Origin of the sequence: Limosilactobacillus oris DSM 4864, from assembly GCF_001434465.1 — a bacterium.
In the GTDB taxonomy this organism is placed as follows: Bacteria; Bacillota; Bacilli; order Lactobacillales; family Lactobacillaceae; genus Limosilactobacillus; species Limosilactobacillus oris.
In genome coordinates, this window is the sequence record NZ_AZGE01000005.1 from 1 (window position 1) to 90,440 (window position 90,440).

Annotated in this window: 107 protein-coding genes, 1 tRNA gene, 1 pseudogene and 1 other annotated feature; of the genes and pseudogenes, 95 read left to right on the forward strand and 14 right to left on the reverse strand. The window is 47.4% G+C overall.

Annotated features, from left to right (window positions below):
* Positions 1-92 precede the first annotated feature (92 nt).
* The 7 genes from FC49_RS03370 to FC49_RS03405 all read right to left on the reverse strand — a co-directional run bounded on the left by FC49_RS03370 (position 93) and on the right by FC49_RS03405 (position 7,039).
* Complete coding sequence (locus FC49_RS03370; RefSeq protein ID WP_056984188.1) at positions 93-1,184, reverse strand: site-specific integrase; 1,092 nt, start codon at positions 1,182-1,184, stop codon at positions 93-95.
* Positions 1,185-1,287: 103 nt separating this feature from the next.
* Positions 1,288-2,778: an ATP-binding protein gene (locus FC49_RS03375; protein ID WP_056984190.1), complete on the reverse strand. Its 1,491-nt coding sequence runs from the start codon at positions 2,776-2,778 to the stop codon at positions 1,288-1,290.
* A gap of 623 nt (positions 2,779-3,401) precedes the next feature.
* Entirely contained in the window at positions 3,402-4,478 is a 1,077-nt protein-coding gene (locus FC49_RS03385; RefSeq protein ID WP_056984194.1) for a hypothetical protein, read from the reverse strand.
* Between the two features lie 13 nt (positions 4,479-4,491).
* Positions 4,492-4,911 carry an ImmA/IrrE family metallo-endopeptidase gene (locus tag FC49_RS03390; protein WP_056984196.1) on the reverse strand — a complete coding sequence of 140 codons (420 nt, stop codon included), beginning with the start codon at positions 4,909-4,911 and terminating at the stop codon, positions 4,492-4,494.
* A 223-nt stretch (positions 4,912-5,134) separates the two neighbouring features.
* Positions 5,135-6,043, reverse strand: coding sequence for a hypothetical protein (locus tag FC49_RS03395; RefSeq protein ID WP_156402456.1), 909 nt, complete (start codon positions 6,041-6,043; stop codon positions 5,135-5,137).
* Positions 6,044-6,143: 100 nt separating this feature from the next.
* Complete coding sequence (locus tag FC49_RS03400; RefSeq protein WP_056984200.1) at positions 6,144-6,590, reverse strand: ImmA/IrrE family metallo-endopeptidase; 447 nt, start codon at positions 6,588-6,590, stop codon at positions 6,144-6,146.
* Positions 6,591-6,601: 11 nt separating this feature from the next.
* Complete coding sequence (locus FC49_RS03405) at positions 6,602-7,039, reverse strand: helix-turn-helix domain-containing protein (RefSeq protein ID WP_056984202.1); 438 nt, start codon at positions 7,037-7,039, stop codon at positions 6,602-6,604.
* A gap of 153 nt (positions 7,040-7,192) precedes the next feature.
* On the opposite strand from FC49_RS03405, the gene FC49_RS03410 reads away from it, so the two are divergent.
* Both FC49_RS03410 and FC49_RS03415 read left to right on the forward strand, forming a co-directional pair.
* Complete coding sequence (locus tag FC49_RS03410) at positions 7,193-7,402, forward strand: helix-turn-helix domain-containing protein (protein ID WP_056984204.1); 210 nt, start codon at positions 7,193-7,195, stop codon at positions 7,400-7,402.
* A gap of 36 nt (positions 7,403-7,438) precedes the next feature.
* Entirely contained in the window at positions 7,439-7,672 is a 234-nt protein-coding gene (locus FC49_RS03415; RefSeq protein WP_056984205.1) for a hypothetical protein, read from the forward strand.
* Here the strand turns inward: FC49_RS03415 and FC49_RS03420 are convergent.
* The gene (locus FC49_RS03420) at positions 7,669-7,902 is read right to left on the reverse strand and encodes a hypothetical protein (RefSeq protein WP_056984207.1); all 234 of its coding nucleotides are present in this window, start codon (positions 7,900-7,902) and stop codon (positions 7,669-7,671) included. The genes FC49_RS03415 and FC49_RS03420 overlap by 4 nt on opposite strands.
* A 69-nt stretch (positions 7,903-7,971) precedes the next feature.
* On the opposite strand from FC49_RS03420, the gene FC49_RS09890 reads away from it, so the two are divergent.
* The gene (locus FC49_RS09890; RefSeq protein WP_156402457.1) at positions 7,972-8,109 is read left to right on the forward strand and encodes a hypothetical protein; all 138 of its coding nucleotides are present in this window, start codon (positions 7,972-7,974) and stop codon (positions 8,107-8,109) included.
* On the opposite strand, the gene FC49_RS03425 is transcribed toward FC49_RS09890, so the two are convergent.
* On the reverse strand, positions 8,106-8,315 hold the full coding sequence (locus FC49_RS03425) for a hypothetical protein (protein ID WP_056984209.1): 210 nt from the start codon (positions 8,313-8,315) through the stop codon (positions 8,106-8,108). The two genes, FC49_RS09890 and FC49_RS03425, sit on opposite strands and share 4 nt — an antisense overlap.
* A 258-nt stretch (positions 8,316-8,573) precedes the next feature.
* On the opposite strand from FC49_RS03425, the gene FC49_RS03430 reads away from it, so the two are divergent.
* The gene (locus FC49_RS03430) at positions 8,574-8,786 is read left to right on the forward strand and encodes a hypothetical protein (RefSeq protein ID WP_056984211.1); all 213 of its coding nucleotides are present in this window, start codon (positions 8,574-8,576) and stop codon (positions 8,784-8,786) included.
* Here the strand turns inward: FC49_RS03430 and FC49_RS03435 are convergent.
* Complete coding sequence (locus FC49_RS03435; protein WP_056984213.1) at positions 8,776-9,051, reverse strand: hypothetical protein; 276 nt, start codon at positions 9,049-9,051, stop codon at positions 8,776-8,778. The two genes, FC49_RS03430 and FC49_RS03435, sit on opposite strands and share 11 nt — an antisense overlap.
* A 59-nt stretch (positions 9,052-9,110) precedes the next feature.
* On the opposite strand from FC49_RS03435, the gene FC49_RS03440 reads away from it, so the two are divergent.
* The 9 genes from FC49_RS03440 to FC49_RS03475 all read left to right on the forward strand — a co-directional run bounded on the left by FC49_RS03440 (position 9,111) and on the right by FC49_RS03475 (position 15,798).
* The gene (locus tag FC49_RS03440; RefSeq protein ID WP_056984215.1) at positions 9,111-9,419 is read left to right on the forward strand and encodes a hypothetical protein; all 309 of its coding nucleotides are present in this window, start codon (positions 9,111-9,113) and stop codon (positions 9,417-9,419) included.
* A 116-nt stretch (positions 9,420-9,535) separates the two neighbouring features.
* Positions 9,536-9,688: a hypothetical protein gene (locus FC49_RS09895; RefSeq protein WP_156402458.1), complete on the forward strand. Its 153-nt coding sequence runs from the start codon at positions 9,536-9,538 to the stop codon at positions 9,686-9,688.
* The gene (locus FC49_RS03445; protein ID WP_056984216.1) at positions 9,675-10,277 is read left to right on the forward strand and encodes an NUMOD4 domain-containing protein; all 603 of its coding nucleotides are present in this window, start codon (positions 9,675-9,677) and stop codon (positions 10,275-10,277) included. Before FC49_RS09895 ends, FC49_RS03445 begins: the two co-directional genes overlap by 14 nt.
* Before the next feature lie 254 nt (positions 10,278-10,531).
* On the forward strand, positions 10,532-11,017 hold the full coding sequence (locus FC49_RS03450) for a siphovirus Gp157 family protein (RefSeq protein ID WP_056984218.1): 486 nt from the start codon (positions 10,532-10,534) through the stop codon (positions 11,015-11,017).
* The gene (locus FC49_RS03455) at positions 11,017-12,414 is read left to right on the forward strand and encodes a DEAD/DEAH box helicase (RefSeq protein ID WP_056984220.1); all 1,398 of its coding nucleotides are present in this window, start codon (positions 11,017-11,019) and stop codon (positions 12,412-12,414) included. The genes FC49_RS03450 and FC49_RS03455 overlap by 1 nt, the downstream gene beginning before the upstream one ends.
* The gene (locus tag FC49_RS03460) at positions 12,408-13,103 is read left to right on the forward strand and encodes an AAA family ATPase (protein ID WP_056984222.1); all 696 of its coding nucleotides are present in this window, start codon (positions 12,408-12,410) and stop codon (positions 13,101-13,103) included. Before FC49_RS03455 ends, FC49_RS03460 begins: the two co-directional genes overlap by 7 nt.
* An 18-nt stretch (positions 13,104-13,121) precedes the next feature.
* Complete coding sequence (locus FC49_RS03465; RefSeq protein ID WP_056984224.1) at positions 13,122-13,688, forward strand: hypothetical protein; 567 nt, start codon at positions 13,122-13,124, stop codon at positions 13,686-13,688.
* An 18-nt stretch (positions 13,689-13,706) separates the two neighbouring features.
* Positions 13,707-14,498, forward strand: a complete 792-nt coding sequence (locus tag FC49_RS03470) for a bifunctional DNA primase/polymerase (protein WP_056984226.1) — start codon at positions 13,707-13,709, stop codon at positions 14,496-14,498.
* 85 nt (positions 14,499-14,583) lie between these two features.
* Positions 14,584-15,798: a virulence-associated E family protein gene (locus tag FC49_RS03475; RefSeq protein ID WP_338107323.1), complete on the forward strand. Its 1,215-nt coding sequence runs from the start codon at positions 14,584-14,586 to the stop codon at positions 15,796-15,798.
* A 291-nt stretch (positions 15,799-16,089) separates the two neighbouring features.
* Here FC49_RS03475 and FC49_RS03480 read toward each other — a convergent pair whose 3' ends face one another.
* Entirely contained in the window at positions 16,090-16,881 is a 792-nt protein-coding gene (locus FC49_RS03480; RefSeq protein ID WP_056984228.1) for a hypothetical protein, read from the reverse strand.
* A 69-nt stretch (positions 16,882-16,950) separates the two neighbouring features.
* Here FC49_RS03480 and FC49_RS03485 point away from each other — a divergent pair, with 69 nt between their 5' ends.
* Genes FC49_RS03485 through FC49_RS09900 form a run of 4 tightly spaced genes read left to right on the forward strand, consistent with a single transcriptional unit; the run spans position 16,951 to position 17,851 of the window.
* Positions 16,951-17,145, forward strand: coding sequence for a helix-turn-helix domain-containing protein (locus FC49_RS03485; protein WP_056984230.1), 195 nt, complete (start codon positions 16,951-16,953; stop codon positions 17,143-17,145).
* The gene (locus tag FC49_RS03490; protein WP_056984232.1) at positions 17,135-17,485 is read left to right on the forward strand and encodes a VRR-NUC domain-containing protein; all 351 of its coding nucleotides are present in this window, start codon (positions 17,135-17,137) and stop codon (positions 17,483-17,485) included. Before FC49_RS03485 ends, FC49_RS03490 begins: the two co-directional genes overlap by 11 nt.
* Complete coding sequence (locus FC49_RS03495; protein ID WP_056984233.1) at positions 17,482-17,673, forward strand: hypothetical protein; 192 nt, start codon at positions 17,482-17,484, stop codon at positions 17,671-17,673. Before FC49_RS03490 ends, FC49_RS03495 begins: the two co-directional genes overlap by 4 nt.
* 10 nt (positions 17,674-17,683) lie before the next feature.
* Positions 17,684-17,851, forward strand: a complete 168-nt coding sequence (locus tag FC49_RS09900) for a hypothetical protein (RefSeq protein WP_156402459.1) — start codon at positions 17,684-17,686, stop codon at positions 17,849-17,851.
* Here FC49_RS09900 and FC49_RS09750 read toward each other — a convergent pair.
* The gene (locus FC49_RS09750) at positions 17,832-18,110 is read right to left on the reverse strand and encodes a DUF3892 domain-containing protein (RefSeq protein ID WP_082603554.1); all 279 of its coding nucleotides are present in this window, start codon (positions 18,108-18,110) and stop codon (positions 17,832-17,834) included. The genes FC49_RS09900 and FC49_RS09750 overlap by 20 nt on opposite strands.
* Between FC49_RS09750 and FC49_RS10135 the strand changes: the two genes are divergently transcribed.
* The 34 genes from FC49_RS10135 to FC49_RS10045 all read left to right on the forward strand — a co-directional run bounded on the left by FC49_RS10135 (position 18,080) and on the right by FC49_RS10045 (position 45,265).
* Positions 18,080-18,460, forward strand: a complete 381-nt coding sequence (locus tag FC49_RS10135) for a helix-turn-helix domain-containing protein (protein ID WP_235804863.1) — start codon at positions 18,080-18,082, stop codon at positions 18,458-18,460. The genes FC49_RS09750 and FC49_RS10135 overlap by 31 nt on opposite strands.
* Positions 18,461-18,474: 14 nt before the next feature.
* Positions 18,475-18,687 (forward strand): hypothetical protein, encoded by a 213-nt coding sequence (locus FC49_RS03505; RefSeq protein WP_056984235.1) that lies wholly within the window; start codon positions 18,475-18,477, stop codon positions 18,685-18,687.
* Positions 18,688-18,895: 208 nt separating this feature from the next.
* A complete protein-coding gene (locus tag FC49_RS03510; RefSeq protein WP_056984237.1) occupies positions 18,896-19,360 on the forward strand; it encodes an ArpU family phage packaging/lysis transcriptional regulator in 465 nt (154 codons plus the stop codon).
* A 154-nt stretch (positions 19,361-19,514) separates the two neighbouring features.
* A complete protein-coding gene (locus FC49_RS03515) occupies positions 19,515-20,195 on the forward strand; it encodes a hypothetical protein (RefSeq protein ID WP_156402461.1) in 681 nt (226 codons plus the stop codon).
* Positions 20,196-20,404: 209 nt separating this feature from the next.
* Positions 20,405-20,914 carry an HNH endonuclease gene (locus FC49_RS03520; RefSeq protein ID WP_056984332.1) on the forward strand — a complete coding sequence of 170 codons (510 nt, stop codon included), beginning with the start codon at positions 20,405-20,407 and terminating at the stop codon, positions 20,912-20,914.
* 234 nt (positions 20,915-21,148) lie between these two features.
* Positions 21,149-21,604 carry a phage terminase small subunit P27 family gene (locus FC49_RS03525; RefSeq protein ID WP_056984241.1) on the forward strand — a complete coding sequence of 152 codons (456 nt, stop codon included), beginning with the start codon at positions 21,149-21,151 and terminating at the stop codon, positions 21,602-21,604.
* A 44-nt stretch (positions 21,605-21,648) separates the two neighbouring features.
* A complete protein-coding gene (locus FC49_RS03530; RefSeq protein WP_056984244.1) occupies positions 21,649-21,918 on the forward strand; it encodes a type II toxin-antitoxin system RelB/DinJ family antitoxin in 270 nt (89 codons plus the stop codon).
* Positions 21,908-22,225 (forward strand): type II toxin-antitoxin system PemK/MazF family toxin, encoded by a 318-nt coding sequence (locus FC49_RS03535; RefSeq protein WP_056984247.1) that lies wholly within the window; start codon positions 21,908-21,910, stop codon positions 22,223-22,225. The genes FC49_RS03530 and FC49_RS03535 overlap by 11 nt, the downstream gene beginning before the upstream one ends.
* A gap of 46 nt (positions 22,226-22,271) precedes the next feature.
* The gene (locus FC49_RS03540) at positions 22,272-24,164 is read left to right on the forward strand and encodes a terminase large subunit (RefSeq protein WP_056984250.1); all 1,893 of its coding nucleotides are present in this window, start codon (positions 22,272-22,274) and stop codon (positions 24,162-24,164) included.
* Positions 24,154-24,336, forward strand: a complete 183-nt coding sequence (locus FC49_RS03545) for a DUF1056 family protein (RefSeq protein ID WP_003715213.1) — start codon at positions 24,154-24,156, stop codon at positions 24,334-24,336. The genes FC49_RS03540 and FC49_RS03545 overlap by 11 nt, the downstream gene beginning before the upstream one ends.
* Positions 24,337-24,354: 18 nt before the next feature.
* A complete protein-coding gene (locus FC49_RS03550; RefSeq protein WP_056984253.1) occupies positions 24,355-25,551 on the forward strand; it encodes a phage portal protein in 1,197 nt (398 codons plus the stop codon).
* On the forward strand, positions 25,532-26,248 hold the full coding sequence (locus FC49_RS03555; RefSeq protein WP_056984254.1) for a head maturation protease, ClpP-related: 717 nt from the start codon (positions 25,532-25,534) through the stop codon (positions 26,246-26,248). Before FC49_RS03550 ends, FC49_RS03555 begins: the two co-directional genes overlap by 20 nt.
* Position 26,249: 1 nt before the next feature.
* Positions 26,250-27,422 (forward strand): phage major capsid protein, encoded by a 1,173-nt coding sequence (locus tag FC49_RS03560; protein WP_056984256.1) that lies wholly within the window; start codon positions 26,250-26,252, stop codon positions 27,420-27,422.
* Positions 27,423-27,441: 19 nt separating this feature from the next.
* Positions 27,442-27,798 carry a head-tail connector protein gene (locus tag FC49_RS03565; RefSeq protein WP_056984259.1) on the forward strand — a complete coding sequence of 119 codons (357 nt, stop codon included), beginning with the start codon at positions 27,442-27,444 and terminating at the stop codon, positions 27,796-27,798.
* Between the two features lie 7 nt (positions 27,799-27,805).
* Positions 27,806-28,114, forward strand: a complete 309-nt coding sequence (locus FC49_RS03570; protein WP_235804864.1) for a phage head closure protein — start codon at positions 27,806-27,808, stop codon at positions 28,112-28,114.
* Position 28,115: 1 nt separating this feature from the next.
* Positions 28,116-28,508 (forward strand): HK97-gp10 family putative phage morphogenesis protein, encoded by a 393-nt coding sequence (locus tag FC49_RS03575; protein ID WP_056984261.1) that lies wholly within the window; start codon positions 28,116-28,118, stop codon positions 28,506-28,508.
* The gene (locus FC49_RS03580; protein WP_056984264.1) at positions 28,508-28,894 is read left to right on the forward strand and encodes a DUF806 family protein; all 387 of its coding nucleotides are present in this window, start codon (positions 28,508-28,510) and stop codon (positions 28,892-28,894) included. Before FC49_RS03575 ends, FC49_RS03580 begins: the two co-directional genes overlap by 1 nt.
* Positions 28,894-29,607 carry a phage tail protein gene (locus tag FC49_RS03585; protein WP_056984266.1) on the forward strand — a complete coding sequence of 238 codons (714 nt, stop codon included), beginning with the start codon at positions 28,894-28,896 and terminating at the stop codon, positions 29,605-29,607. The genes FC49_RS03580 and FC49_RS03585 overlap by 1 nt, the downstream gene beginning before the upstream one ends.
* 59 nt (positions 29,608-29,666) lie before the next feature.
* Positions 29,667-30,080: a phage tail tube assembly chaperone gene (locus FC49_RS03590; RefSeq protein WP_056984269.1), complete on the forward strand. Its 414-nt coding sequence runs from the start codon at positions 29,667-29,669 to the stop codon at positions 30,078-30,080.
* Positions 30,081-30,342: 262 nt separating this feature from the next.
* Positions 30,343-30,846 (forward strand): hypothetical protein, encoded by a 504-nt coding sequence (locus FC49_RS03595; RefSeq protein ID WP_056984271.1) that lies wholly within the window; start codon positions 30,343-30,345, stop codon positions 30,844-30,846.
* Positions 30,847-30,848: 2 nt separating this feature from the next.
* The gene (locus FC49_RS10040) at positions 30,849-31,025 is read left to right on the forward strand and encodes a hypothetical protein (RefSeq protein WP_003715135.1); all 177 of its coding nucleotides are present in this window, start codon (positions 30,849-30,851) and stop codon (positions 31,023-31,025) included.
* A gap of 40 nt (positions 31,026-31,065) precedes the next feature.
* A complete protein-coding gene (locus tag FC49_RS03600; RefSeq protein WP_056984273.1) occupies positions 31,066-35,019 on the forward strand; it encodes a tape measure protein in 3,954 nt (1,317 codons plus the stop codon).
* A gap of 11 nt (positions 35,020-35,030) precedes the next feature.
* Positions 35,031-35,882 carry a phage tail domain-containing protein gene (locus tag FC49_RS03605; protein WP_056984275.1) on the forward strand — a complete coding sequence of 284 codons (852 nt, stop codon included), beginning with the start codon at positions 35,031-35,033 and terminating at the stop codon, positions 35,880-35,882.
* Positions 35,883-35,962: 80 nt separating this feature from the next.
* On the forward strand, positions 35,963-37,624 hold the full coding sequence (locus FC49_RS03610) for a phage tail protein (RefSeq protein WP_235804865.1): 1,662 nt from the start codon (positions 35,963-35,965) through the stop codon (positions 37,622-37,624).
* Entirely contained in the window at positions 37,602-39,323 is a 1,722-nt protein-coding gene (locus FC49_RS03615; RefSeq protein WP_056984279.1) for a GH25 family lysozyme, read from the forward strand. The genes FC49_RS03610 and FC49_RS03615 overlap by 23 nt, the downstream gene beginning before the upstream one ends.
* Complete coding sequence (locus tag FC49_RS03620; RefSeq protein WP_156402464.1) at positions 39,316-39,627, forward strand: hypothetical protein; 312 nt, start codon at positions 39,316-39,318, stop codon at positions 39,625-39,627. Before FC49_RS03615 ends, FC49_RS03620 begins: the two co-directional genes overlap by 8 nt.
* A 16-nt stretch (positions 39,628-39,643) precedes the next feature.
* A complete protein-coding gene (locus tag FC49_RS03625; RefSeq protein ID WP_056984283.1) occupies positions 39,644-41,062 on the forward strand; it encodes a hypothetical protein in 1,419 nt (472 codons plus the stop codon).
* 12 nt (positions 41,063-41,074) lie between these two features.
* Positions 41,075-41,500, forward strand: coding sequence for a hypothetical protein (locus tag FC49_RS03630; RefSeq protein ID WP_056984287.1), 426 nt, complete (start codon positions 41,075-41,077; stop codon positions 41,498-41,500).
* Positions 41,501-41,516: 16 nt separating this feature from the next.
* A complete protein-coding gene (locus FC49_RS03635) occupies positions 41,517-41,912 on the forward strand; it encodes a hypothetical protein (protein ID WP_056984289.1) in 396 nt (131 codons plus the stop codon).
* Positions 41,913-41,914: 2 nt separating this feature from the next.
* On the forward strand, positions 41,915-42,070 hold the full coding sequence (locus FC49_RS09905; protein ID WP_235804866.1) for an XkdX family protein: 156 nt from the start codon (positions 41,915-41,917) through the stop codon (positions 42,068-42,070).
* A gap of 454 nt (positions 42,071-42,524) precedes the next feature.
* Positions 42,525-42,821, forward strand: a complete 297-nt coding sequence (locus FC49_RS03640; RefSeq protein WP_056984292.1) for a hypothetical protein — start codon at positions 42,525-42,527, stop codon at positions 42,819-42,821.
* A gap of 3 nt (positions 42,822-42,824) precedes the next feature.
* Positions 42,825-43,214 carry a phage holin family protein gene (locus FC49_RS03645; protein ID WP_056984294.1) on the forward strand — a complete coding sequence of 130 codons (390 nt, stop codon included), beginning with the start codon at positions 42,825-42,827 and terminating at the stop codon, positions 43,212-43,214.
* Positions 43,207-44,646: a GH25 family lysozyme gene (locus FC49_RS03650; protein WP_056984296.1), complete on the forward strand. Its 1,440-nt coding sequence runs from the start codon at positions 43,207-43,209 to the stop codon at positions 44,644-44,646. The genes FC49_RS03645 and FC49_RS03650 overlap by 8 nt, the downstream gene beginning before the upstream one ends.
* 448 nt (positions 44,647-45,094) lie before the next feature.
* Positions 45,095-45,265, forward strand: coding sequence for a hypothetical protein (locus FC49_RS10045; RefSeq protein WP_164477254.1), 171 nt, complete (start codon positions 45,095-45,097; stop codon positions 45,263-45,265).
* Between the two features lie 135 nt (positions 45,266-45,400).
* Here FC49_RS10045 and FC49_RS03655 read toward each other — a convergent pair.
* Positions 45,401-45,474: transfer RNA gene (locus FC49_RS03655), tRNA-Arg, on the reverse strand.
* Positions 45,475-45,662: 188 nt separating this feature from the next.
* Between FC49_RS03655 and FC49_RS03660 the strand changes: the two genes are divergently transcribed.
* The 15 genes from FC49_RS03660 (at position 45,663) to recN (ending at position 57,041) form a co-directional block, all read left to right on the forward strand.
* Positions 45,663-46,307 carry a TetR/AcrR family transcriptional regulator gene (locus FC49_RS03660; RefSeq protein WP_003713422.1) on the forward strand — a complete coding sequence of 215 codons (645 nt, stop codon included), beginning with the start codon at positions 45,663-45,665 and terminating at the stop codon, positions 46,305-46,307.
* A 299-nt stretch (positions 46,308-46,606) separates the two neighbouring features.
* Positions 46,607-46,675: a sequence feature (ribosomal protein L21 leader region), on the forward strand.
* Positions 46,676-46,688: 13 nt separating this feature from the next.
* Complete coding sequence (rplU, locus tag FC49_RS03665; RefSeq protein ID WP_056984298.1) at positions 46,689-46,997, forward strand: 50S ribosomal protein L21; 309 nt, start codon at positions 46,689-46,691, stop codon at positions 46,995-46,997.
* A gap of 15 nt (positions 46,998-47,012) precedes the next feature.
* Positions 47,013-47,336, forward strand: a complete 324-nt coding sequence (locus FC49_RS03670) for a ribosomal-processing cysteine protease Prp (protein ID WP_003713496.1) — start codon at positions 47,013-47,015, stop codon at positions 47,334-47,336.
* A gap of 24 nt (positions 47,337-47,360) precedes the next feature.
* Entirely contained in the window at positions 47,361-47,642 is a 282-nt protein-coding gene (rpmA, locus tag FC49_RS03675) for a 50S ribosomal protein L27 (protein WP_003713367.1), read from the forward strand.
* A gap of 178 nt (positions 47,643-47,820) precedes the next feature.
* A complete protein-coding gene (locus FC49_RS03680) occupies positions 47,821-48,903 on the forward strand; it encodes a M24 family metallopeptidase (protein ID WP_003713346.1) in 1,083 nt (360 codons plus the stop codon).
* A gap of 1 nt (position 48,904) precedes the next feature.
* Positions 48,905-49,594 (forward strand): 2'-5' RNA ligase family protein, encoded by a 690-nt coding sequence (locus FC49_RS03685; protein WP_056984300.1) that lies wholly within the window; start codon positions 48,905-48,907, stop codon positions 49,592-49,594.
* 123 nt (positions 49,595-49,717) lie between these two features.
* The gene (locus FC49_RS03690) at positions 49,718-50,161 is read left to right on the forward strand and encodes an Asp23/Gls24 family envelope stress response protein (protein WP_003713397.1); all 444 of its coding nucleotides are present in this window, start codon (positions 49,718-49,720) and stop codon (positions 50,159-50,161) included.
* A complete protein-coding gene (gene nusB, locus FC49_RS03695) occupies positions 50,158-50,568 on the forward strand; it encodes a transcription antitermination factor NusB (RefSeq protein WP_003713492.1) in 411 nt (136 codons plus the stop codon). The genes FC49_RS03690 and nusB overlap by 4 nt, the downstream gene beginning before the upstream one ends.
* Positions 50,569-50,673: 105 nt before the next feature.
* The gene (locus tag FC49_RS03700; RefSeq protein ID WP_003713438.1) at positions 50,674-51,537 is read left to right on the forward strand and encodes a bifunctional 5,10-methylenetetrahydrofolate dehydrogenase/5,10-methenyltetrahydrofolate cyclohydrolase; all 864 of its coding nucleotides are present in this window, start codon (positions 50,674-50,676) and stop codon (positions 51,535-51,537) included.
* Positions 51,524-52,873: an exodeoxyribonuclease VII large subunit gene (gene xseA, locus FC49_RS03705; protein WP_003715729.1), complete on the forward strand. Its 1,350-nt coding sequence runs from the start codon at positions 51,524-51,526 to the stop codon at positions 52,871-52,873. Before FC49_RS03700 ends, xseA begins: the two co-directional genes overlap by 14 nt.
* Positions 52,863-53,138 carry an exodeoxyribonuclease VII small subunit gene (locus FC49_RS03710; protein WP_003713405.1) on the forward strand — a complete coding sequence of 92 codons (276 nt, stop codon included), beginning with the start codon at positions 52,863-52,865 and terminating at the stop codon, positions 53,136-53,138. Before xseA ends, FC49_RS03710 begins: the two co-directional genes overlap by 11 nt.
* A gap of 14 nt (positions 53,139-53,152) precedes the next feature.
* On the forward strand, positions 53,153-54,028 hold the full coding sequence (locus FC49_RS03715; protein WP_003715733.1) for a polyprenyl synthetase family protein: 876 nt from the start codon (positions 53,153-53,155) through the stop codon (positions 54,026-54,028).
* A gap of 11 nt (positions 54,029-54,039) precedes the next feature.
* Positions 54,040-54,882, forward strand: coding sequence for a TlyA family RNA methyltransferase (locus FC49_RS03720; RefSeq protein ID WP_003713530.1), 843 nt, complete (start codon positions 54,040-54,042; stop codon positions 54,880-54,882).
* A gap of 2 nt (positions 54,883-54,884) precedes the next feature.
* A complete protein-coding gene (locus tag FC49_RS03725; RefSeq protein WP_003713339.1) occupies positions 54,885-55,337 on the forward strand; it encodes an arginine repressor in 453 nt (150 codons plus the stop codon).
* Between the two features lie 12 nt (positions 55,338-55,349).
* Complete coding sequence (gene recN / locus FC49_RS03730; RefSeq protein ID WP_003713272.1) at positions 55,350-57,041, forward strand: DNA repair protein RecN; 1,692 nt, start codon at positions 55,350-55,352, stop codon at positions 57,039-57,041.
* 66 nt (positions 57,042-57,107) lie between these two features.
* Here the strand turns inward: recN and FC49_RS03735 are convergent, their stop codons facing one another.
* Positions 57,108-57,443, reverse strand: a complete 336-nt coding sequence (locus FC49_RS03735; protein WP_056984302.1) for a hypothetical protein — start codon at positions 57,441-57,443, stop codon at positions 57,108-57,110.
* 163 nt (positions 57,444-57,606) lie between these two features.
* Here FC49_RS03735 and gmk point away from each other — a divergent pair, with 163 nt between their 5' ends.
* The 29 genes and pseudogenes from gmk to rplS all read left to right on the forward strand — a co-directional run bounded on the left by gmk (position 57,607) and on the right by rplS (position 90,366).
* Entirely contained in the window at positions 57,607-58,227 is a 621-nt protein-coding gene (gene gmk, locus FC49_RS03740; RefSeq protein ID WP_056984304.1) for a guanylate kinase, read from the forward strand.
* Positions 58,224-58,442 (forward strand): DNA-directed RNA polymerase subunit omega, encoded by a 219-nt coding sequence (rpoZ, locus tag FC49_RS03745; RefSeq protein WP_003713351.1) that lies wholly within the window; start codon positions 58,224-58,226, stop codon positions 58,440-58,442. The genes gmk and rpoZ overlap by 4 nt, the downstream gene beginning before the upstream one ends.
* Before the next feature lie 149 nt (positions 58,443-58,591).
* Positions 58,592-59,794, forward strand: coding sequence for a bifunctional phosphopantothenoylcysteine decarboxylase/phosphopantothenate--cysteine ligase CoaBC (gene coaBC / locus FC49_RS03750; protein ID WP_225349555.1), 1,203 nt, complete (start codon positions 58,592-58,594; stop codon positions 59,792-59,794).
* Positions 59,795-62,227 carry a primosomal protein N' gene (gene priA / locus FC49_RS03755; protein ID WP_056984306.1) on the forward strand — a complete coding sequence of 811 codons (2,433 nt, stop codon included), beginning with the start codon at positions 59,795-59,797 and terminating at the stop codon, positions 62,225-62,227.
* Positions 62,228-62,245: 18 nt separating this feature from the next.
* Positions 62,246-63,199 carry a methionyl-tRNA formyltransferase gene (gene fmt / locus FC49_RS03760; RefSeq protein ID WP_056984307.1) on the forward strand — a complete coding sequence of 318 codons (954 nt, stop codon included), beginning with the start codon at positions 62,246-62,248 and terminating at the stop codon, positions 63,197-63,199.
* Entirely contained in the window at positions 63,192-64,538 is a 1,347-nt protein-coding gene (rsmB, locus tag FC49_RS03765; RefSeq protein WP_056984310.1) for a 16S rRNA (cytosine(967)-C(5))-methyltransferase RsmB, read from the forward strand. The genes fmt and rsmB overlap by 8 nt, the downstream gene beginning before the upstream one ends.
* Before the next feature lie 18 nt (positions 64,539-64,556).
* The gene (locus FC49_RS03770) at positions 64,557-65,285 is read left to right on the forward strand and encodes a Stp1/IreP family PP2C-type Ser/Thr phosphatase (RefSeq protein ID WP_056984312.1); all 729 of its coding nucleotides are present in this window, start codon (positions 64,557-64,559) and stop codon (positions 65,283-65,285) included.
* A gap of 18 nt (positions 65,286-65,303) precedes the next feature.
* A complete protein-coding gene (gene pknB / locus FC49_RS03775; protein ID WP_056984313.1) occupies positions 65,304-67,223 on the forward strand; it encodes a Stk1 family PASTA domain-containing Ser/Thr kinase in 1,920 nt (639 codons plus the stop codon).
* A gap of 16 nt (positions 67,224-67,239) precedes the next feature.
* Positions 67,240-68,133: a ribosome small subunit-dependent GTPase A gene (gene rsgA, locus FC49_RS03780; RefSeq protein WP_056984315.1), complete on the forward strand. Its 894-nt coding sequence runs from the start codon at positions 67,240-67,242 to the stop codon at positions 68,131-68,133.
* 11 nt (positions 68,134-68,144) lie between these two features.
* Positions 68,145-68,798: a ribulose-phosphate 3-epimerase gene (rpe, locus tag FC49_RS03785; protein WP_003715732.1), complete on the forward strand. Its 654-nt coding sequence runs from the start codon at positions 68,145-68,147 to the stop codon at positions 68,796-68,798.
* A gap of 172 nt (positions 68,799-68,970) precedes the next feature.
* A complete protein-coding gene (locus FC49_RS03790; protein WP_003715710.1) occupies positions 68,971-69,627 on the forward strand; it encodes a thiamine diphosphokinase in 657 nt (218 codons plus the stop codon).
* 126 nt (positions 69,628-69,753) lie between these two features.
* Positions 69,754-69,939 (forward strand): 50S ribosomal protein L28, encoded by a 186-nt coding sequence (gene rpmB, locus FC49_RS03795; RefSeq protein ID WP_003713527.1) that lies wholly within the window; start codon positions 69,754-69,756, stop codon positions 69,937-69,939.
* Between the two features lie 163 nt (positions 69,940-70,102).
* Positions 70,103-70,465: an Asp23/Gls24 family envelope stress response protein gene (locus tag FC49_RS03800; protein WP_003715705.1), complete on the forward strand. Its 363-nt coding sequence runs from the start codon at positions 70,103-70,105 to the stop codon at positions 70,463-70,465.
* 25 nt (positions 70,466-70,490) lie between these two features.
* Positions 70,491-72,200, forward strand: coding sequence for a DAK2 domain-containing protein (locus FC49_RS03805; protein ID WP_056984317.1), 1,710 nt, complete (start codon positions 70,491-70,493; stop codon positions 72,198-72,200).
* A gap of 74 nt (positions 72,201-72,274) precedes the next feature.
* Positions 72,275-74,311 carry an ATP-dependent DNA helicase RecG gene (recG, locus tag FC49_RS03810; RefSeq protein WP_056984319.1) on the forward strand — a complete coding sequence of 679 codons (2,037 nt, stop codon included), beginning with the start codon at positions 72,275-72,277 and terminating at the stop codon, positions 74,309-74,311.
* A gap of 13 nt (positions 74,312-74,324) precedes the next feature.
* A complete protein-coding gene (gene plsX, locus FC49_RS03815; RefSeq protein WP_056984321.1) occupies positions 74,325-75,356 on the forward strand; it encodes a phosphate acyltransferase PlsX in 1,032 nt (343 codons plus the stop codon).
* A gap of 37 nt (positions 75,357-75,393) precedes the next feature.
* Positions 75,394-75,651 carry an acyl carrier protein gene (gene acpP, locus FC49_RS03820; protein ID WP_003713297.1) on the forward strand — a complete coding sequence of 86 codons (258 nt, stop codon included), beginning with the start codon at positions 75,394-75,396 and terminating at the stop codon, positions 75,649-75,651.
* 341 nt (positions 75,652-75,992) lie between these two features.
* Positions 75,993-76,691, forward strand: coding sequence for a ribonuclease III (gene rnc / locus FC49_RS03825; protein WP_003713437.1), 699 nt, complete (start codon positions 75,993-75,995; stop codon positions 76,689-76,691).
* A 17-nt stretch (positions 76,692-76,708) separates the two neighbouring features.
* Complete coding sequence (gene smc / locus FC49_RS03830) at positions 76,709-80,275, forward strand: chromosome segregation protein SMC (protein ID WP_003715716.1); 3,567 nt, start codon at positions 76,709-76,711, stop codon at positions 80,273-80,275.
* Between the two features lie 11 nt (positions 80,276-80,286).
* Complete coding sequence (gene ftsY / locus FC49_RS03835) at positions 80,287-81,675, forward strand: signal recognition particle-docking protein FtsY (RefSeq protein ID WP_056984323.1); 1,389 nt, start codon at positions 80,287-80,289, stop codon at positions 81,673-81,675.
* Positions 81,676-81,685: 10 nt separating this feature from the next.
* Positions 81,686-82,027, forward strand: coding sequence for a putative DNA-binding protein (locus FC49_RS03840; protein ID WP_003715728.1), 342 nt, complete (start codon positions 81,686-81,688; stop codon positions 82,025-82,027).
* A complete protein-coding gene (ffh, locus tag FC49_RS03845) occupies positions 82,028-83,470 on the forward strand; it encodes a signal recognition particle protein (RefSeq protein ID WP_003715744.1) in 1,443 nt (480 codons plus the stop codon).
* 148 nt (positions 83,471-83,618) lie between these two features.
* A complete protein-coding gene (locus FC49_RS03850) occupies positions 83,619-86,495 on the forward strand; it encodes a mucin-binding protein (RefSeq protein ID WP_056984325.1) in 2,877 nt (958 codons plus the stop codon).
* Between the two features lie 82 nt (positions 86,496-86,577).
* On the forward strand, positions 86,578-86,853 hold the full coding sequence (gene rpsP, locus FC49_RS03855; protein ID WP_003713500.1) for a 30S ribosomal protein S16: 276 nt from the start codon (positions 86,578-86,580) through the stop codon (positions 86,851-86,853).
* A 13-nt stretch (positions 86,854-86,866) separates the two neighbouring features.
* Positions 86,867-87,127 carry a KH domain-containing protein gene (locus FC49_RS03860; protein ID WP_056984327.1) on the forward strand — a complete coding sequence of 87 codons (261 nt, stop codon included), beginning with the start codon at positions 86,867-86,869 and terminating at the stop codon, positions 87,125-87,127.
* A gap of 55 nt (positions 87,128-87,182) precedes the next feature.
* Positions 87,183-87,689, forward strand: a complete 507-nt coding sequence (gene rimM, locus FC49_RS03865; protein WP_056984329.1) for a ribosome maturation factor RimM — start codon at positions 87,183-87,185, stop codon at positions 87,687-87,689.
* Positions 87,689-88,447: a tRNA (guanosine(37)-N1)-methyltransferase TrmD gene (gene trmD, locus FC49_RS03870; protein WP_056984330.1), complete on the forward strand. Its 759-nt coding sequence runs from the start codon at positions 87,689-87,691 to the stop codon at positions 88,445-88,447. The genes rimM and trmD overlap by 1 nt, the downstream gene beginning before the upstream one ends.
* A 10-nt stretch (positions 88,448-88,457) precedes the next feature.
* A pseudogene (locus tag FC49_RS03875) lies at positions 88,458-89,890 on the forward strand (APC family permease).
* Between the two features lie 113 nt (positions 89,891-90,003).
* Complete coding sequence (gene rplS, locus FC49_RS03880; protein WP_003713480.1) at positions 90,004-90,366, forward strand: 50S ribosomal protein L19; 363 nt, start codon at positions 90,004-90,006, stop codon at positions 90,364-90,366.
* Positions 90,367-90,440: the final 74 nt, after the last annotated feature.

Genomic DNA, 90,440 nt, shown 5'->3' on the forward strand with positions numbered 1-90,440 from the left:
TACAGAATTCTATTTAAATGGAACGGGTGACCATAATGGGTGTTGATGTATCAGGCGCTTACAGCATTTTGTACCCCAAGTGTACCCCAAAATCAAATGTTATCCAGGATAGTTACAATTTGATTATCCGTTTGGTCTTTGTACTCGTCAATTAAGTAGGCGTAGATCTGGCTTGTAGTTGCCGTGTTACTGTGGCCCAGTCTTTTGCTAATCGCATAAATATCTACGCCCTTAGCCAGCAGGAGCGCCACGTGGCTGTGTCTAAGACTGTGGAAGTGAAAGTTACGCCGATGGATATTGAGGGCCTCCAGGAGGCTCCTGAGCGTCTTATTGACGGCATTACTTGTGGGAACTGTTCCATACTGATTCATAAAGACCAGGTTGCTTTTTCGGCCAACTGCTAATTGCTTCAATAAAGCAATTAGTTTGCGGTTAATCTTGACAGTGCGAACCGATGATTTGTTCTTGGTAGGCTTGAAGCTGCGGTCAGCTGCGTTCCATGATTTGTTAATGTTGATCGTATGGTGAATAAAGTCGATGTCTTTCCAAGTAAGCGCCTGGATTTCAGATAACCGCATTCCAGTATATATGGCAGTCAAAATCATATAGCGGCTAGTGTAACGGTGCTTGGTGATACCAGCTTGTGTGGCTTCAATAAGTTGCTTGATTTCCGCTAAGTTTAGGTAGTCAACTTTAACCTTTTTGCTGTCGTTGGCGGTAAGGGTGACCCCTTGGGTAAAGTCCTTGATTAGATAGTCGTCAAGGATAGCGGATCGAACACAGCCACGCACTGCCATATTTAACTTCTTAACTGATTGCGGTGCATGATCTTTCCCGTACCAGTTAATAAATTCTTGATATTGTGCTCGAGTGACGTCTTTGATTTTAACTCCTGGAAAGAAAGATTTAAGGCGGTTGCCAGTTAGTTGATATAAGTGCATAGTGACTGACGCAACTTTGGGTTCTTTATAGGTTTTAACCCATTGGTCATAGTAATCGACTAAAGTGATTTCTTTACCAATGTTTACGCCCTGATTAAGTTTAGCTTCCTGCTCAGTAGCCCATTGCTTGGCTAATAGTTTGGTAGGGAAGCCAGCTTTGCTTTTATTATGCCGCTGGCCGTCACCGCTATACCACGAGATACGGGCTTGCCAACCATTACCACGCTTTTTGTAGTTAGCCATAGATTGAACCTCCTATCATAATTACGTATAATAAAAGGGTACGAGCTTCGCATATATTCGTACCCTGGCCCCTGGACAGTTGCCGCTGTCTGGGGGCTTTTTGTTAATTAAGAAACCTACTTTGTAAATTTTGAATGTATTCAGACATCATTTTATTAACCTTCGGCGAAGCATTTGATAAGAGGTACCGTCTACCTTTATTTTTTCCTTGGTGTGTTATTAAACCAGCTTCCTCCATGGCTTTTATAATTTTCATTCCTTGATAATGATTCTTATATAAATGTTTCAAATCGGAGTAAGAAACAACCAATTTATTTGAAATGACCTTATAAGTTTCTCTCCACATTTCAGGAATAGATTTCAAAATATCTTCCTCACTAGTTTTCCACAAAACGAGTGTTGTTGTTTGGGGAGTCGTATCTATTTCTGGCCTTTTTAGTTCCAACTCACTTGTAGTTGTTGAGATTGTATAGCCACCACTTCCAGTGTGTTCACCGATTCCAACTTTGATAAAGCTTTGAAATATTAAGTCATTTCTGGTCTTAGAATCCGACGGAAGGAAGAATTGTGTAGGAGATATTAGCATCTCACCTGGGTTTATGAATTCCACTTTATCTTTGAAAAATGATATTTTAATTGGTGATTTTGACTGGTAGTCTGCATGGGCTAGTGAGTTTGCTAGTCCTTCTCTGATTGCTTTAAGTAATTTCTTTCCTGAGTCTTTTCTTTGCATACCGTCAACAGTAAACTTATTGCTAACCAAGGTTTCTAATTTAGATGATACTAGCATCCAAAATCCAAAAATATTATCAGGTGACTCTTTATCATTTGATGTAAATACTCTATCCACATAATTAGCATCTAGCATACTGTCCTTGACAATAAAATCTAACATGAATGATTTATAGATATCAGTTATAGAATTAAATTTGCCAAACAATAGTAAGGCTGCTTTAGTTAACTTTAGTTGTCGGTCCTTCCTATCCTTTCTTATCAGTCCAATGTTGTATAGAAATTCTTTGACTGGCTGGTTTATTAGATTGTTGTCGCCTGAGTTATCAATTAATTTAGCTTTATACTGCTGAATATCAGTAATTTTTAAGTCATCTTCAATTGTAAAATTATCAAGTAAATCATAGTTGTCATCAGGCTCGGAATCTCTAATAATAGCTTTTAAATCTTCTTCAGAGGCTAGGCTATCCCTTGTGTTTTCTCGAATATAAGTGTGCTTAACATTGCCATCCAGATAGATAGGACGTTCAGTATATGACGCTTTAGGAACACATATTTTAACAATGGTTTTTCCATTAATATTCAACGTTGAAATATCATTTTCATGAACTACATGCTTTGATATTTTTCCTTTGTTTTTAATGTTATTTAGGAAATCAGTTATTTGTTTTTTAGGATTATTTATACCGGTTGGAAAAAATTCGGAGTAATTCTCATGTTTAACTTCCTTAACTCCCAAGTAAATGTTTCCACCATCTGTATTTGCAAATGCCGAAACAGTTTCCCATAAATCGTGCGTTAATTGTTTATTTGACTTTTTAAATTCAGTATGTAGATCTTCATATACTGGTAATTTTTCCAATTGTTTCCCTCTTTTCGATAATAAATCAACAATAAAAAATCAAACTGAAAGTGCGACATGTAAGGGATTGCTAACGTTAAGACATTGCTTTTTTATAATATATCAACAATATATCAACAATATATCAACAATATGTGAAAGTAAGGGATTCCCTCATTCTCTTTACTCTTTCAGCGATTATAATGCTAACAGTGTAGTGACTAGATGGTGAATTCACTGATAAGTCGTCTTTGAAGCCTGACCATATTTGTGAGGCTGAACAATGAACTAGCAAACTAGTTCTTTCCTGCTCCCGTTTTTTGAAAATAGATTACGACTTTAAATCCTAAATTCAAAAAACAGCAAGTTTTTGAATTTAGCTTTTAACGTCTTCAGTGTTTGGACAATTTTTTGTCCTCAAAGCTTATAATAATGATATACTTTTGACAGGAGGTGAGTCAGGTGCATAATTTAAAAACATTATTTGCAAAACTAGTGGGATATGTTGCTATTTGTAGTTGGCTCACTTTAATTATATTTATAATCTTATACTTAATATTAAATAGATTCCTAGTTTCGCTGGAAATATTAGGAATTTCGATAACGATTGCTATAACAGCAATTACTATGAAAGTAAGAATAAATTAATCTTTTGATTGTGTGTCCTTTGTGGACGCACTTTTTTTAATTGCCTTTTTTAACTCATCTGAGAAATCAATTCCTAATTCTTCCATTGGCTTTTTACATTTTTTGGCTAATTTTCTGGTTTCATTAATGTTGTTAAGGATTTCTTGATCATGTTTGTCCGCTGCCTTAATTTCTTCCATTCTCAATTTTCTTTTTTCTTTTTCAATATGCCATTCAGTTAATTTGGAATTATCTTTCTTAATGGTAATCCAGTTTTTTATTTTAATCTCTCGTATGTTTGGAGATAACCAGAAGAATAGTAGTGAAGAAACAGTTGCAACGAATGTAATAGCACCAATAATTTCAAGAGGCCCCGGACATTGTACATTTGTTTTTGATATTATTTTATCTTTTGGATAAAGCACATGATACATTGAGCTGAAATAAAATTGGAATTCAGAAAACTTGTACATATCAACATCATTAGCAGAGGTAATCATAAATGTACTATGCATTACATTGTTAGAAATATAACTATCAAAAAGAGCCCTATTAATAAAGCCTTTATAATCATTAGCAGAGCTCATTGTATGCCCAGCATAGACTAATTTATAAAGGGCAGGATCTGCCTCATTACGATTAACTACACCTATCCACTTTATTTTTCTACGTTTTTTATAAGGACAATGCCTTTTTTCGTCTAATAATTCTTCATTCTTTTCATTATAAACTTTGTTGTCTGCTACTTTTCCAATTAAATATCGTTGAGAACCTTCAGATGGGACTAAAACGAGATCGCCCTTCTTTAAAACATATGCAAATTTTAAAATTTGTGAGGCTGAAGAACCTGGTCTTTTATCATCAGGATATTGTTCTGATATTTTAGCTTTCAACAAATCATGAGCTTGTGGGCCCTTAATGCTATTTAAATAATTAATAGAAACTTTATCCCAGCCAATTCCTATATAATCTCCAGAATTAAAATCGTCATAATATTGACCACCATTTGCCCTAAATAACCAGTAATTCACGCTAACGTCAAGAGATGGCAAACTCTTAATCACTTTTGCGACATCAATAATTTGACTATCCATTAACTGTTCTCCTTTATTTTCCTACATAATATTCCTTGACCTGTTCACGGACGACACCAGATAGGTAGCCTGGAATTTGGTAGGCGTGTTCAAAGTTATATAAGTTGATGTTTTCTCGATTGGTTTCCTGACAGTAGAAGGGCACTAACAACTTAACGGCTCCCACGTTAGCCCTGTATTCAACTGACTGTTTGCCAGTAAAAGTGGCATTGTAGAAGCAGACATCGCCTGGGTCGCCGTTGATGATATGTGATAGTTCATGAGCGAGCTGGAAGGGAAGCTCAGCCTGGCGGTGCCAGTTCATATTCATGCAGACGATACGGGTATCAATCCGGCAAGCAGGCGGAGTGTACTCACTGAGGACACCGGCCCACTGAACATCGATATGGTAGTTGTTTGCAATTTTAAGAAGATACCAGATAGCATCATTCATGGTAAAACCATCCTTAGCGCAATATAGCTGTTAAAATAAAACTGGTGATAACTAATGAAACTAACAAAAGAAGAAACAGAATTTTTAATAGAGCTCATCAACGAATATGCTGATAACCACTCGGTCTATGATAATGTCTATCGAAATGAAAAAGGGGAACTATCCGAGTTAGACTTTAATCATCAGGAAATCCATGAAGGATTAGATATTGACAAGTATAAGATTATTTCTTCTTTGCTTGATAAACTTTACTAGGTAAGTAAAATCTTTTGTAGAGTGAGGTTAAACCTAATAGCATCATGTCACATTGTGATTTCAATGCGTAACCTGTATTAAAATGTGAAAATGAATTTCTGGTTTGGAATATGTTATCAAAGTAAGACGAATCACGATCATTAAACTGGATATACTTGCTCTTCTCAAATGCTGATAGATAGTTCTTAGCAGTTGGACGACGGTTACCCAACAATCTTGCATCACCGTAGTTATCTAATATTAAAAACATGAGGTGTTCAATAATGCTTCCCATAGCTGAAGCAGCTAAGAAGAATTGCTTATTGTTGTATCCAAATAAGAATTCACTAAATTCTGCTTTAAATTGCTCGTCATTAATATTAGTAAGCATTTCTCTGAATTGAAACTTTGACTGATGGATTGTAGATGAATCAATGTATACCAAATCTTTTGCTTCCTTTGAAAGCTCCTTATTTACTTTGTAATATTCACCTATAATCCATTGATCAATAAAATTTTGAGCGGTTAAGAACATGGCAGCAATAGATTGTTCTAGTACCTTTTCATTTTCATCAAGCACTAACAATCCTTGATTTTGTAAATATTGAATTTTCTTTTTTCCTGTGGTTCTTGTTTTATAATCTAAAGTGTCTGTTTCCTTAGTAAAATCGAAATATTTGAATGAATCTTTTTCTTGACCATCAACATAAGTAGCAAATGCAAAGCCAGTACTTACGTCTTCTATAAAGTAAATGGTTACTGGAAATTCATTCCAATAAAATATATTTTGATCCGCTTTTTCTGCTGTTTTCTTTGTTTCAGTATTATAGTATTCATGTAATTCTTCCAAATGCTGATAATCAAGGTCTTCGTAAGAATGGATATCCATGCTTTGCATAAAGTAAGAGCTCATATTTTAGCAGTTTTCTCCTTAACTTTTTGGTTTGAAATGCGGAAACCTATTTTCCACTTTCACCGATATTACCGCGTTAGTATATTTACTTAATCAAATTTCTCCAGTCAACGTACTTTTCTGCCCAGGTAGGTATCCCGCAAGCTTGGAGCAGTTGACCTTTAGTTTCGTAGTCATGTGGGTTGACTCCATCTAACATTAAGTCAACCATAAACTCGTTAGCCTCTGCTTCATTACCCATGGTAGAGAAGCGAAGATTATTCCTGTTAAGGCACTCGGTATTACCGGTATGCCGACAGAAATGATGGCCTAGCTCATGACCACAAGAATAAGTATTCTCAAACTCGCTATTTCGTGTTGAAAGCACAATAGCGGGTATTCTTTTTATTACGGTGTGATAAGCCATGATTTGCTTCCCCAGATTGTCATAATACACAGGAATATGTTTTGCCTCACATATTTTAATAGGGTCACAAGTGCCAGTTGCGTACACAACCTCATGAGTTTTTCGTTTGATGCGTTCCCTAAGCATAAACGGTCACCTCACTGCTCTTTGTCCTTCCGATATTTCTTCGGCGTGAACTTAGCCTTAGCAATTAATTTGGATTGCCGAATGACGTTTTCCAGTGAAGCTCGCAGAAGCTCAGCGTCTTCCTTATCTAACTCTTCGCCACCATTCTTCATATAGGCTAGGGAAGAATCATTACTCAGGCCTTCGGTCATATCGGTAAGAATTTTTTGGACATCTCGTTCATCTTTGCGAGTGAACTGTGGAGTATCGGTGCGACCGAGAAGATAATCAGTCGATACGTTAAATAAATTAGCCAGTTTGTCGACAGTGTTAAAGTCAGGTTCACGTCGACCATATTCGTAATTAGCATAGGTTTGCATACTTGAAAGACCAATAGCCTTTGCAACGTACGTCTTACTCCAGCCTTTGCTTTCTCGTAAATTAGTAAGGCGCTTACCAAACTCTGACATAATCAACAACTCCTTTTGAATGTATAATACACCTGTTAAACAAAAAGATTACACTTTTAGCCAAAAAGTTTATACAAAGTGTTGACTTAAACGGTACGGCGAGGTATTATAATAACCGTAAGTTAAACAAAACGGCTAAGGAGGTGTTAGAGATTGACGACAGTCCTTAAAGATGATGCTTACAAGCGTTTGAAGCAAGAGATTGATAGTCGCGGTATCAAAACTAAGTTCATTGCCCAGCAAATTGGCATTAGTTCAAATTATTTTGGTCAGGTACTTAGTGGCAGTCGTAAGCTATCAACCGATGTTGCGGTCAAGGCCAGCCAAGTTCTGAATGTACCATTATCTATTTTTTTAAAATAAAGTTAGTCAATATGGCTAACTAAGGAGGGCATAGAGATGAAGAAAGAAATTACGTCGGATGAATTACCAGAGCTTAGTAATGTTGGCTATTTAAGAATTCGAAATTCGCGAACCAATTGCGACAAGCCTGATTCAGAGAAAGCTTTAACGACTTGCAACAGTATATTGAAGCTTTTTGAGAATAGCGGGTTGTCATATTTAGAAGCAAAAAGAGTCCTTGATTATGTAAACCAAGAACTCTTACGTAAAGCCCTAGAGCGAACTAATTAAAATTCGTCTTCGACTTTGGAAGCGTCTTTCAAATCTGATTGGTATTTATCGTAGTGTGCTTGGTCAGCGCCGACGACGTAGATAGTTTCATATTCAGCTTGACCATTTTCGAGAATTCCAGCCAGATTTGTTCCAACGTGAAGTAACTGCCAGCCGTCCTTTAAATATTGATTAGCATTCTTTTCGGCGGTAGCTCCTTCAAGTTGTTTGACAAAAACAACGTCTTTCATGCTTGTACACCACCTTTCATGGAAGATAACCCAATTATAGCAAAACGACTAGTTAAGGAGATGATGGGAATGGAACAAAGTTCGATTATTGCTTTGAGCGTTAAAAAGTATGAAGAACTAAAAAAGAGCAAATTCTCCGATAAGCAGATCAGAAAAATTGCTCAAATAATTCTAGCTTGTGCAGCCGATGAAAGTCATTGGCCTTAAAGTCCAAACTTGTCCAACGACTTTAGGAAGCCTTTATATGCTTGCTGATAATTTTCCGTAATGAAATCACAACCATCTTCACAACCGTGAATGGCTTTTTCCCACATTTCAAACGAGAAACCTTGTCCGTCAGCACCCATATGATTTACTCCATGACTTAGCAGAAGCATTGCTAAATCATGTGCACGTTTTTCCTTATCAGTCATAAGTAGTTTCACCACCTTTATGTTGAACTACTCATATTTTATCAGAAAGGAAGTGATGGGGATGGATTGGCAAAGTTTCGCTGATGGATTAATTGTTGCATCAATTGTTTGGGCAATTTGGTTTGTTTATGCTTGCAGCAAATGGTAGTTATTTTAGGTTCTTGATGATACTTGTTATCGAAAAACGTATAAAACATTCTATCATTTCATCTTACGCTGGGCGGGTCGGAGGAATAAATACGAAAGGAGAGAAACAAGATGGATTCATTACAAACTGATTTTAAATCTAAATCTGAGGAATACGTTCGATTAACTCATGACTATGCTCAAAGTTTGATTAATGAATTTGGCAGTAACAAAAAAGCCCGTGGATTTCTTAGAGAGCAATTATTCAAAAGTTCCTCTCAAGAAATTCACGAGTTTATAAAGTTGATGATTAAGCAGCTAGAACAAATAGCGCTTAATCAATAAGCTCCAGTTTTACAACTGATGTTGTTTTGTAGAGTGTCTTATCTTTCCCAATGGAAAACCAGTCGGTTGACCCGATTAAGCCGCTAATACCAGCCAAAGGATCACTAGTTGCAATTTCAGTTCCATCATTATAGGAACCATGGAAAGCCATTTCACCATAATAAGGTTCCTTATTAGAAACTGCGTCTAATGATTTCCACGCGGAAACATCAGTTAGTTTGTTGATAGTTTTACTAGAACCATCTGCAAAAGTAATCTTAATCATTTTAATTCACCACCTTTATGTTGAACTATTTTAATTTTACCAGAAAGGAGCTAATAACCATGCAAGCACTGTTAGACGAACAGGACTACCAAGTCATTGCTGACAAGGTGCTTGACCTAATTAAAGAAGACTACGACTTGGTGCCCAAGCGTCAGCCGGTTCGACAGATTAGCTTGCCGCAGTTCAAAGCTGAGCACGGCATTAAGAAGTCGCTGGTCTGGTGCCGAACGTATCTACTGCCGAAGATGCCAGGTGTTCATGGGCTGAATGCTGGTAAAGGTCACCACATCATGATCGATTACTTACCAGCTTCGAAATGGTTTGATGAACACGAAACTGAAATCGATTGGAACCAACCGTTGCCCTAGGAGGTGAGCATTATGGACAGCTTAGAATTTGCCTGGCCGGCATTGGTTATTACGGTAATCCTGCTAGGAGCCGTAATTTACAGCCTAACTTTTGAAAAGAAGGGAGATGATAACTGATGAGCCATGCACTCACGGCGACAGTGTCCGTCGCAATGACAATCAGCTTTTTCTACGGAATGTTTAACACAGGACTGTTCTTAGCAATGGTGCTTCTGGTGCTGCTGCTCCGGTACGCACCAAAGGAGATGTATACAGATGAGAACGAATGAGTTGTGGAAACCCATCCCTAAATATGAAGGAATCTATCAAGTAAGTAACTTTGGAAGGGTAAAAAGTCTTGACCGCTGGGTAACTTGTAAGAATGGTAACAGGCAGCGTCGCAAAGAACGAATACTGAAATTACGGAAAAACAGAGGCGGATACTTAATAGTTGGATTACATCGACATGGTGAGATGAACACATTTAAGGTTCACCGATTAGTTGCACAAGCCTTTGTTCCTAATCCCAATCATTATTCGCAAGTTAATCATAAAGACGAGAATAAAATGAACAACAAAATGGAAAATTTAGAATGGTGCACAGTTAAATATAACAATAATTACGGTACACGCATTCAGCGAAGAGCAGTCACACAGACTAATGGATTACAATCCAAGCCAGTGAATCAGTATGATTTACAAGGAAAACTTTTGAGAAGGTGGCCATCGCTACAAGAATGTAGGAGACATGGCTTGTCTAATACTTCTATTTCAAGATGTTGCCATGGCAAACAAAGCACTGCTTATGGATGTATATGGAAATTTGAAAAAAGAAAAGGCATCGACAATCGTACTGTCGACGCCTCGGAAACGAATTGATTCTCTCAACTAACTATTCGTTTCCTGAATTATACCACGAACGGAGGTTAATCAGGATGAAACAAGCACATTTTTCTGTCACAACCATCGATGGCAATGCAGAGCAGTTCCGCTGTTACCAAGGGGGGACATTGACACCCAAGTCCATATGATTGTGGCGGCGCTGGGGCACACTCCGAAGATGTTGCCGAAAGTTATGTATGAAATTGTTACTAAGTACGATTTAGCCGATGAGCTAAAGGAGGTTGTTAATCATGAATCTATTTGAATTAAACGACTCTTTCCGGGCCCTACAAGACCGGGACGACCTAGACCCAACTGTGCTGGCCGATTCGTTAGATGCCATTCAGGACACTCGTGAAGTCAAGTGGGATAACATTGCCACTTGGATTGACCGGAACAACGCTACCGAAGAATGGATTGCCAAACGGATTAAAGAGCTCCAGGACAAGAAGAAGTACCTGGAGAACCAGTCCAAGAACCTGATGACTTACTTGACGGATTCCATTGATGACGCTGGCTTCAAGGAAGCTCGGACAGATAACCACATCTTGAAGCCACGGAACTATAAGGCGTCAGTGGTAATTAGTACCCCTGACAAACTCCCGATGACGTTTGTCCATACGGAAACTAAGACCATCAGCCGACCAGACAAGAAAGCTCTGTACGCTGCTTTAAAAGCTGGACAGGAAGTGCCAGCGGCTAAGCTGGTGCCGAACAGAAAGACAGTCATTAATTAATGTTTGAACTTCGAGACTACCAGAGAGAAACCATTAATCAGGTTTATCGGTCTATTCGGAGTGGACACCGACGGATAGTGGTTCAGCAACCACCCCGAACCGGGAAGACAGTCATCATGGCCGAAATCGCTCGGCGGGCTACCATCAAGGGCAACCGGGTGATGTTTATCATTCACCGGAAAGAAATACTATCCCAAGCAATCGCTACTTTTAAGCAGCAAGATGTGGATATGGACCTAGCTACTATGGGCATGGTTCAGACCCTAACCCGTAGGACAGCTAAGTTGCCGACACCCCAGTTGATTCTAATTGATGAGGGCCATCATGCCGCTAGTAAGAGCTATCGTCATATTATCGAAGCATTCCCAAACGCTTACGTTCTGTACTTTACAGCGACGCCAATCCGAACTGGCCATGATCAGTTGGACCAGGTTGCTGATGACATCGTGGTTGGTAAGTCAATCAAATGGCTAACTACGCATGATTTTCTGGCCCCATTCAAGTATTACGGGTTAGGGGACATCGACCGGTCCAAACTCCAGAAGAGTCATGGCGATTACACCACACAAAGTATGGACGAAGCTATTAGCCATCAAATCTATGGGCACATCATTGACCAGTACCAGCGATTAGCTCAGGGGAAGCAAGCAGTGGTTTACTGCCATTCGATTGAGAGTGCTAAGCAGGTGACAGCTAAATTCCAGGAAATAGGGATTAGCGCTGCTGAGGTTGACGGTGAAACGGAAGCCACTCACCGGGACAAGCTAGTTCAGCAGTTCCGGGACCAGCAACTAATGGTGTTAGTAAACGTTAACCTGTTTACTGAGGGGATTGACCTGCCAAATGTCGACTGTGTCATTATGGCCCGCCCGACTAGTTCACTTGCTTTGTATCTACAATTCTCGATGCGCTGCTTGAATCCTCGACCAGGGAAGCAAGCAATCATCATTGACCATGTGGATAACTTCTTAACCTTTGGTCTGCCGGATAATGACCGGGATTGGAACCAGGCGATTATCACCAAAGATAAACGCAAGAAAACTAATACCGACACTGGCCCGGCAATCTGCCAATGCAAATACTGCTTCGGTATTTTCTACCGGCAAGACCTTACTGATAATTGTTGCCCCTTGTGTGGCCACAAGCTGGAAAAGGATAAGCATGACTACAAGGTGGTTAATGTTGACCTACAAGAAATCAAGGAGAATCAAGCAGTAGAACATCGTAAAAAGATGATTCAGCAAATTCTTAATGACCAAGTGATGGCAAACGTTGCCGATAAATCACCAGGCCAATTACACACTTTGAAAGAATTACAAGCCTATGCCAAACTTCACGGATATTCAACAGGGTGGGCATGGCACCAATTTAATAACAGGAGGAGAAAGAAATGGTAATTCAACTACCTAAAGACGAAAAACTACAACCAAAAACTCAACCCCATAACTTCTTTATTTGGGGTAAGACGATGAGCGGGAAGTCATACTTTGCTAGTTTCTTTCCACACCCGTTAGTTCTAAATACTGATGGTAATAGTGAGCAAGGAACAGCGCCAAGTATTCAAATCAGAAACATTCGTGATGAAGACGGCAAGTTGAAGCAATCAGCAATTCAACAGCTAGATGATGTGATTACTGCATTATCACAAAAGAACACCTTCCAAACACTAGTGGTTGATGTAATTGATGATATTTGCGTGATGCTGGAACAAGCAATCTGCATTGATAACGGTGTACAGGCACTATCCGATATTCCTTACGGGAAAGGGTATGCAATTTTTAACACAGTTCTTCAGCAATTTGTGATGGACCTAAAAGCATTGCCGATGAACATCATCTACATTAGTCGGGAAATTTCAGTTGGTGGGGATGATGGCTCAACACCAGAGCCAATGCCGTCGCTAAAGCCGAAATACTACAACATCGTTAACGGTAACTGTGACTTAGTAATTCATACACAGAAGTTCGGCAAAGACACTTACACCCGTACAATTACTGACCGGCGAACAAAATATGAGGCCAAGAATATTACTGACCCACGGATTAAGCAATTACTAGAATCATGCGATGGCATGTTTGAAGAATAATTTAGGAGGAATTTAATTATGGGATTACAAGATGCATTTACAAAGGCAACTAAGGACTGGGACGCAAAGAAGGACAGTGCTAACCAAACGGATTTAATTCCGGCTGGTACTTACCAGGTGATGTTAGATAAGACCGACCACCCAGTGTATAAGTCGGGTTGGGACTGCTTACGGTTCTCAATGCAAGTTATCAAGGGTAAATATGCCAGTCGTAAAGAACAATTGCGAATTAGCTTAGCCACTAAGACAACCAAAGGTAAGCCAATGCCAGATTTTGTTGTTAGTCGTAACATTCGGACCATTTCTAAGATTGCAGCAATGGTGGGCTTAACCGTCACTCCCGACTTGTTCCCAGACAATGAGACTGATGCCTACGAAAAACTAGTAAAAGCATTCGAGCCTTATGAAGGTAAAACCCTAGAAATGACCATTACCGTTTCACCAAACAAGAAGGATCCAGATAATCCATACCGTAATTATGATTTTGGCCCTGGCATCAAGGTCGAAGAGCCGGCAGCTAAGGAAGACCCAGTAACAGATAAAGAGCCTGAACCAACTGTTGACGATGACGATTTGCCATTCTAGCTAAAGGATGTGAACGGGATGCAAAGTCTAGTTAACTATGCCAAGCAATATGCTGAACATGGTTTTAGCGTGATTCCAACAATCAATAAACGCCCGTTAATTAAGTTTGCTGACCGTGAGCCATTAACTGTTGATGAAATTACGAAGTTTTGGCGAACTCATCCTTACGCTAACATTGCTCTGAAGACTGACCAATTCTTTGTGATTGATGTTGACCGTCATGAAGACAGGGATGACGGTACTAAGGCGATTAAAGAGTTAAACCATGATGATTGGTTCAATACTCTATGCCAAAAAACAGCTCACAATGGTTACCAATTTTTCTTCAAGAAACCCGCTGAGCGAATCAGTCAGAATATTGGCTTCTTACCAGGGGTCGATATTAAGGCCCATCCTAACAACTACGTAGTCGTAGCGCCCTCGTTTATTGAAGAGAAAGCCTATTGTTGGCTTAACCACAAGCCAATGATTGAACCGGCTGAAGAACTAATTCAGCTGATTGAAGAAAAAGGCAAGCCGGCAATCAGCGATAAGAAGATTGAACGCTACCATCCGAAAGGCAAAACCCAAACTTCTGAGTTGTTTAGTCAGATCGCTAACGGTTTAGGTCCAACGGGTGGCCGTAATAATGCCTTAGCTTCATTCGCTGGCGGGCTGCTATTCCGGAACGTGGAGCCAGAAACGGTACTAGAACTGGCCCGGATTGCGAACAGTCGAACCGAATACAGCCTATCTGATAATGAAGTGGTGGCTACCGTGAACAGCATGGTTAAAAAGGAAATCAGGAGAAGAGGTGAAATGGTTGAGTGATAAGAAGGTCGTGAAGTTTGATAAGAAGAACGCCGAAAAGCTGAAGTAGATTACTGAACAGGAAAGCAATCCGCTTCAATTTAAGTTGAGTGAAAAAGGCCATATCAAAGCCAACAGTTTGGTCAACATTGAAATTATCCTGGAGCATGATAAACAGCTTAAAGACACTTTTCGTTTTAATGAGTTCACTACGGAGATTGACGTAGTAAAGCCGAACCGGGAATTATTGTTCAAAGTCGGTCAGTTAGTTGATGCTTACGTGGATCAGATCGCCTCTTATATTGAGAATAGTCCTGATTACGGTGTGCTGTTTGACAATAAAAAAATTCGTAGTGCCATTACGGTGATAGCCATGCGACATAAGTACAATCCAATCTTGGATTATTTTAACAAGGCATATGCCGAATGGGATAAACAAAACCGGTTGGATAACGTGATGGGTGATTGCCTGGGAGTAACGGAAACGCCAGTAACCCAATTGATTACCAAACTGTTTTTTGTCGGAGCGGTGGCCAAAGCCCATAATCCAAAGGCAAAGTTTGACTTTGTTCTGGACCTGGTTGGTGGCCAGGGAGCAGGGAAGACCACCTTCTTGCAAAAGATTTCCCCGTTAGGTTATTACACGGACCAGTTTTCGACCTTTGATAACAAGGATGACTATGCGGTGATGCGGCGAGCGTTGATTATCAATGATGATGAAATGACCGCAACCAATGCCGCGTCGTTTGAAGTGTTAAAGAAGTTCATTACCCTACAGGAATTTGAGTATCGAAAACCATACGGGCACCAGGCAGAGCGTTTTGACAAAAACTTTGTCATGGCCCGGACGACTAACGAACTATATTACCTGAAGGATAAGACCGGTGAACGACGATTTCTTCCGTTGCACGTTAATAAGGACCGGCAGAAATACCACCCGGTGACTGATCTTAAACCAGACTATGTTCAGCAGTTATGGGGTGAAGCCATGCACCTGTACAAGGATACTGATTTTAGCTTCGCCCTGACTAAGGAACAAGAGGAAGAGTTAAACGAACACCGCCAGTCCTTTATGTACACTGATGAGCTGGAAGACAAGATCGATGAAGCGTTAAGTAATCAGTTTGAAGGTCGGGATTTTATTACTAATGATGAGTTGAGTTTAGCAGTCGCCCCCGGGATTGACCTAGTCAAAAACCGGAAAGTGGCTAACCAGATCTCAAATATCATGGTTAATCGGTTTGGTTTTAGGAAATCGAGGAAGAAGTTTAACGGTGAAGTTAAACGAGGATTTAAAAAGGTGAACAGTGGTGAACGCTAGGTGAACGGTAAAAACGGCTTAGCGTTCACCGCATGAACCCAATGGTATCAAGGGATACAGCCTAAGGGTGAACGCAGTGAACAGTATATTTACTAAAAAAATATATATGTAGTAGGTATATAGAGAAGAGCGCCGAAAAGTTTTTGATGAAAATTTTGCGTTTAGCGTTCACCCTCTGGCTTAATCCCTTGAGCCACAAGGGATTGACCGGTGAACAGTAGCAAAAAATAGCGTCACCTAGCGTTCACCTTGAGTCAGTGTACTTACAACACCGAGTGGGTGGGAAGCCCATTAGTTATCATTATGGTGTTTATGCCCATAACTTAGAGCCCATTCAATGCAACCACATAAGGCTTCTGATATATCTATGGCATTTTTTGTATCTGCATTGATGTTAACAAAAAAAGAAAAGAAGAAGATAAATTGCATAAGACCTACAAAAAAATTGAGCGCTGTTTCAGGATCAGCGGAATTTGCATAATATTCCTTAACGGAATCGGTGTACTTTTTTATGATTTCTTTGGCAGCATAGAAAGAATTGTTGACTTCAGTTACTACGGAACCATGGTTGTCTGCTGTATGAATTGCTTGAGAATTATCCCTCGGAAGCTCATTTACATTGTTAGGGATTGGATTAATTGGAGCATTAAGGGATTCCTGTAATGAGTTATAGGCTTCGATCGGGTTGTTATTAATCTTGTTAAAAATATTGTTAGCTGTTGACGTCATTTTTAAGTCATGGCTATCGAAGAATGGTTTCATAGCTTCCCGAAGCGAGGAGCCAAGTGAAGCAGTTGAAGAAGTAATGTTATAGGTAACTTTAAGCTGCTCGGCAATGCCTGTATTGCTGCTTAAATTCATGGCGTTTGATAAATAGCCTAATTCTTTTGCCGAAGGCACAGCAATCATAGATTTTCTCAAAGTCTCACTGTACTTCTGCGCTTGCTGAGCCCCTTTGAATGCTTCTTTCATTGTTTTTGACACATGCCAAAATATTTTTGTGCTGTCCGTTATTGAACGATAGGTAGCCATTTGGGCTCTCATTAGCATAGAAATATCAGGGACATCGTATGGATTACTCATTTTATCACCTACCAAATATAGTTTTATAATTCATTTTACCACTATATATAGTTGGAAGGAGTTTTGAAATTGTGGGATAAAGTTGAACAGATCTTAGAACAGAAGAAGATGTCTATTTACCGATTGGCAAAGCTATCTGGCATTTCAGAAAATACGCTTCGCAATTACAGAAACGGTTCGGAACCAAGTTTCGTTAATATGGATAAGATTGCACAAGTGTTAGATGTAAGTCTGGAGGTATTTAGTTCTAAGCATGCAGAGTGAACATCAGATTCAAAGCGCCATCATGGTTGCGGTTTCTCGCCACCATTGCAACATCTTCCGTAGCAATGTGGGCAAAGTAAAAACTACCGATGGGCGGTGGTTTGATACCGGGCTGCCAAAAGGCCACCCAGATCTGTACGGATTTAAGTGGTCCAATGGTAAAGTATTTTACTTGGAAATCAAGAATGCCAAAGGTCGGCCACAAACGGACCAGGTGCAGTTCCATAAAATGCTGGTTAGACATGGTATTATCCATGGAATTGCCAGGAGTGTGGATGACGCTCTGAAGATTATTGATGAGGAATTGATCGGATATGGGTTTAAGGGGGGACGATCATGAAGTTGATTAAAGTTCAAACAATTAGTGGGGCAACCCACAAGCTGAAAACGACGTATCAGGAAGCCAGGCGGGCCCTGGATCATGCTGGGACAGTGGTGCTAATTGGTACTAACTTGAACAACCGGCGGGTCATTATCCCAATCGCTTCGATTGATAGTATTACGGAAGTCTTTGATGATGTGGATTGAGGAGGAAATAATGATGAAAAAAGAAATTTTATTAGAACTTATTAGCCGTGTTTTAACTGGCGAGTACGAGCTATGTGAGGTTCGCCGGTCTAATCATTACGAATTACAAGAGTACGACTTTGTAATAAAAAAGCCTCCTCGAAAGGAGACCAGTAAAGCTAGAAGCGCGGCAAACTAAGTAAATTATCTTTAGTTGTGTAATTAGCTTTAGTACGAATGTATGGATCACCATGCGTAGGGTGAACAACCTCAACTTCAGACTTATAACCAAACCGATCAGTGTAATAGTATGTTGAGCCATATTTAATACTTGAAATAACGTCTGGCACTGATTCAACATAGTCAAAGCTCAGCTTAACAGCAATTATATCCTCAGGTGTATCCGAGAATGAATACTTAGTTTTGATTGCAACAATTTGATAAGAATGACTACTCAATTGTTTTCACCTCACTTTTTATTGGATTGCAATTAATTATTCAAAGGGAGTTTATTATTAATTGCGAATTTAATTATACTACTACATTTATGATTAACAATCAGAAAGGACACAATATGTTGTGGGAATTAATAAAAAATCAAATGGATAAGCAAAATATTTCAGCCTATCGGTTAGCAAAAATTACAGGGCTTAGTTTGAATACTATGCAAAATTACAAAAACGGGCATGAACCTAGCTTTACAAACATGGTCAAAATAGCTGACGCCTTGGGAGTTAGCTTAGATGAATTTAGGAGTGATAAGAAAAATGGATTGGAAGATTGTGAAAAAATACAGTTTCACTGTTAAAGGAGATGTAGGTGATGGCAATGACTGATAAGCAGATGATGAACCTGCTCTTGTTCGGTGGCCGGTGTATTTACAACAATCATTATTACAATGTTGTCGGTCACCGTTGGCGTTTCGGTGACCAGTGGAAGGACTCCTTCACACTGCAACTCCAAAATTCATCAGCAAAAGTTGAGGGAGTATTTGCGGATCAGTGTGAATTACCACCGGAGGCGAATCATGTTTGAGCGAATCATGATTGTAGGCATCACTATCATCTGGATTGCGATGCTGCTAGTTCTAATTGGCCTGTTCGGCTGGTGGCTAGTGTCTGAGTTGGTGGCAGGTGTACTAAGTTTTTTGTTTGTTGTGGTATGAAACTAAAAAAGACACACCCCATAACAGAGCATGCCTTATCAACTAACACATCAATTATATCAAAGGAGCGTGCTAATTGTGGGTTTAGTGCCAACGTTAGATAAAAAAGCAACAATCAAAAAGGTTCGTGAGTTTTTCTCTGAAGATGAGTATTATCCCACGATTAAGCGGCGAGCCGGTGAGTATGGCTTAAAGTCGCCACAGATGGACATCACGGGAATCCGTGGTTCAAGGTTCGGTAACTCGACCGAAAAGATGATGGTCATGTTTGCTGAGTACGCCAAGGCTAAGCGGACAGTTGATGATGCAATTGCTGGTTGCCGGCAGATGAGCCAAGTTATTCTTAAGAAGCGTTACATTGACGGCTGGGATATTTATGATGTGCGGCCACTGGTTAACCGGTATGGACACGAAACGTATACCAACGCTGATAAGCATGCCTGTCTTGAATTTGCGGACTGCTTAGAATGCAAGGCGTGGGAGAACAACGTCGACAGTGAAATCATCCCCAATTTGCTGGTGTTTGAGAAAAACGGGTCATGAAAGGGTCGTGAGCAGGTCACCAGCGGGAAACGAACGGGACTATAATGGTGCTAGGATAGTATTGTCGAAAAATAAACGACGACCATTCTAATCACCCAAAGAAGTCTAGTCATTTGGCTAGGCTTTTTGTATTATGTTTAATTGGGTGATTATTATGAAAAATAATACAACATTTAAAATAATTATTTTGGTGATAGGCATTTTAGGTTATTTATTTATTGGGGTGAAAAATATGTCACCAAAAGTTACTGTTACCTTTATTTCTTGCTGGACAATATTTATCCTGGCTGCACTGTTTGTGCTTTCTCCAGAAATTAAAGAGCTGGTTTTTAAGAAGGATAGATTGGAACTAAAACGCTATAAACAGAAAGTTGATAAAGCCCTGGTTGAATATGGCGAGTTTAAGAATACTATTTATCCACTACTAGAAGTAGTAATGACAAGCATAATATTTAACGGGTATTTAAGCGTTTCTTCACGTTCTGCTAATTTAGTTGATTTCTTAAAACGAATAGAGAATCTTCCTCTAGATATAGATGCTGATCCTCAAATGCAAAAATTAATTACTGCTGTTAAAGTCAAGACAATTGATGCTTATGCAGCAGAATTGATTTCGATAAGACAAAGCAACAATCTTGACACTAATATCGATAACTGCATATCTGTGAAATATCCAAGATTTGATGATAAGCATTACCTTAATGTTGATGACGTTATTGTCGATTTTGAAAAACTTAAAGAGAGTGGTGAGGATTTTTCAGATGACTTTGAAAAACGAAGGTATCTAAACGTTATAAAACAAATGAAAGAATTTTATACTCAAAATAATTTCTAATTTATTCAGTCAGCCTAGCGCTGGCTTTTTTGTTTGGAGGAATAATGCGAAATACGAAACAGTACGGCTTAGTCAGCAGTTGGCAAGAACATCAAATGCTGATTCGGGCCCAGTATACATATGAAAAATTACATAGCAAGAACAAGCCGGCATATTCCAAGAGTGTGCCGGCTTTTAGTTTGGACAACTCTAAACGGAGGTGTGGTGAGATGCCAAGGGTTAGACGATGTCGGTATCCGGGTTGCCATGCGATGGTGCAACTACCAGCACATTATTGCAAGCAACACTATGAACATGAAGCAGGGTACCAAGCCAATAGGCAACGTTGGGCACGGTCACACAATCAACAATATCAGCACAAGTACAATGCCCAAACTCGTAACCGCAATGCTACTAAGCATGATCAGTACCAGTTCTACCGTAGTCGTCAATGGCAACGGCTAAGGGAGCAGGCACTAGAACGTGACCATTACATCTGTCAGTATTGTGGTCAGCCTAACAGTAATACAGTGGACCACATTGTACCCATCGAATATGATGGTGCACTCAAGGATAGCTTAGATAACCTAGCTACCATTTGCCGTCAGTGTCGCCGCCTTAAAACTGATTGGGAACATTCATGGTATGGCACAGGCATTGACAATCGGCGCAAGCGAGTCGCCGAGTTACATGATGTACTAAGTATTAAGTATCTAATGAATAAGGATAATGGTAGCTAGTCTTAGTAGAGGATGCTTTAGAAAAAATGACATCCCCACGAGAGCCCCAGAGAAGCCACGGGACGAATACTAAACTATTAAGGATAATAAATCGAACTGGGAAATGAAAAGCACCCCGCCCCCCCTCTGCTGCTCAAAAAAGAGCGCACACATTGCCATCGTCCTGCACACAAACGCTAATTTTAAAAATTTTACCCCCCGGGGGGTCAGATAAGTTGAAAGGAGGTCCAACCAGTGTCAAAAAAGGTCTACTATCGCCAGAATGACGGGCATTTGCCACCCAAACCGCCGTACTATTTGGGCACTTTAGCAAGCTCCTGTTGGCGGAAAATCGTGCCCTTTTTAGAGAGCACTGGACGGGTCCAACGAATCGACGCAGCGGTGGTGGAGCAATACTGCTCTGAATATGAAATTTATCGTCAAGCATACAAGGATATTCAGGAAAACGGCATTCAAAGCAAGTTGTATGTTTCCTTGCAGGATTCGACAGGTAATATTATCGGCAAAGATTTCGCTGGCTACCGGAAGAATCCAGCAGTGGCGACAATGAACGATGCACTGAAACAATTGAAGTCGATCGGGTCACAATTAGGCCTTTCGCCCCAGGCCCGCCAAGAACTAATGCAGATTGCCAGTCATAAGAAAGAGAAATCAATGGCAGAACAGTTTAAGGAAGCAGGTTTAATTTGATTGTAGTATAATATAATCAAAATATAGTTAGGAGTGATTATATTATGCCAACCAAAGTAAAAAAAGTGCAAGTTAATGTTGATCGGACTACTGCGGATAATGCTGAGGAAATCATGAAAGAAATCGGGGTAACACCCTCAGTAGTGGTAAACACACTGTATAAAGAAATTGAAGCAACAGGGAAAATACCTCTGAGCTTCTCTTTAACGCCTCGTCAGCGTGCGGAAATGGAATTGGATCGTGCTACTAAAGGCTTACCAGTAAAACATTTAAGAACGCAAAAAGAACTAGAGGACTTTTTCAATGAAGACTAATGAAATCTATACAGCGTTTGTTGCTTGGACGAATGGAGGCAAGCGCCGTCCTGTATTGGTTCGCCAAATTAATGATGATGAAATTATTGTCTACAAGATAACTACTAAGTACCGGTCCAAGTCCGCTAGTATCCAACGTCATTATTACCAGATAAAGGATTTGGAAGAAGCTGGATTGCGTAAAGCGTCGTATATTGATACGTTGAATTTGGTGGGTTTGCCAAAGTCAGTGAAGTTTCGGCGTATCGGTAGGTTGAGCACAGAGGATATCCGTAATCTTGCCATTTTCATAGAAACTAAGGAATAGGGCATTGCAGTTATTGCAATGTTTTTTATTTTGGAGGTGATTTTCCTTGCAGCAAATTGATCTAACGCAAACTCATGACGTGATTGGTGCCTACCATCAATGTGATTTTGCAGTAGTTCGTCATAAGTATCATGATCCGGCCACTAAGTATGCCTTTGATGTCCTTGATGAAAAAATTATCAGCGGCTATTTGATTAAACTGGCGGCTTTTCGACATTTGCGTGATTTGCAACGGTCAGAACAAGAAACGTTTAGCTATCATTATGACCTGAACGAAGTTGATAAAATTTTGAAGTTTGCCAAGATTGCCCCGAATGTGGATACTGACGAACCGACGACGTTGATGGATTGGCAAAAATTCATTTTTGGCATGATTTTTGGTTGGCGGGATGATAAGAATAAGAAACGCTTCACGCGGGTCATTCTTTCGGTTGCTCGTGGACAGGGGAAAACCTACCTAATGGCTATCTACATGGTTTACTGCTTTTTAATTGAGTCCATGGGATTAGCAAACCAGGATTTCTTAGTTACAGCCTCTAACTATGATCAGACCGGGAAACTTTATGGCTATATCAACCACATGTTGAAAATTATTTTTGGCCGGCAGCCAATTTTTGCTCAGTTAGCAAAGGAACAGGATATTGTAATTCGGGATCATGCTGGAATTACGATGCGCAAGACCAACAATAACTTATGGCCCATGTCAATGAATGCTGATAAATATGATTCTAAGCACTTTACGACCGCCATTTTTGATGAAATTGGAAATGTAGCTACTCGTAAAGGCAGCGAGGATATTATGTCTGGTCAGTCTAAAATTCCCAATCACCAATACATTGAAATTTCAACATCCTATCAGGACCCATCGGTACCATTTCATAGTGACCAAAAGGTAGTCCAACAAATCATGGAGCAGGATTATTCACGTGACGGTGACCGGATGTTGGGGATGATTTGGGCGCAGGATAGCCTTGATGAAACTTTCAAGGAAGAGACCTGGTATAAGTCTAATCCGCTACTATACCTACCTGGTCAAAAGGATGTTCTATTGGACGGATTAAGGGATAAACGGGATTCAGATATGCTGACCGGTTCGATTGATGACTTCCAAAACAAGAGTCTTAATCTTTGGCTTCAAGAGGCTACTAATAGCTATTTGAAGTTATCTGATATTGAGCGGGCCAAGATAAAATTCAATAAGATTGATGGCCGGCAGGTATATATGGGCTTTGACTATTCCATGTTCAGTGACAATACGGCGGTGGCGTTCATCTTCCCGTATACGGACAGCCAAGGCAATCCTCGCTGGCACGTTAAACAGCACAGCTTTATTCCCTGGAATAAGGCCGGGTCCATTGAAGCAAAGGAAAAGCAGGATGGGATTGAGTACCGGGAGTTGGCTAAGCGCGGCTATTGTACGATTACGTCCCATCCGCAAGGCCTAATCAACGATGATCAGGTTTACCATTGGCTGTTGGACTATGTTCATGACCACGATTTCAAGGTGATGTTTTTTGGTTATGATGCCTGGGGAGCCACAACGGCCATCAAACAGATGGAAATCAATACCGAGTGGCCACTGGAGCCGATTCGTCAACGGACCAGTGAGCTAAAGGACCCAACTAAGTTCCTACAAAAGGGCATGATTGAAGGGACCATTACCCGTGATGATGACAAAATCATGGAAAAGGCGCTGATTAACGCGGAAATTATTGAAGATAAGATTGGCATTCAGGTTGATAAAGCCAAGGCAACCTTGAAGATTGACGTGGTCGATGCCATTATTGATGCTCTTTACCAGGCAATGTATCATTTTGAAGATTTTGGCGTGGCTAACAACAAGAGTAAGCAGGTCGACCTAATGACCAGTGAGCAAGTTAAAGAATGGTTTGAGAGTGAAGAATCAGGACTGCTAGGAGGTGATGACGATGATAGCTAATTTCCTGAAAGTAATCTGGAAGTATATTGACATTCTCTGCTTCTTGGCAGCTTTGGGTTTCATTATCTGGGGCTGCTTTTTAATTAACCAAGTTGCCGGATTAATGAGTATTGGCGTCGCCTTTATCCTGGTTGGATTGGCAACAGAGTATCTTTCGTCTCCACCAAAGTAATGAAGGGAGGTGAAAGTAATGCCTGTATTCAAAATGCCTAAAGTTAGCCCTGGACTTTCAATTGCAGAAGATGATGATGTGCTTCATTTTCTGAACCCAGATAATAAAAGTAAGTATGTTAATGCTCGGACAGCCTTGAAGAACTCTGATATTTACTCGCTGATTTATCAGCTATCAGCAGATATGGCAGACGCTAAGTTTATCGCGGAGTCATCACGGACACAGGGAATCCTGGACAACCCCACGTTAACTTCAAATGTTCACGCGTTCTGGCAATCAATGTTTGCCCAATTGCTCTTGGGCGGTGAAGCCTATGCTTATCGCTGGCGTAACAATAACGGGACTGATACTCAGTGGGAGTATTTACGACCGTCACAAGTTACGCCTTTTTTGTTAGAGGACGGCTCTGGACTGATTTACAACGTGACCTTTGATGAACCAGCGGTTGGCTACCAGCAAGCAATTCCCCAGGGCGACATGATTCATCTTCGCCTCCTATCACAAAACGGTGGGAAGACAGGGATTAGTCCGCTGGCTTCACTAGCTGATGAGCTGGCAATTCGGGATAGTTCCAACCGCTTAACATTAGCGGCGCTAGGGCGGTCGATCATGGCCCCTGGGGTGCTGTCGATTACTAAGGGTGGCTTATTGAACGGAAAGATGAAGGCTAAACGGTCAAAGGAATTCATGAAGCAAATGAACGATTCCGATAATGGGCCAATTGTCTTAGACGACTTGGAAAAATATGAGCCCTTAGAAATTCAGGGTAATGTTGCCCAGCTGCTCAATCAGGCTAGCTGGACCGGAGCACAAATTGCGAAGGTGTATGGAGTCAGTGATAGTGTAATCAACGGCCAGGGGGACCAGCAATCTTCTATCGACATGATGAATGCCAACTACCTGCAATCACTATCACGCTTTACGAAGTCGGTTACAGCCGAACTGAATAACAAACTAGCTGGCAGTATCAAAATGGACTTGCGGCCTGTGATTGATCCAACTGGGGATGCTTATGTTACTAGCATTTCTAACTTGCAAAAGAACGGCACAATTGGTGCAAATCAGGCTACCTGGCTACTTCAACAAGCAGGGTATCTACCTGAAAATATGCCAGAAAAGGAAAAACCGCAAGCACAAGTGCAAGCCGTTCAAGTGGTATCTGGCAATGATAATTCAACGAAGGGAGGTGATAGCGATGACGAAGATTCCGATTAAAGGTGTGGTATCAAGTAATGACGATGCCGTGATTTACAACTGGCTGGGGATGGATTGTGTCAGTCCTAAGCAGGTTGAAGACGCACTAGCCACTAATGATGGCAGTGTTGAGGTTGATATTGCTTCTGGTGGGGGTAGTGTCGCGGCTGCTTCCGAAATCTATACGATGCTAAAGGCCTATTCAGGGAAGGTAATTGTTAATATCCAAGGACTAGCCGCTTCTGCCGCTTCGGTAATTGCGATGGCGGGGGATGAAATCAATATGTCACCAACTGCACAGATGATGATCCACAAGGCTTCAATGTACACGGCGGGAAACGCGGACGACCTAAATCATGATGCGAAGTCGTTAGACGTGGCAGACCAATCGATTATCAATGCCTATGAGGCGAAGACTGGCCTGGGGCGTGATGACTTGTTGCAAATGATGGCCAATGAAACCTGGATGTCGGCACAGGATGCCCTGGATAAAGGGTTCGTTGATAATATTTCAACTGGCGCTCAGCAGCCACAAGTGGTTAATGCTATTGCCACGCCAATGTTAAATGCTACTGCGATGGATAAGATCCGCACGGTACTAGCTCAATCCAAAAAGCCTGCGCCAGCGCAGACAATTGATAATTCACAGGAGAAGGAGCTAACCCCTAGTCTACGTGACCAGAAGTTGGCGATTTTACTAGGAAAGGATGATGAATAAAATGGGAATTAATGAATTAAACGATGCTTGGATTTCAGCCGGCCAAAAGGTCGATGGCATGAACGCCAAGTTAAACGCGGCGGTTCTTGATGATGCCTTTGATAAAGATGCTTTCAAGAGCATGAAGGCGCAACGGGATAACCTAGCAGCACAACGGGACGCTATTAAGGACCAGCTTGATGAAGCGCGGGCTTTAGAAGTTCGCCAGATGGATAATAAGGACAAGCAACCATTAGATGACGGTCAAAAAGGTGTTCGGGATCAATTTGTAAAGGAGTTCAAGAACATGGTTACCTCAACTCAAGAGGGGAAAGGTAATGGCGGATTAACAATCCCAACCGATGTTCAGTACACCATCAATCAATTGGTACGACAATTTGCTACTTTGCAAGGTCTAGTTAATGTTGAATCAGTTTCGACTACTTCGGGTTCACGGAATTACGAAAAGCTGTCAGATATTACTCCATTAGCCGACCTTGATGATGAGTCGGCTAAGATTGGTGACAATGATGATCCTGAATTGACATTAATTAAGTATGCTATTCATCGTTATGCAGGAATTACGACCGTCACGGATTCTTTGCTAAAGGATTCTGTTGAAAATATTATGGCTTGGTTATCAACTTGGATTGCCAAGAAAGTAGCGGTTACTCGTAATCTGAAGATTATTGAAGCAATGGGAAAAGCTGCTAAGAAGCCAACGATTGCAAAATTTGATGATATTAAGGACCTTGAAAACAACACTCTTGACCCTGCCATTATGGCAACATCAACATTTGTAACCAACCAATCAGGTTTCAATGTTCTTTCTAAGGTTAAGGATGCACAAGGTCGTTACATGCTTCAACGTGATGTTACTCAACCTGATATTTACCGGTTAGATGGAAAGACTGTTACTGTAATTGCTGACCGCTGGTTGCCGGATGTTAGCGGTGCTCACCCAATCTATTTTGGTGATTTGAAGCAAGGTATTACCTTATTTGACCGTGAAAATATGTCCTTACTGTCCACTAACATTGGTGGTGGTTCATTTGAAACTGATACAACTAAGATTCGGGTTATTGACCGATTTGATGTTGAGGTTGTAGATGATGGTGCATGGGCAACTGGCTCATTTAAGGAAGTAGCCAACCAAGCAGCTACTACCCCAGCAGATAGCGGTAAGACGGCCTAGATGAAAGTAGGTGAGCTGATTGGCTGATTCAAATGATAAGTTATTAGAACAAGTTAAAGGATTACTGTACCTGGACGGGTCAGCGGACGATGACCTATTACGGGGGTATATTACGGCTGCTGATCAGTTCATTAAGAACGCCGTTGGCGATAATGAAGCCTTCTATGCTAAGGATAACGTTAAGCCGCTGTTTGAAAGTGCCGTCAAGGCATTGGCAGCGACTTACTATCAATATAGGTTGGCTTTATCTGATACTCAGACATTTCCCATTAATTTGACTGTTAATAGCATTATTGGTCAGCTGCGGGGACGCTACGAATTGGAAGTAGGTGACGATGATGAAACTAGCGATCAGTCGGCTCAACCATCTAATTGATTTTGGAGTGACAGAACAGGTCGATACAGGCACCATCGATGGCACTACTGCCCAATTTGTATCAAAACAGCGGTTGCACTGTGCCTTTTATCAGCGTTCTCAAAGTCAACAGTATTCATTGCTGGGGACGAAGCTAGAAGACACAATCGTGGTTGCTGTGCGGTCACAGTACCATGTTGATAAGTCCATGCTGGCACAAATTGATGGGGATGTTGATGTAACCTATCGCATTGTCGCGATTAGCCGAGATGATAGTCACTCACTACAACGCTACGACTTGATTACGTTAAAAGACGTTACGAAAGGTGATGAGTAGCATGGGAGATTTTGGCTTGCAGCTTGACCAGTTTGTTAATCAGGTGGAAAAGCTCGCGGTTCCGAACTTGGAAGTACAAAAGGCGATGACCAGTGCTGGCGCTAAGGTATTAGAAGAGCGGCTGCGGGAAGCTACGCCACGGACTAACCACAAGGATGTGAAGTACGGTCACCTTCAAGATAATGTTATGAGTCAGGGGACTGATATTAACGGTGAAGATAATGGAAATGCTACGGTTGGGTTTGGCAAAAAGGCCTATATTGCCCGTTTTCTAAACGATGGCACTATTAAGATGGCAGCTACTCATTTTGTGGATAATGCCCGCCGTGCCTCTGCGGATGATGTCTTTAAGGCCGAAAAGAAGGTCTGTGATGAAAGGCTGGGTGGTAAGTAATGAAACTGCCATCGCAGCAAGCGTTGGAGCTGATGGGGGATAAATTTCCGTGGATAAATCATTTTTACCGGGAAGCTGTTCCTCAGGGGGTAGAAATCAAAACTTCCGAGACCATTTGCGTCATTAGCGAGTGGCTAAACGAACCAACCTATTATGCTAACCAGACCTTCAAGGGCTGGACAATTGGCGTAGAAGTTCATATCTTTTACAAACTTCATTTGGAGTTATCGACTTTGGATGAAGAAATGAAAATTGCCCAGCTATTTGTTAAGGATGGTTGGACAGTCGAAAATTCAAGAAATCATTTAAAGGACCCTGACACACAGCAAGTGGACAAGGTCTTTTATTTTGCCAAGGATTTAATAATAAAGGAGCGTGAAAAATAATGGCAGGTATGTCTGTTAAAGGAATCGACTTTGTCATGGGTGGGATTACCGATGACAAAGGAGTCCTAATTACTGACCCAGATAAGGGCGGCCTCGGTGCTGCTGGGATTGCCCTTTGGGATGGTGACGGTGACGGTGCTACCACTGCGAACGTCACTGCACTTGAAGAAGCTGGTCAACAGCAATACGCTAACAACAAGGTTAAGCGGATCAATCACGGGGTTCCGACTCCTCAGCTGGCTCTGACGATGTTGGATATCCCATTTGACGATGCTAGTAAGATGGTTGGTTATGGTGCTGTTAATGGCGGTCGCGTATTGGGAAGTAAGAAGCCTCATGTTGCAATTTTGTTAGCCACCCATGACTTTGACGGCAACTGGTTCTTTGAAGGTTTTGCCAATGGTGAAATGATTATTCCAACCCGGAACCACGGGACTTCTAATAAGAACGAAACTGATAGTAATGCGGCCTTCGCTTACCAAGCAATGGCACCAATTCCCAATAACGTCTTTCTAAATGTGGATGGGTCACAGCAGTCTTATAAGATGTATAACACTGGGGACTCCAAGTCCTGGAAGGGCTATGATGTTATGCTGGCAGAAGTGTTTGGCGGGTATAAGGGTGATAATCCGATGGCTTCCTACATCCAAGCCACTGGAACCGATAGCTTTACCAATACCAACCAGGCGGACGTTAATAAGCCAACTGCTTAAAGTAATGAGTCGCCACTGAAATACACAATACGCAAGGGCGGCTATGAGGAGGGGAAACAATGGTTGTAAGATTGAAGACGGATAAAATCGGACTTAAAAATTCAGTCAACGTTCACGCTAATTTGACCAACGTGGATAAAGCTGATGAAATGATGATTGCCCTGCTTTCGTTAAATGCTGCTATGGAAGAAGCGGATCAAAGTACCGGCTCGGAAGATAGCATGAATCAGACCTTAGTAATGCTCAAGAAGGAACGGGAATTTGTCCAAAAGTCACTTAAATTTCTACAGGATGTTCTTAAACTATCTGATAAACAATTGGGTGTCGTTAAGGGCCATATTGATTTTAAGGTTCTGGGTGAATATCTAAGCTACGTATGTAATCGAATCAAGGGCGTTCCGGAAGCTGCTTACGAAAAGGAACAAGCAAAAGCGGGCCCAAAAGGACGGTCGGCCAGCTCAGACGGGCAATAGAAGATTATAAGCAGGAAATCGAAGATCGCAATTATTTCCGTCAACAGTTAATGCTTCAGTCCGGTATTTTGCCATCTGAACTAGATCGGGAAGATTATTTTGAGCTTCTAAAAATCCAAAGTGCTAAGGCTCGTGAAGATCGGCCAATCAATGCTGCGGAAGGGTTCAAGAAGATGAATCAAATGTTTGGTGGCTAGTAATCACATAAGGGCTTCCTTAATAGCTTAATAAGTTATATAATTAAGCTGTTAGGGGGATGACTATGGATAAGCGTGAAGCCAAAGCATTCTACAAAGAGTATAAGCAAAGCGATAACATTCCTTTTTTTGATATGTATTTTGATGATGAAAAGAAGCGGCTGTTTATCAAAGAGAGTCCGATTGCTGATTCGCAATTGATAAGTTATTCAGAAATTATGGACCATATGTGGTCTAAAGACGAGAATACGATTAATAAGGGGCACCCAATTTGGGGAGCCATTATTGGTAATATAATTGGTGGCTTCGGTACAGGATTTCTTGGCGCTCTAGCTGGTCAAAAAGCTCAGGGGAAAGAAGTCACTTACACTTTTAATTCCCACTTAACTTTGTTTGTTGATCGAGGTAATACGGTAGATTTAATTGAGCACTATCTATATCCGGGTTCCATAAAACAAGGTGGCCTGCTTGATAAAAGTTACCAAAAAATGATTGATTCCATTGATGAACGACTTTACCATCTTGAAGGACGGAAAACACCGGCTGAAGAATTAGAAGGGGATGCCTAATTGTGAAGACTTCTCTGGCACAGTTGAGAGCTTCTAAGAAGTGGCAACAAGAGCACCCTAATAAGCAGCGTAACTATCAGTATGGTAGTTACGCCCGGAAGTTTATTCGGGACGTTGCCAATCGGGAACAACTTCTACAATTACAAAAAATGATTAACGACCGTTTGAGTCAGCTGTAATAGCTGGCTTTTTATTTTGCTGGAAAGGAGGTGTAACAGTTTGAAAGTTCAAAATGAAATGGCTACCCGGATTTCCGTTGATACGATTTCGGCCATTACCTCCATGCGGGACTTTCGCAATGCTGTTAGTGCAGTAACGAGCGGCTGGCGGGCTCAAGAACAGGTCTTAAAAAGCTCGGGGCAGTATTCAGAAGCAGTTAAGGTTCGAATTAGTGGTCTTAGCCAAGTGATGGATATTCAGCGGGCCAAGATTGCTGAATTGCGTTCGCAACAAGAAGGCTTAAACCAGGAGAATAGTAAGCAGAGAAGCCAGTGGCTAAACTTGGAAAAGCAAATCAGTCAGGCTAATAAACAGTTGGCTGGTTATGAATCACAATTAAATAAGGCCAAGGGTAATTCTAGCTATTACACTTCTGGGCTAGCTGAAATGCAACGGCAGTATCGTCTTACCTCGGAAGCCTCACGAGCATATGTTGATAGGTTACGAGCAGAAGGAAAAAGCAGAGAAGCCAATCAACATGAATTATCGGGATTAACAGATTCACTTAAATCCTTAGAAAAGCAGCAGGTCACACAAAAGAAGCTCCTTAGTGAGATTGAACGTCAATCCGGTAAAACAAGTGAGGCTTACAAAAAGCAAGAAACACAGTTGAATCGGACTGGTGAAGTGATTGCCAATACTAAAAATCGGGCCGAAGAGCTTAAAATTGCCCTCGAACCACCTAAGGGAGCTAAATGGAAGTTTTTCCGAAATCAGATCTTAAATGTTGACAAGGCCGAAGAAAAGGCCCGTCAAACGACCCTTAATTTTGGCAGCGTCCTGAAAGCTAATCTGATGGGCGGCTGGATTCAACAAGGCTTTTCTTTTATTACCAGTCAGTTTCACAGCATTATTACTAATGGGATGGAAGCTGCCAAAGCTGGTGCCGCATTGGAAGCTCGCTGGAAGAATATTGGGGTATCTGATAATGGCATTAAAGAACTCTCTGCTCAAGTAACTGAATTGAAGACGAACACTAATCTGTCTGCGCAGGCTGTTAACGGTTTGCAAACCCGATTCTATGGGATGACTCATTCAGTTAGCCAAACAACAACGTTAACCAAAGGGGTCGCCAGTTTGGCAGATCAATTGAAGCTATCTGATCAACAGGCAAATGCCTTCGCCGGTGGCTTGTCGCGAATCGAGAGTTCAGGTAAAGTTACTAGTGCTTCATTAGGTCGGCTAGAAAAACAGGCACCAGGATTAACTGCTGCCATGTCAAAGGCGTCAGGAATGTCCCAACAGGCCTTTAAGGACTTAATATCGTCTGGCAAAATGACTACTGACCAATTTAATGACATCCTAACCAAGGCTTCTAAGGACTACAGCAAGAACGCTAAAGCATTTGACCAGTCTGCCGGTGGATCTATGCACCGGTTACGCCAGGAATGGACCACTACACAGGCCAAACTTGCTAAGCCATTATTAAAAGTTTCAGCTACTGGATTGAATGAACTTAGCAGTGCTTTGCAGAATAAAGATACTCAGCATGGCCTGCAAATGCTGGCTAAGTTAATGGCAAATGCAGCTGTGCAAGCTGCTAAGTTCATTGGCTTTATTGCTAAGCACCAGTCAGTGGTAAAAGCATTTGGTGCTACAATTCTAGGCGTTGGTGTTGCTTTTAAAACAATGCAAGCTACCGTAATGGCGGTAGATATTGTTAAAAGATTTGCTAAGCTGCCGCTGATTATTAAAAGTTTTAAAGCTCTGGGCTTGGCCGTGAAATTTGTAACTGCAGGCTTCAACCCGTGGGTCATTGCAATTGAGGCAGTTGTGGTAGCAATCACCTTGTTGTATACCCATAGCAAGACCTTCCGGAAGATGTGTAGTGAAATGGGTAAGCTGGCGGTAAAAGCTGGTAAAACCATCGTCAAAGGATTTAAGGCCGTTGTTAACTGGTTCAAGAGTGATTGGAAACAAATTGCCTTATTCCTGGTGAACCCAATTGCGGGCGGAATTGCCTTGCTGTATAAGCACAACAAGAAATTCCGGAGTTTTGTTAATGGTCTTGGCAAAATTGCTAAAACTGGCCTGAAAAAGGTCGGCCACTTCTTTAGCAGCTCATCGAAAAATATCCAAAAAACATCTTCCCGAATGTGGAAAGGAATTACCAAAACGACTAAGACTGCCTGGCGTAACCAAGTCCGTGAGAATCAACGGGGGCTTAAAGACGCCCGGAAAACTTGGAATACCATGAGCCGGAATGTTCAACGGACTTCCAAGAATATGTGGAATCGGGCCAGTCGGGATGCTCGTAATGGCTGGAACTACGTCGCCCTTTGGGGAAACCGCAGTTCTAAAGATGTCGCTAAGACTTGGGACTGGATGAATCGGCAGACAACCAAGGCGGCGCAGAGAATGTTTCAAAAGCATAAGCGGACGTTCAAAGCCGGCTACAAGGTTATTGAAGACCAAACGAAGACGTGGAAAGATTTAACCAGTGGTCATTGGGGCCGTTTGGCAGATGATACTCGGCGAACAGCTAATGATATGAACAAATTTCATCAGCGGTTGTTTAAGGATATGTACAATAAGCTAAACGATATGACCGATGGGCGACTGGGTGACATGGTGAAGTCCTGGCAAGATAAGATGGGTAGCATTGGAGATACTGTGGCAAATGCTAAGCAGGCAATTCATACCCACTTTGTTGACCTGGTCCGGGGTATTATCAAGCCATTTAATGATATGCTTGGTGGAATTCAAAAAGGAATTAACTGGGTGTTGGATAAGCTGGGGGCACCAAAAATCGGCGGCACTTGGCAAGTACCAATGCCTAGTTATGCTACTGGTACACAGGGGGCGCACCCTGGTGGCTTTGCCAAGGTCAATGATGGCAAGACCGGCTATTATCGGGAATTGTACCGCTTACCTAACGGTGTCATCGGAATGTTCCCAGCGGTTCGTGACATGATTGTACCGTTGCCAAAGGGAACCTCCATCCTTGATGGTGAACGTAGTTATTCGTTGATGCGAATGATGGGGAAAATTCCTCACTATGCAGATGGGGTTGGTGTCTTATCTGATATGTTCAGTAATATTGTTAACTCTGCTGGGGACGCCCTTGATGGTATGATGGAAGATGTCGACAAGATCATGAGCCACCCAATTGAGTTCATGGAATCGGTCTTCAAGAAGTTCGTTCGGGTTTCCACACCGGTTAAGTTTGCTAGTGGTTTGATTACTTATGTTCCGAAGTTCATTGCTAAGCAGATGGGGGAATGGATTAAGAAGCAGTTTGCAACCTTAACGAATCCCGGCGGTGCTGGTGTTGAACGTTGGCGTCCCTACATTATTCGTGCTTTCCACCAATTAGGTGTAGAGCCGGTGGCGTGGAAAGTTGAAAAACTGTTGCGGCAAATTGCGACCGAATCTGGCGGTAATCCATTGGCATTTCAGCATGGCTATGTTGATGCCAATACTGGTGGCAATGAAGCTCGGGGGCTTCTTCAATTTGCGGGGTCTACCTGGGCTGCTGATGCTTTACCAGGTCATACTGATTGGCGGAACGGTTACAACGAAATACTAGCCGCTATCCACGTTCTGGAACGTGGTGGTGAAGGTGGCTGGGGGAATGTTGGTAATGGCCATGGTTGGGAAAACGGTGGCTTAATCAACAAACACGGCATGTATGAAGTCGGTGAGTACAATCGCCCAGAAATGATTGTCCCACTGGACATGTCAAAACGTTCTCGGGCTTACCAATTGCTAGGTGAAATTGTTGCTCGGTTCCATGCTGAAGAGCCGGCCCATAGTGCCGCAACAACAAGCGCAGATGATCACCGAGAGTTGCGTGAGTTGAACACGAAGTTCGACCAATTGTTGGGGATGTTTAGTCAGCTACTTAATCTAAATGGTGGCCAACTTCAAGCAATCAAGGACCAGGGGACTTTCGACGTTAAGCAACTTTATAAGAGGCAAGCACGGGATGCCGCCATGAGAGCATATAGCTAGGAGGTAAGCTAGTGGAACCATTTTTTAAGATGAAGGTTGGCAATGGTGATGAGTTTAATATCACGGATAAAATCCCGGATTTAAAGTATCTAGGGGTTGATGACGCTAGTTCATCGCCACAGTTTACCAATAATTACCAAGACCTATCTGGCAAAGATGGGTCTTCTTTTGTAAGTCAAACATTAGCCAAGCGAACCTTTAATGAGCGGTTCGTGTTGTTTACTAGGAATTGGGAAGAATACCAATTGGCTAAGCATGAAATTTACAAGCTGTTTGGTCAACGAAAGCTGATTCGGGTTCGGACTGATATCAATAGCGCCAAAGTTTATTTTGGCTATGTTAATGCGTTTGATATTAGCCCGATCCAGTCAGGTGCTAATTATGCTAACCTGACCATTCCATTTGATCTACCGAAGCCATATCGATATTCATTATACCGTTCGGACTCTCCTTATACTTTCAAGCAAGCAGGATGGCAGTTTGGTATGAATATCCCAAGCAGAGATGTGCTCAACTACCACTTTATGACCAGCAGTTTTAGAGTCTATAATGCCAGTGATATTAAGGTCGACCCGTATTTTCAGAATCATGATTTGAAGATGATTATCAAATTCAACGGTAGTTCCTTAAAAGTTCATAATAAGACCACTGATACAACCTGGACTTATAACGAAAGTAGTGACGGGAGCCATACGATTATTTGGGATGGACAGTTGCTGTCGACTTATTTAGATGGTAACCAGGTAAACGGTAAGACTGACTTTGGCCATCTTAGTTTAGATCCTGAATGGAATGATATTGAGTGTACTGGAGCTAACTCAGTAGATATTACATTCAGTTTTCCCTTTATTTACCTGATATGAGCGAACTTACTACCCCACTGGTTATCCTGGAAACTAAGGGAGGAAATTTTAATCCGCCTAATAATCCGGGCAAAGACAATATGGCAGTTCTCCAGTCTGTCTTGTCTGATTCAATTTACATTCAGTGGGAAGTCAATAACACATATCAGGCACAGCTCACTGCTTATGATGATGGAAGTGAGGCTTTCAACCTGCTTGAAGTCCAGAACATGGTGAAGATTACGGATCAGTGGTTCATGATTAAGCAAATTCAGCCAGATTATTCTGGGGGTATCACTACCGTTGATGTAACGCTGTCTCATATTTCAAACGAAATTTCTCGAATACGAAGTTACAATGCTAAGGACCCGGTTGATTGGGGAGACCTTTCGCCTACTTCAGAAGATAATCACAAGAATGGTCAGCCGGATCTTCAAGTACCCAGTGATAATGATGATGATCAAACGAAAGAGGTAACGCCGCAGGATATTTTGGACTGTATCTTCAAAAATAATAATTTTGGAGTTACGTACCAAGTAATAGGCAAGTTTAATAAAATTAATGTTGATGATCCGTATGCTAGTGGCAGTGGAAAGGATTATTTAGACAGAATCAAAGAGGCTTGGCCTGACTGTGTAATTTATCCTGATAACCTTAACATTCGCGTATATTCACACGATGAATTTTACAAGAATTATGGCAACCGGATTGATTACCTCCATGATACGGCAGAAATTACTCTGTCATATGATTCCACTGATATGAGCAATTCAGCTCGGTTAGTAGGAGCGAGTTACAGTCAGGAAACAACGGTTGATACCGGGTTGCCCAATGGCAATGCTGGTAAGGGCGCTCAAGCAGTAATTAACGACGCTAAAAAATATCTTGGCGTTCCCTATGTTTGGGGAGGAGCCGGTGGTGCTCGTGGGGGTAATCCATTCAGCGGAATGGATTGTTCTAGTTATGTCTCTCAAGTTTACAAAGATTTTGGTATTAATATCCCTGCCTATGTTCCGTCAATGGAACCATATGGCCATAGAGTAGGCACACCTCAAACGGGTGACATGGGCTTTTATGGTTCACCAGGAGCAAGCTATCATATTTGTTTAGCATTGGACAGTACAACGATGATTTATGAACCCGCTCCTGGTCAGGCCTGCAAAACACAATCAATTGCTTCGTACCCCCCGCAATGGTGGGAACGTAATGACCAAATGGCCGCAATTGTTGGTGCGTCGGGCGGGGATGATGGTGATGCTGATAATACCACGACCGACAGCAAGGAAATGTATTACTTTGCACCCTTCATGTACCAAAACGCGGAAAGCGTTAAGCGTTGGGGAGTGTTTTATACCGATGATATTACTTCCGATACTATCCAAAAAAAGGACGAAATGAAGAAGTATGCAGATACCCAGTTCAAGTTAAACCCTGATCTGGAAATTGATGCTACTTTGGAAGACAATAAGCGGCCAATTGCCGGTGAATTAATTCGGGTCGAAGTTAAACCGAAAAACTTTGTAACCACTGTTGCGGTTGTAGGTTATCAATGGTACCCGTATAGCAAAGCCACCCAATCGACGGAGACGTTGAATTCCAATGGTAAGAACATTCTGGATTATGACAATGCTCAGCGTAGTAAAGTGGCCGCAATTCAAGGCAACGTTCATAAGTTGATGACGAACACTGATACGGTTCAAAGTGGTCAGGAAACCTGGACAGAAAGTGAGGCGGAACAGTATGCCCAGTCCGAATGTAGTTGATTTGTCAGAGTATCAAACTAAGACAGCCAACGGGAAAATGGATATTGATTTTGCCGATCTGAAAGCCAATGGTATTCAAGCCGTCATTTTACGCTTGGGTCACGGAAATACTCGTGATAATGGTGTAGAGCATTTTATTGGACAAGCTCAGCGGGCTGGGTTAGTTATCCATGGCTATCATTTTTACGAAGCCGGGATTAATAACCAAGTTGAATGGTCAATCCAGAATGCTAAGGAATTAGGACTTGCAGCCAATGCCTACTACTTTTTGGACATGGAAGGCAAACTTCCGGGAAATTGGCCGGAAATATTCCGGGCGTTCTATCGGAATTGGAAAATGGCTGGTTGGAACGTCGGCTTATATGCCTCGTTGAGTAAATACAGTCAGTTTGACTTAAACGAGTTTAAAACGAATGAGGTCTATAAGTGGGTAGCTGCCTGGGATGCTGAGCATGCACCGGAGATTGCTGACGTCTGGCAATACAATTGTTTAACTGGGTTAGGCAAGTATTCCTTAAAGTTGGATAAAGACGTTGATATTACTGGTAAGCTAATCCAGAAGATTGAAGCACCGGGCAAACTTGAAACTGATCCCGACGGCCAGTACAAAATCAAGGCTGGGGCCTTCGTTGGCTTTGATTACTCAACTACTGACATTATTGGTGGAAAGATGTTGGTTTCATCGCCGAATGGTGTTGATAAGATTCCTAAATTAGGGCCAGACGGGTCGTTCTTCTTTAACCGGGAAGACGCTCACCGGATGTTGCCTTATTTGAAAGACTTTATTACCCAGCAAATTCAAGCCGCACGGTTACTTACCTGGGATGACATCAAGGGTAAACCAGACGTGGTTCTTCGGAGTGACTTACCGGACTTTAATCAGTTCGCCTTGAAGAAGGACCTGCCAGCCCCCGTGGACCTGTCGGGGTATGCTAAGACTGATACTGTCGAAGCTGTTAAGGCAACCGCTGAGAGTGCACTAAGCAATGCTGAAAAGGCACAATCAACAGCGGACGCCAACAGTAAGGCACTGTCTGTCAAGGCTAACAAGTCGGAAATACCGGATATATCTGGCCTTGCCAAAAAATCTGATATTCCTAGCGTAGCAGGTTTAGTAAAGGAAGCTGAGCTAGCTGATTATGCGAAAAAGTCCGACATTCCTGCACCAGTTGACCTGTCAGGGTACGCTAAGACTGATGTGGTTGATGCCGTTAAAACAGTCGCCGATAAGGCACAAGCAATCGCTGACACTAACAGTAAACTTTTGGAAACAAAGGTTGATCGAAAAGATTTGCCAACAGTACCAACCGATCTGGTGCATAGTGCTGAGTTAGATCAGGTCAGAACTGATGTTAGCCAGGCTCAGCAAGACGCTGCTCAGGCAATGGCGAATGCAAAAAGTGCAAAAGCCGCTATTGATACCTCAGATGAATTCACAGTGAAAAAGCCTTCCGAGTATTCGGAGGGCTTTTCTCATGAGCTTAAACAGGTGGCGGCTATGATTCCTGACCGATCTGGCCTTGATAAAAGTGCTCAGGCGGGTTCGATTGCCGTCTTGTCGACTATGTCATATGGCAACTACGCTCGTCAGACGCTCAAAGTGCTGGACAGTCAACGGCCTATGACTTTTATTAGGAACGGCTCTGGTGATACCTGGTATCCATGGGAGACTGTCACGACAACGATTACAGTTGACTGAGTTGTATCACCATTTTAAGGGGGTGAGGAAAACGGCTAACCAGATTAAATTGCATACAACCGATTTACCAACATCGTTAGATCAAGACTTTTATGATGACTTAGTAGAGAACTTTCGGTTAATTGAACAAGCGTTGAATAATTTTAATAGTGAAATCAATTCGCTGAATGGACAATTCAATGAATTGAATAAAGATGAAATCCAAACAGAATTAATCAATGATGCAGGGATTACCGTTACTGATAATGATGGTGAAACCAGTGATATTGATATTAGTGATACGGGTTCATCTGAAATTAGCTAGAGAGGAGGGATTAAATTTGTCTGTTAATGTAACGCATAACAACAATGGTCACCATTACCGGATAGCGATTGATATTGCTAAAGAAGGGGCCGAAGTGTTTGACCTAACACCTTATTTTAAGGGTCGAGTTGGCGATAATAACTTTGGATTACAAATCGTATGGTACTACCAAGGGCAACTATTAGATGTTGAGGGGATGAAACCCTTTATTCAAGGAAACGTTGGTCACTATTCATTTGATGATAAGAAAAATCTGCAAATGGCACCGGACGCTGGTACTGTTTCATCAACTGGTGATCCGAAGGATTGTCAGGCAAATGGACAAGCTCTATATCGTTTTCCTGAACAAATGTTTCCTAAAGAAGGTATTTTCAAAGGCTTTATCGGCCTACTTGATGATTCTGATGACGGTGGCCATACTCACTTAACCGGGGTCAACATCTGGTTCAGAGTGCTTGGTGGTGTTGCTCAGATGGGTCGGGCCTGTGATTTCTATATTAGCGACCTAGATACCGCGATTGCAAATGCTAAGGAAAAGCTACGGCAGGCAGGGATTGAACATGAAAAAGAATTTGAAAAGATTCTATCTGACTTGCAAACCAAGCAAACAACAATTTCAGCTGAGTTGGACAAACTTGGTAGTGACTCCAAACAGCAATTTGGGGAATGGCTTGCTAAGTATAAGCAGGCATTACAAGATGCACTGGCTGCTGTTGATGATCCTAAGGAGGGCCTCCTGGTCCGTTACAATGCACTGAATGCCATTGCTAAGCAGATTCAGGAAACACTAAAAGATGCCCAGTTCCACGATCGCGTTTTCCAATATGAAAATATTGAGAAAATGAAAGCAGCTCTTGTTCCCATGCCCGGCGACCTGGTGGTTACCCAAGGCTGGGAAGCCCGTGACGATGCTCGCGGCGGCTTCTGGCGGATTCGGGTCAAGCGTGATGGTGAAACGGCCAACGGGACGACAATCATTGAGCTGGGCACCGGCTATATCGCAGAGCGGGACTTTGGCATTGTTGAAGATATGGCCCCAATCCACATGGGAACGGTGACCTACGAAGCCAAGGCGGACGCTGACGGCTTCGTGGACTTAATGCCACCGGTTCATATGTATGTGTCGAAGTATGGGGCCGGAATTGCCCAGGCCGACGTGGATATGGCCGGCGGGTCCGAGGTCAGTGAAGTTAAGGTGCAGCCAATCTTTGATGGCAACAAGTGTGAAATCTACATTTCGCCAGCCGACATTCGGTTTAGAATGCCGGGCATTAATTTGGAAACACCTAGCTCTGCTGAGTGTGACGGGCCAAACGTGTACGTGGTTACTGACATCTATACGCTGACCATATCACTCAAGGGGGCTAAGGCAACCGGCTTCACGATTGATAAGGACTTCATTACGGAGTACCGAGACTTGATGACAAACTTATAGGAGGTATAAAGAATGGTTGATGAACTGAAAATGACGCACGGCGAGGACTTGTGGCAAGGCAAGTACAACCGCCTTGTTGATACCGTAGAAAAAATGGGAGGGGTAGTAGACCAACTCCACTGGACTACATCTGATGACGGCATCGTATTTTTGAATGGCTGGCAAGGCAATGTAAGCTATGAATACGTTCAAATTGGCGATAAGAAGCTGGTTAGTCTTCGAGGTGCTATCAAAGGCAATGCCAAGGCGGCCCAATATACTGAATTAATGACAATTCCTGACAACATCAAGCCAAAGAATAGGATGCTTCAGTACCAGTATTGGGATTCAATTGTTCAAATTGTGGACAATAAGATTGGCGTGCGCAGTGGTGGGGACATTAAAGAATCCACCGATAGCACCTGGAATCTAGTTTTTGAATTTAACTATGTATGCTAAAAAGGAGGAATAGCGAATGGCAATGGTATATTATGCGGACCCAGTAACCCTCGTATCTATGGGGGCACGTCCGGAACCCGATGGTTATCAGCTCAAGTCAAATGAAAGTTTCGACAATCCGAGTGGCTTACAGTCGCCGCAGAAGCTGACACCTACCGGATGGGTAGCCGCTACCGATGAGGAGCACAAGGATTACTTGGAAGCACAACAGAAGAAGTTCTTGGCTGAAAACCCACAGTTTACTCAGCCTAGCCAACCGGCAGACGACAAGGGTACCGAAGCCCTGGGCGCCTTGGGTAAGCAAGTCGGGCAACTTGTGATTGATAACCAGAAGAACGCACAAGCGCTTCAAGCGCTAGGTGCTCAAGTAGCTAGTTTTATCGCAAAGGACAACGCAAACGGAGGTAAGTAATTATGGGAGCAATGTTTGATTTTTGCAAAATTATGTATGGTACGACTGGCTTTGATTTGGACTTTTATGTAAAGTTGGGCGACGCAGTTCTAACTGTCGCTGGATACAAGGCAATCACCGGCAAGGACTACGCTCCTGCCACGACACCAGCTGTATAGCTTGTTAGATAGCTGGATATAGCTGATATATAGTCGCCTGAGAAATACACAATACATAGAAAGCCCCGGGTTTAGTCATTTCAAATGACAAAACTCCAGGGCTTTTATTATGGGCGGCTTTAAAATAAAAAATGGACGCTTATTAAGCGCCCGCAACCGGTTCGGCATTGAGGAGCTACCACAACACCATTTTGCGCACCGGCCTTCTAATCATCATGTCTATATTATATCACATTCTAATTGTGATACAATAATTACTGCGCACCGGGTGGGTAGCTCCCACTTAAACCGTGTGCAATAGGAGGTGACTCCTATGGGACATTGGTTCCTTCTGATCATCATCGTGCCTAGTAAGCACGCTAAACAACTAATTAAGTGGTTGCTCAAGTAGTGACCCGAGCGCTTATCTTCGGATAGGCGCTTTTATTTTACCAAATTTTAGGGAGGTGGGGAAATGCACCAAGTTATGGGACTAGGGATTGATGAATGGGGATCGATTGTCGCAATCATTGGTGGCATCGGTTGTTTCTTTGGAGTAATCATCAAAGTGACGTCAGTAATGAATAGACTTCAAAATACGATGGAAATGCTAGACTCAACGCTCCGAGGATTGGTTAATGACAATCGTGAAACTAAGCACCGCCTTGATAAACTGGAAGACCGATTTGAGGAACATATTGGGGAAGCCAAAGTGCGGAACCAAAGAATCACAAGTCTGGAACATGAAGTATACGACCGAAAGAAGGAATAACTTATGTGGAATTTTTTAATGCACTTGGGGAACTGGCTTGTAACATCGGGGGTTGCGGGAGCCGTAGCTGTCTTTGCATGGAAGTACTTCAAGCCAGTCATGGTTGAGAAGCAAAAGCACGCCAAGACCGTACAAGAGAAGGAGCTGCTGGGCTTGGTCAATTCCCTGGCCGATAATGCAGTCAACAGCCTGGTAAGTGCTCAGGGTGTTACTGGCCCCGACAAGTTCAAGGAAGCCACTAAGATTGTAGGTGGCACTTTGGCTGATAAGGGCTTCGACGTACACCGGGAAACAGTCGAGCACGCTGTACAGGCTGCTTACGAAAAGAGTGACCTGACCCCAACTGTTGACCCCAACAAGGAACCACAGACGGGAGTGGTAGTTCATGACTAACTACGGCTACACTCTTGATGTGGCCGCCTTTCAGCCGCAAGCAGTCTACTACGACTTCTGGTCTAAGTGGAAAGCTCGTGGGGTGAAGGGCGGTATCGTCAAGCTGACTGAAAGTATCTGGTACGTCAACGAATACGCCGCAGGGCAGATTGCCGCTATCAAGCATGAGGGACTGGCAGTATCTGGGTATCACTTCTCACGGTTCCGGGGGAATTCATACCAGGCCGTGCAAGAAGCCAACTTCGCTATTGCTCGTGCTCGACAGGTAGGCTTACCACAGGGAGCTCCGCTAATTCTTGATTACGAAGAGAAGCTAGGTTACCGGGCAAGCAACACGCAAGCGGCAATTGCCTTCTTGAAGTGCGTCAAGGCGGCTGGCTATCGTCCGGTCTTCTACTCGTACTCTGGTATGGCTAACCTGTGGGACTTTGAAGCCATTCATGCGGCCACCGGTGCTGTCATGTGGATTGCGGCATATCCTACGCTTGCGGGGGTCACTTCACCTGCTATGGGCTACTTCCCAGGTATCAGCAATTTTATCTGTGCTTGGCAGTTTACTGATAACTTTTACGGTGAGCACATTGACGGCTCAATTGATTTAACGGGGGTGTTTACAGGCATGACACAACAAAAGATTACCAGTGGTGGCCACCTAGACGACTGCCACTTTGAAGATAACAAGTTGGTTGTTGGTGGCTGGTTTGCCAGTGATAAAGCTAACGGTAAGAGCAACCACTATATCATCATTACCGATGACCAGGGGCATGAACTTGCCCGGCAAAGTGTGGCACTGTCACCACGTCCTGATGTGGCTAAGGCGTTCCCAGATATTCCGGGGGCTGGTCAATCTGGCTTTGCGGCCAAGTTTGACTACACGGCGGCAATGGCCGGCAAGAAACTACGGGTCTACTTCCGCTACACGGATGACCCAGCCGGCAATGGTAATGCGGTAGATTACACCAGCTTAGCTGACCTGAGCAAGTCAGCTGCTTACCTGGATAGCATGAGCGTGTCCTTTGGCAAGCAGCTACATGTCGCAGGTTGGTTTGCGTCTGACTTGTCCATTGGCAAGCAGCATCGCTTCGTCATTCTGTTTGACGCGGCTGCCAACCGGGAACTGCAACGGGTCAAGGTTGATTCTGCGGCTCGCCCAGATGTGGCCAAGGCTCAATCTGCCATCTATGGATCCGGGCAATCCGGCTTCAATGCGGCCTTTGACTATGACGCTAGTCTGGTCGGCCATAAGCTCCAGATTATTGCCCGCTACTCTGACGAAGAGCACGGCGAAGGTAAGTACGTCGATTACTGGTTCGACCCGTTCCAGGGGCCATCTATGCCGGTCCTGGACGGCAAGATGGAGCAAACCTTTGTCGCTCATGACATTAGTTTAAGCCGCCAGCAGGACGGAACCCTGCTGGTCAATGCAAAATAAAAAGATAGGAGATGAAAAGTCTCCCTTTAAAAGTTAACCGTGACCCGGGCCTGTGTGGAAGCAGGTGCCGGGTCTTTTTTTGTGCAAAAAAGTATTGCCACGTCTATGTTAATAAGGTATAATATAATTGTAGTCAAGGATAGGAAGTAGCTAGCCTTGAATTGACTACAGCGTTCCGGAAGTAATTCCCCAAGTCCGGAAAGGGGATGATACCGATGGAAACAAAAGTAACCCGGAAAGAGAGGGTGCCTTGTTATCGCACTGGCAATCTGGTTATTGTCGGTAGCCGCGATTAACTTCGCCAAGGCTTACACGATAATAAAAAAAGCTAATCGCAGATAGCGGTTAGCTGACACATCTATTTCCGGAACGCAAAGAGTCAAGAGCTGGTACCTCTTGGCTTTTTGCATATAAAGTATACCATATTAATGATAGAAGGTCGATAAAGATGGTTAGTGAAGCCCAGAAAAGAGCTAAACAAAAATGGGATAGTAATAATAAGGAAAAGAACCGAATTTACCGTTACCGCTCTTACGCCCGAAAATTCGTCCGGGACTTAGCCACTGATGACGATTTAAGGGAACTGCAAAAAATGATTACTGAACGGCTGGGTGAATAATTTGTACCCCAAATGTACCCCAACTTTATTATTTTGCATGATTTTCTACGATTTTAAAAAATAAACTAAAAGCCCCAACTCCTTTAATATCAAGGAATTGGGGCTTCTTCATGATTTTACAGAATTCTATTTAAATGGAACGGGTGGGAATCGAACCCACAACCCTCGGTTTAGAAGACCGATGCTCTATCCAGTTGCGCTACCGCTCCAGACAGGTTTAAGTATATAATTTTCTTTAATTCATTGTCAATTGCTTACTGAAGAGATATTAAATAAATTATTGAAAAAAGTACGTTAAGAAGTTTGACAAAGCGCTTTCGAGGAACCTATACTTTAAAGGAGTAGAAGTATGGGAAGGGGAGAAGAACACAAGCTGAAGATGAAAGGATGATGATTGATGGCTGTTAATAAGACGGACCCGCGCGTGGTAAAAACGAGAAATAGCCTGCGCAAGGCGCTTGTTTACCTAATGCGGCGTGAAAAGATCGAGGATATAAGCGTCCAAAAAATTACAGAAACTGCCAGCATCACCCGCGGAACTTTCTATTTACATTACAAGGATAAGCACGACTTTATTAAGTCGGCGATTAAAGAAATCCTTGATGACTTCTTTGCTGAAGTAATGGTAGATAGTGATGACTTTAGTTTGTCAATGAAGCGAACGGTGCAGGTGTTTTCCGTAAGTAGAGCTTTTAACTACATTGAGAAGAACGCCGATATCTTTGATGTTCTATTGAATAGTGAAAAGACAGATTTCTTCTATGAACAGATGTATGATCGTTTGGCAAACGGTTTAGCAAATTATTGTAACACTGTAAACGATCCACAAAAACAGCAGCCGGTTCCTCTCCAATTGCAAATCTCCTTTATTGATTCGGCTTTTCTCGGGCTCATCCGTCACTGGCTTAAAGACGGGATGATTTATACCGCCCGTTATATGACCCAAAGCGTTGAGAAGATGTTTAATCAATTTAACAGCGACAATATCATTAGTGCGGGCTTTTTTGTCAGTGAAGAGGGCGCGCCAGTAAGTGATATTTAGGCTGGGGTAGGAGTGCCCGCTAAACAGATCACAGTTTATCCGCACTCCAGAGTTAAATTGTCCAACAGGGGGCTGAGAACCAACTCAGCCTCTTTACTATTTTTAAAGAGCTTATCCACCAGACTTTTCTGGACGTCGGAACTATTCTTTCGGGCTAGCTTGTGACGCGGGAGCGAAGGCAGACGAACTAGTCAAGTCGGCTTTATCCTCATGTCCCGCCATTTCAAAAGGGCTGCCCTAAATTAAGAGTTGACGACTATCGGAAAATTTGCTATCATACAAACGTTGTATTTGTGAACCAACAACTACAACCGCACGCTATCAAGTTCAAAGCACTGCTGCTTGATTCGGCGAGTCTGAGATATTAAGGAGGTGCACAATATGTACGCAATTATCGTTACTGGCGGTAAGCAATACAAGGTTGAAGAAGGCAAGGCCATCTTCGTTGAAAAGCTTGACGCTAAGCAGGGTGACAAGGTTACCTTTGATAAGGTAATCTTAGTTAGTGGTGACGACACCAAGATCGGTACGCCATTCGTTGATGGTGCTGCTGTTGAAGGGACTGTCGAAAAGCAAGGTAAGGAAAAGAAGGTTGTTACCTTCAAGTACAAGCCTAAGAAGCACACCCACACTAAGCAGGGTCACCGTCAACCATACACTAAGGTTACGATCAACAAGATCAACGCTTAATGTGGAGGTGAGGGCATGATTCGGGCACACTTTACGTTAGATTCGAATCGGCGAATCACCGACTTTGCGATTACCGGTCATGCTGAGGCCGGCCCGTACGGACAAGATATTGTCTGTGCAGCCGTATCTGCTTTGACCATTTCTACCATTAACGGCTTAGAACACGTTGTTCACTACAAGCCAGCGGTAGAAAGCGATAATCAAAATGGGGGCCTATTAAAGGCGTCCGCACTGGGAACTGACCATGATAGTCAGCTCCTCCTGAATACCTTGCTGAATGGCCTGTTAGACATTCAGCAAAGCTATCCAGCTAACATTGAAGTAAAAATGTTAAACTAAGTTCATTGCCGGAGGTGAACAACTATGATTATGGATTTGCAATTCTTCTCCCACCACAAAGGGGGCGGTTCCACTGCCAACGGTCGGAACTCAGCTGGTCGTCGTCTTGGTACTAAGGCCGCTGATGGTTCAATGGTAACTGCTGGTTCCATCATTTACCGTCAACGTGGTACGCACATCAACCCAGGTGAAAACGTGGGCCGTGGTGGTGACGATACTCTGTACGCTAAGGTTGCCGGTGTTGTTAAGTTTGAACGCATGGGCCGTGACAAGCGCAAGGTATCTGTCTACCCAGTTGCTGAATAAGTTAAATGATCAAGGAGGTTGGGAATTAACTCAACCTCTTTCTTGTTTTAAAGTTAATTCTGGAACGATGTGGCAGCCGGGAAAATAACCCCGCCATGCGTCAAAACCTGTTCAATGGGGAAGACGGATTAGGAAACTAACCCTGTCCGCTCCGCCTGTTAAATCAAAAGGAGGGAAAATGATGGCTACTCGAATTCAACGCCTCCAACAGCGCCTGCCTAAGCTGTACGTCGACGCTTTCTTAATCACTGACCAGACTAATATTGCTTACTTAACCGGGTTTAACCTTCTTCAAGGGGATGGCTTTCTGTTAGTTACTGAGGACCAGGCAATTATCGTGACTGATGCTCGTTACCAGCTAGCCTTGGATGAGTTTGACAGTGATGAGGTCGTGGCGACCATCAGCCAAGACTACTACCATGATCTTGACCGTCTTTGCCAAGCTATGCAGATTGCCGTCTTGGGATATGAGGAAAGTATTTCCTACCGTTTATACGACCTGCTTGACGAAATAATGACTGCGGACCTCGTGCCGTTTAATCAGCTGCTTGAAAAAATGCGGTTGGTCAAAGACAGTACGGAAGTGGCAAAGCTCCAACGGGCCGCGGACCTGCACACCGCCGGCTTCCGCTACCTCCTGGAGCAAATTCGTCCTGGGGTCAGTGAACGCCACCTGGCTAACCTGCTTGACTACTGGATGAAGGAACACGGCGCTAGTGGGGCCTCTTTCCCAACGATTGTGGCGAGCGGCCTTAACGCTGCCAAGCCCCACGCTACCGCTAGTGACAAGCTGCTGGCTGACGGGGACATCTTAACGCTGGACTTTGGCTACTTCGTTGACGGTTATACTGCTGATATGACCCGGACGGTTGCGGTGGGATCAATTGACCCGGAGCTGCGTGATGTTTATCAAATTGTTAATGCTGCCCGGCAGGCAGTGATTGACCAGGTCCGGGTCGGTGCTCGTGGAGACAAGCTCGACGCCGCGGGGCGCCGGTTGATCGAAGAAGCTGGCTACGGGGATGAATTCAACCATGGGATGGGACATGGTATCGGTCTGGCTGTCCACGAATTACCGGCGAGCTATGGTCCGGGAGCTAGCCAGATCAAGCTGGTTAATAACGAAGTGCTCACGGTTGAACCGGGAATTTATATTCCAGAAATTGGCGGCGTTAGGATAGAGGATGATGTGGTCGTTACCCATGCCGGTCCCCGAGTACTGACAGCGGCGCCGACTGATCTGATAATTGTGGGTGATTAAGGTGGAGGAGCAGTTAAGGAAGCTCTACCGGTCGATTAATGACCAGGGCCGCCGGCGGATTCGTGCGCGGCAACCGGAAATCGACCGCTGCCTCCGGTCGCCCCGTCCAGATAGCCGCCGGGGACTGACTCTGCTGGGACGCCTGCCAGCCCATGTGAGTCGAAATATTGAATTTACCCTGCAGCAGTTAGCTGCGGTTGCTCCAGAGCAATACTATTACCCATCGCCTGATCTCCACATTACGGTGATGGATTTATTAGCGGCACGGGATGGTTTGCGGCTTTCCGCCAAGCAGCTTGCTCGCTACCGGGCGGCAGTTGGCAAAATCGTCGCGACCACCCCACCGATTCACTGGCGGCTCCAGGGGATGATTGTCAGTCCAGGAGCGGTATTAGTAACCGGCGACTACGGTCCGGAGTTGGCGGAATTACGGCGCCGGCTCCGGTCCGAACTGCCTGCACTGCACCTGCCCGTGGCGGAGCGGTACCCGACCGTTTCGGGACACGTTACGGTGGCACGGTTCACCCATCCCATTAGTGCTCCGGATCGTTTCTTGGCGGCAATTAAGGAAAACGCGGCGACAAATTATGGTCACTTTACCATGCACGCACTCGACTTAGTCGTTCACGACTGGTATAACCGCCAAGTCGAGTCCTGCGTCCGTCTGCCGTTTGCGGGGGATGGCCGTTGATTTTTACCCGTATTTAGTGCAAAATAGATAAAGACTATTGGTAACGGCTGCTCGGCTGTTACACTCTTGTGTTGATAATACTTAGAGACAGGGTTCGTGCCCGGTTCCCATGGAGGGTTAAAAATGCCAGAAGAATCAAAAATTATTTTAAATGATGATCAGAGCCTCGGAACAATCGAAATTGCTCCCCGGGTATTAGAAATCATTGCTGGTTACGCGGCAAGCGAGGTTGATGGTGTATCCAAGATGTACGGATCATTTGCCAACAGCGTTAGTGAACTGTTGGGACGGTCTGATCACCGGCGGGGGGTCAAACTGGTAAAGGACAGTGACTCCTTGACTATCGACGTGGACGTCTACGTTGAGTACGGTGTTTCCGTCCCGAAAGTAGCGGGCCAAATCCAGAAGCGGATCAAGCAACAGGTAACTCTCATGACTAATTTGGTAGTGACGGAAGTTAACGTCCACGTTAAGGGGGTTGTTGCCCTGCAGGAAGAAAAGCAGGTTGATCCGGATAACCTATTTAGTGAAGATTCCGAAGATGATGGAGGTAACGAAGAAGCATGAGTTTAACTCGTCACGCGCTTCGTGAAGAGGCGTTCCAAGTTTTGTTTGCTTTACAAACTAACCCGGATGCCGACTTGGCAACGATTTACCAGTCGATTCCACACCATGATGAACGGGCGATTCCCGAATACGTCCAACGGCTGGCGACTGGAGTCAGTGACCGGCAGGCTGCTTTAGATGGGCAGATTAGCAGTCTGCTTGCCAGTGACTGGACGATTGATCGCCTGGCTAAGGCTGATTTGATCATTCTCCGCTTGGCCTTATATGAGCTGCAATACGTTGAGGAAGTTCCAACGCCCGTGGCAATTAATGAGGCCCTGGAATTAGCAAAGGAATTTAGTAACGATCAATCCCGAAAGTTTATTAACGGTGCTCTTGGCCGGTTTGAAAAGGAAAACAACTTATAAAATGAGTGGGGCCTAGCATTTGGGAAGCCAAATGTTGGGCCCCGTTCATGTTTCTGTCCGTCCCGGAGTTTATGTTAAAATAGAAATACTTGAGGAGGAAATGGAATGGCAATACTAATCGATGGCAAGAAGCTAGCAAAGCAGGTTAACCAGCATACCACCACTCGGGCTGCTGGTTTGATTGAGCGCGGAATTAAGCCAGGAATCGCGGTCGTCTTGGTTGGCGATGATCCTGCTAGTCAAATTTATACGCGCAACAAACACCGCTTGGCGGAAAAGATGGGGTTAAAGTCCGACCTATACCGTTTTCCGACTGATGTTAAGCAGTCCACGGTACTGGGAACGATTAAGGAGCTGAATAACGATGATTCTATTGACGCGATCATCGTTCAAGAGCCGCTTCCTGACCACCTGGACGCCGTTGCCATTACCAATGCGATTTCTCCAGCCAAGGACGTTGATGGCTTGCACCCTGACAACCTAGGGAAACTCTTTGGCAACCAGCCGGGCAACTACCCGGTTGCCTGTACCCCGCGCGGCATTATGCGGATTTTTAGCTACTACCAGGTCCCATTGGCGGGAGCAAATGTAGTGATCGTGGGGCGGAGCATCCTGGTTGGTAAACCGTTGCTGGCCCTGCTGGCTAATGCCAATGCGACCGTGACCATTGCTGGCCGCCACACGAAGAACCTGCGGGAACTAACCACCCAGGCGGATATTTTAATCGTTGCGACGGGGATTGCCCATTTTATCGGCAAGGATGACGTGAAGCCTGGTGCGGTGGTCATTGACGTGGGAATGGACAGACTCCCGTCCGGCGAGTTAACCGGTGACGTGGATTTTGCGGCTGTCGAACCGATTGCCAAGATGATTACTCCAGTGCCGGGGGGAGTAGGCCCAATGACGATCGCCAGCCTGATGGAGCAGACGGTCGACCTGGCTGAATGGAGGAGAAATGGACAGAAGTAAGTACCTGACGGTTAGTCAGCTCACCAAATACTTAAAACTAAAATTTGACCGTGATCCGTACCTGCAGACGGTTTACCTTACCGGTGAACTATCCAATTTCCGCTTGCGCAGCGGTCACCAGTATTTCAGTTTGAAAGATGACCAGGCGGTAATTGATGCCGTGATGTTTCGGAGCCAGTTTAGCAAGGTGAAGTTTACCCCCGAGGAGGGGATGAAACTTTGTGTAACCGGCCATGTCGGCCTCTATGAACGTAGCGGCCGCTACCAGATCTATATCGACACGATGGAACCGGACGGGGTGGGCTCGCTTTACCTGGCCTTTGAACAGTTAAAAAAGAAGCTCAATGCTGAAGGGCTCTTTTCCCGGCCTAAGAAAGCAGTACCGCTCTTTCCCCGGCGAATTGCGGTCGTAACCAGTCTGAACGGAGCGGTGATTCGGGATATTAACACGACGGTGCGGCGTCGTTACCCGATTGCCCAGGTGGTACTATTCCCAACCGTAGTTCAGGGGGAGAAGGCTGCTGCTGATATTGCCCGGCAGATTAAACGGGCGGGCGAACGGGGCGACTTTGACACGCTCATTATTGGCCGTGGTGGTGGTTCAATCGAAGACCTTTGGCCGTTTAATGAGGAAGTGGTTGCCCGCGCGATTGCGGATTGCCCGCTTCCGGTGATTTCCTCGGTCGGCCACGAAACCGATACGACGATTGCCGATTTGGTCGCTGATCAACGGGCGGCCACGCCAACTGCCGCGGCTGAACTAGCGACCCCCCAACGCCTCGACAATACCCTGATGCTGATTAGTGACTTTCAGCAGCGCCTGTACAACACGATGCGGGCACAGATTGACTTTGAAAAAAAGCAGCTCGCGAAGCTCACCGGCAGCTATATTTTTCAACAACCGACCCGGCTGTACGAAAACTACGCGCAAAAGGTTGACCAGTTGACCCAGCAGCTTCGTCAGCAACAGGAGTGCCGTTTAACCAATGCGGCAAACGATGTGGCCCAGGTCTATAACCGCCTGCTAGCCTATAATCCGCAACGGTTGGTTGATCAAGAGCGACTAACTGTTCAGCAGCTGGCAGCCCGCTTGCAGACGGCGGCCCAGGCAAAGACCCAGCAGACCGCTCAGCAGTTGCAGGCCCTGACCAAGCAGCTGCATTCATTGGACCCGCTGAAAATTATGGAACGGGGCTATACCTACGTGACCAGAAACGGGAAGGTCGTCAACCAGGCCGCCCAACTGAACACTGGGGAGCCATTGCTCTTACACTTTGCTGATGGCGAGGTAACCGTTACGATAACAGATATTAAGGAGAAGAAAAATGGCAAGTAAAGAACCAACTTTTGAAGAGCAGCTGACAAAACTGCAGGCAATTGTTAACCAGCTGGAGCAGGGCAATGTCCCTCTCGAATCAGCCATTGAGCAGTTCCAAGAAGGAATCAAGCTATCCAAGGACCTGCAAAAGAAGTTGACCACTGCGGAAAAGACGCTCGGACATTTAATTGATGACAACGATGAAGAAAAAGAATACGAAAAGGCCACGGATGATCCCAGCAATAATGGTGGGGGCAATCGGGGCTTTGGCAGTGCCGACTAGGTCCTGGTGACGATATGGTTGAATCTTTAGAACAGTTAAAAGCCCGTGTGACCAGCTACCTGGATACCCACCTGGCAAATGACGTTGACCAGTCAACATTAGCAGCCTCCATGCAGTATTCGGTGCTGGCAGGGGGGAAGCGACTCCGGCCAACGCTGACGCTGGCAACCGTCGAGATTTTCGGCGGCGAGTTAACCGAAGACGTTGTTCGGGCCGCTACGGCATTGGAATTGCTCCATACCTATTCGCTGATTCATGATGATTTGCCAGCAATGGACAATGATGATTTGCGGCGGGGAGCGCCAACCAACCACCGCAAGTTCGGCGCGGGGATGGCGACCTTAGCCGGTGATGGTCTGCTAACCCTGGCCTTCCAGTGGGTCACGGATAATCAGCTGCCAGCGACGATGAAGAGCCAGTTAGCCTTAGAGCTAGCTAAAGCGGCGGGACCGGCGGGGATGGTGGCTGGTCAAGCCCGTGATATTGAAGGAACTGGGCGCCGTTTGACCCTTGACCAGCTCCGCTACCTTCACCGGCAAAAGACCGGGGCGCTCCTGCGGTACGCGGTCTTGGCTGGTGGAATTATTACTGTCCAGCCGGCCGCTGTCCAGCGGTTGCTAGCCCAGTTTGGCAGCAGTTACGGCCTGGCTTTCCAAATTTACGATGACTTGATGGACGTTGTTGGGACAACGACCGCAATGGGGAAGCGGGTTGGCAAAGACGCCGCTGAGCATAAAAACACTTATCCCGGCCTTCTCGGTGTCACTGGGGCAGAAGAGCAACTCCAGCAGGCACTCGAGCGGGCGAAAAATGCCCAAGCAGCATTGAGTCAGCTAACTGGCCGATCGTTTGCTGCATATGATGATTTTTTAGCGTATTTTAAATTATAAGGAACAAAACTATGGAAAAAGAACGTGTTGATGTGTTGTTAGTCAAGCAGGGATTGTTTGATTCACGGGAACAAGCGAAACGCTCTGTCATGGCGGGAGAAATTCTTGGTAAAAATAATGAACGGCTCGATAAGCCGGGGCAGAAAATCCCCGTGACCACGACCTTACATATGAAAGGCCATAAGATGCCGTACGTCAGCCGGGGCGGGTTAAAACTTGCCAAGGCGCTGAAGGCTTTCCAAATTTCAGTGGCCGATAAGGTGGTTTTAGATATTGGCTCCTCGACCGGTGGCTTTACCGACGTCATGCTGCAAAATGGCGCGCGGCTCAGCTATGCGTTGGATGTTGGTACTAACCAGCTGGTTTGGCAGCTACGGGAGGACCCCCGGGTGGTAGTGATGGAACAGACTAATTTCCGTTACAGCAAACTTGCGGACTTTACCCACGGTCAGCCCGCCTTTGCCTCAATCGACGTTTCCTTTATTTCCTTGCGGCTGATTTTACCGCCGCTTGCGGGAATTTTACAGCCGGGCGGCGAAGTGGTTGCTTTGATCAAGCCCCAGTTTGAGGCTGGTAAAGAGCACGTTGGCAAGCACGGAATCATTCGGGACCATGGGGTGCATAAGGCAGTCCTGGAAGAAGTTTTGGAATTCGCACGGGCTGACCATTTTGATGTCCTGGGGTTAGATTTTTCACCGATTAAGGGTGGCCAGGGCAACATGGAATTCTTGGCCCACTTACGGCTAAGCGACCAGCCGGGTCAGCTTGCGCCTGAAATCGATATTGACCAGGTGATTGCTAATGCTGACCGGGAGCTGAATGACAAGGCTAACGACGGGAAAGGTGGTAATTGAGGATGAAAAAGGCTGATCGACAAAAGAAAATCCGCGAAATTATCACGGCACGGAGTATTGAACGCCAAGAAGACCTGGTCGGCGCCCTAAATGAGCTGGGACTGCAAGTAACCCAGGCCACAATTTCGCGTGACATCAAGGAAATGCAGCTGATCAAGGTGCCGGCTGAAAACGGGGGTTACCGTTATGCCTTGCCCGTAATGCAGCACCGGGACGAGCCTGACCAGCTCGGGACGACGATTCACGACAGCCTGGTGCAGTTGAAGCGCAGTGACCGTCTCTTAGCCCTGGCGGTTCGTCCTGGCAACGGCCCGGTTGTCGCTAACCTGCTGCGGCGGTTAACTGACCGGGGGGTCTTTACGACCATTGGTGACGATAGCAACGTGCTGGTGGTATGCGATACTGCTGATGATGCTCAAACGCTCGCGGACTACTTGAACAGTTTGGTAGGATAAAGGAGATTGGCGATGCTGCAAGAACTTACGATTGACAACCTCGCAATTATTAAGCACCTTAGCTTAGAATTTGCGAATCAGATGACGGTATTGACCGGTGAGACCGGTGCCGGGAAGTCAATTATTATTGATGCGGTTGGCTTATTGGCTGGTGGCCGCGGATCCCAGGAGTTTATCCGACGTGGGGAAGAAAAACTACGCTTGCAGGGCCAGTTTGCGTTAACGGCAGATCCTGGCCTGGCGGCGCTTTTGGATTCACTCGGAATTGAGTATGAGGATGGAACCCTGATTATTATGCGTGAAATCCACCGGAATGGTCGCAATACGATCCGGGTCAACGGCCAGCTGATTAATACGACAATGCTGCGGCAGATTGGTGCCTATTTGGTTGATATTCAAGGGCAAAACGAACACCAGCTGCTCTTGCAACCTGAAAAACACCTGGGAATGCTGGATCAGTATGCTAGCAAGCAGGTTCAGCCGTTGCTCACTAAGTACCAGCAACTTTACCACGACTATTCTCAGCTCAAGGCGGCGGTCACTAAGAAGCAAGCAAATGAGCAGCAGTGGGCCCAGCGTTTGGATATGCTGCACTACCAGGTCGATGAAATCGGGAGTGCCCAGCTCAAAGCTGATGAGGAGGAACAACTTACCAGCGAGCGGGATCGTCTGGAACACTTTCAGCAAATCAATAATGCCCTTCAACAGGCCGTGGCAACCTTTAATGACGGTGAAGCACCGGTGCTAGACCAGGTTGCTACGGTGATGGAAGCCATTAACGGGATTGCGGAGTTTGATGATGATTACGATTCGTTAAGCAAGTCCCTGAACGACGCCTACTATGCCCTTCAGGACGTTGCTAACCAGGCTGGGCAGCAGCTAGACCTCCTTGAATTTGATGACCAGCGTCTGGCAGAAATTGACCAACGGCTAACGGTCATCGGGGATCTGGAACATAAGTATGGTGACTCTGTCGCCAAAGTCTTGGATTACTACGCTAAAATCAAAAAGGAATTGGATACGATGGAGGCAGCAGCGGACTCCAACAATGACTTGGAAGCCCGGCTGGCAACGGCCCAAGAGCAGCTTCAAACCGTTGGTGAGGAGCTTAGCCGGGTTCGCCAGCAGGCGGCCCACCAGCTGGCCGCACAGGTCCACCAGCAGTTAGCAGAACTATACATGGCCAAGGCAGACTTTGAAGTCCACTTCGCCAAGCAGGTCAGCGGGACCTTTACGCCCACCGGGATTGATGAAGTCGAATTCTATATCCGGACTAACCCGGGTGAGAGCATGGGTCCCTTAGCCAAAATTGCTTCTGGTGGGGAACTGTCTCGGGTGATGCTGGCCCTTAAAACTATCTTTGCGGCTAATGAGGGGGTCACCAGCATTATCTTTGATGAGGTCGATACCGGGGTCAGTGGTCGGGTTGCCCAGGCAATTGCCGATAAGATCCGGTTGATTGCTGCTAATTCGCAGGTGCTCTGTATTACCCACTTGCCACAGGTTGCGGCCGTCGCTCAGCACCATTTCCTCATCAAGAAGGCAGTCCATGATGAGCGGACAACGACCACTGTTACCAGCTTAGCGGCAGCTCAGCGGGTGAATGAACTTGCCCGGATGCTGTCAGGCGAAAAGGTAACCAAGTTGACGAAGGAACATGCCCAAGAGTTGTTGCAGATGGCTCACCCGAAAGACAAAGCATGAGTTAAAAAGCAGCCCCCGCCGCTAACTGTCATGGTTAGCGGCGGGGGCTGTTTAAATGAGAGAAAATTAATCGAGGTGGGCAATGTAGCACACTTGGTTGAAACGGACCATATAGCTGGCGTGATCGGTTTTGACCAGGTAGCGGCCGGCCCGAAGCGGCTTAATCCGCCCGCGGACGTTTTCAACCCGTCCGGCGTCACTGGCGGGGAGTAGCTGGAGAAAGACGGTGTAGTCCTGCTGGATTGCCGTCTGGATAAATTGTTGTCGTTGCCGAGCTGACTGGGGATTAAGCAGACGAACCGCCGGAGCAGTATTAAGTGGTTCGTCATCAAATAACTGGCCAACTACCCGGGTCAGCAGCGGCGCTTTATTTAATAGTGAATGTGCTTTGACTTCTTGCATGGTGTCACCTTCCGAACGTTTGTTTGTGAGTCCATTATACGAACAACTGTTCAGAAAAGCAAGCATTAATTTTTGCCCGTGGCGATTGCTAGATTTAGTTGATTTTGTTAGCAAGGTAGTGCATTATAGTAGTAATACGTTAATTTTTGATAGGAGTTGCAAGATGGCAAATCGAGGAATGTTAATTGTCCTGTCTGGTCCCTCTGGTGTTGGTAAGGGAACGGTGCGGAAAGCAATTTTTGATTCAAATGATAATGATTTTCAATACTCTGTTTCAATGACCACGCGTAAGCCTCGTCCGGGTGAAGTGAACGGAGTTGATTACTACTTTGTTTCGAAGGAAGAGTTTGAACACCATATTCAAACCGGTGGGATGCTTGAGTATGCAAAGTATGTTGACAACTATTACGGAACCCCCTTAAAATATGTTAATGAAACTTTGGATTCAGGAAAGGATGTTTTCCTGGAAGTTGAAGTGAACGGTGCGATGCAGGTTCGCTCAAAGGTTCCCGATGGTGTCTTTATTTTTCTGACCCCACCGGACCTGGACGAACTCAAGCAGCGGTTGATTCACCGCGGAACTGATAGCATGGAAGTGATTAACAAGCGGATTCATAAGGCCTTTGGGGAAATCCAAATGATGCAGAATTATGATTACGCCGTTGTGAACGATGAAGTGCCGAATGCGGTGGCTAAAATTAAGGACATTATTCGGACGGAGCGGTTACGGGTTCCTCGGGTAATGCCACGGTATCTTGATATGTTAGGAGATTCAGAAAAATGATTCTTTATCCATCAGTCGACGAATTGCTCAAGCGGATTGATTCCCGTTATTCATTAGTTATGCTGGCTAGCAAGCGTGCCCATGAGCTTGATAACGGTGCGGCACCCCTGCTGGAACACTATGAGTCGAGCAAGTCAGTTGGGAAGGCTCTTGAAGAAATTTTGGCAGACAAGGTGACAATTGATCCTGACCACACGGAAGATTTGCAAGACTAGTAATTAAATAGTTGGCATGGACTCTGGTATTTGCTTGGCCAAATACCAGAGCCTTTTTAGTTTTATCGTGGGGGCGGAAACGACTGTCTCGCATGATTGACCTTGTAAATGCTATAATCAGGTAATAAGAAGAACGATGGGGTGAAATGATGGCAAGGATAACGGTTTATTTGACGGGAAGCATCGCGGCTTATAAGGGCGTAGAAGTAGTTAGGGGGCTGCAAAAGAAGGGCCACCAGGTGCGGACAGTGATGACGACGGCGGCCAGTCGCCTAGTAACGCCAACGACCTTGGCAGCACTTACCAAGCAGCCGGTGCTAACCTCGCTCTGGGAAAATACGGACCCGATTCCCCACATCGAACTAGCAGACTGGACAGAGCTGGCGCTGGTCGTGCCGGCGACAGCTGATATTCTGGCGAAGATGGCTGCGGGGCTGGCCGATGATGCCGCTTCGACGACCCTCCTGGCGACCAGTGCCCCGAAGGTGGTTGTGCCAGCGATGAATAGCCATATGTGGCAGGCTCCCGCGACCCAGCGGAACCTCCGCCAGCTACAAAGTGACGGGGTGACGGTTATCGGCCCGGTTGATGGAATCCTTGCCGAGGGCTATGCCGGGAAGGGGCGGATGCCTGAACCGGCAGCAATCGTTGACCAGGTCCACACCCTGCTCACCAGTTCCACTAGCCTGGCCGGTAAGCGGTTAGTGGTTACAGCAGGGGGGACCCGTGAGCCGATTGATCCGGTTCGCTTCATTGGCAACCGATCCTCAGGTAAGATGGGAATTGCCATTGCAGAGGCCGCCGCTGCTGCTGGTGCCCAGGTGACCCTGATCACGGGGCAGGTTAGTGTTGCTCTGCCAACTTCTCCGCGGGTGCACAACCTTAAAGTTGAAACGACGGAAGAATTGCTCCAGGCAGTGCAAACTAGCTTTAGCGCCGCTGATATCTTGGTAATGGCTGCGGCAGTTGCCGACTACCGGCCCCAGCAAACCGCTGACCAGAAAGTTAAGAAAACAGCAGGGCATGACAATTGGCAGCTTGATTTGACAGAAACCCCGGATGTTTTAAAAACCGTCGCACGCAGCAAACGGCCAGGGCAGCTTGTCGTTGGTTTTGCAGCGGAAACTCAGCAGCTGCTTGCCAATGCCCAGCGCAAGTTAGCAGTAAAAGGGGCGGACATGATTGTCGCCAATAGCGTGGCGGGCGCCCAGGGAGCCTTTGGGAGTGATGACGACCAGGTAACTATCCTCCAAGCCGGGCACCAGCCGGAACAGTGGCCGTTGATGAAGAAGACCGCGGTCGCTGCACGCTTGGTAGCGACCTTAGCACAGAAGATGGAATCAGGTGATTAAATGGTGGAATTGGCGCAGGTGGTAGTCGACGTTCCGACGATGCAGACTAACCGGCCATATACATATCAGGTACCAGTACTGCTGGAGCGGCAGTTACAAGTTGGAACCCGGGTGGTGGTGCCCTTTGGCAATGGTCATCGACAGGTCCAGGGCTTTGTCGTTGGCTTCACCGACGGTACTGACTACCAGGGGAAGTTAAAACCAATCCAGTCGGTTATGGACCTTCAGCCAGTAGTGAACGCGGAATTGCTGACCCTTAGCAAGTGGCTGGCGGACCAGACCTACTCCTTTTGGATTGCCTGCCTTTACACGATGCTGCCCAACCTCCTTAAAGGGAAGGCTCACCGGATTGTCCGGGTCGTGGATGAGCTTGACGAGCAGGACTACTACGACCTCTTTGCTGGCCGTGACTTTCGCGACTACGCTGATTTTGAGAATCAACCGGAGGCTATCGCCCGCTTATTGAAGCTGAAAAAAGCGGGGAAGGTTCGGTTTGACTACCAGGTCGAAAATCGGGCCAAGGCTAAAACAATTACCGGGATTCGGCCCCAACTCGACTTTGAGGCCCTCGAAGAAGCCCGGACCTCGCTTCACCCGAATGCGCATGCCCAGAACCGCCTGCTTTCCTATTTGCAGAGCATTGTTGGGCAGACGGTCGTGCAAAAACGGGCGGAGCAGCAAACGGGAATTTCCGCCGCCACCTTTAATCAGGGGGTCAAAAAGGGCTGGTTAAAGAAGGTCCCTGTCGAGGTTTACCGGACGCCGCAAGCTCACGGGCAGCCACTCCCTGATGACCACCATTTGGAAGCGCCGCTCCGGCTTAATGCTGACCAGCAGCGGGCGGTTGACGAAATTAGCAGTCAGGTTCATGCTCACAAAGCAACAACTTTCTTGCTCCAGGGGGTTACCGGCAGCGGCAAGACCGAGGTGTACCTGCAAACCATTGCCCAGGCACTGGCTGATGGGCGAACGGCGTTGATGCTGGTTCCCGAAATCTCCCTGACTCCGCAAATCGTGAACCGGTTCCGGCGCCGCTTCGGTTCTCAGGTTGCGGTTCTCCATAGCGGGCTGTCGAACGGGGAACAGTATGACGAATGGCGGCGGATCGAACGGGGCGAGGCCAAGGTAGTAGTCGGCGCGCGTTCCGCCGTCTTTGCCCCGCTTGACAACTTGGGAGTGGTGATTTTAGATGAGGAACACGAGGGCAGCTACAAGCAGGACGAAGCACCCCGCTACCATGCCCGTGAGGTTGCTAAGTGGCGGGGTCGCTATCATGGCGCCCCGGTAGTTCTTGGCTCGGCCACCCCGAGTTTGGAAAGCAGAGCCCGGGCATTAAAGGGGCGTTACCACTTTCTCCGCCTGCCACACAGGGTTAACCAGCAGCCGCTGCCACCGATCCAAGTAGTTGATATGCGGCCCGAAATCAAGCGGCGGGGGGAGAGCAACTTTTCAACGCCGCTGCTCACGGCCCTTAATGACCGCCTGTCTCGGGGAGAACAGAGCATTCTGATGCTTAACCGCCGGGGGTTTTCCTCCTTTATGATGTGCCGGGACTGTGGAACGGTTCTCAAGTGTCCCAACTGTGACATTTCCTTGACTCTCCACATGGATACCCGGACGATGAAGTGCCACTACTGCGGTCATGAGGAGCCGATCCCCCGCGTCTGTCCCCACTGTCATAGCCGTCACATCCGCTATTACGGTACGGGAACGGAAAAGGTCCAGGCAGAATTACAGCAGCTGCTACCCCAGGCCCGGATTATCCGGATGGACGTTGACACAACCAGGCGTAAAGGAATGCATGAAAAATTGCTCCGGCAGTTTGGCGCCCACCAGGCTGATATTCTCTTAGGAACCCAGATGATTGCCAAGGGCTTAGACTTTCCCAACGTGACCCTTGTGGGGGTCTTGAATGCTGACACCGGTTTGGGGCTCCCTGATTTTCGGGCGAGTGAACGGACTTTTGACCTGTTGAGTCAGGTCAGTGGCCGCGCAGGGCGGGCGGACAAGCCCGGACAAGTGATTATCCAAACCTTTAACCCGGAGCATTACGCGATTCAGGATGCTCAGCGGCATGACTATGACCGTTTCTTTTACCAGGAGATGAGTTTGCGGCGGCAGGCCAGCTACCCACCGTACTATTACACGGTCCGCCTGATGGCAAGCCATCCAGAAGAGCAGGAGGCCGCCCGGGCCATGGCGGAGATCAAGACCCTGCTTAGCCAGCGCTTAGCACCGGAGACAATCGTACTGGGACCGACTCCCCGGGCAATTGCACGGATGAAGCGCCGCTATTATTATCAAATCGTTATCAAGTACAAGCAGGATTCGGCGTTGCACGCAACCCTTCAAGAGATTATGCAGAAGACACAAAGCAAGGGCTTTAAGGATGTTCAGGTTAGCATTGATCCTGATCCCCAATACTTTATGTAAATGAAAGGATGAATATTTATGACCACTTCAATCATATTTATGGGAACTCCCCAGTTTGCCGTGCCGGTTTTACAGGGCTTGTTAGACCAGCCTGAGTATGACGTTCAAGCCGTTTTGACACAGCCTGACCACCGGGTCGGTCGCAAGCACGTTTTGACCCCTTCACCAGTTAAGCAGTTGGCGGTTGATAATAATATCAAGGTTCTCCAGCCGGCTAAGCTAAACAAGAGCCCTGAAATGGACGAAATCATCGCCCTCCAGCCGGATTTGCTGATTACGGCGGCCTACGGGCAATTCCTGCCGAGCAAACTACTCGCGGCGGCTAAAATTGCCGCGGTAAACGTCCATGGTTCCCTCCTGCCGAAATACCGGGGTGGGGCGCCGGTCCAATATTCCATTATCAATGGGGATGCTGAGACGGGAATTTCTATCATGTACATGGTCAAGCAGATGGACGCAGGGGATGTACTTGCCCAGCGGGCCATCCCGATTGAAAAAGATGATGATAATGGCACGATGTTTGATAAGCTGAGTATTCTTGGCCGCGATTTGCTGCTGGAGACGCTCCCTGAGCTGATCGATGGGAATGCCACCGCGACTCCCCAGGATGAATCCCAAGTAGTCTTTTCACCAAACATCTCGACGGCCCAGGAACGGATCGACTACCGACTGCCGGCGGACCAAATTGATAACAAGGTCCGGGGGTTGCGGCCGGCGCCACTGGGGAATATGGTCATTGATGGCTTACGGACGAAAATTTATGATGTAACCCCCCTGGACGAAAAAACGAATTTACAGCCGGGGCAGGTCGTTCGGGCAACTAAACACCAGCTGGTCTTAGCGGCTGGCGATGGCACAACCTACCAGATCAACCGGTTGAAACCAGCAGGGAAACAGGCAATGGATATTACTGCCTACTTAAATGGTCACCAGGACTTGACGGAAGGAGCTCAAGCGGTAAGCGATGACTAAGCAAGACATGACGGCGCGTGAAGTCGCGCTGACGGCCCTCGACCGGATCCGCCGGCAAGGTGCCTATTCCAATTTACAGTTAAACCAACTCCTCAGCAAATACCACTTGAATGATAGTGACCGCCGACTGGCGACGCGAATCGTGTACGGGACGCTCCAGCACCAGCTGACCCTGGAATACTGGCTGCAACCGTTTGTAAAAGGTAAACGGCTGGATTCCTGGGTGGAAACCCTCCTGCTGACGGCTCTTTACCAGTACCACTACTTGGAGCGGGTCCCTGACTGGGCGGTCACGGATGAAACGATTGAAATTGCCAAGCACTGGAGAAATCCCGGTATTCGGAAGTTCGTAACGGGGGTTTTACACGCAGTCTTACGACGGGGGTTCCCGGACTTTGACCAGGTTCAGGACCCGGAAGAACGACTGGCGGTTCAATATAGCATTCCTCGCTGGCTTGTTCATGAACTGGGCGCTCAGTATGGACGAGCACAGGCAGCCCAGATTCTGAAAGCCGTTAACGATCCGGCCAGACTGGTCGTACGGGTTAATACCGCGGTTACGGACCTGGCAACTGTGAAGGCCAGACTGCATGCGGCCGGGATCGAATATCAGGAGAGCCGTGTAGCTCCCAACGCTTTGGTGATTACCAAGGGGGAAATCCTGGACTCACCTTTATTTGCGACCGGGCAGATCACGGTCCAGGACGAAAGCGCGATGCTGGCTGTCGATAGCATGGCTGTCCAGCCTGGTGACCGGGTCCTGGATGCTTGTGCGGCACCTGGGGGAAAAACGGTACAAATTGCGGAACGGCTTGATCCTACGGCAGGCGGGCGCGTCGACGCCTTAGATATTCACCAGCACAAGGCCCGCTTGATTCAAAAAAACGCTCGTCGGATGCAGGTTGACGACCGGGTAGTCGCTCATACTCTGGATGCTCGGCGGGTGGACGAGGAGTTTGCCGATGAAAGTTTTGATAAGATTTTAGTTGACGCTCCTTGTAGCGGGATTGGCCTCCTCCGCCGCAAACCAGAGATTCGTTATACGAAAAAACTGGCTGATTCACAAAATTTACACCAAATCCAGGGAAGTATTTTAAATGCAGTTGCCCCAAAAGTGAAAAAAGGCGGTATAATCACATATAGTACGTGCACAATTTTGCAGCAAGAGAATGAGCAGACGGTCCAAGAATTCTTGGCGGCACATTCCGACTTTCGGCTGCTAACAACTAAAACGTCACGGAACTTAAAAGATGATCGAGCATCAGCCACGTTGACGATTCTGCCTTCTGACTATGGGTCAGACGGATTCTTTATCAGTAGTCTTCAACGGATTCTTTAGAAGGGAATTAGCACTAGAATGCAAGTTGCTTATCAAACAGACGTTGGGCACCGGCGGTCGCAAAACCAAGACCGGGTCGCCCAATTTACCAATCAACGCGGAAATCAGCTAGTGGTGATTGCCGATGGAATCGGTGGTAACCGCAGTGGCGATGTTGCGGCGGAAATCACTGTCAAACAGCTTGGTCATCGATTTATGACAACTGGGCCGGAGACACCGCTGGAAGCAATCCGGTGGTTTGCCCGAGAAACCCAGCTGATTAATGATGAAATTTTAACAAAATCAAAAGAAAAAACGATTTACCAGGGGATGGGAACGACGATGGTTGCCGCGATTGCTTTTGCGGAAACCTTGGTGGTTGCCAATATTGGTGATAGCCGGGGCTATCTTTTTCACGATGGCTTAATGACTCAGGTGACGATCGACCACTCCCTTGTAAATGAATTAGTTAAGAGCGGCGATATTACAGAAGAAGAGGCCCTGAAACTTCCGCAGAGCAATATTATTACCCGGGCAATTGGAATTTCTCCCGATGCACGAATTGAAGTAAATCGGTTTAAGTTTGCTCCTGGTGACCAACTACTAATGTGCTCAGACGGCCTATTTAAGACTGTTGATAAGGAAAAAATCAAGGAAGTTCTGCTGACAACAGCCTCCTGCAGTGATAAGTGCGCGCAGCTAGTGCAACTGGCAAATGCAGCCGGCGGCCCAGATAATATCACCGTCTTGATTGGATTAAATGAATAATAGCCAGGAGGGTTGAGTATGAATCCTGGAGACATAATCGGTCACCGATACAGGATTATCCGTTCCTTAGGTGAGGGCGGAATGGCAAACGTTTACTTAGCTCATGATTTGGTTTTAGATCGTGATGTTTCGGTTAAGCTCCTGCGGTTGGACTTACGGGACGATCCAGACACTAAACGGCGTTTTCACCGTGAAGCATTGGCGGCAACCCAGCTGAATGATCCCCATATCGTAGGGGTTTACGACGTTGGTGAAGATAACGGAATGCAGTACATGGTGATGCAATACGTGCAAGGGACGGATCTGAAGGCTTTTATCAAGCAGCACTACCCGATTCCGCTGCCCCAAGTAGTTGATATCATGGAACAAGTCCTGTCAGCTGTTGAGGCCGCCCATAATAGGGGAATCATCCACCGTGATTTAAAGCCACAGAATATACTGATTGATGCTAATAAGAATATTAAAATCACCGATTTTGGGATTGCGGTTGCGACCTCCCAAAATTCGCTGACCCAGACGAATACTTTAATGGGGTCGGTTCATTACCTCTCGCCAGAACAGGCGCGGGGGAGCATTGCAACCAAGCAGTCGGATATTTATTCGCTGGGAATAATTCTTTATGAGATGCTGACGGGAACGGTTCCCTTTGAGGGGGAGACGGCGGTTTCGATTGCCCTTAAACACTTCCGCGAAGACATTCCGTCAGTGCGTACGGTTAATAGCCGGATTCCCCAGCCCCTAGAAAACGTGGTCCTCAGGGCGACCGCTAAGAACCCGCACGAACGCTATGCTAGTGTTCAAGAAATGGCGGCAGATCTGGCAACTAGTTTAGATTCCGCCCGGGATGGCGAGCCGAAGTGGCATGCCGAGTGTGACGATGGCAAGACGAAGGTCCTTTCCACCGCTGAAATTGCTAAGCAGATTCGGGCAGCAGATGCCAGCCAAGAAGAGCAGGATCAGGAGGAAGAGTCTGAATCCACGCAGCCAGCCAAGGGGAAACACCATGCCCGCTACTGGACTGCCGGAATCGCGGCAGTGGCGGTAGTTGGACTGGCAGTTGCCAGCTGGTGGTTTATGTTCCGTCAGGTAATCGTTCCTGATGTCGAGGGGCAGACGCCAATCCAAGCGGAACGGACCCTTAACCGGCAGGGGCTTCGCGTCGGAAATATTACCCGGGTTACTAACCAGCAGGTCGATAAAAACCATGTTATTTCAACCACGCCGGGGATCAGTTCAAAGAAACGGGTTAACAGCACCGTTGACCTGACCGTCAGCACCGGTGTCAAAAACATGACGATGGCAGACTATGTAGGCGATAGCTATGATGAAGTGGCTTCTTCACTCCGCGCCAAGGGCTTTACGGTGCGGAAGCAGGAGCTTCATTCCGACACGGTCGATCCAGGGATGATTATTAAGCAGAATTACAGCAAGGGTAAAGTGGTGGCGACTAGCGGCAACGTAATCAACTTTCAGGTGAGTTCTGGAAAAGAGAACATCAAAATTCCCAACTTCCGGAACCAAGACATTAGCGTTGTTCAAAAGTTTGCCAATGAACACAAGCTCCAGCTAACCACCCAGGAGAAAAAATCCAAGACAGTGGCAACCAACCACGTGATTAGTCAGACTCCTAAGGCTGGTGGCGTGTTGAACCACGGCGATACCTTGACCGTGACGCTGGCTAATTCGGGCAACCAGACGAAAACGACCAATATTCAAATCAATATTCCGTTTGATGGCAATGGTGGTCAGCGGGAAAACCGGGTCCAGATTTATATCCGGGATGCTAACCACAACCTGACGATGGAGTACCAGGACATTACGATTAACCAGGAAACAACCATTAACGTCCCGTTCACCCTTCGGAATGGTCAGATGGGGGCTTACCGGGTCGTTCGCAATGGTCGGACAATTATGAGTGCTACTAACATCACGGGTTAAGTAACGGAGGTGTGACGTGAAGACAGGAATCATACAGCAATCTTTAAGCGGCTTCTATGACGTGTTGGCAGATGGCCAGCTGTACCGGACCCGGGGCCGGGGAAATTTTCGTCAAAAGAAGGTTAAACCGGTCGTGGGCGACCACGTGGAATTTACGGTCAACGATGATGGGACATCAGGTTACCTGCTCAAAATTTTAGACCGACGCAACCTGTTGGTCCGGCCGCCCGTGGCCAACATTGACGTTGCGGTTGTGGTCACGGCTACAACCCAGCCGGCCTTTTCACCCAACTTGCTTGACCGGCAGCTCGTGGGGTTGGAAGAGCAGCGGATTACTCCCGTAGTTTATTTTTCCAAGACCGACCTGCTGACGGCAGAACAGTTCGCCCAATTGCAAGAAGTGGCGACTGGTTATGCCAATATTGGCTATCAAGTCTTTTTCAACCGGGAACCATTTGCACCGGAGCAACTGGCTAAGCTAAAGGGACTCCTGGTGGGGAAGGTTGTCACGATGATGGGGCAAACGGGGGCCGGTAAGTCAACGCTGTTGAACCACCTTGTGCCGGGGATGGACCTTGCGACCGGGGAAATTTCCCAGGCACTAAAGCGGGGCCGGCATACAACCCGCAAGGTAAGTCTGTTAGACGTTGATGGCGCGTTGATTGCTGATACACCTGGTTTTTCATCTTATGAAACCTTTGACATGACGGTGGAAGAGTTGCCGTCGCTGTTCCCCGAGATGCGTCGCTTGGCGCCTGAATGTAAATTTCGCGGCTGCCTCCACCTGAAAGAACCGGGGTGTGCAGTGAAGGACGCGCTGGAACATGGTATAATCATGAAGAGTCGGTATGACGATTATGTTCAGTTTCATGACATCATCGTCCACCAGAAGCCAAACTACAAGAAATGAGGGAATTTAGAATGATTAAGGTTGCACCATCAATTTTGAGTGCTGATTACGTAAACTTGCAAAAGGACATTGAAAAGGTTGAACAGGCCGGGGCTGAATACCTCCACATCGACGTGATGGACGGGACGTTCGTGCCAAGTATTTCTTACGGACCTGGTTTCGTTAAAGCCATTCGGCCAATCACTAATATGACCTTGGATGTCCACCTGATGGTTCAAAGCCCAGAACACATCCTCCCAATGTTTATTGACGCTGGGGCTGACATTATCGGTGTCCAGGTCGAGGCTACCCAGCACATTCACCGGGCACTGCAAATCATTAAGAACGGTGGCGTCAAGGCAGAAGTTGTCATCAACCCTGGTACGCCAGTGGCAATGATCGAACCGGTCCTGCACATGGTCGACCAGGTTCTAGTAATGACCGTCAACCCCGGCTTTGGTGGTCAGAAGTTCCTTCCTGAAACCGTTGATAAGATTGCCCAATTGAACGCTATTAAGCAGGAAAAGGGCTATGACTTTGACATCGAAGTTGATGGTGGGGTCAACGACCAAACCGTCAAGGACTGCTACCAGGCCGGTGCTACCGTGGCAGTGGCGGGTTCCTACGTCTTTAACGCTGACGACCCGGCAGAACGGATTGAAGCACTGCGGAACGCGACAAAATAAGTTGTTTTCCTGCGCCGGAGCAGATCATTAAGGAGGCAGTTGCTTCCCAAACCTTTTTAGGTGAATTACGGCGCGTTAACGGCCTCTAAAGTTTCTCAAGCGAACTTTAGAGGCTGTTTCGGCTTCATAATCGAAGCATTTTAGGATGTTTTCAAGTGAGGAGGAAGCATTAATGCGGGTTAATTTATTGGTCGGGGGACCGGTTGGGCTGGTTCCCCAGGAAGTGGTCCGGGTACGTCAGGCGGAAACTTGGATTGCGGTTGACCACGGTGCGAGTCTGCTCCTGAAATGGGGAATCACGCCCGCAGTAGCAATTGGCGATTTTGATTCGACTAGCCAGGCGGAGTTTGCACGGCTCCGGCAGCACTTGGCAGAGATTGAAACTTTCCCGCCGGCGAAGGACTTCACGGATACTCAGCTGGGAGTCAAGCTGGCAATTGACCGTTTCCAGCCAACGCAAATCGATATTTTTGGTGCTACTGGCGGCCGGCTTGACCACCTCCTGGCTAACCTGTACCTGCCTCTCCAGGATGATTTTCGGGACTATCTCGACCGGATCCGGCTCTTGGACCGGGGCAACACAGTCAGCTACTACCAGCCGGGTTCCTATACGATTACTAAGGAAGCCGATAAGGACTACTTGGCCTTTGTCAACCTCACGCCGGTCACGGGCTTAAACTTGGTAGACGAGCAGTACCCGCTTGCTGACTGGTCAAGTTCGATTCCGTTTTCCTGGTCCAGCAACCGCTTTACGGCGGCGGAGAACCACTTTAACTTTGCCAGCGGGGTAGTAGCGGTAATCCAAGCAGCGGACCAGCCGCAATTATAGCTGTCAAGGGAAAATACTTGAAAGAAAACTATTGCATTGTGCTAACCGCTATGGTAAATTAATTAGGTGAGTTACAGCGCAGATATGCGTATAAACAATACTGTAATAAAGAGGAGGGTATCACCAATGGCTAAAGATTTCATCAACGGTAAACGGACACGCTTTGGTAACAAGCGTTCTCACGCCCTTAACTCAAGTCGTCGTAGCTGGAAGCCTAACTTGCAAAAGGTAACCATTTTGGTTAACGGTAAGCCAAAGAAGGTTTACGTTTCAGCACGTACCTTAAAGTCCGGTAAAGTGACTCGGGTTTAATTAAAAATGATGCCGTCCATTGTGGGCGGCTTATTTTTTACCCAAATTACAACACCCCATTAACTACTTTTTATTGGGGTTACTTTTTATTATTAGTGTGCTATGCTATGATATTGTTAATTGTAAAGAGAATGATTTACTAACTAACAGGGAGGCCATGACGATGGCAGTAAAAATTAAAACAAAAGCGGGAACAATTGACATTGATAACGATGTGATTTCGACCGTTGTTGGTGGTGCCGCTACGGATAATTACGGTGTTGTTGGAATGGCAAGCCGGAACCCGGTGCGCGATGGTGTTAACCAGATTCTGCGCCGGGAAAACTTCAACAAGGGCGTGGTTGTGCGCCAGCAGGATAACGGAATCGTCGTTGACGTGAATATTATCGTCAGCTACGGTACCAAGATTTCAGAAGTATCCAAGAGCGTCCAGGCGAAAGTCAAGTATAACCTGGAATCAATGCTCGGCATCACCGCGGACGCCGTTAACGTCTGCGTCCAAGGTGTCCGCTCAACAGAAGACTAGGATGGAACACGGGAGGAAATTTTAATTGGCTGTAACAGAAATTACAAATCTTGAATTCGGCAAGATGGTGCAAGCCGCTGCCGATAAGTTAAACCAACAGGCGGACTTTATTAATTCGCTCAATGTTTTCCCTGTTCCTGATGGTGATACCGGGACGAATATGGCGTCCTCAATGGCGAGCGGTGCTAAGTACGAGCGGGAAGCGGCAAGTGATAATGTTGGTGACCTCAGTGCTGCACTGGCTAAGGGCCTGCTGATGGGGGCCCGCGGAAATTCGGGGGTAATCCTCTCCCAAATTTTCCGGGGCTTTGCCAAGGCCGCTGCTGGCAAGCAGACCTTGAATGCCCAAGATTTTGTGGACGCATACGCTAATGGTGCCAAAGTTGCCTATAAGGCGGTGATGAAGCCAACCGAAGGGACGATTTTAACGGTAGTGCGGGAGTCAGCTCAGGCCGGCTTAAACAAGGTCAAGCAGACCGAAGACATGGTTGAAATCGTCAATGCCATTTACGAAGCTAGCAAGGCTGCCTTGCAAAAGACCCCTGAATTGCTGCCGGTGCTTAAAGAAGTCGGTGTAGTTGATTCTGGTGGTCAGGGCCTGGTTGATGTTCTTGAAGCCTTTGACGAATCCCTTAGCGGCAAGGAAGTTGCTAAGAGTGCCGACTACAAGCCTGATCAGGCTGAGGTAGATGAAATGGTTAACGCAATGGACCACCAAAGCGTTCAGGGTAAACTAGACCCTGCTGACATCAAGTACACTTACTGTACCCAGATGCTGGTTCGCCTAGGGAAGGGGAAGGAAGTAACCAAAAAGTTTGATTACGATACTTTCTACAACTACCTGGCTAAACTTGGCGACAGTTTGCTGGTCCTAAATGACGACCAGGTTGTCCGGGTTCACGTTCACACTGAACACCCGGGACAGGTTTTGTCATGGGGACAGGAATTTGGTGATTTGCAGACGATTGAAATCCATAACATGGTCTGGCAGCAGGAAGAGATTATGGAACATGATGACGAGGGCGACGCAGCTACTTCTGATGAGCAGGCATCCCAGCCGGCAGAAACTGAGCCTGCACCAGAAACTGCGGTCATTGCGGTCGCTTCTGGTGATGGGGTGATCAAGCTCTTAAAGAGCCTGGGCGTGACCCACATCATCAGTGGCGGACAAACGATGAACCCTAGCACCAAGGACATCGTGGATGCCATTAACCAGAGTGGTGCCAAGCAGGCGCTGGTCTTGCCGGATAACGGCAATATCTTCATGACGGCTGAACAGGCGGCAGAGGTAGCGGAAATCCCAACCCGGGTCGTTCATGCCAAGACGATTGCCCAAGCGATGTCAGCGTTGCTGGATTACAATCCAGAAGCAGACCTGGCTACTAACCAGGAAAGCATGGAGGCCAACATTGGCAACGTTGCTAGTGGGGAAGTCACCCATGCTGTTCGCGACACGACCATTGATGGTCAGGAAATTAAGAAGAACGACTACTTGGGAATTGTCGACGGCAAAATTGTTGAGACTAACCCCGACCTGGAGGAAACCGCGATTGAAATGGTCAAGAAGATGCTTGACGAGGATAGTGAAATCGTGACAATCCTCTACGGAGAAGACGGCACGGAGGAAACTGCCCAGGCAATTAAAGCGGCCGTAGAAGAAGTTGACGACGAACTGGATATTCAGATTTACGAGGGTGGACAGCCAGTGTACCCATACTTGATTTCAGTTGAGTAGTTTACTGATAGACTAAAGCAACAGGTGAGGTTGGCTTTTCCCAGCCTCTTTTTACGTAGGAAGGAGGGGAGAAGATGAAGAGCTTACAGGATCCGGTAGCAGTATTAAAGGGCGTGGGGCCAAAAAGGGCCGCGGACCTGGCGACCCTCGGCATTGACACGGTCGAAGATCTCCTGACTTACTATCCAAACCGCTATGACGATGTTACTCCAGCAGATTTGGAGAACGTCCAAGACCGGCAACGAATCACTACCCAAGGGACGGTGGTGTCCGAACCCCTCCTCTCCCACTTCGGCTACCGGCGAAGTCGCCTCAGTTTTCGCCTCCAAGTCGGCCCGCGGGTAATCATGGTGACCTTCTTTAACCAGGCCTACCTCGCGAAAAGGGTCGCGCTGGGGCAAACCGTTACGGTAATGGGGAAGTGGGATGCCCAACGTGCCCAGGTTACGGCAAATAAATTCCTGTCTGCTGGTGACCAGGAGCAGGCCGATTCGGGAGCGGTTTATTCGGTCAATAAGCATATTCGCCAGGCAACGCTCCGGGGGCTGATCAAGCAGGCTTTTGATGAGTACCAAAACGTTATTCCCACCCTCCTGCCGGCGTCACTTCGTCAGCACTATCGTCTGCTGGACCGGCGGACGATGATTAAAGCCCTGCACTTCCCGGAGAACGTGGGTCAGGCCAAGGCCGCGCGGCGGACGGCTGCCTATGAGGAGTTTTTCTTGTTTCAGTTGCGCTTACAGGCCATTCGGCAGGCCCGCCGGCACGCGAATGGTGACCGTATTTTGTACCGCAATGACGAATTAAAGGAGTTTATTGCAGGAATCGGTTTCGAGTTGACCGGAGCGCAAAAACGGGTCGTGAATGAAATCTGTCGTGACCTGCGTGAGCCTTACCAGATGAACCGCCTTCTGCAGGGGGATGTCGGGTCGGGGAAGACCATCGTCGCGGCGATTGCCATCTACGCAACGATTACGGCTGGCTATCAGGCCGCCCTGATGGCTCCGACAGAAATTTTGGCCGCCCAGCACGCTGAAAAGCTGTCCCGGGTGTTCGCGGGGACCCACGTTCACGTTGGCCTGCTGACTGGTTCTTTGACCGCTAAGCAGCACCGGGAACTTACGGGGGCCATCAAGCGGGGAGAAATCAACCTGATTATTGGGACCCACGCCCTCATCCAGGACGACGTTGAGTATGCCAACCTCGGTCTGGTAATCACTGACGAGCAGCACCGCTTCGGGGTCAACCAACGGCAGCTTCTGCGTGAAAAGGGCGCCCACCCGGATGTCCTGGCAATGACGGCGACACCAATTCCCCGGACCCTGGCGATCACCGCTTATGGGGAAATGGACGTTTCCGTGATCGATGAGCTGCCTGCGGGACGGAAGGCGATTGAAACCCGCTGGTTAAAGGTCGACCAGCAGAGTGAAGCCCTTCATTTCCTGCGCGACCAGCTCGCCACGGGGGCCCAGGCCTACATCGTTAGTCCATTGATTGAGGAATCTGAGGCGCTCGACGTCCAAAACGCCACCGACTTATACAATGAGCTGGCAGAGTATTTTCAGCCCCACTACCAGGTCGGCTTGCTGCATGGCCGAATGTCTGCTGAGGAAAAGGAGCAGGCAATGCACAAGTTCCAACGGGGTGAGTACCAGCTTCTGGTTTCCACCACGGTGATTGAGGTCGGCGTTGATAACCCGAACGCGACGGTCATGCTGATTTACAATGCTGATCGCTTTGGATTAGCGCAGCTTCACCAGCTCCGGGGCCGGGTTGGTCGTGGGGACCGACAGAGTTACTGCCTGCTACTTGCCGACCCGAAGACGGATGACGGTAAGCAGCGGATGAAAACGATGGTCGAGACGAATGATGGTTTTGTCGTCGCCCAGCGTGATATGGAGCTGCGGGGGTCCGGCGATGTCCTGGGCAGTAAGCAGTCGGGAATGCCAGAATTCAAAGTTGGCGATCCGGTTGGTGACCTTAAAATGCTTCAGGTGGCGCGACAGGATGCGGCCGACCTCTTGCGGACTCCTCACTGGGACAAACAGGACGATAATCAGCCGCTGGTGTTATATCTGCAACGCCACCAGCTTGAAACACACTTTGACTAAGGAGTAGATAATAATGAAAATTGCTGTTGACGCTATGGGGGGCGACAATGCCCCTCAGGCGATTATTGCGGGGGTCGAACAGGCACGTGACCAGTACGCGGACCTCGAATTCCAACTTTTTGGCGACCCGGCACAGGTTAAGCCGCTGATTAAAAACGATGAACGGCTGACGGTCATTGAGACTACCGAAGAAATCACGATGGGTGAAGAACCAGTCCGGGCAATCAGACGGAAGAAGGATTCTTCGATTGTACGGGCAGCCCGGGCCGTAAAGGAGGGCAGCGCGGATGCCTTCTTCTCTGCCGGCAATACCGGTGCCGTATTGGCGGCCGGCATTTTTATCGTGGGCCGGATCAAGGGGATCGACCGTCCCGGCTTAACCAGTATTTTGCCCATTACCCAGCCCGGTGCGACCCGGCAGAGTTTTGTTTACCTAGATACCGGGGCCAACGCTGAAAGCAAGGAACGCAACCTGGTTCAGTACGGCTATCTCGGGAAGTTTTATGCTGAAAATGTCCTGGGGGTCGCGAACCCCCGCATTGCCCTACTGAATAACGGGGCCGAGGAAGATAAGGGTGATAAGCTCCATAAGGATGTGTGGCAGCAGTTGAATGCCGCGAGTGACCTTAATTTTGTCGGCAACATTGAATCGGGGGACCTCCTTGTGGGTAAAGCTGATGTGGTGGTCAGTGATGGCTGGACTGCCAACGCTGCTTTGAAGGCGACCGAAGGAACTGCCAAGATGATGCTGACCCTGATTAAGGATGGAATCTTAAATGGCGGCCTTCGGGCAAAGCTAGGCTACCTCCTCTTAAAACCAGTCTTCCATAATATCGGCAAAAAGATGAGCGCGTCGACTTACGGCGGGGCAGTATTGCTCGGCCTACAAGCGCCGGTAGTCAAGACTCACGGTTCCTCCGATGCAACGGCGGTCGCTAACACGATCAGTCAGATTCGGACGATGCTGACCTCTGGGGTAATCGAGAAAACGGTCGACTTTTTTGGTCAGGAAGCGGTAGTGGACAAGGACGGCAAAAACGAATAGAATAGGATTCGGATTTAATAAAGTGAGGTTATTTACCATGGCTGAAAATGATAAGCGTACACAAATTTTTAATAAGGTTTCTGAAATCGTGGCAGACCACTTCGATATTGACCGGGCTAAGATTACCGATGATTTGAATCTCAAGACCGACTTGGATGCCGACTCGATTGATTTTGTTGAATTTGTCCTGGAACTAGAAGATACTTTCAACGCGGAAATTGCCGATGACGAAGCAGAAAAGCTCAGTACAATCGGTGAAGTGGTGGACTACATCGACCAGCATACCGCTGACTGAGTTAGGAGGCCAGTGGGCCGGCTACTGTATTGAAGCATTTTTATCTATGTAATAGTTGAGGCTGGGAATTAACTTCAGCCTCTTTCCTATTTTAAAGGCAAGAATGCCACGGCGCTGGCTGTAAGTTTGCCCGCTGGTCAGCCAGCAAAGGACTCTCCCGACATGCCCCGCGGTGAACGGCAAACATCAGGAACGGGTACTTAACCAAGTTGGACCGGTTTCTCTTCTCCGTATGGTGGGGCTTTTTTCTTTTTAAATCGCGAAAAGCCTGCGCGGGGCGGACTTGTTTAGTATAATAGAAAAGAATGTAATTTTTATAGTAAGAAGAAAGGAATCTAAACATGATCGAAGAACTACAAGACTACTTGGCCAAGGAATTTGATATTCATTTTTCTGACCCGCGCTTGTTAGCAGAGGCCTTTACCCAGGCTTCGTATGTCAATGAGCACCCTCATCAGAATTTGAAGTTTTACGAACGGATCGAATTCCTTGGCGATGCCGTGTTGGAACTGATTGTTTCAGAATATATTTATAAACGCTATCCCGAGTTGCCCCAGGGTAAGCTGACCCGCCTGCGGGCCGCTATGGTGTGCGAGGATAGCTTTTCTAAGTTCGCCAAGGAGTGTCATTTTGACCAGTACATCCGGCTGGGTCACGGGGAGGAACTCGCGGGTGCTCGCCAGCGGCCGGGACTGCTCTGTGATATTTTTGAATCCTTTGTGGGGGCCCTTTACCTTGACCAAGGGCGGCCGGCAGTTGAAAAGTTTGTCCGCCGGGTCATCTTCCCGAAGCTGGACATGGGCTGGTTCGACCACGCTGTTGATGCTAAAACCAGCTTGCAAGAGTTTCTCCAGCGGGATGGCGATGTTTTGATCGAGTACCACCTCCTTGAAGAGAGCGGGACTGAGAACAACCCCGCCTTCCATGTCGATGTGGCAGCCAATGGTCAGGTCATTGCGGATGGTCAAGGGTCATCGAAAAAGCAGGCTGAGATGCAGGCAGCCCAGCGCGCCCTGAAGAAATTACGAGCAAAGAAGTAACGTGAGAGTAGGTTAGTATGCAATTATTGTCATTAACAATTGACGGCTTCAAGTCATTCGCCAACAAGACAACGATTAAGTTCGAGGAGGGGATGACCGGAATCGTTGGTCCAAACGGGAGTGGGAAGAGCAACATCATTGAAGCTATCCGGTGGGTAATGGGTGAACAGTCTGCCCGGCACCTGCGGGGGGATAAGATGGTGGACGTAATCTTTAATGGAGCCGCTAACCGGGCACCACTGAACCGGGCACTGGTCTCAATCACCTTTGATAACAGTGACCATTATCTTGCCAGTGATTTTAACGAACTAACCATTACTCGGAAGCTGTTCCGCAATGGGGACAGTGAATACCTGCTCAATGGTAATAAGGTGCGCTTGAAAGACATTGTCGATCTCTTCATCGATTCTGGACTGGGCCGGGAGTCATTCTCAATTATTTCCCAGGGACGAATTGAAGCAATCTTCAATGGGAAGCCGGAAGACCGCCGGGCCATTATCGAAACGGTAGCCGGCGTCGCTAAGTACCGTAAAAATAAGCAAACGGCGGAACGGCGGCTTGGACAGACGATGGACAACCTTAACCGGGTCAACGATATTATCAGCGAATTAGCTAGTCAGTTAGAACCGTTAGCTGACCAAAGCGCGCTGGCAAAGGATTATTTGGAACAAAAGGAACAGTTTGACCGCCTGGACCAGACCCAACTTGTTCGCAATTATGACCAGCAGCATGACCAGCTGCAACGGTTGCAGGGCAAACTGGCTGACTCGCGGCAGCTGGTTGACCAGTACCGTAAAAAGACCGCGGCCGCTGATACTGAATTAGAAAAGTACAAGCAGCAGCGGACGGCCCTTCAACGGGACAAGGATGCCGCGAACCAGTCGATTTTGCGCCAAACTCAGCTGATTGCTGATTATCAGAACCAGCAGTCGATTTCGACGGTCAAGCGCCAGCAGCAAGAGCAGGAGCAGCACCGGCTGAGTGAACAAATTAGTGCTAACCAGCAGGAACAAGAGCAAGTGCAGAAGCGGTTAGCCGCGGTCAAGCAGGATTTGACTGCTCACGAGCAAACGATGGCGGAACACAAGAAACAGCTCCAAGCGGCTGAACAGCAAACAGCCAGTGAACGGTTACAGCAGCTGCAAGCCCGGCTAGAAGAACTGCGCAACCAGCAGATTGAACTTCTCCAGCAGCAGACGACTCTGCACAACCAGGCCAACTACCTCCAGGAGAACCACCGGCAGGCGCTAAACGTCCAAAAGGAAAGTGATGCCGAGCTGGCGGCGTTGAAAGAGCAACAGACTGCCCAGCAGCGGGAATTAACTGCTAAGCAGCAGGAAGTGGCTCAGCAACGGGACCGCCTGGCGGCGACTAACCATGAACTCACTGGTGTCCAAGAGCAGCTGGAACAATTGACCAACCGTTACCAGGAACAGCAGCGAAAGTGGTACCAGCTGCTGGGGGATGCTCATTCAACCGCGGCTCGGATCAAGGACTTCCGGGCGCGTGAGGATGACTACGACGGCTACTATCACGGTGTCCAAAGTGTCCTGCGCAACCGGCAGCAGTTTGCGGGGCTTGCCGGGGCAGTCGGGGAGCTGATTACGACTCCAGCCAACGTTACGACGGCGATTGAAACCGTTCTCGGCGGGCAACTCCAGCAACTGGTCGTAGATCGCCAGGACACCGGGAAAGAAATTATTCGCTTCTTAACGCGGCAACGGGCTGGTCGGGTAACGATTCTTCCTCTGGACACCCTCCGTCCGCGGCGGCTGCTGTCGATTTGGCCAACCCTGGAGGGGATGCCGGGCTACGTTGGCCGGGCCACCGACTTGGTCCAGTATGACCAGCGCTACCAGCTAATTATTGACTACCTGCTGGGCAACACTGTGGTCGTTGATAACTTGGATAACGCGACGGCCATTGCCCGGGCTGGCCACCACCAGGTCCGGGTGGTAACCCTTGATGGTCAATTAATTAATACCAGCGGAGCGATGACTGGGGGGGCCAATCGCCATCAGCGTGCCGGAGTTTTGACGCAAAAGCAGACCGGACAGCAACTGGCGAACCTCCTAGCTGACCAACAGCAAAATGCTAAGCAGGCTGAAGCGACGGTTGCAAAGCTACAGGCGTCCCAGCAGCGGGGGCAGGCCAAATTGGCTGACCTGCAAGCAACTTCCCAGGAACAAGCGGACGAACTGCGGACGGCAGAGACGGCCCTTAATCGCCTGGCTGACCAGGTCAAAACGACGGGCCAGCGGGTGGCGACCCTTCAATACCAGACTGATGAACAGACCTCCCGCCATAGTTCTTATCAGGATCAGCTCCAGACGAACTCTGCGGCTCAGCAGCAGATTGATGCTCAACTGGCGACAGTCAAGGAGCAAACTGAAAAGGTCAACCAGCAAATTACCCAATTGCGGCATAACGCGGACGCGCAAAATGACCAGGTCCACGAACTTCAGCAGTGGTTAGCGGTTGCTAAGGAGCGGCAGCAGCAGTATCAACGTCAGGCCGCTGCTCTCGACCAGCAACTAGCTCAATTGAAATCGGCCGCCGCTGACCTGGGGCAACAGCTTCACCAACTGGAAGAACGTTACCGGCAGCAGGGAACTCATGGTGAGGATACCGCGACGGCACTGTCGACGGCTCAAGAGGCATTGGCAGGTTACCGTCAACAGTTGACAGCGGCCGACGATCAGCTGGCAGCTTTAGCTGACCAACTGAACGCCGCTGAAAGCAAGCAGGAACGGCTGATGAGCCTCGAGCGGGCCGCTCTTGATAACCTGAACGCCCTAAATGAACGGCGGGTTCGTTGTGAAGGCCAGTTGGACCAGCTGCAAAACCAGTTGCGGGACCACCACTCATTGACGATCACTGCTGCCCGGCAAAAAGCTGACCAGCAAATCAGTGATGCTGACCTGGCCCGGCGGCTAAAGCTCCTGCAACGGGGCCTCGATGAATTAGGCACGGTCAACGTCAGCGCGATTGAAGAGTATGACCGGGTCAAGGAGCGCTATGACTTCCTAAAGGGCCAGCAGCACGACCTCCTGGAATCACGGACCCAACTCCAGCAGACGATGGACGAGATGGATGGTGAGGTCAAGCAACGCTTTATGACCACCTTCAAGGAGGTCTCAGCTGCCTTCGACGAAACCTTCCGGCAGATTTTTGCTGGCGGGCGGGCCAAGCTGGAATTAACCGATCCGCATGACCTCTTGACGACCGGGGTCGATATTATGGCCCAGCCGCCGGGAAAGAAGAACCAGCATTTGAACCTCTTGTCAGGTGGTGAACGGGCCCTCACGGCGATTACCTTACTATTTGCCATCTTAAAGGTTCGCCCCGTCCCCTTTGCCATCCTGGATGAACCGGAGGCAGCGCTAGACGAAGTTAATGTCCAACGCTTTGCTAACTACCTGCAACGCTTTGGCAAAGAAGGACCACAGTTTATCGTAATTACCCACCGGAAGGGGACCATGATGGGGGCGGACGTCCTCTACGGGGTGACAATGCAAGAATCAGGGGTGTCGAAGATGATTTCCGTAGACGTGATTGATACCCTGAATGACCAAGAAGAGTAGGAGGAATCAGAATGGGATTATTTGATATTTTCCGCCGCCACAAAAAGGAAACACCGGCGAGTGACCACGCAGCTTCCACATCGTTGACGACCGCGGCGTCGGCCAGCGCATCGACGACGGTGGCAGCTAGTCTTTCCACTAGTGGCAGTACCAGCCAGCAGGCCAGTGTGGCAAGTGCCAGCACGGAGCGGTCAAGTTCGGTCTCCCAGTCGGCCAGCAGCAGTTTAAGTACCAGCGTAAGCCAAGCGGCGGCTCCACTTAGTCAATCATCGTTGTCAGCTAGTACGAGCGGCCTTGCGAGTGCTAGTTCAGCAGCTAGCTTGAGTACGGTTGCTGCCCACCAGTCAACGACGCTGGCGGCGAGTGTTTCTCCAGCGGTACCGTCCTCAGAACTGCCGGATGAGACAGCCGGACAAGCACCAAGCGGTGAAGAGTCAACCACTACCGCACCAAGTGAAGACCAACAGGAGAAAAAGTATGACCGGGGCTTGGAAAAGTCGCGGACCGGCTTTGGTGCCCGTTTGAACCGCTTCCTGGCGAACTTCCGCCACGTCGACGAGGACTTCTTTGACGACCTCGAAGACATGCTGATTGAGTCAGACGTTGGCTATGACATGGCGATGAAGCTCAGTGACAGCCTGCGGGAAGAAGTTAAACTTGAAAATGCCAAGAGCAAGCAGGAGGTTTCCAACGTCATCATCGAAAAGATGGTCGACCTCTACGAAGAAGCGGGCCAGGGTGAAAATCCCGACCTGCGGATGGCCGCGGAAGGGCCAACCGTTATCATGTTCGTCGGGGTTAACGGTGCCGGGAAGACGACCACCATTGGGAAAATGGCGGCCCTCTTCAAGCGGCAGGGCAAGAAGGTCCTGCTGGCGGCGGCCGATACCTTCCGGGCTGGGGCTACTGAACAGTTAGACGTTTGGGCCCAGCGGGACGGCGTTGATATTGTGACGGGTCCCGAAAACGGTGATCCGGCGGCCGTCGTGTTTGACGCGGTCCAAAAGGCAAAGCGGGAAGACTATGACGTCCTCTTCGTCGACACCGCTGGCCGGTTGCAGAATAAGGTCAACCTGATGAACGAGCTGGCGAAGATGAAGCGGATCCTGACCCGGGAGATTCCCGACGCACCGCATGAGGTCTTACTGGTCCTCGACGCGACGACCGGTCAGAACGCCCTTAACCAGGCCAAACTCTTTAAGCAGAGTACCGACGTTACTGGAATTGTCCTGACGAAGCTCGATGGGACCGCTCGCGGGGGGATTGTTCTCGCAATTAGGAACGAACTTCACCTGCCAGTCAAGTATGTCGGCCTGGGTGAAAAGGTGGACGATCTGCAGAAGTTCAACGCCAGCGACTTTGTTTACGGCCTCTTCAAGGGCCTGGTCGAGGTCGATTAGGAGCGTCGCAATGGAAATCGAAAAAAATTACCGGATCAACTCCTTATTTGAGTTCTACCAACCACTACTGACTAAAAAACAAAATGACTACTTAGAGCTGTACTACGGGGATGACTATTCGCTGGGCGAGATCGCGGAAAACTTTCACGTCAGCCGGCAGGCAGTGTATGATAATATCAAACGGACGGAAAGCATTCTGGAAGACTACGAGCAAAAACTGCACCTCTACGCTGAGTTTCAGGCCCGCAATCGTCAGGCTGACGAGATTCAGCAGTACGTGCGCAGCCATTACCCAGATGACGACCAGCTCAATGAATTGGTCAGCCACTTAGAGAGTTTGGAGGAAGAATAAATGGCATTTGAAGGATTGACAGAACGCCTGCAAAAGGCGATGGAAAAACTTCGGCGCAAACCGAAAGTGACGGAAGCCGACCTGCGGGAAACAATGCGGGAAATCCGCCTGGCCCTGCTGGAAGCCGATGTTAACTTTACGGTCGTCAAGGATTTCGTGAAGACCGTGCGGGAAAAGGCCGCCGGTGCGGAGGTCCTCAAGGGCTTGAACCCGGCCCAGCAAATCGTTAAGATCGTGAACGACGAACTGACGAAGCTGATGGGGGAAGAGGCGGTACCGCTAAACAAGGCCGCCCATATCCCGACCGTGATCATGATGGTTGGGCTTCAGGGGGCTGGTAAGACGACCACTGCCGGTAAATTAGCCCTCCGGCTGAAGAATGAGGACCACGCCCGCCCGATGTTTATCGCGGCCGACGTTTACCGGCCAGCCGCCATCACCCAGCTGCAACAGGTCGCTGACCAAATCGACGTCCCGGTCTTTGAGAAGGGGACTGACGTTGACCCCGTGGAAATTGTCCGCGAGGGGATGGAAGTGGCCAAGCAAAATCACAATGATTACGTCATCATTGATACCGCCGGCCGGCTCCAGATTGACGAGCAGCTGATGGACGAACTGGCGAACATCAAGGAGCTGGTTAACCCGGACGAAATCCTGCTGGTAATCGATTCGATGACCGGGCAGAACGCCGTCAATACCGCCCAGGGTTTTGACGACAAACTCGACATTACCGGGGTTATCCTGACCAAGCTCGATGGTGACACCCGTGGTGGGGCTGCCATGTCAATCCGGGCCGTTACTGGTAAGCCAATCAAGTTTGTCGGTGAAGGGGAAAAGATGGCGGACCTGGATGTCTTCCACCCGGACCGGATGGCTTCGCGGATTCTCGGCATGGGGGACATGATGACCCTGATCGAGAAGGCCCAGAAGAACTTCGATGAAGAACAGGCCCAGGAAACGATGGACAAGATGCGGGAAAATACGTTTGACTACAACGACTTTCTCGCCCAGATGGACCAGGTCACCAAGATGGGGCCGCTGGAAAACATCCTCAAGATGATGCCGGGGATGGCAAACAATCCAGCACTCAAGAACATCAACATTGATCCTAAGCAGTTCGCCCACATCAAGGCGATTGTTCTCTCAATGACCCCTGAGGAACGGGAAAATCCTGACCTGATGAACCCCAGTCGTCGGCGCCGACTAGCTGCTGGTGCCGGTCGGCCAATCGTCGAGGTCAACCGGATGATTAAGCAGTTTAACCAGATGCGGAAGATGATGAAGCAGGTCACGAATGGCAACATGAGTGGGATGCAAAACCTCTTCGGCGGCCAGATGCCCGGTGGCAAGATGGGGCAGATGGCGATGAACCGGATGGCCCGGAAGATGAAGAAGGATAAGGCCAAGCGGATTAAGAAACTTCGCAAGATGCGGAAAAAGTAAACGAAAACCAGCGTTACCAGTATTTGGGATTTCCAGATGCTAGTAGCGCTGGTTTTTTAGTACCCGGCCAGTTAGATGATTTGATATTGCGATTGGGGATGGAATGGAATATTATAAACATGTTTCAAAATTAGTTATAGGGGGATTGATGATGGTTTCTTGTAATAATCACCAACGGATACTCGCTCGGCAGCCACGCTACGGGTTGCGAAAGCTCGGCGTCGGGGTCGCCTCGGTCCTGCTATCCACCAGCTTTTGGCTAGGCATGACCAGCAACGTGCGGGCGGATACTAATCCAACGCCGGCAGGCACCCAGGCAAATAGTGGGGTGGGGGTACCCGCAAGTGATCAGCAGCAACCGTTGACGAACGCTGCTAGTAATCCGGCGGCTGCTCCAGCCGCGGCAACGAGCACTAGCAAGAGTTTAACGCCGACCAGGGCAATTGACGATCAGGTCGGTCAAGGGATCACGGTTACCAATCATACGATTACCGAAACAGCGGGCGACAAGGATACGGGTAACCCGGGGACAGTTACCCTCCACCTGGGCCTAACCGTTCCTGCTGTGGAAGTTATCCAGCTGCAGAATGGTGACTATATCAACGTTAAACTAGGCTTGCCGTACACGACTGCTGACGGCCAGCAGGAAGTATTTAGCTATGGGGCAATCAATGGTAACAGCCAGGTACCCCTGTGGTATGAGGGACATATTGTCGGTTACATCCTGCCAGCCGGCAACTTAGCCAGTTACCAGCAGTCAGTTCCGGGGGCTGGGGCTACCGTTAATGACCCTCACTGGCAGGTAGTCGCTAATTCTAATGATAATGCCTTGGCAAATGCCGGGAGCAACGGCTACTACCAAATCATCTTTAATTCCTTTTTAAGCAGCTACTTCCGCAACAATCAGGGGACGCCGAACGCGTTGACCTTTAACGCTGACCTGGTATGGTACAACCCAAGCAGTAACGGTGATAAGAAACTGTTGCCGCCTAGTCAGGCCCTCGTCCTGTACGCACCCGGGACAAGTGCGGGAAGCTATACGCCGGGTGCTGACTTGCAGATCGGTGACCAGCATTACGCCAGCGGTTTGCACTTGCAGGTAGTTAAGGATGCCAGCACCGAGACAATTCCGGTGGCTACTAAGATTGTTTCCAGTGACCATACTGGTTCTGTCCCAGCTCATACCTGGGTGAATGGCCAGGAGTACCTCAAGCTGGTGGACCCGACCCAGGGAGTAGGAATTTCGCTCGCCGATGTTGGTTCCGACTTCACCATTACGGTTACCAAGCCGGCAAGTACCGGTGAGGTGGAGACTAACTTTGTCAGTGCCGCGGACTTGCAACGGGAGCTGCAGGAGATTATCGTTCCGGTAATCAGCAGTGATTCTATCAAGCTGAATGACCAGTTGACGGATTCTGGCGCCTTTTACCTGACGAAACAGTATGTTTACCAAAAGCCCTTGGTAAAGGTGGAACGCACGGATAACGGTGCCGATGAAGCGACCTACCATGTTACCGTCAGCGGGGATTACGCGGGCTTCCGTTCAACTAATAGTGACGGTAGTTCACCGGTCACCCTGCTGACCTGGAAACCGACGGACCCGGTCGCGCTGATGCCCGGGGATGGTATTCGGAACTACAAGCAAGACCGGCAGGCGGCTAGCTATGGTGACCAGCCGGGCAACTGGCTGGGTGGTTACTCAATCCAGAGCGCAGCGGTTCGTGAATATATGGATAGTCATCCCTGGCACGCGAAGGTCGTTAGTCAGGGGCAAACGAAGTATGACGCGGACTGGGGATACTGGATCGATATCAAGAACGACCTCAAGCCGGTTAGCCGGGCCTATGTCGACTCGACCTACTATGGTTTCGTTAACCAGGTGATCCACTTTGTTAATGAGCAGGGCCAACCAATGACGCAGCCGTCTGGGGAGGGAATCCCCGATGTCAAGCGGCAGGTAGTTTTCACCAGCAAAACGGGGAAAGCCGGCAGCTACCATACTGATGAACAGTTTAATGCCCTGAACCTTCCGGTGGTTGACGGGTATACCGCCTACCAGGGCGTCCAGTCGGCCGACGGGCAGCTAGCAATGACGGCTGATGGTCAGGCGCAAACGACGGGGGCGGCAATCCGCCAGGCCGGCCAGGAAGCACCATTCGACTTTCCGCACGCTGACTTTATTGAGTATGTGGTTTACAAGCCGGTTGCTCAGGAGAATGCTCATTTACGTTTTTACGATGATACTGACCAGCGCTTTATTCCGGGCTTGTCGGACCTGAGCGTTAGCGGTAGGAGTGATAAGCCAATTGTCTTTACAATTCCTACAAACTATGACCTCAGTAATTACGACTATGCTGGTACCTACGTGGGGAATGATCCGGCTAACAAGGACCAGTGGCTGAATGGACTCGTGCTGAGCGAAGTCAGTTTTGGCAACTTCGATACCGCCCCAGCTGACGACCAGTATTTCATTGCCCACTTTACACACCGAACTGTCCCAGTTAGTGAACAGAAAACAGTAACGGAAACCATTCATTACGTCGACGCGGCCGGCCACCACTTGCTGCCAGACTATCAGAGTCAGGTCTCCTTTACACAGACGGGGAAGCGGGATTTGGTGACCGGGGCAGTGACGGCCACCTGGTCTGGACCACAAACCTTCCCGGCGGTGGTCTCACCCGCCATTTCCGGCTACCGGCCCGACATCGCGGAGGTGGTTGCGTTTACGGTCAACCATGCAAGTTCAAATGTGGAGCGAACGGTAGTTTACCGGCCAGTTACGTCTCCGGTGGCCCCACGGCCAGAACAACCGGGGCAACCGGCTCAACCGGGTGAAGGGGGAGCTCAGCCCGGGACGCGGACTGGACTGCCGGTGGCCGTTACCCCAGTTGACAATGATGAGGTGGCCGGGTCCCAGCAGCTGCCCCAGACCGGAAGAAGTGAAAATCCAGGGCTGATTGCCCTTGGGCTAGCGGTCCTCGCTGCTTCGTTTGGCCTTGCAGGTACCCGGCGGAAAAATAATTAAGCCTGTCAAGAAAAACTACTTTACATTCTCTCGGAAGACTGGTATATTATTACCTGTTAAAAGAAATCAGGGAGGTGCAAAAATGTCTGTTAAAATTCGTTTAAAGCGTATGGGTTCTAAGAAGCGTCCTTTCTACCGGATCGTTGTTGCCGACTCACGTTCACCACGTGATGGTCGTTTCATTACCGCTTTAGGTACTTACAACCCATTGACTACTCCTAAGGAAGTCAAGTTTGATGAAGATGCTGTTATGGAATGGCTGCAAAAGGGTGCCCAACCATCCGACACTGTTCGCAACATGCTTCAAAAGGCTGGCGTTATGCAGAAGTACCACGAAGCTAAGTACGCAAAGAAGTAAGTGATGATTTATCATGACTGAGACAAATATAGAGACGCTGATTCGTGATTTGGTTACCCCGCTATTAAAACATCCGGCGGCGTTAACGATTTCCCAAGAGGATGGTGGGCGTTACCACCAGTATATTGTTAACGTTGCCCAAGAAGATATTGGGCGCCTGATTGGCCGCCAGGGTCACGTTGCTGCAGCATTGCGGACCGTTGTTGAGGGTGCGCGTTCTCGGCGTTCCAATTCTAAGAAAGTCCGGTTACTGATTAACGATCATCGTCACTAAATAAAAACTCCCACACCAGTTCTGTGGGAGTTTTTATCTTTTTTAGGAGGAAAATATGCAATTTTATAATGTTGGTAAAATTGTCAACACCCATGGTATTCGGGGCGAGGTTCGGGTCCTGCCCACCACTGACTTTGTTGACGAGCGGTTTGCGCCCCAGCAAAAGCTCTACCTGCAAGGGACGGGCGCGCCGGTTGAATTAACGATTGAACGGTCCCGCCAGCACAAAGGTTTTATTCTGGTGAAGTTCGTGGGCTACGATAATATCAACGATGTCGAAAGTTTTCGCAACCATGAGTTAATGGTCAGTGCAGCGGACCAGCAACCCTTAGAGGACGGCCAGTATTACTACCACCAGATTATTGGCCTGACTGTTAAGACGGTGGCGGGGGAAGAACTCGGTAAAGTCAAGGAGATCCTTGCTCCAGGTGCTAATGACGTTTGGGTTGTGGAGCGTCCAGGAAAGGCGGACCTCCTGCTACCGGTGATTGACGACGTGGTCAAGCAGGTCGACCTCGACAACGGTCAGGTGCTGGTTGAATTAATGGAGGGGTTAGGATAATGCGAATTGATGTGTTGAGCCTTTTTCCAAACATGTTTCAAGCGACGATGGGCGAGTCGATTATCGGTAAGGCGCAGGAAAACGGCTTCTTGGACCTCCAGGTGACCGATTTCCGCGACTACACCACTGATAAGCACAACCACGTCGATGATGCGCCATTTGGCGGGGGCGCCGGAATGCTCCTCCAGCCCCAGCCAATTTTTGACGCGATGGACGCAATTGAAAAGGAAACGGCGGGCAAGTATCCCCGGGGACGGGTTATCCTGATGGATCCGGCGGGCCGGCGTTTTGACCAGGACTATGCCCAGGAGCTGGCCCAGGAGGAACACCTGACCTTCATCTGCGGGCATTACGAGGGCTATGACGAACGAATCCGTCAGCTGGTGACTGATGAGGCTTCCCTGGGCGACTATGTCCTGACCGGGGGCGAACTAGCGGCGATGGTGATGATTGACGCGACCGTGCGCTTTGTCCCGGGAGTCCTTGGCAACATGGCTTCTCCGATGGGTGATTCCTTCAGTAACGGCCTGCTTGAATATCCGCAGTACACGCGGCCGGCGGACTTCCGTGGCATGAAGGTGCCGGAAGTCCTGACCAGCGGGAACCACCAGAAAATTCGCGAATGGCGGATGAGGGAGTCGCTGCGGCGGACCCTCCACCGGCGGCCAGACCTGCTGGAATCCGCCTCGCTCAGCCGGGAACAGCAGCGGATGCTAGAAGATATTAAGCTGGACGAAGACCCGGACGTACCGGATTAGGGAGAGGCTCATGAAAAAATTGTTTGAACGCTTGCTTTGGAAGCAGGATCCGGCGGTGTACCAGCAAAAGGATGCTAAACTGACGCCTAGTTTGCGAACAATTGACCTGATTGGTCTCGGGACCGGGATGGTTGTTGGTACCGCGATCTTTACCCTGCCAGGAATCGTCGCGGCTGAGCATACCGGGCCCGCCGTGCCCCTGGCCTTCATCGTGGCGGCAATTGGGGCGGGTTTATCGGCCTTAGCCTATGCAGAAATGTCGTCAGTCTTGCCCTTTGCCGGCTCGGCCTTTTCCTGGATTAACGTCCTCTTTGGTGAATTTTTCGGCTGGATTGCCGGTTGGGCCTTGCTGGCCGAATACTTTATCTCGGTTGCCTTTGTTGCCTCCGGCTGGTCGGCCTATATGCAAGGCTTTTTAGCCAGCCTGGGAATTAAACTGCCGGTGGCCCTGACCGGGGGCTTTAATCCCCGTCAAGGCTCCTACGTTGACTTTTGGCGGCGGTCGCCATCCTGGCGGTGGGAATTTTGACTTCCCGTGGGGTCCACCAGGTGAGCCGGATTGAAAACATCATCGTTGCAATCAAGCTTCTGGTGATTATCATGTTCATCGTGGTCGGGGCGACCGCCATCCAGGCCAATAACTACGTGCCCTTTATTCCAGCGCACCGGCCGGGAACGAGCTTTGGGGGCTGGCAGGGGATCCTTGCCGGGACGGCCCAAATCTTTATCGCCTACGTTGGCTTTGACGCAATTGCGGCCAACACAGCGGAAACGAAGAACCCGCAAAAGACGATGCCCCGGGGCCTAATCGGGACCCTGGTACTCGGTACTGGCTTCTTTATCGCCGTTTCCCTGGTGCTGGTGGGGATGTTTAAGTACTCCCGTTACGCCAATAATGCTGAGCCGGCTGCCTGGGCACTGCGCCAGTCGGGGCACTACCTGACGGCCAACTTGTTGTCAGTGGTGGCGATTATCGGGATTTTTTCCGCGCTGATTGCGATTCTGCTGGCGTCGTCGCGGCTAATCTATGCCTTTGGGCGGGACGGCCTCTTGCCGAGCCGGCTGGGGATTGTTAATGGCCGCCACGTGCCCAGCCACGCCCTCTGGCTGATTACTTTGTTGGCGATGGTCCTGGGTTCGGTCTTTCCGTTTACTTTTCTGGCGACCCTGGTTTCCGCCGGGACCCTGGTAGCTTTCATTTTCGTGTCCCTCGGAATTTACGCCCTGCGGCCACGTGAGGGGAAGGATTTGCCGGATGCCCAGTTTAAGATGCCCTGGTACCCGGTGCTGCCGACGGTTTCGGCCCTGTTTTCTGCGGTAATTTTCTGGGGCCTGAATAAGGATGCGAAGATTTTGATGGTCGGCTGGTTCGTGATTGGCCTGCTGATTTACTTTGTTTACGGTATTCGGCATTCCATCATTAACCAGGAGCACGGGAAATAGCCCTTGCAAGTTAGCACGAAACCATGTATAGTAGTTAATGGCTGTTTAGCCGTGAATAACGGTATTCCGCTGCCCATTGTGGACATGAATGTCGGCGAAAGGAAAGAAATTGTATGCGTCAAAATAAGTTAATCGAAAAGATTACTGCTAGTCAACTGCGTGATGATATTCCGGAATTCCGTGCCGGTGATACTGTACGGGTTCACGCGCGGATCGTTGAAGGTTCCCGTGAACGTATCCAGATGTTTGAAGGGGTTGTTATCAAGCGCCACGGTGCTGGTATCAGCGCTACTTACACTGTTCGGAAGATCAGTAACGGTGTTGGTGTGGAACGGACTTTCCCACTGCACTCACCACGGGTTGCTAAAATCGATGTTCTTCGTCACGGTCGCGTTCGTCGTGCCAAGCTGTACTACCTGCGGGCACGTACTGGTAAGGCTACCCGGATCGCTGAACGTCGTCGCGATGCTGAATAGTAATCCTAATGAAGAGAACTCCTGCCTTGCGGGAGTTCTTTTTTTGTTTGGCTCTTCGTCAAGAAGTACTGATG

Excerpts from the sequence above, each read along its gene's own strand:
- FC49_RS09890 (WP_156402457.1), top strand. The coding sequence starts at position 7,972 with ATGGAACAAAGTTCGATTATTGCTTTGAGCGTTAAAAAGTATGAAGAA.
- FC49_RS03715 (WP_003715733.1), top strand. The coding sequence starts at position 53,153 with ATGGTTGAATCTTTAGAACAGTTAAAAGCCCGTGTGACCAGCTACCTG.
- FC49_RS03580 (WP_056984264.1), top strand. The coding sequence starts at position 28,508 with ATGAAACTGCCATCGCAGCAAGCGTTGGAGCTGATGGGGGATAAATTT.
- FC49_RS03420 (WP_056984207.1), bottom strand. The coding sequence starts at position 7,902 with ATGAAAGACGTTGTTTTTGTCAAACAACTTGAAGGAGCTACCGCCGAA.
- FC49_RS03840 (WP_003715728.1), top strand. The coding sequence starts at position 81,686 with ATGGAAATCGAAAAAAATTACCGGATCAACTCCTTATTTGAGTTCTAC.
- acpP (WP_003713297.1), top strand. The coding sequence starts at position 75,394 with ATGGCTGAAAATGATAAGCGTACACAAATTTTTAATAAGGTTTCTGAA.
- FC49_RS03400 (WP_056984200.1), bottom strand. The coding sequence starts at position 6,590 with ATGCTTAGGGAACGCATCAAACGAAAAACTCATGAGGTTGTGTACGCA.
- FC49_RS03465 (WP_056984224.1), top strand. The coding sequence starts at position 13,122 with ATGGGATTACAAGATGCATTTACAAAGGCAACTAAGGACTGGGACGCA.
- FC49_RS03370 (WP_056984188.1), bottom strand. The coding sequence starts at position 1,184 with ATGGCTAACTACAAAAAGCGTGGTAATGGTTGGCAAGCCCGTATCTCG.
- FC49_RS03850 (WP_056984325.1), top strand. The coding sequence starts at position 83,619 with ATGATGGTTTCTTGTAATAATCACCAACGGATACTCGCTCGGCAGCCA.
- FC49_RS03645 (WP_056984294.1), top strand. The coding sequence starts at position 42,825 with ATGTGGAATTTTTTAATGCACTTGGGGAACTGGCTTGTAACATCGGGG.
- FC49_RS09900 (WP_156402459.1), top strand. The coding sequence starts at position 17,684 with ATGATGAAAAAAGAAATTTTATTAGAACTTATTAGCCGTGTTTTAACT.
- FC49_RS03610 (WP_235804865.1), top strand. The coding sequence starts at position 35,963 with ATGGCAGTTCTCCAGTCTGTCTTGTCTGATTCAATTTACATTCAGTGG.
- FC49_RS10045 (WP_164477254.1), top strand. The coding sequence starts at position 45,095 with ATGGTTAGTGAAGCCCAGAAAAGAGCTAAACAAAAATGGGATAGTAAT.
- rpsP (WP_003713500.1), top strand. The coding sequence starts at position 86,578 with ATGTCTGTTAAAATTCGTTTAAAGCGTATGGGTTCTAAGAAGCGTCCT.
- rpmB (WP_003713527.1), top strand. The coding sequence starts at position 69,754 with ATGGCTAAAGATTTCATCAACGGTAAACGGACACGCTTTGGTAACAAG.
- FC49_RS03710 (WP_003713405.1), top strand. The coding sequence starts at position 52,863 with ATGGCAAGTAAAGAACCAACTTTTGAAGAGCAGCTGACAAAACTGCAG.
- FC49_RS03490 (WP_056984232.1), top strand. The coding sequence starts at position 17,135 with ATGCAGAGTGAACATCAGATTCAAAGCGCCATCATGGTTGCGGTTTCT.
- FC49_RS03560 (WP_056984256.1), top strand. The coding sequence starts at position 26,250 with ATGGGAATTAATGAATTAAACGATGCTTGGATTTCAGCCGGCCAAAAG.
- FC49_RS03595 (WP_056984271.1), top strand. The coding sequence starts at position 30,343 with ATGGATAAGCGTGAAGCCAAAGCATTCTACAAAGAGTATAAGCAAAGC.
- rimM (WP_056984329.1), top strand. The coding sequence starts at position 87,183 with ATGCAATTTTATAATGTTGGTAAAATTGTCAACACCCATGGTATTCGG.
- FC49_RS03700 (WP_003713438.1), top strand. The coding sequence starts at position 50,674 with ATGGCAATACTAATCGATGGCAAGAAGCTAGCAAAGCAGGTTAACCAG.
- FC49_RS03635 (WP_056984289.1), top strand. The coding sequence starts at position 41,517 with ATGGCAATGGTATATTATGCGGACCCAGTAACCCTCGTATCTATGGGG.
- FC49_RS03425 (WP_056984209.1), bottom strand. The coding sequence starts at position 8,315 with ATGACTGATAAGGAAAAACGTGCACATGATTTAGCAATGCTTCTGCTA.
- rplS (WP_003713480.1), top strand. The coding sequence starts at position 90,004 with ATGCGTCAAAATAAGTTAATCGAAAAGATTACTGCTAGTCAACTGCGT.
- FC49_RS03770 (WP_056984312.1), top strand. The coding sequence starts at position 64,557 with ATGCAAGTTGCTTATCAAACAGACGTTGGGCACCGGCGGTCGCAAAAC.
- rsmB (WP_056984310.1), top strand. The coding sequence starts at position 63,192 with ATGACTAAGCAAGACATGACGGCGCGTGAAGTCGCGCTGACGGCCCTC.
- coaBC (WP_225349555.1), top strand. The coding sequence starts at position 58,592 with ATGGCAAGGATAACGGTTTATTTGACGGGAAGCATCGCGGCTTATAAG.
- nusB (WP_003713492.1), top strand. The coding sequence starts at position 50,158 with ATGAGTTTAACTCGTCACGCGCTTCGTGAAGAGGCGTTCCAAGTTTTG.
- FC49_RS03720 (WP_003713530.1), top strand. The coding sequence starts at position 54,040 with ATGGAAAAAGAACGTGTTGATGTGTTGTTAGTCAAGCAGGGATTGTTT.
- FC49_RS03430 (WP_056984211.1), top strand. The coding sequence starts at position 8,574 with ATGGATTCATTACAAACTGATTTTAAATCTAAATCTGAGGAATACGTT.
- FC49_RS03415 (WP_056984205.1), top strand. The coding sequence starts at position 7,439 with ATGAAGAAAGAAATTACGTCGGATGAATTACCAGAGCTTAGTAATGTT.
- priA (WP_056984306.1), top strand. The coding sequence starts at position 59,795 with ATGGTGGAATTGGCGCAGGTGGTAGTCGACGTTCCGACGATGCAGACT.
- FC49_RS03455 (WP_056984220.1), top strand. The coding sequence starts at position 11,017 with ATGTTTGAACTTCGAGACTACCAGAGAGAAACCATTAATCAGGTTTAT.
- FC49_RS03790 (WP_003715710.1), top strand. The coding sequence starts at position 68,971 with ATGCGGGTTAATTTATTGGTCGGGGGACCGGTTGGGCTGGTTCCCCAG.
- FC49_RS03735 (WP_056984302.1), bottom strand. The coding sequence starts at position 57,443 with ATGCAAGAAGTCAAAGCACATTCACTATTAAATAAAGCGCCGCTGCTG.
- FC49_RS03575 (WP_056984261.1), top strand. The coding sequence starts at position 28,116 with ATGGGAGATTTTGGCTTGCAGCTTGACCAGTTTGTTAATCAGGTGGAA.
- FC49_RS03690 (WP_003713397.1), top strand. The coding sequence starts at position 49,718 with ATGCCAGAAGAATCAAAAATTATTTTAAATGATGATCAGAGCCTCGGA.
- FC49_RS03390 (WP_056984196.1), bottom strand. The coding sequence starts at position 4,911 with ATGAATGATGCTATCTGGTATCTTCTTAAAATTGCAAACAACTACCAT.
- FC49_RS03535 (WP_056984247.1), top strand. The coding sequence starts at position 21,908 with ATGAAGACTAATGAAATCTATACAGCGTTTGTTGCTTGGACGAATGGA.
- FC49_RS03555 (WP_056984254.1), top strand. The coding sequence starts at position 25,532 with ATGACGAAGATTCCGATTAAAGGTGTGGTATCAAGTAATGACGATGCC.
- rpe (WP_003715732.1), top strand. The coding sequence starts at position 68,145 with ATGATTAAGGTTGCACCATCAATTTTGAGTGCTGATTACGTAAACTTG.
- FC49_RS03800 (WP_003715705.1), top strand. The coding sequence starts at position 70,103 with ATGGCAGTAAAAATTAAAACAAAAGCGGGAACAATTGACATTGATAAC.
- FC49_RS03385 (WP_056984194.1), bottom strand. The coding sequence starts at position 4,478 with ATGGATAGTCAAATTATTGATGTCGCAAAAGTGATTAAGAGTTTGCCA.
- FC49_RS03640 (WP_056984292.1), top strand. The coding sequence starts at position 42,525 with ATGCACCAAGTTATGGGACTAGGGATTGATGAATGGGGATCGATTGTC.
- FC49_RS03395 (WP_156402456.1), bottom strand. The coding sequence starts at position 6,043 with ATGCAAAGCATGGATATCCATTCTTACGAAGACCTTGATTATCAGCAT.
- FC49_RS03480 (WP_056984228.1), bottom strand. The coding sequence starts at position 16,881 with ATGAGTAATCCATACGATGTCCCTGATATTTCTATGCTAATGAGAGCC.
- rnc (WP_003713437.1), top strand. The coding sequence starts at position 75,993 with ATGATCGAAGAACTACAAGACTACTTGGCCAAGGAATTTGATATTCAT.
- FC49_RS09895 (WP_156402458.1), top strand. The coding sequence starts at position 9,536 with ATGAGCCATGCACTCACGGCGACAGTGTCCGTCGCAATGACAATCAGC.
- FC49_RS03515 (WP_156402461.1), top strand. The coding sequence starts at position 19,515 with ATGAAAAATAATACAACATTTAAAATAATTATTTTGGTGATAGGCATT.
- FC49_RS03505 (WP_056984235.1), top strand. The coding sequence starts at position 18,475 with ATGGCAATGACTGATAAGCAGATGATGAACCTGCTCTTGTTCGGTGGC.
- FC49_RS03435 (WP_056984213.1), bottom strand. The coding sequence starts at position 9,051 with ATGATTAAGATTACTTTTGCAGATGGTTCTAGTAAAACTATCAACAAA.
- FC49_RS03550 (WP_056984253.1), top strand. The coding sequence starts at position 24,355 with ATGCCTGTATTCAAAATGCCTAAAGTTAGCCCTGGACTTTCAATTGCA.
- FC49_RS09905 (WP_235804866.1), top strand. The coding sequence starts at position 41,915 with ATGGGAGCAATGTTTGATTTTTGCAAAATTATGTATGGTACGACTGGC.
- FC49_RS03615 (WP_056984279.1), top strand. The coding sequence starts at position 37,602 with ATGCCCAGTCCGAATGTAGTTGATTTGTCAGAGTATCAAACTAAGACA.
- FC49_RS03630 (WP_056984287.1), top strand. The coding sequence starts at position 41,075 with ATGGTTGATGAACTGAAAATGACGCACGGCGAGGACTTGTGGCAAGGC.
- FC49_RS03660 (WP_003713422.1), top strand. The coding sequence starts at position 45,663 with ATGGCTGTTAATAAGACGGACCCGCGCGTGGTAAAAACGAGAAATAGC.
- ffh (WP_003715744.1), top strand. The coding sequence starts at position 82,028 with ATGGCATTTGAAGGATTGACAGAACGCCTGCAAAAGGCGATGGAAAAA.
- trmD (WP_056984330.1), top strand. The coding sequence starts at position 87,689 with ATGCGAATTGATGTGTTGAGCCTTTTTCCAAACATGTTTCAAGCGACG.
- FC49_RS03860 (WP_056984327.1), top strand. The coding sequence starts at position 86,867 with ATGACTGAGACAAATATAGAGACGCTGATTCGTGATTTGGTTACCCCG.
- FC49_RS03470 (WP_056984226.1), top strand. The coding sequence starts at position 13,707 with ATGCAAAGTCTAGTTAACTATGCCAAGCAATATGCTGAACATGGTTTT.
- FC49_RS03670 (WP_003713496.1), top strand. The coding sequence starts at position 47,013 with ATGATTCGGGCACACTTTACGTTAGATTCGAATCGGCGAATCACCGAC.
- rplU (WP_056984298.1), top strand. The coding sequence starts at position 46,689 with ATGTACGCAATTATCGTTACTGGCGGTAAGCAATACAAGGTTGAAGAA.
- gmk (WP_056984304.1), top strand. The coding sequence starts at position 57,607 with ATGGCAAATCGAGGAATGTTAATTGTCCTGTCTGGTCCCTCTGGTGTT.
- xseA (WP_003715729.1), top strand. The coding sequence starts at position 51,524 with ATGGACAGAAGTAAGTACCTGACGGTTAGTCAGCTCACCAAATACTTA.
- FC49_RS03585 (WP_056984266.1), top strand. The coding sequence starts at position 28,894 with ATGGCAGGTATGTCTGTTAAAGGAATCGACTTTGTCATGGGTGGGATT.
- FC49_RS03440 (WP_056984215.1), top strand. The coding sequence starts at position 9,111 with ATGCAAGCACTGTTAGACGAACAGGACTACCAAGTCATTGCTGACAAG.
- rpmA (WP_003713367.1), top strand. The coding sequence starts at position 47,361 with ATGATTATGGATTTGCAATTCTTCTCCCACCACAAAGGGGGCGGTTCC.
- FC49_RS03530 (WP_056984244.1), top strand. The coding sequence starts at position 21,649 with ATGCCAACCAAAGTAAAAAAAGTGCAAGTTAATGTTGATCGGACTACT.
- ftsY (WP_056984323.1), top strand. The coding sequence starts at position 80,287 with ATGGGATTATTTGATATTTTCCGCCGCCACAAAAAGGAAACACCGGCG.
- FC49_RS03495 (WP_056984233.1), top strand. The coding sequence starts at position 17,482 with ATGAAGTTGATTAAAGTTCAAACAATTAGTGGGGCAACCCACAAGCTG.
- rpoZ (WP_003713351.1), top strand. The coding sequence starts at position 58,224 with ATGATTCTTTATCCATCAGTCGACGAATTGCTCAAGCGGATTGATTCC.
- FC49_RS03405 (WP_056984202.1), bottom strand. The coding sequence starts at position 7,039 with ATGTCAGAGTTTGGTAAGCGCCTTACTAATTTACGAGAAAGCAAAGGC.
- plsX (WP_056984321.1), top strand. The coding sequence starts at position 74,325 with ATGAAAATTGCTGTTGACGCTATGGGGGGCGACAATGCCCCTCAGGCG.
- recG (WP_056984319.1), top strand. The coding sequence starts at position 72,275 with ATGAAGAGCTTACAGGATCCGGTAGCAGTATTAAAGGGCGTGGGGCCA.
- FC49_RS03445 (WP_056984216.1), top strand. The coding sequence starts at position 9,675 with ATGAGAACGAATGAGTTGTGGAAACCCATCCCTAAATATGAAGGAATC.
- FC49_RS03590 (WP_056984269.1), top strand. The coding sequence starts at position 29,667 with ATGGTTGTAAGATTGAAGACGGATAAAATCGGACTTAAAAATTCAGTC.
- fmt (WP_056984307.1), top strand. The coding sequence starts at position 62,246 with ATGACCACTTCAATCATATTTATGGGAACTCCCCAGTTTGCCGTGCCG.
- FC49_RS03680 (WP_003713346.1), top strand. The coding sequence starts at position 47,821 with ATGATGGCTACTCGAATTCAACGCCTCCAACAGCGCCTGCCTAAGCTG.
- FC49_RS03520 (WP_056984332.1), top strand. The coding sequence starts at position 20,405 with ATGCCAAGGGTTAGACGATGTCGGTATCCGGGTTGCCATGCGATGGTG.
- pknB (WP_056984313.1), top strand. The coding sequence starts at position 65,304 with ATGAATCCTGGAGACATAATCGGTCACCGATACAGGATTATCCGTTCC.
- smc (WP_003715716.1), top strand. The coding sequence starts at position 76,709 with ATGCAATTATTGTCATTAACAATTGACGGCTTCAAGTCATTCGCCAAC.
- FC49_RS03450 (WP_056984218.1), top strand. The coding sequence starts at position 10,532 with ATGAATCTATTTGAATTAAACGACTCTTTCCGGGCCCTACAAGACCGG.
- FC49_RS03460 (WP_056984222.1), top strand. The coding sequence starts at position 12,408 with ATGGTAATTCAACTACCTAAAGACGAAAAACTACAACCAAAAACTCAA.
- FC49_RS03545 (WP_003715213.1), top strand. The coding sequence starts at position 24,154 with ATGATAGCTAATTTCCTGAAAGTAATCTGGAAGTATATTGACATTCTC.
- recN (WP_003713272.1), top strand. The coding sequence starts at position 55,350 with ATGCTGCAAGAACTTACGATTGACAACCTCGCAATTATTAAGCACCTT.
- FC49_RS03650 (WP_056984296.1), top strand. The coding sequence starts at position 43,207 with ATGACTAACTACGGCTACACTCTTGATGTGGCCGCCTTTCAGCCGCAA.
- FC49_RS03725 (WP_003713339.1), top strand. The coding sequence starts at position 54,885 with ATGAAAAAGGCTGATCGACAAAAGAAAATCCGCGAAATTATCACGGCA.